Consider the following 111,698-nt stretch of genomic DNA (forward strand, 5'->3'; position numbering starts at 1 on the left):
CGGGCGTTATCCGAAGGCTCGGGTACGCGTCCAGACGCAAGAGCTGGGCAAGCGGTTGCTGGCGGATGAGCTGGAGTTCTTCGTGGCCGACAGTCGTGGGTTCGAGGGGGATTCGGCGTTTCAGGTACTGCGATTGAAGCCGAGGGCCTGGCAGTTCTTCGTGCGCCACGGGCATCCGCTGGCCGAGCAGACACGTGTTTCGGAAGTAGATCTTAAGGCCTGGCCGCTGGCCATTTACGCCGGAGAGCCGAGTCTGGGCGAGTTGGGGGCGACGATTGAATATGCGGAAGGCTTGCAGGCGCTGGTAGCCGGATCGGATGCGATCGGGGTCAGCCATGATGGGGTCGGACTGGTGCGGTTGAACGGGATCGAGGTGCCGGAGGCACGATATGCGATTGTCAGCCGGGCCCGGCAAAGGTTGTCGCCGTTGGCGGAGGCGATGGTCAGGGAGATTCTGGCGGTGGATCAGGCTGAGGGTGGTGCGAGCCTGGAGAGGATGGCGGTCTAGATTCGAGGGCCCTATCGCGGGTAAACCCGCTCCCACAAGGTCCGCAGTGCACGCGATACCTGTGGGAGCGGGTTCACCCGCGATGAGGCCCTAGAGGCCTCAGATATTCTCGACCTTCTGCCACACCTTCGGCTTGAAGAACAAGGTCTCGCCCCGCGCCAGGCCGGTCAGGCTGTCATGGTCCTTGACCACTTCCGCCTCGATCAGCTCGTTCTGCCCTTCCACCTTCAGGGTCACCCGGGTGGTCGCGCCCAGCGGCCGAATATCCCGCACTTCCGCCACGTGATGGCCTTCCACTTCATGCCGCGACAGCGACACTTCGTGCGGACGGAACAGCACATGCTGGTTGTCGCTCAGGTGCAGGCGGTTGGAGTCGCCGAGGAAGTGATAGACGAAATCGCTGGCCGGGTTCTCGTAGACCTCTCCCGGCGAGCCGATCTGCTCGATCACGCCCTTGTTCATCACCACGATGCGGTCCGCCACTTCCATGGCTTCTTCCTGGTCGTGGGTCACGAACACGGAAGTCAGGTTGATGTCCTCGTGCAGACGCGCCAGCCAGCGGCGCAGCTCCTTGCGCACCTTGGCGTCCAGCGCACCGAACGGTTCATCCAGCAGCAGCACCTTGGGCTCTACCGCCAGGGCGCGGGCCAGGGCGATACGCTGGCGCTGGCCCCCGGAAAGTTGCTCCGGGTAGCGGTCGGAGAGCCAGTCGAGCTGGACCATGTTCAGCAGCTCATGGACCTTCTCGGCAATCTTGCTTTCGCTCGGACGCTCGCCCTTGGGCTTCATGCGCAGGCCGAAGGCGACGTTGTCGAACACGCTCATATGGCGGAACAAAGCGTAGTGCTGGAACACGAAACCGACGTTGCGATCGCGCACGTCGTGGCCGGACACGTCTTCGCCGTGGAAGACGATATTGCCGTTATCCGGGGTTTCCAGGCCGGCGATGATGCGCAGCAGGGTGGTCTTGCCGCAGCCGGACGGGCCGAGCAGGGCTACCAGCTCGCCGCTGTTGATGTCCAGGTTGATGTTGTCCAGGGCCTGGAAGGCGTTGAAGCGCTTGCTGACGTTACGAACTTCGATCGACATGAATTATTCCTCCGCCGCACTGTGGCGCAGACGGTTAATGCGGTTCTCGCTCCACTGCTTGAGCAGCAGGATGAAGAGCGCCAGGATCAGCAGCAGGCTGGCCACGCTGAAGGCCGCGACATGGTTGTATTCGTTGTAGAGGATCTCGACATGCAGCGGCAGGGTGTTGGTCACGCCGCGGATGTGGCCGGACACCACCGACACCGCGCCGAACTCGCCCATCGCCCGCGCGGTGCACAGCACCACGCCGTAGATCAGGCCCCACTTGATGTTCGGCAGGGTCACGTGCCAGAACATCTGCCAGCCGTTGGCGCCGAGCAGGCGCGCGGCCTCCTCTTCCTGTGTGCCCTGCTCCTGCATCAGCGGGATCAGTTCACGGGCGACGAAGGGCACGGTGACAAAGATCGTCGCGAGCACGATCCCCGGCAGAGCGAAGACGATCTGGATATCGTGGTCTTGCAGCCACGGCCCGAACAGGCCCTGGGCGCCGAACATCAGCACGTACACCAGACCGGCGATCACCGGCGAGACCGAGAACGGCAGGTCGATCAGGGTTACCAGGATGCTCTTGCCGCGGAAGTCGTACTTGCTCACGCACCAGGCCGCGCAGACGCCGAACACCAGGTTCAGCGGCACCGAGATGGCCACGGCGAGCAGGGTCAGTTTCAGGGCGGACAGGGCGTCGGCTTCGAAGATCGCTTCGAAGAAGGTGCCCAGGCCCATCTTCAGGCCCTGGGACACCACGATCACCAGGGGCAGCAGGAGAAACAGGGCGAAGATCAGCCAGCCAAGGCCGATCAGCACACGCCGGGCAGTGGCGCTGCCACGGCGGGCGGCGTTGGCCGAAGCGGCCGCGCCAATTGCGGATGCAGACATGCTCAGGCCTCCTTCAAGGGGTTTCGATGCGCCGCTGCAGCAGGTTGATCAGCAGCAGCAGGATGAAGGAAACCACCAGCATCAGCACGCCGATGGCGGTGGCGCCGGTGTAGTCGTACTGGTCCAGCTTGACCATGATCAGCAGCGGCAGGATCTCGGTCTTCATCGGCATGTTGCCGGCGATGAAGATCACCGAGCCGTACTCGCCGACGCCACGGGCGAAGGCCAGGGCGAAGCCGGTCAGCCAGGCCGGCAGCAGCGCCGGCAGCAGCACGTGGCGGAACACCTGCAGCGGCTTGGCACCGAGGCAGGCGGCGGCCTCTTCGACTTCCCGGGGGATGTCGGCGAGCACCGGCTGCACCGTGCGCACCACGAACGGTAGGGTGACGAAGGTCAGTGCCAGGGTGATGCCGAGCGGGGTGTAGGCGATCTTGAAGCCGAGGTCGGTGGCGAACTGGCCGACCCAGCCGGACGGGGCGTACAGGGCGGTCAGGGCGATACCGGCAACGGCGGTGGGCAGGGCGAATGGGAGGTCGATCATCGCATCGATGATCTTGCGCCCGGGGAAGGTGTAGCGCACCAGGACCCAGGCCAGCAGGGTACCGATCAGGCCATTGATGATGGCGGCGAAGAGAGCGGTGCCGAAACTCAGCTTCAGCGCGGCGAGGACTCGCGGGGCGCTGACGATGTTCCAGAACTGCTCCCAGGTGAGCTGCGAGGCGTGGACGAACATGGCTCCCAGCGGTATGAGCACTATCAGGCTGAGGTACACCAAGGTGTAGCCCAGCGTCAGCCCGAAGCCGGGTATGACGGGAGAGATACGACGTGACATAAAGGTCCCTGGTTGAACGCACGAAGCCCGGGACTAAGCCCGGGCCCATGCTGGCTACGAAACGGCAAGCATTCTATTCAGGCGCGATCACTGCGCCGAGTAGATCTGGTCGAACACGCCGCCATCATTGAAGAACTTGGGTTGGGCAGTCTTCCAGCCACCGAAGTCTTTGTCGATAGTGACCAGGTCCAGTTTCGGGAACTGGTTGGCGTACTGGGCTGCGACCTTCTCGTCACGCGGACGGTAGAAGTTGTCGGCGGCGATCTTCTGCCCGACCGGGCTGTACAGGTACTTGAGGTATTCCTCGGCGATCTTCTCGTTACCCTTCTTCTCGGCGTTCTTGTCGACCACAGCCACCGGCGGTTCGGCGAGGATCGACAGGGACGGCACGACGATCTCGAACTTGTCGCTGCCACCGTCTTCCTTCAGCGCCAGGAAGGCTTCGTTTTCCCAGGCCAGCAGGACGTCGCCCTGGCCATTGTTGACGAAGGTGATGGTCGAGCCGCGGGCGCCGGTGTCCAGCACCGGTACGTGCTTGAACAGCTCCTTCACGTATTCCTGGGCCTTGGCTTCGCTGCCGCCTGCTTTCAGGCCGTAGGCCCAGGCGGCGAGGAAGTTCCAGCGGGCGCCACCGGAGGTTTTCGGGTTCGGAGTGATGACGGAAACGTCCTTCTTGATCAGGTCGCCCCAGTCCTTGATGCCTTTCGGGTTGCCCTTGCGTACCAGGAACACGATGGTCGAGGTGTACGGGGTGCTGGCGTCCGGCAGGCGGGTCTGCCAGTTCTCCGGCAGGGTCTTGCCGAGCTTGGCCACTTCGTCGATGTCGCCGGCCAGGGCCAGGGTCACCACGTCGGCGCGCAGGCCGTCGATCACCGCGCGGGCCTGTTTGCCCGAACCGCCGTGGGATTGCTGGATCTTCACCTTGTCGCTGGGGTTGGCCTGTTGCCAGTGCTTGATGAACTCGGCGTTGTACTGCTGGTACAGCTCACGGGTTGGGTCATAGGACACGTTCAGCAGCTCGTAGTCCTTGGCAATGGCGGAACCGGCAAACACAGCACTGGCAAGTGCGGCCAGGGCATAACGGCGGATAGACATGGTGAAGCTCCCGATTTTGGCGTTTTTCTAATTAGGTGACCCGGTGTTGGCGAGCTTCAGCTCGGCTTGTTGCCCGGGTTCTGCAGACGGAATTTTTCCTTGCGTTCGATCTGTACGACCTGAGCGTTGTGCACGGTAATCTCCACCGCGCCGAAACGCAGGTCACGCAATGCGCTCTGGATTTCGCGCAGGATGGTTGCTTCGTCCTGACCGTCAACGCTACGCAGAGATGCGCTCATGCTCGTGCTCCTTTGAGTGTGGGGGCCCGGGAGCAGCGAGGTAGGAAGGTGACTGCGCCTGGTGTGGGAGCAATCTTATGGGGGGCTGAATATTCTTAAAAATACTATTTAAGAATTTTTATATAACTGAATTGATGATTGGTCCTGGAGCGTATCGCGGCCCCTGTGGGAGCGGGTTCACCCGCGATTGCGGTGGTGGACTCACTATCGCAATCGCGGGTGAACCCGCTCCCACAGGGTCCGCGTGCAGCCTTACCAGCGAAGGTCCTGCGGCGGTACTGGGCGGCCATACCAATACCCCTGACCCATGTCGCACTGGTGCTCCAGCAGGAAGCGCGCCTGCTCCGACTGCTCGATCCCCTCGGCATGGATCGCCATCCCCATGCTCCGCGCCAACGCAATGATCACTCGCACGATGGCCACGTCATCGTCGTCATTGGGCAACCCGGCGACGAAGCCCTGGTCGATCTTCAGCTTCTGTACCGGCAGGCGTTTGAGCCGCAGCAGCGACGAATAGCCGGTGCCGAAGTCATCGATGGCCAGCCGCAACCCCAGGTCGCGCAGGCGATGCAGCTGCTCCAGCGCCACCTCCGGATCATCCATCACCGCACTCTCGGTCACCTCGACCTCCAGCCGCGACGGCTCGAGCCCCGTGTCATCGAGCACCTGCGCCACCTGCTTGTACATCTCGCGATGGGCGAACAGGCGGCTGGACACGTTGCAGGCAACGAAATCGAGCACCTTGCCCTCGCCCAGCCAGCGCACCATCTGCTGGCAGGACTCGCGCATGACCCACATGTCGATATCGGCGATCAGCCCGGTGCGCTCGGCGATCGGGATGAACTCCCCCGGCGGTACCAGCCCGCGCTGCGGGTGCAGCCAGCGCACCAGGGCTTCGGCGCCGATCATCCTGCCGCTGAACAGGTCGTGCACCGGCTGGTAGTAGACACGCAGTTCGCCCTGTTCCAGGGCCCGGCGCAGCTCGCTGGCGGTCTCCACCCGCTGCTGGGCATGGGCGGTCAGTTCCTCGGTGTACAGCGCGTAGCCGGAACGGCCGTTGCCCTTGGCCTTGAACAGCGCCGCATCGGCATTGCGCAGCAGTTGCTCGGCACTCTGCGCATCGCTGGGGAACAGGCTGATGCCGATGCTGACGCTGCTGAACAGGCGGTGGTTCTCCAGCTCGTAGGGCTCTTTCAGCACGTTGACGATCAGTTGCGCCAGGTCCGCCGCCTGCCCCACCTGGGCGCAGTTCTCGCTGAGGATGGCGAACTCGTCGCCACCCAGCCGGGCCAGGGTGACTCCGGGATCAATCACCAGCTTGAGGCGGTCGGCCACGGCCTTGAGCAACTGGTCGCCGATGTTGTGGCCCAGGCTGTCGTTGATGCTCTGGAAATGATCGAGATCGAGCAGCAGCAAGGCGCAGCCGCGCTTGTTGGCCTGCGCCGCCGCCAGTGCCTGCGCGGCACGGTCGTTGAACAGCAGGCGGTTGGGCAGGTTGGTCAGCGGATCGTGGTGAACCAGGAAGGCCAGTTCGCGCTCGGTATGCTTGATCGCACTGATATCACTGAACACGGCGACATAGTGGGTCAATTCGCCGCCATCGTCGCGGATCGCGCAGATGGTCTGCCACTGCGGGTATACCTCGCCGCTCTTGCGTCGGTTCCACACCTCGCCGCTCCACTCACCCTTGTCGTCGAGGGCGGCGTACATGGCCTGGTAGAAGGCTTTGTCGTGGCGGCCAGACTTGAACTTGTTCGGGCGCTGGCCGATGACTTCCTCGCGCTGGTAGCCGGTGATGTTCATGAAGGCGCGGTTGACGTGGACGATGATGCCGTCCCGGTCGCTGACCAGCACCCCTTCCAGGGTGCTGTCGAACACCGCCGCAGCCATGCGCAGGCGCTCGCGGTCTTCGCGGCGCAGGCGTGCACCGAGGCCGATGAAGTTGAGCAGGCGCACCCGTGACAGGAAGATGAGCACGGCGCTGCAGGCCGCCCAGGTGTAGGCATTGACCAACTGCCAGTTGGCCTTATCCACCGGATCATCGAAAACACTGCTTAATATTTGATCAGATACGACCAGCCACAACAGCGACAGCACCAGGTACAGCGCGGCCATGCGCAAGGCGTCTCGTGCGGAAACAGACATAGCGTCTCGGATGCCCACATCAAAAGATGGGGCATTATAGGGACACTTTTCCCGGTTGACCTCCTATCTAAAAGGCCGACTGGTTTTATTTGACATCGTGGTAATAATGTCGATCGCTGTCCAACCGCTCTAAGAGGGCACTCCCACCTATGTGGTACTACGGTTTACTCGACCTGTCGGCCTGGCAACTGCTGGCGGTCACCCTGCTGATGACCCACGTGACCATCGTCGCGGTCACGGTCTATCTGCACCGCTACTCGGCCCACCGCTCCCTGGAGCTGAATGCCGGTCTCAAGCATTTCTTCCGTTTCTGGCTGTGGCTGACCACGGCGCAGAACACCCGCGAGTGGACCGCCGTCCACCGCAAACACCACGCCAAGTGCGAAACCGAAGACGATCCCCACAGCCCTGTGGTCAAGGGCCTGTCCACCGTGCTGCGCAAGGGCGCCGAGCTGTACCGCGAAGAGGCGCGCAACCCGGAGACCCTGCGTATCTACGGCAAGAACTGCCCCGAGGACTGGATCGAGCGCAATGTCTATTCGCGCTACAAGCTCGGCGGCATCGCCTTGATGGCGGTGATCGACCTGCTGCTGTTCGGCACCATCGGTATCACCATCTGGGCCGTGCAGATGATGTGGATTCCGTTCTGGGCCGCCGGTGTGGTCAACGGGCTCGGGCATGCCGTGGGCTATCGCAACTTCGAATGCCGCGACGCCGCCACCAACCTGGTACCGTGGGGCATCGTCATCGGCGGCGAGGAGCTGCACAACAACCACCACACCTACCCCAACTCGGCCAAACTGTCGGTCAAGCGCTGGGAATTCGACATGGGCTGGGCCTGGATCAAGCTGTTCACCTGGCTGCGCCTGGCCAAGGTGCAGCGCGTGGCGCCGATCGCTCACCGCGTCGAAGGCAAGGGCCAACTGGACATGGACACTGCCATGGCGATTCTCAACAACCGCTTCCAGATCATGGCGCAGTATCGCAAGCTGGTGATCGGCCCGCTGGTCAAACAGGAGCTGGCCAGGGTCGACGATTCGGTACGCCACCAATTCCGCCGCGCCAAGCGCCTGCTGTCGCGGGAGACCAGCCTGCTGGAAGACCGTCACCACCAGCGCATCCAGACCATGCTGGAGCACAGCCACGCGCTGAAGGTGATCTACGAGAAGCGCCTGGCCCTGCAGCAGATCTGGGCCCGCACCAGCGCCAATGGCCACGACATGCTCGCGGCCATCAAGGAATGGGTGCACGAGGCCGAGGCCAGTGGTATCCACTCGCTGCGTGAGTTCGCCGCGCAACTGAAAACCTACTCGCTGCGCCCTGCCCTGGCCTGACGGCCACTGATCGGAGCGCCCCGCAATGGGGCGCCCGCTTCGGAACTTCCCTCCCGAATCAAGTTCTTACCAGATATGTCGCCCGCCTGGCGGGCCGGGCCGTGGCCCCCTGCGCCTTACTAGAAGTACTGCGAACATGGTCAAGAACACCACGCCGTCCCCGCCGTTCAATCCGCCTCCCGAGGCTGCCCAGACCCTATTGGCCTTGATGCACGCCCAGGGCGAAGTCGCGCGCCTGAGTGAGCGCGAGCAGTTGTTCAGCTCGCTGCTGGACAGCGTCAACGCGGTGCTCTGGGCCTTCGACTGGGAAACCCGCCAGGTGCTGTATGTCAGCCCGGCCTACGAACGCATCTTCGGACGCCCCGCCAGCCTGCTGCTGGCCGACTACAACCAGTGGCGCGACGCGATCTACCCCGACGACCTCGACTACGCCGAGCGCACCCTCGCCGATGTGCTGGTCAAAGGTGCGGTGGAAGACCGCGAGTACCGCATCATCGCCGCCGACGGCCAGGTGCGCTGGCTCAGCGACAAGTGCTTCATCAACCAGCAGAGCGAGGGCCAGCGGGTGATCGTGGTCGGCATGGCCGAGGACATCACCGAGAAGAAGCAGCTCGAAGGCGAACTTCAGCGCCTGGCCACCACCGACGTGCTGACCCAGAGCAGCAACCGCCGGCACTTCTTCGAATGCGCCGAGCAGGCCTTCGACAAGGCCCGGGCGGAGGGCGCACCGTTTTCGTTCCTGTTGTTGGACATCGATGATTTCAAGCAGGTGAACGACACCTACGGGCATCCCGAGGGCGACCAGGTGCTACAGCGCATTGCCGATAGCGGCAAGACGGCGTTGCGCCGAGGGGATCTGTTCGGGCGGATTGGTGGTGAGGAATTTGCTGCGGTGTTTCCGGGGTGTCCGCCGGAGATGGCGATGCAGGTGGCGTTGCGCTTGCAGCGGGAGATCCAGAGGTTGAGCTTCAGCCATGAAGGGCAGACTTACGGTGTGACGGTGAGCCAGGGGTTGACCGGGATGGCGGCGGAAGACGGGTTGCTGGACGACCTGTTCGCCCGGGCGGATGCTGCGATGTACCAGGCGAAGCGGCAGGGCAAGAACCAGATCGTTCTGGGCTGACTCCTGTAAAACACATGACTCATTGGTTTGGCGGGGACCCGCTCCCACAGGGTCCGCGTGGCCTCGGTTATTCCTTGCGCAACCGCGCCAGCTCCGCCCGTCCTACCTTGAGCAAACGCGCGGTCTTGCCCGCAGCAATCTCCTCCAGCCCATCCTCCGCCCCCAGCCGCGCCATCTGCCCGGCCAGGTTCATCACCAAATCTTCCCGCGAATACACCCCGCCGCCCAGTTGGTAGATCGCTGCGATCAACTCACGCAGCTCCAGCGGCAAGCGCCAGCGCGTGCGCAGCGCCGAGCCATAGGCCGCGCCCGATTGGCTCAGCGACAGCTCGATCTCGTTCTCGTCCAGCTCGCCTCCCGCCAGCCGCCATTCTTGCAGGCAGCGCAGCAGCGCCAGGTCTCCCAGGCAATGCAGCAATCCGGCGCAATAGCAACGCTCATGGTCCAGTTCCAGCATCTGCGCCAGGTTGCGCCCGTATTCGGCGCAACGCAGCGACAGGTTCCAGTATTCCTCGGCATAGCGGCCCAGCAGCGGATCACTGAGCTTGGCACTGCGCTTGAGCGCCAGGCCCAGGATCAGATTCATGCTCTGGGTCGTGCCCAGCTTGTTCAGCGCCTGCAGCAGCGTCTGTACATTGCCCTCGCGGTGCAGGGCGGCACTGTTGGCCGCCGCGATCAGCACGGCGGTAATCTGCGGGTCCTCGCGCACCTCCTCTTCCAGCACCCGCAAATCCAGCCCCTGTGGGTTCAAGGCACGCTTGATCGCCTGCTGTACATCAGCAAACAGCGGACCACCATCGGCCGTGGCGCGGTGCTCCTCGATAAAGCGCGGCAAGGTCTGCCCGGCTCGCAACACCGGTGCCTCGCAGGAAACCGGCTCGCCCATCTTGAGCAACTGCTCTTCCAGGCGCTGGCGCAGCAGATCGAGGTTCAACGGCTTGCTCAGGTACGCCGTCGGTGCCAGCGGCAGCGCTTCGCGCACGCTGTTCACATCGCTGCGGCTGCTGATGATGATGAACGGCAAGGCCGGCGTACGCGGCCGCGAACGCACCTTGCGCAGCAGATCGAGGCCATCGAGGCCCGGCAGTTCGCGGGCGGCGATGATCAGGTCAGGCTTGCTCGCCAGCCCATCCAGCGCTTCGTTGCCATTGGCACAGACCTTCACTTCAGCGTCGCAACGCACGCTGAGCAGCATCTGGGTCAACATGTCGCGCACCCACGGGTCTCCCTCGGCAATCATCACCTTGGGCGCGGCGGCGAGGTTTACAGCAGTCATCGGGATCTCCTTACAAGCATGACGCGTTCCAGCGTACCTTCCGGTACTTCTCCTGTAACCCTTAGAAACCTTAGCGCCCAAAGTTCATCCCGGAGACGAAAAAAAACCCGCCGAAGCGGGTTTTTTCTAACACGTCACAGATCAGGCAAGTTCAGCGAAGCACTCTTCGATGATGGCCAGGCCTTTGTCCAGCAGCGCGTCTTCGGCGGTCAGCGGAACCAGGATACGCAGGACGTTGCCGTAGGTGCCGCAGGACAGCAGGATCAGGCCCTTGTCACGCGCCTTGGCAACCACGGCGTTGACCGCGGCAGCGTTCGGGGTGTGAGTGCCTTTCTCGAAGACTTCAACAGCAATCATCGAGCCCAGGGCACGCACGTCACCGATGATCGGGTGCTTGGCCTGGATGGCCTTCAGACCGGCAACCAGACGCTCGCCAACAGCCTGGCTGCGCTCCAGCAGTTTCTCTTCTTCGAACACTTCGATCACGGCCAGGGCCGCGGCGCACGCGATCGGCGAACCGGCGTAGGTGCCGCCCAGGCCGCCCGGGGCGATGGCGTCCATGTATTCGGCCTTGCCGCACACACCGGCCAGCGGGAAGCCGCCAGCGATGGACTTGGCGAAGGTGGTCAGGTCAGGCGCGACGCCCATCTGCTCCATGGCGAAGAAGGTGCCGGTACGGCCAGCGCCAGTCTGCACTTCGTCGGCGATCAGCAGGATGCCGTGCTGGTCGCACAGGGCGCGCAGACGCTTCATCAGCTCTTTCGGCGCAGGCAGGAAGCCGCCTTCGCCCTGGACGGGCTCGATGATGATCGCAGCGATGTCGCGTGGCTCGGCGTCGTTCTTGAAGATGCGCTCGATGGAAGCGATCGACTCGTCGACGCTCACACCGTGCAGCTCGTTCGGGAACAGGGCGCGGAAGATGCCGCCTGGCATCAGGCCCATGCCTGCGGAGTAAGGCACGACTTTACCGGTCAGGCCCAGGGTCATCATGGTACGGCCGTGGTAGCCGCCGGTGAAGGCGATCACGCCAGCGCGGCCGGTGGCGGCACGGGCGATCTTGACGGCGTTTTCAACGGCTTCGGAGCCGGTGGTGACCAGCAGGGTCTTCTTGGCGAAGTCGCCTGGAACGCGAGCGTTGATCTTCTCGCACAGCTCGACGTAAGGCTCGTAGGCCAGGACCTGGAAGCAGGTGTGGCTGACCTTGGTCAGTTGTTCCTGGACAGCGGCAACCACTTTCGGGTGCAGGTGACCGGTGTTCAGTACTGCGATGCCGCCGGCGAAGTCGATCAGTTCGCGGCCTTCAACGTCGATCACGGTGGAGTTCTTCGCGGTATCGACGAAGATCGGGTGGATCTGGCCTACACCGCGTGGAACGGCGTTGACGCGACGCTGCATCAGGGATTCGTTGGTCTTGCTCATAGTGTCCTCAATTCGCCGATTGAGCGGCGAGTTCAGATTGGCGACCGGTATTCACGGCAGGCAGTATTCGTTGATCGACTGCTGGCGTGGCCCGGGCCGCCGGGTGTTCCTGTGTAAAAAAGGCCAGCGAGACGTCGCTCTCGCGCCCCGCTGGCAGAGGTAAAGCCTTAGACCCGGCTCAGATGCTGAGGCACAGGTATTTGATTTCCAGGTAGTCCTCGATGCCGTACTTGGAGCCTTCACGGCCCAGGCCCGACGCCTTGATACCACCGAACGGCGCGACCTCGTTGGAGATCAGGCCGGTGTTGATGCCGACCATGCCGTATTCCAGCGCTTCGGCGACACGGAACACACGGCTCATGTCACGGGCGTAGAAGTACGAGGCCAGGCCGAATTCGGTGTCGTTGGACATGGCGATGACTTCGGCCTCGTCCTTGAAGCGGAACAGCGGCGCCAGCGGGCCGAAGGTCTCTTCCTTGGCGACAGCAGCGGTCTTCGGTACGTCGACCAGAATGGTCGGCTCGAAGAAGTTGCCTTCGATCAGCTTGCCACCGGACAGGACCTTGGCACCTTTCGAGACGGCGTCTTCGATGTGCTCCTGGACCTTGGCAACAGCCTTGCCGTCGATCAGCGGGCCGGTGGTGGTGCCTTCTTCCAGACCGTTGCCGATCTTCAGCTTGGCGACCGCAGCTTTCAGCTTCTCGGCGAAGGCGTCGTAGACACCGTCCTGCACGTAGATGCGGTTGGCGCAGACGCAGGTCTGGCCGTTGTTGCGGTACTTGGAAATGATCGCGCCTTCCACTGCCTTGTCCAGGTCAGCGTCGTCGAACACGATGAACGGCGCGTTACCGCCCAGTTCCAGGGAAACCTTCTTGATGTCCTTGGCGCATTCTTCCATCAGCTGGCGACCGATTTCGGTCGAGCCGGTGAAGGACAGCTTGCGAACCAGGGAGTTGCCGGTCAGCTCGGAACCAACTTCGCCGGCGCTGCCGGTGATCACGCTCAGCACGCCAGCCGGGATGCCGGCACGGGTCGCCAGCTCGACCAGGGCCAGGGCGGAGTAAGGGGTCTGCGAAGCAGGTTTCAGCACCATGGTGCAGCCAGCGGCCAGGGCAGGACCGGCTTTACGGGTGATCATCGCCGCCGGGAAATTCCAAGGGGTGATGGCGGCGGTAACGCCGATCGGCTGCTTGATGACGATCAGGCGCTTGTCTGGCTGGTGGCCAGGGATGACGTCACCGTAGACGCGCTTGGCTTCTTCGGCGAACCACTCGATGAACGAGGCAGCGTAGGCGATCTCGCCCTTGGCTTCGGCCAGTGGCTTGCCTTGCTCGGTGGTCATCAGGCGAGCCAGGTCGTCCTGGTTCTCGATCATCAGCTCGAACCAGCGGCGCAGCTTGCCAGCACGTTCCTTGGCGGTCAGGGCACGCCAGGCCGGCAGGGCCTTGTCGGCGGCTTCGATGGCACGGCGGGTTTCGGCAGCGCCCATTTTCGGCACGGTACCGATGACTTCGCCGGTGGCCGGGTTGGTCACCTTGATGGTCTGGCCGCTGTCCGCATCCAGCCACTCACCGTTGATGAAGGCTTGCTGACGGAACAACTGAGCGTCTTTGAGCTGCATGTCGACTTCCCTTGAACACCGTGCACGGACGGCGCGAATTGTTGATTGTGGAGTCAGTGCCCGGCGTGGGCACCAGCCTGTAGGAATTGAGGCACCGGATTCGGGCCAATGTTCCACTCGCAGGCGTCGAGCGTTTGAAATCTCGAACGAATCCTAGGAGCAACTCCCTAAAAGGACAATAGGGCGTTTGAAAAAAAGAACGATTGACGGAATGGGTGGTAGGGGCAGGCGACCGGCGGTGACCTCACTGGCCCTATCGCTGGCAAGCCAGCGATAGGGCCATCAGCAACACCCAAGCTCCTTCAGGTAGGCCCAAGGATAGATCCCCCGCTCATGTCCATCGCTGAACACCAGCTGGATACCATAGCCCTGCCCTTCGACCCGCTCCACCCGCACCGTGTCGCTGACCAGATCGATGCGCCCACCCAGCCTTCCCGCTCGACATTGCGAACACGGACACGCGCCGCGCAGCCGGGCATGGCTGATCACCTGCTCGCCGTCGTCCCATTGCAGGACCAGCTCGCCATGCTCGCGCCGGTTGCGCACGCCTCGAGGCACGCTCACTGCAACTGCACCAGAGCGATGCGCACGGCCTTGCGCACCTCAGGATCGCCATCCGTCTCGGCGGCATGCAACGCAGGCAAGGCCGCCGCATCACCCAGCTCGCCAAGGGCCAGCGCCGCTTCCTTGCGCAGGTTGGCGATACCATGGCCCAGCAGCTCGGCCAGACCAGCCAGCGCCGGACGATGCCGCAGCCGCCCGAGGGAACGCGCCGCGCGCAGGCGGACCTGCCAGTAACCGTCCTGCAAGGCTTCAATCAGCGCCGGGCCGGCCGCCTCATGGCCGACCTTGCCCAAAGTGGTGGCCGCTTCCTCGCGCACCTGCCAGGCCTCGTCACGCAGCGCTGCGGTCAGGGCATCAAGGACGCCGCTGTCGCGGGCCAGGCCAAGTGCGCCGATGGCGGCGCGACGCACGTCGGTATCCGGTTCTTCGGCAGCCAGCCGCGCCAGCGCCGGCAACGCCGGTTGATGCTTGAGCCAGCCCAGGATCCCAACCGCCTCGCGGCGCACCGAAGCCTCGTGGTCTTCCAGCGCCAGCAGTGCCGGCCCCGCCGCCTCCTCCAGGCGCAACTCACGCAGGGCGCGCAAGGCACTGGCGCGGACGAAGGCGTCGGCATGCTTGGCCCACGGCAGGATCAACTGGCCCGCTTCCAGGCTCTTCAACTCGCTGAGACTCTGCGCCGCCGCCAGCCGGACCGGCTCGGCACTGTCGGCCAAAGCCGCACACAGCCCCTGCACCACTTCCGGTTCCTCCCAGGCTTCCAGCAGGCGCGCGGCCTCGGCGCGAACCTCCGCTGCCGGATCCACCAGCAGGGCGTCGGTCAGCCACGGCAGGCCGTCGGGATCTTCCAGGTCGGCGAGATCGATCAGGGCGATCCGGCGCACGGCGGCGTCGCTGTCATTGAGGCGCGGCAGCAGTTCGAGGATGTCGGGGTTGTCGCAGGTTCTGTCGGTCATAGGGCGATCCGTAGCGGTGGGTAGTCGCTGTCCGGCAGACCGAGCGGGGTCAGGCGCGGCAGTTCGCGGCCCTCCTCGTGGCGTAGCAGGGCCAGACAGTGACGCTTGAGATGGGTGAATTCCGCGCTGGTCAGCAGGCTGGCGTGGCGCGGCCGGGGAAAGCTCAGGCGCAGGTCTTCGATAAAGCGCCCGGGACGCGGGCTCATCACCAGGATGCGGTCGGCGAGGAACAGCGCCTCGTCGATGTCATGGGTGACGAAGACCACGGTGGTGCGGATGCGCGTCCAGATATCCAGCAGCAGTTCCTGCATGCGCGAACGGGTCTGCGCGTCGAGGGCGCCGAAGGGTTCGTCCATCAGCAACAGACGCGGCCGGTTGATCAGCACCCGGGCAATCTCGGCGCGCTGCTGCATGCCACCGGACAACTGGCTGGGCCAGCGCTCGGCGAAGTCGGATAGCCCCACCAGTTGCAACATTTCCAGAGCGCGCCGCTGCCGTTCGGCCTTGCCTTGGCCCTGCATCTTCAGGCCGAAGGCGACGTTGTCCAGCACGCTGCGCCACGGCAGCAGAGTGTGGTGCTGGAAGACCATGCCGCGCTGCGGCGACGGGCCCTCGACAGCGCGACCATCCACCAGCAGCTCGCCGCCACTGGGGACCAGGTGCCCGGCCAGCGCGCCGAGCAAGGTGGACTTGCCGCAACCGGACGGCCCGAGGATGCACACGAACTCGCCTGGCTCGATGGCGAAATCCAGCGCCTGCACCGCCTCGAAGGCCTGGTTGCCCTGCCCCAGGCGGATGGACACGCCGCGGGCATCGATGCGCCCCGGTTCCGGCGCCTGTTGATAACTCGTCATCAGGACGTCCTCCGCACACGGTACCAGGGCGTGGCCAGCGCGCCGAGGCGCTTGACCAGGGCGCTGCTGCCCATGCCCAGCACGCCGATCAGCAGCATGCCGACGATGATGTCCGGGTAGTTCTGCAAGGTGTAGGACTCCCAGGTGTAGTAGCCGATACCGAACTGCCCGGAGATCATCTCGGCGGTCACCAGGCAGAACCACGAGGTGCCCATGCCGATGGCCAGGCCGGTGACGATGCTGGGCAAGGCGCCCGGCAGCACCACTTCACGCAGGATCGCCCAGCGCCCGGCGCCGAGGCTGCGCGCCGACGCCACCAGTCGCGGGTCCACCGCCTCGACGCCGTGCACAGTGTTGAGCAGCACCGGGAACAGCGCGCCGGTGAAGGTAATGAACACCATGGACAGCTCGGACGACGGGAACATCAGGATCGCCAGCGGAATCCACGCCACCGCCGGGATCGGCCGCAGCACTTCCAGGGGCGGCAGCAGGCTGTCCTCGGCCCAGCGCGAACGGCCGATCAGCAGGCCGAGGCCAACGCCCAGCACGGCCGCCAGCAGGTAGCCGGAAAACACCCGCGACAGGCTGCTGGCCAGGTGCATGACCAGGGTGCTGGAGGTGAACAGTTGCCAGGCGGCATCGAGCACCGAGCCCGGCGTCGGCACATAGGTGAAGGTGAACAGGCCCAGGTCGAGCTTGTGACTCGCCGCGACCTGCCAGAACAACAGGCAGGCCAGCAGCGACGCCACGCGCACGGGCCAGCGGATCAAAGGGCTGGTCATGCGAATGGCCTCCGGTCAGCGCTGGGCGACCAGCTTGCGGTTGGCGTCGACGAAGTCCAGGGCCTCGCCGCCATGGGCCTTGGCGTACTGCTCGGCTTGGTCCTTGAGCAGGAAGGCGGACAGCTCGCCCTGGCCGTTGCGCACGAACCAGGCCTGGTTGGCCAACAGCTTGATGCCGCTGTCCGCCGCCTGGGCGTAGATGGCGCGGATGTCCTTGCCCTCCTGTTCCAGCTGGGCCAGGGCGCTCAGCGCGGCTTCCGGCGAAGCGTAGTGACGGACCTTGTCCTCGCCGCGCACCCAGATCTGCGCCAGGCGGCTGAAGTCGGTGATCGACTTGCCGGTCGCGGCGTCGTTGGCCTTGAGGGGCAGCGGTGCGTAGTTGTTCAGCGCGGCGTCGTAATCCTGGCCGGCCTGCTTGAAAGCGGCGCGGATGTACTGGTCGTCGACGAACTTGTCGGTGTCCAGGCCGCGATCGGTCTTCTTCAGCAGCTTGAGGGTGTCGATGGAGGTGGCCACCGCCCGGCGGTACTCGGGTTTCCAGGTCAGGTCGCGGGTCTGCAGGCCGAGCGGGCCGTGGAACAGGTAATTGACCTCGGCCTCGATGCCGGTGACCTTCTCGATCAGCTCGCTGTACTTCTCCGGCTCGGCGGCGATCAGGCGGTCGGCCTCCAGGCTGGCGCGCAGGTAGGCGGTGACCACTTCCGGGTATTTCTTCGCGTAGTCGGCATCGACCAGTGTGCCGTGGAAGGTCGGTGCGTTGGCCTGGGCACCGTCGTAGATCTTGCGGGCGAAGCCGCGGTTGGGGAACAGCTCGGCGAACGGCACGAAGTCGGCGTGGGCCTCGATACGGTTGCTGCGCAGGGCGGAACCGGCGATCTCCGGGGCCTGGGCGATGATCTTCACGTCCTTCTGCGGGTCCCAGCCCTGGGCGGCGATGGCGCGCAGGAGCATGCCGTGGGCGGTGGAGGCGAAGGGTACGGAGATGGTCTTGCCCTTGAGTTCGGCCAGGGACTGCACGCTGGACGCCGCCGGCACCACGATGCCGTTGCCGCTGCCGTGCACGCTGCCGGACAGCACGCTGATGAACAGGCTGCGCTTGCCGGCGTCGAGGTGGGCGACGCCGTTGAACGAGCCGGGGAAGTCGGCCATGGCGCCGAAGTCCAGCTTGCCGGCGACCATCTCGTTGGTCAGCGGCGCGCCGCTGGTGAAGTTCTTCCACTCGATCTGGTACTTGGCGTCCTTGTACTTGCCGTCATGGGGCAGGTACTTGTCGAGCAGGCCCAACTCGCGGATCAGCAGGCCACCGGTGGCGCAGTTGATGGTGGTGTCCTGGGTGCCGATGGCGACGCGGATGGTTTCGGCGCTGGCGTTGAGGCTAGCGATCGCCAGCGCGAGGCCGGCCACGGTGGTTGCAAGGCGCATGGGTGTTTCCCCTCGAATCGTTAGGTATTGGAATCGTCTCCGCCACCGGGCTGGGTGGTGGGAAACGAGGGGCATCGGGATGGGCGTCCGGTGGTTTGGCCGGATGGCGTGTTGCTGGGTGTCGGTGGCTCAGCGCAGCAGGTAGGGAATCTCGACCTTTACCGCGCCGGTGGGGCAGTCTTTTTCGCAGGGCATGCAGTACCAGCATTCGTCGAAGGCCATGTAGGCCTTCTGGGTCGCCGGGTTGATCGCCAGAAGGTCCATGGGGCAGACCTCGACGCAGACGGTGCAGCCTTTCTCGGCGATGCACTTGTCTTCGTCGATGGTGACCGGAGCGCTGCTGCGCAAGAAGATGTCCTGGGCTTGATAGGCCATTTCACGGGGTCCTTGGAGCCTGTGGCTCTCTTTATCTGTGGCTGACAACTTGTGGTGTTCTTGATGGCCTCATCGCTGGCAAGACCACTGCAAAATCAGGCGGCATCCACCCGGACGCGCAGGCGCTCGTAGGCCGTCTGCTCCTCCGCATCCAGTGCAATCAGGTACGGCTCGACCTCTTTCTTGAAACTGGTCATCGCACCGTTCTCGCCCTTCTTCATATGGCAATGGCAGAACCACTCACCATCATTGCGCTCCGGGAAATCCACCCGGTGGTGATACAACCCCCACCGGCTCTCCTCGCGGAACAACGAGGCCCGGGCCGCCATCTCGGCGCAGTCGCGGATCACCGCCACTTCCATCGCCCGCATCAGCTCATGGGGGTTGTGCGCCTTCATCTGCGCCAGGTCGCGCTCGATCTCGGCGAAGCGCGCCAGGCCGATTTCCATCTTCTTGGTCACCTTCGGCGGCTGCAGGTAGTCGTTGACCATGCGCCGCAGCTTGTACTCGACCTGCGCCGGCGGCAGGCCGTGCTCGCGATTCAGCGGCGCGAACACCCGCGCCTTCTCGCGCTCGACCTGGGCCTCGTCGACCTCGGCGAAGTCACGCTGCGCCACGTAGTTCGCCGCATTGATCCCGGCGAACCAGCCATAGGTAAACGCCCCGAGCATGTAGTTGTGCGGCACCGCCGCCATGTCCCCGGCGGCATACAGCCCCTTCACGCTGGTCTCGGCCTTCTCGTTGACCCACACCCCGGACGCCGAATGCCCCGAGCAGAAGCCGATTTCGGAGATATGCATCTCCACCATGTGCTGGCGGTAGTCGGTGCCGCGATTGGCGTGGAACTGCCCGCGGCTGGGCCGTTCGTTGCTGTGCAGGATTTCCTCGATGTTCTGGATGGTTTCCTCGGCCAGGTGATCGAGCTTGAGGAACACCGGCCCGTTGCCGCCCTCCAGCTCCTGGTGGAACTCCCACATCATCTGTCCGCTCCAGTAGTCGCACTCGATGAAGCGCTCGCCCTTGCTGTTGGCGGTGTAGCCGCCCAGCGGGCCGGTGACGTAGGCGCAGGCCGGGCCGTTGTAATCCTTGATCAGCGGGTTGATCTGGAAACATTCGAGGTTCGCAAGCTCAGCCCCGGCGTGGTAGGCCATGGCGTAGCCGTCGCCGGCGTTGGTCGGGTTCTCGTAGGTGCCCATCAGGTAGCCCGAGGACGGCAGCCCCAGGCGGCCAGCGGCGCCGCAGGCAAGGATCACTGCCTTGGCGCGGATCACGCGGAATTCGCCGCTGCGGCAATCGAAACCCAGCACCCCGGCAGCGGCGCCTTCGCCATCCAGCAGCACGCGGGTGCAGACCATGCGGTTGCTGATCTCGACCCGGGCGCGCTTGAGCTGGCGGTACAGGACCTTCTTGATGTCGTGCCCTTCCGGCATCGGCAGCACGTAGGCGCCCATGTGGTGGACCTTCTTCACTGCGTAGTCGCCGGTCTCGTCCTTTTCGAACTTCACGCCCCAGCGGTCGAGCTGTTCGATGGTCTCGAAGCTGTGGGTGGCGTAGGCATGCACGGCGGCCTGGTTGACGATGCCGTCGTTGGCCACGGTGATTTCCTTGGTGTACTGCTCTGGCGTGGCATGGCCGGGGATGATGGCGTTGTTCAAGCCGTCCATGCCCATGCTGATGGCGCCGCTGCGCTTGACGTTGGCCTTGTCCAGCAGCAGCACGCGCAGGCTCTTGTTTTGCTCCTTGGCCTTGATCGCGGCCATGGGCCCGGCGGTGCCGCCGCCGATGATGACGATGTCGTAGTCCTGGGTCGCGATGCTCATGCCTTGGGCCCCTTCTGCCGGTCGATGCGCAGGCGATACTGGAAGGCGTCGCCGCGGTAATAGAGGTGTTCGAAATCCAGCGGCGTACCGTCGGCGGCGTGGGTCAGGCGCTCGATACGCATGATCGGCGAGCCCTCTTCCACTTCCAGCGCTTGGGTCAGGTCGCTGTCGGCCAGCACCGCGTCGATAGCCAGGTCGGCATGGCCGAGGGCGATACCGCAGTCGTTTTCCAGGACCAGGAAGATGTCGCGGGTCACCAGGTCGGCCTTCTCCAGTTTTTCGCCGATGGCCCGGGGCAGCCAGGTCAGCTCCAGCGACACCGGCTCGCGGTTGATCAGGCGCACGCGGCGGATCTCGGTGACCGGCGCGCCTTCCTCGATCTGCAAGCGCGCCGCCACCAGGGCATTGGCCGGTACATGCCGCAGGCTGCGCAGGCGGTTGATCACCTCGTAGCCCATTTGCGTCATCGACTCGGCCAGGCCCTGCAGGGTGCTGACGTTCTGGAACGCCTTGGGCTTGGCGACGAAGGTGCCCTTGCCGTGGATCTTGAAGATCAGTCCCTCCTTCTGCAGATCCCCCAGGGCCTGGCGCACAGTGATGCGGCTGACCTCGAAGGCCTTGCCCAGCTCAGCCTCGGAGGGCATGCGGCTGTGGGGCGGATAGGTACCGTCAAGGATGCGCTCGCGCAGCAGTTCCTTGAGCTGGGAATAGAGCGGTACCGGGGACATGGGGAGCAGTTCGGCCATGGTTCTCTTCACTGGAATGGTGACTTGTTATAACAAGTTGTGACGAGAGCGTAGGCGATCTAAGGGAGAACGAGGAAATACCGATATCGAATATGGATAGTCCACGGTGGCAGGGGGAAAAAGGCCGAAGATCAAGGCGATGGACGCCATACCCCAAGATGGGTATCATGGCGCCCGCGTTGCACTCGTAGCTCAGCTGGATAGAGTACTGCCCTCCGAAGGCAGGGGTCGTGGGTTCGAATCCCGCCGAGTGCGCCATATACGAGAAGGCCCAGGTGAAAACCTGGGCCTTTTTTGTTTTCAGTGTCCCGTCCCCCTCAGACGGTGTCGGAGCCTCCACTTCGCAACCAGCCGCCTCTATAGCTGGCCTGAAATAGCTTTCCCAACGATAGCGTTGAACAGATCATTAACTTCATCGAGGTCGCGACCGATCTTGGCCTGAAGCCTTTTGAACGAGTCAACGATGGTAATGAATTTATTCTGCAGCTCCAGCGGAGGAACGGGAACAGCCATCTCAGAAAGTATTTTCTGATTGATGTTCTGAATATTGGCTCCCTGACCGCCCTTCAGCATTTCATTCTTGATCGAAGGTACGCGGAACAGATAGTTCAGATACTCAGAAGTCAAACGCTCACTGGAGAGCCTGAAACGAATACAAAACCCGCTGAATGTCAGATTCTCGTCACCCGGGTATACCGCAAGACAGCGACCAACAAGAGCCTTGTTTCCGTTCGACCTGACAAACACCAGGTCGCCATCAGCCAACAAATAATCTTCTGCGGGCATTGCATCTAACTGGATGGTCGAAAGTGTATTCACACCTTCGATTCTGTCCAAGGACTTGAAATCTCCAACGCCTAGAAAATTAACAGTGACTCCTGCCTCCTCCTTCGCATAGTTCAGCCCGTTTTTGAAAGAGCCCATATCAGGTAGATACTCGACTGGCCAACCCTTCTGATTGGTCACCGGGTCACCGAACAATTCAAGGAAAGCAGTGCGCAGAAAATCGTCAGAAAGCTGAGTAGCTCGCTGCCGCTTGCGACGAATGGCCTCGGCCTTTTCCAGGATCGTGACTATACGTTGCTGCTCAGACAGTGGAGGCACAGGCATTTCATGCTGCCAGAACGACTGCATGGAAACTCTAGGCATCTTTGCACCCGCTACCTGAGCGCTGACCCAATCAAGAAATTTCTTTGACCGTAAATAGCAGGCCAGATATCTACGATCAAGTCTGCTTGGGTCCGGCATTAGCGGAACAAGCTCGGTAGTTGCCAAACCGGCCTCGTCGGGGAGCACAACCTTATTCAAATACGGACGAAGCTTTGAATAAAGGACATGGCGCTCATCAAAACCGTGCGTCGATACGCCTGCTTCCGAAGCTGGCACCATGATTTTTTTCAGGACTGTACCCGTATGAGGCTCTACCTGATCCAGATTTAACGCCCACACCTCGGCATCCGTAGCAAAACTGTGTTTACTCACCTCTGCCGGTGCAACCTCGCCCAGTTTAAGCATCGGCCAGTTCACAACATTCCCTCCAACTCATCAAGATCTTCCAGAATTTCCTGCCCCAGCACTTTCAGCTGTTGCAGTATGACCTTCGGATCTTCGTACTTCACCTGCTGGTACTCAACTTCCTTGTAGCGGTTGATGGAGAGATCATACTTTTTCCCGACAATATCTTCGGCGAGCACGACAAAAGCCTTTTTTCGCTTATCGCCGAACAAAGTATTGACGGTGTTTACACTGACACAACCTTGAACCATCTGCTGGTATTTCTTCCACTGGGCGATCGCGTCGGGTAAATCGTTGCACCCTTCTCCTTTCAGCTCATTGCGTCGATCGTCCAGCGAGTAGCCGTCAGCCTGCAGGTCGTAGAACCAGACACGTTCGGTCGTACCACCCTTGGTAAAAATCAGGATGGCCGTGCTGACACCTGCATAGGGCTTAAACACACCACTGGGCAAACTGATCACGCCTTCGAGCTGATTGTTTTCAAGCAACTCCTTACGCAGTTGCTGGTGCGCCTTGCTGGACGTGAACAACACCCCATCCGGCACAATCACCGCAGCCCGCCCGCCCAATTTCAGCGAGCGCAGAATATGCGCGACGAACAGCAGTTCGGTCTTCTTGGTCTTCACCATCTCGGTCAAGCGCGGATTGACGTTGCTCTCGTCCAGGCTGCCTTTGAACGGCGGGTTGGCGAGGATCACATCGAAGAAGTTCTCCTGCTGCTCCGGGTATTTTTCGAGGATGTCCTTGTTCAGCGTGTCCAGGTAATGGATGTTCGCGCCATTCACCCCGTGCAGCATCATGTTCATGTTGGACACCCGCAGCATGGTGGTGTCGAAGTCGAAGCCCCAGAACATGTGCTTGTTGATGTGCTCGCGATAGGGCTCCAGCAGGTCGCCGCTGTAATGCAGGTTGCCATCCTCGTCGGTGAAAATGCCGGCGTCGCTGGAATGTACCTGGTTCAGGTACTCCATGGTCCGCGCAAGGAAACCGGCGGTACCGCAGGATGGGTCGCAGATGACATCGGTCGGCCGCGGCGCGAGCAGTTCGATCATCGCGTCGATGATATGCCGCGGGGTACGGAACTGACCGTTGATCCCCGCAGTGGTGAGCTTGCTCAGCAGGTACTCGTAGATATCACCCTTGACGTCGCTCTGGGTCAGCGGCAGGGCGTTGACCATCTCGACGGCAGAGGTCAGTACTGCCTCGTTCTTGATCTCGAGATCGGCGTCCTGCATGTATTCGCCGATATGGCCCAGCGCTCCCAGGACACTGCCTTCCGCGCCCAGCCCATCCGCAGCATCCGACTGCTTGCCCAGCGTGGCGAAGGACGGATAGACCTTCTGCTTGAGATGCTTGTGCAGCTCGCTGCCGCCCAGGTTGTGGAAGTTCTTCCAGCGCAGCAGTTGGCCTTCCGGCGTATCGGGGAACAAGCGATCGAATGCCTTGCCGGTGCGCCTGGCCTTGCGCTCCGCCAGGTCTTCCTGCATGTCGAGCATGCGCGCGAACATCAGGTAGCTGATCTGCTCGATCACGGTCAGCGGGTTGGTGATACCGCCAGTCCAGAATTTCTCCCAGAGCTTGTCGATATCGTTGCGAAGTTTGCCGGTGAGCATCAGTTCATCTCGTGTTCGGTTTCAGTATCAATGTCGGTTTCGGCTAGCAGGCTTTCGTCGTTGGCGCTGTCGTTCAGCGTCTCGATGTCTTGCACTGCAGGAATGAAGTCGATTTCCAGTGCGGCCTTGTCGACGAAATAAGCGGGGAGCTGAGCCTTGATGGCCGGTGCGAGATTCTTGAATTCTCCCACTTGCTTGACCAGGTTGCCCTTGCCGCTGACCAGTTGCCCCTCGGCCTTGACGTAGGCATCGGTAGCGGTTTCCAGGCCCTTCTTGATCTTCTCGAAGCTGCCAAGGAAGGTATTGAGCTTCTTGAATACCGTCTCCGCCCGGTTGGCCAGCGCGGCAGTGTGCTTGTTCTGGTCCTCGTAACGCCAGAGTTGGCGAACGATATTGAGGCTGGTCAGCAGCGTCGTCGGCGTTGCGACCAGCACATTGTTCTCGATTGCCTGCTGAAAGAGGGTCTCGTCAGCCTTGAGCGCCTCGACGAACGCGGACTCGATGGGAATGAACATGAACACCATATCGGGTGAGTTCAGCCCTGGCAGCTTATAGTAATCGCGGTCAGCCAGCTCCCGGATACGCGCAGCAACGGCCTGGACATGCTCTTTCAGCGCCACGGCACGCTCGCGTTCATCCTCGGCGTTGACGAAGCGGGTGTAGGCGTTGAGCGATACCTTGGCATCGATGATCAGGTGTTTGTCTTGCGGCAGGTAAACCACGGCATCGGGGCGCTGGCGCCCCTCTTCCGTGGTAATGCTGACCTCACGCTGGTAGTCCTTGCCCAACTCCAGCCCGGAACGATCCAGCACGTTTTCCAGCACCAGCTCACCCCAGTTGCCCTGAAGCTTTTTCTGCCCACGCAACGCGGTGGACAACTCATGGGCTTCGGTGGTGATTTGCTGGTTCAGCGCCTTGAGCGATTCCAGTTCCTTGCGCAACTCGCCCTGCTGGGTGGTTTCGCGGTGATGGATTTCCTGCACCTCGCGCTTGAAACTGTCGATGGATTGCTGGAAGGGTGTCATCACAGCATTCAGACTGAGTTTGCTGTTCTCTTGAAGCGCCTGGGCCTTCGCCTCGAGGATCTCGTTGGAAAGCAGCTTGAACTGCTCGCTCAGGCTGTTTTTCTGCTGTTCGAAACTGGCGAGCTCGCGAGCATGACTGGACTGCCGCTCATCCATCTCGGTCCTGAGCCTGGTGTAGTCGCTGCCCAATGTGGCAAAGCGGGTCTGGAGCTCTTCATAGCGCTCGGCTGCGGAGACTTGCTGGGCCTTGATGTCCTGGAGTTGCTGGCGCAATTCCCGCTCGGAGGTTTCCAGGGCCTTGCTACGCTGGCCTTCGCTGGCCAACGCATCCTTGCACTGATTCCAGCCGGTTTGCAGCTGCGCAGTGGCGAGCTGTGCCGCATCCAGCCGGGCACGCAGGTCGGTGACCACGTCTTCGCCCTTGTCCAGCGCGGTCTTGAGTTCCGCATGCTGATTGCTCAATGGCTGGTAGCGCCCCATCAGTTCCTTGTAAGCCTGAACCTGCTCAGCCAGTTTCTGCCGTGACTCCGCAAGCTGCTCACGTGCTTCGCGCTCTCCCGTCGTCGCGACCTTGGCACTGGTATCCATGGCAGCCAGTTCGTCCTTGAGCGCGCTACGTTCCCCCTGCAGCGCCTTGACGGTCGTTTGCTCGGCCCCGAGGCGCTCGCGCAGCTCGGCGATCTGTCTCTGCAGCCCCTGCCCTTCCGTATGCGTGGCCTCCAGGCGCGTGGCGGTTTCGTGATGCTCCCGGCTGCTCTCCTCCAGCTTTTGCTGCAATCGGAGGACGGCAGCCTTGCTGTCCTGCTGCTCTACGGCCAGGCGCTCCAGGTTGTCGGCCGATGACTGAAGTTGTGCGCTCAGGCGACCCTCCGCGACCTGCAGTTCCTGACTGCGCAGCTGTGCTGCCTTGAGTTGCTCGCTCAGGTCGGCCTGTGCCGCAGCCGCCAACGCTTGCGCCTGCTCGGCCTGCTCAAGCCGGGCAGCCAGTTGACTGGCCTGCCGCCCCTGACGCAACGCTGCGGCCAGATACCCCAGCAGCGCGCAGAACACAGCGAGCACTGCACAGATGACAACGATGTCCGTGGTCCATTGACTGGCTTGCATGGTCACTCCTGAACGCCAGAGGGCGAGTCGCTCTCACGTAGGTAGGGTTTGAGCACTGCGATCAACTGATCGGCATCGGAGGTCTTGAACACGCCATCGATGCCATCAGGAGACAGTGTGCTGAAGGGGGCGTCGTAGAGCTTTTCGACAACGATGCTGCCGTTCTCCGCGATGTAGTTCTTCAGCAGGTTCATGAAGCTCACCTGCTTGGCGGTAAGCGTTGGGTGAGCGTGAAGGAAACTGGTGAAATGCGCTTCGATGGCCTTGGGGTCCAGACCGATGATGTCCCGTACGGTCAGGTGCAGTTGCTCTGCGGTTCTACCGTAGAACTCGTTCAGCACGTCCAGACCGACACCCGGATGGCTGGTGAGAATGGTCGAAGTGAGGGTTTTCAGTTCCTGCTGGGCGATCGCCTCACCCTGATGGATCTTCTGCAGGATCGGGTTGGCGACCAGCATGGCATCGAGAATGCCCTTGAGGCGCTGGCGGTACTGCAGGGCCTCGTTGACACCTGCGATGGACACCTTGCGCTCCTCCATCTGGACGTTGTCATCCCGGGTCCTGGTGATGCCAATCCCGTGGCCGACCGCACCCTGCGTCTGCCGGTACTTCATGATGTCGCGCAATTCCTTGCGGGCATTTTCCAGCCTGGAGATACCCGGTTGCTGCCAGAAGTCGGCGCTACGCACTTCGGCAAGAACCGCCGCCTTCTGACGTACGGCCTGGATGTTCACGGCCAGCTTGTCCAGCTCGCCAAGCAACACCAGCTTGCCATCCTCGAAGCCGCTCGATTTCTCCACCAGGCAGCGCTGGATACCGGCAATCAGCTTGTCCAGAGCAGTGGCATGCTTGTCGTGGAGGATCCGGGCAGCCATCAGCGGGGCAATGGTTTCGCTCAGCAAATGCTGGGTCCTGGCGTCGAAGCGCTGCAACAGATCGGTCTGCTGCAATTGGTGCACGTTGCGCAGTTCGCGCCTCACCGCAACGCTGGTTTCCGGAAGGTCAGCGATATCCGCCCGCAAGAGCCCGATGGCAGTATCGAAGGCCTCGCCATGGCCGAGCCTGAGTGCGGCTTTCGCAAGTTCCAGACGTGCCTCGAAGGTCGTCTGCAACAGCGACTTGCCGCCAGTATCCTCCGGCTCCTGATACTCCTGCTCGAAGAAGTCGAAGTTGCCGTAGTGGTCGAAGATGTAGAACTCTTCCTTGTCCTTGCCGGGCCCGAACAGGTTGGGACTCAAACGAGTACCACGGCCGATCATCTGCCAGAACTTGACCCAGGACTTCACCGGCTTGGCGAACACCAGGTTGACCACTTCCGGCACATCGATGCCGGTATCGAGCATGTCTACCGAGATGGCAATACGGAAGCTGTTGTCCGGTTTCTTGAACTCGGTGATCAGCGTGTCCACATGGGCAATCTCGTTGTGGATAACCTTGCAGACCTTTGTCCCGTATTGCGGGTAGAGCTTGCAGAACAGACGCTCCAGGTGCTCCGCGTGATCCTGGCGTTGCGCGAAGACGATGGTCTTGCCCACCAGGGAGCCGGTTTCATCCTTGATGCCATTGTCGATCAGGTTTTCCAGGATGATCCTGTCGGTGTCCTCGCTGAAGATCCTGCGACCGATATCCTTGCCAGCAATGGTGGTGCGCCTGGCCTCCTCTTCGCCAAGATCCTCTTCGAGCTGACGCTTTTGCTGATCGCTCAGCTCCCGATAATGAATGCCGTCGCGCAGGAAATCGGTGGTCAGGTCCTTGACCCGGAACGGCACCAGATAACGCGGCACGTTGTTGATGGCCGCATCCAGGCCGAACTCGAAGGTGGGATCGGTGGTTTCGCAATCGAAGATATCGAAAGTATTGCGGCTGATGAACTTCACTGGCGTCGCGGTGAGACCGACCTGCAACGCATCGAAGTAATCGAACAGGTCGCGGTATTTGTTGTAGATGCTGCGGTGGCTCTCGTCGGCGATGATCAGGTCGAAGAAGCCCACGTCCAACTGGGCAAAGCGGTTCATCATGCCCGGATAGGTCGCGATGTAGATGCGCGCGGTCTGGTCCACGCGGGTAGTCTTGCCGATCACGCAGCGCGGCGCGTCGGGCAGGTTCTTCTTGAAGGCATCATCGGCCTGAACCCGAAGCTCCTTGCGATCACAAAGAAACAGCACGCGCTTGGCCCACCCGGTACGCAGCAGCAGTTCTGCCAGGGCGATCGCGACCCGGGTCTTGCCGGTGCCAGTGGCCTGAATGATCAGGGCCTTGCGCCGCTGCTTCTGAAAATGCTCGGCAACGGTCTTGATCGCTTCGATCTGGTAAGGGCGGTCGGCAATCTTCAGGTCGGGATTGTGCTGTTCCAGTTCGGCAACCCGGTACTGGCGCTGGTAGGCCAGGTATTCCAGGCTGCTCTTGCTGTAGAACCCGTACACCGGGCGGTAGGTGTTGTACTGCCGATCATCCCAGATGAAGGTTTCGTAGCCATTGCTATAGAAGATCACTGGCCGCTGCAGGCCCATGCGCTCAAATCCATCGGCATACATGCGTGCCTGCTCACGCCCCGCCTGCAAGCTGACATTGCCAGACTTCTTCGCTTCGACAACGGCCAGTGGCTGGCCGTTGTCGCCCCATAGCACATAGTCAGCACGCCCTTTGCCCGTGGCATTGCCCGGGAAATCGACCTCCACCTCCTGGCCAACCTGCTCGGGATCACTGACATCCCAGCCGGCCTGTACGAGCATGGCGTCGATCAACAGGGCCCGGGTCCGGGCCTCATTCCATTGCAGGCTGTCAGCAACCTTCTGACTCTGTTGCTGACGCTTGTGCTGGTCGGCTTCGGCAGGCGGATCGAGCTTGTCGAGATTGCGCGTGCGCTCCTGTTCCAGCTTGTCCATGACCCGTTGCAGCGCTTCCTGCTGCTGGTTGAGTTCCTTCTCGTAGCTGGAGACCGTCTTTTGCAACCGGGCGAGCATGGCAGCCGGATCCGGTACCTCGGCAAACTGCGGAATCTCGACCTGTACGGCGCGGTAGTACTTGATAGCCATGTACATGGCCAGTTGGTGGGCAGTCTTCAGTGCCAGTTGGGCATTACGCAAATCACCCTCCGCACCATGGGCAGTGTCGTTGCCCTGGATGCGCAGAAAATTGATCTGGTGAACCAGAGGCTTGCTGACGCAATCGACGAACACCGGACTTTTCACCAGGTCGTAGAAAGTCGACTGCGGCATTCGCGGCAGTGCCTCTTCCTTGTAGATGGATTTGGTCAGTTCCTCGGCGAAGCTGCGCAAGCGAGTGAGTGCGCTGCCCGGATCGATATGCAGCACAGCCTCGGCCAGGCCAGCCAGGTTTGCCAGCAATTCGTTGCCGGCGCGAAGGAACTCGAAGTTTACTGATTTCATGTAGGCGATTCTGTCCATGACGGTCGTTCAGCGAGGACCGTGCCAAGTTTTTAGTCGATGCCGTACTTGCTCATCCAGTTGCTCAAGGTCTGCTGGCTTTTGAGGCCCAGCAGGGCCGCTGCACGAGTCTTGTTGTGCGCCGTAACCCGTAGCGCCTCAGAGATGTAGCGCCGCGCCTTGCAAGAAATTATTTCTTGCAAATCAATACCTTGCGAAACATCTTGGACATTCTGATCTTGCCGGCTCTGCGGTACCTGAAACAGCGCCTGTTCGATATCAGGTGCACTTATCACATCACTGGAACACCAGAGCGCTGCTCGCAACAAAGTGGACTGCAGTTCACGCACGTTGCCCTTCCACGGATGGCGAAGAATAAGTTTCTTTGCGTCAGCGGAAATTTTCTTACCCTTCAGGGTTTCATCCTGATGGGTGATGCCGCTCAACAGTGTGTCAGTCAACAGCAGCAGGTCCCCTTCCCGCTCTCTCAGTGGCGGCAAATGCAGAACGCCCACGGCAATGCGGTAAAAAAGGTCTTCGCGAAAGCCTCCTTCAGCGACAGCCTGCATGAGATTGCGATGAGTCGCGGTGATCAGGCGCACGTCGACCCTGATATCCCGACTTCCACCGACCGGCGTGACCACTCCCTCCTGCAACGCACGAAGCAGGCGTACCTGGGCATCCGCTTGAAGTTCACCGAACTCATCGAGGAACAGTGTTCCGCCATGCGCTTGTTCGAAAACGCCGGCGCGGTTTGCAACGGCTCCGGTAAAGGCGCCCTTGCAGTGACCGAATAATGTCGAGTCAATCAACTCGGAGGGAATCGCGCCGCAGTTGAGCGCGATGAAAGGCTGGGACGAACGCGGGCCGGCATTGTGAATCGCCCTGGCGAAAAGCTCCTTCCCCGTTCCTGTCTCGCCATAGATCAATACCGGAACGTGCTTCTGCGCCAGGATCTGCGCCTGACGCTTCAAGGTCAGCATGCGCTCGCTTTGCGTGATGATACTGTCGAAGGCCGCTTTCACCGGAACCTGCCCGTCGGCGAGTTGCAGCAGCTTGTCGTCCGGGATGGTGTTGGCCGCCGGCACATACTCTGCGGCGATCTCAAATGGAACCACGACCTCCTGCACCCCCTGCTCCAGGGACGACTGATAGAAAGTCGCGGGATAGCGAGCCTTGCCGAGCAGTATCCAGATAGCCTGCATGGCAGGCGTTCCAGGGCTCAGCAATATGGAAAGATCCACGGCACAAGAGGATAGACGCTGCAGATGCGCCTGCGCGACCTCGTAGATGTCCGGGAAATGGACCGGGGAACTCAACGACACATAGTAAGGCTCGATGACCGGGCCAATGCCGATGCTCGACCCGAGCCATTCAAGGTAAGGTTCAACACGTTCGGCCGGGTAAGAACACAACAACACCAGGCGATCGAAGGCAACCTCTCGCAACGTGGACAGGATCGGCCCGATCTCACCACCGTCCGGGGCCTTGAGGTCATTTCCTCCCACCCAGCAAATCAATGTGCGTTGTCGTTTCGACACGGTCCTTGTACTCCCGACTCTTATTACCGATTGGCCCCAGCCCGGCAACATCGCGCTGCAATTCAGAGTACGGATAGTAAACTATTGAATCAATTTGAGTCCGCAAACAGTGTCTTCTGGCCATCACCTACAGGAGCGGTTACCCCTTCACCAACCGCGTATCCAACCCAAACCGCTCCTGACTGACCAACCGGTACTTCCCCTCCGCCAGCTCGCAACTCACCAGCAGATTCCAAGAATGCCGGGCAACCGCCGACGGCATCAGCACGAAGGGATGTTCGGCCAGCAGCGCGTCCGCGAACCTCTGCTGATTGGGCGACGCGGCTGCTCCGGTCAGCCAGTTCGGATTGGGCACGTCTTCGGGCTGCACCACCTTGATCAGGCTTTGATCGAGTACTTCGAAGCAGGTCAGCACGTGCCGGACCGTATCCAGTGCGTCAAACCCGATATGCACCGCCACTTCGAGGATGGCCGTCGAGGGGTCCGCCGAGGCGTACACCACATGCCGGCCCGGCGGATTCCAGCGGCCACCGAGCCTGTGGGCACCGATACCGCTGCTCCAGGTGTCCTTGTAGACCTCGCGATCGAGGCGCCATGCCTGCCAGGCGCCGGACCATGGCAATGGATTCACTGGTAGACCCCGTATTCGATGCGCTCCAGGTAATCCTCGACGGCCTGGAACCCGACCGGGTTGTCAATGACGTCCAGCGGCACATCACCGCCCAGGTACTGGCACGGCCGCCCCAGCCACTCCTCCGCCAGCCGCAGCGAGCCGAACACGTTGATCGCGTGCTCCAGCACCTTGGCGAACTGGAAGGCCACGGCGCTCTGCTGGGCATTCAGGTGCGCGTCCTGCTTGCTGCCCTGGCGTTGCAGGGTGCGGATGGACTTGCCGACGATGCGGCTCATGATCTTCCTGGTCGAATACAACTCGGACAGCGCAAGCATCGCCTGCACGTCCTTCAGGTCGAAGCCTTCGGCGGTGAGGCGGTAGATCATCACAGGACTGAGCAGGCCTGCGTCCTCGCGAAGCAGGTACTCCGTGGGCTTGCGGGCGGGGCTGAACGACTTGCGGGCACGGCTGCCGGCGGAAATCATGGTGCACCTCCTGATACGACAAGTGACGCGATCATAGCGCCATTTGACACACCACGCATTCGCGTCGACCTAACGGCCTTGATTGTCCACTCCAATGAGACAGTAATACCGTTTTCAGCCAATTTATCCTTTTCCGGGAGCTGAGTAATCTGGCCTCACTTAGCGACAACAACCCAACACTCTCTCGAACAAAAGGATTTTCACCATGACCAACGCCACCTACAACCGCCTGAACAAAGACGACGCCGTAGTCCTCCTGGTCGACCACCAGACCGGCCTGATTTCCCTGGTGCAGGACTTCTCGCCGAACGAGTTCAAGAACAACGTGCTGGCGCTGGCCGACCTGGCGAAATTCTTCGAACTGCCGACCATCCTGACCACCAGCTTCGAGCAAGGCCCGAACGGGCCGCTGGTTCCCGAGCTGAAGGAGATGTTCCCGGACGCGCCGTACGTCCCGCGTCCTGGCCAGATCAATGCCTGGGACAACGAGGACTTCGTCAAGGCGATCAAGGCGACCGGCCGCAAGCAGCTGATCATTGCCGGTGTGGTGACGGATGTGTGCGTCGCCTTCCCGACCCTGTCGGCGCTGGCCGAAGGCTTCGATGTGTTCGTGGTGACCGATGCTTCCGGCACCTTCAACACCACCGTGCAACAGGCCGCATGGAACCGCATGACCCAGGCCGGCGCGCAGATGATGAACTGGTTCTCGGTAGCCTGTGAGCTGCACCGCGACTGGCGCAACGATATCGAAGGCCTGGGCAACCTGCTGTCGCAGCGGATTCCCAACTATCGCAACCTGATGAACAGCTACGCCGCCTTCACCAAGTAATCGCTGAATGAAAGAAGCCCGCTCGGTCTGAGCGGGCTTCTTTGTTTTCCAGAACCCTATCGCTGGCAAGCTCCCACAAGGTCCTCGTATACAACCAAGACTGCGGATGCTGTCTCGCTTACCTCAACACCTCCCAATGCCCGCTTTTGGTCGCGCCAACATGTCGAACGACGCCCTCTGCCTTTAACTTGTTCAAGTGATACTTGATACCTTCGGGGGTCAGGCCCAACGCACTAGCCAACTCGAACCTCGTCGTGGTTGGTCGCCGACGCAACTGCACCAGGATTTTCTCTCGCACCTTCTCAGGTGCGCCTTCTTGGGTAGTTTCTTGGGTAGTTTCTTGGGTAGTTTCTTGGGTAGTTTCTTGGGTGGTTCTGTACACCTCAGGCGCTTCCGCCGTAGCCAGGACCGGTGGCGCCGGCCTGGTGCGGAAGGTCAGCATCAGCCCCGACAGGCTGCCATCGAATGCCGGCAGTGGAATTCCATGTTCACGACATTCGCTGAGAATCTTCTCGATGCCTCGTCCCCACGACTCGATATAGCCAGCCCGGAAAAACGCCGCAGCCAGCAAGGGATTGAACGGATGGGAGGGATGCTTCGACAGCAAGTGTTTTTCCGTCCATTTGTCCGGCAACTGCCCCGGGTTCCAGATCACGGCCTGATGTTCATAAACGCTGATCTGGATCGGAATGCCACTCGCGTAGTCCTTGTGGATCACGGCATTGAGCAATGCCTCGCGCAAGGCTTGCAGGGGAAACAGAAAGCGCTCGACACGCTGCACCCCCTCATAGTGGATGTAGGCCTTGAGGTACTTGCTGTACAAGAGGTCCAGCGTTTTTTCGACCTGGGTAAACAGATCGCCATGGACCTCATCCTGATAACGCAGGTCGTCATCGGTGACGAAGAAGCCGATCTTGATGAACGCACCGGGTACGAAACGCTCGGGCTGGGTACCGAACAACAGCGCAGCCGCCCGCTTCAGGTACTGCCCCTCCTGAAGCTGCAGGTTGGCCAGCAAGGCAGCGTCACTTTCCTCGAGCACCGCTTCGTCGACCCGGCCACTTCTGGCCGCCCTGGTCCGGAAGTCGCGCAAGGCGTTGGGCTGACAATCGTCCAGAACCAAGCCGGGTAAAGGAATACCATCCCAGTGCAAACCCTGCTTGCGCAGAAGAAAGCGCGAGAGTGCCGGGCCTTTCAGTTCCTGTTTGGTACTGCCACTGCGGTAGTGATATTCACCCTTGTAGCTGACCGGGCTCGGGTAGGCCGGTACCACGATCTGCAGCAGGGCCTTGCCCGCTTCCTCCTGCAGGTTCACATCGACCATGATGCCGAGCACGTCGCGCACCTTGTTGGGAATCTCTTCCAGCAATCGGGGCGCACCGGCCAACCCGACCGGCTCCCCCTCATCGTTTCGGCCAATCTCCAGCACACCACCTTCGGCATTGGCGAAACCGCATATCCATTTCAGGTATTCGTCACGCCATGCGGTCTTCCATTCCCGCTGCTGGTGCTCACTCATGTCTGCAGGCTCCCGTGCCGTTCACGATGAAGGTCGTAAGCCTACATCGCGGCAGAACCTGGCAATGGATGAGGTTGTTTCATGATCTGTAGGGAATCGGTTCCACCAGCCTCACGACCCCTCCCGCTTCTCCAGCGTCAACTCCACCCGCCGGTTCCGCGCCCGCCCCTCGACACTGCCGTTGTCCGCCAGCGGCTGCGTCCCCGCCATGCCCATCGCGGTCATGCGCTCCCCCGCGATCCCCTGCTGCTGCAGGAAGCGCACCACGCTGCCCGCACGCGCCCCGGACAGCTCCCAGTTGGACGGATAGCGGTCATTGCGAATCCGCCGCGTATCGGTATGCCCGGCGACGAGGATGCGGTGCGGCAAGCCCTTCAATACACCCGCCAGCCGTTGCAGAACCTCCAGCCCCTTGGGATCGAGATCGGCCTGCCCGGAGGGGAAGAGAATGCTGCTGTCGATACGGAAACTGACGCTGCGCTCATTGCGGATCACCTCGATATCGCTGCCCAACTGATCCAGCGGCAGGTCCGCCAGCGGGTTGGTGGGCTCCTCCGGGATGGGGGCCGCGACGGCAGGTTCAGGCGGCGCCTCGACCACCGGCTCGACAACCGCCGGTGCAGGCACGGGCGGCACCAGCAACAAAGATCCCGGTGCTTCGACACGGGTCAACCCGGCAATGTCCAGCACGCGAGCCGACGCGGCATCCACCGGTGCATGCCGCTGGATCAAGGCCTGTGCCAGCATCGCCATGACCATCACCAGCAATACGGTGATCAGGTCCAGGTAGGTCAGCATCCAGCCATCGCTTTCTCCCTCCCCGACCGGAACACCCAGCAGATCCGGCGCGCCCGCGGCCCGCTTGAGACTGCACTGGCGCTCCCGGGCCTTGATCAGCTCGAATTCGAGGCTGCGCTGGCGCTCCAGCCAGTAGCGATTGTCGGCGACTGCCGTGGCGTGGTTCATGCGCGTTTGCGCCACAGGGTCAGCAGCGGCTTGCCGACGCGGCGCGGCGACTGGCCCTGCAATTCATCGTGATAGTGGGCGACGAAGCACTTCAGGGTTTCCCGCATCAATCCCGGACTGCGCTTGCGCGCCATCATCGAGATGCCCTGGAGGATCATGTTCATCAGCACCACCCGCTGCTCGGTACGCCGTTCGAGCTTCACCGCGATGGGCTTGCACACCAGGTTGGCGAGCAGCAGGCCATACAGCGTGGCGGTCAGGCTCATCGCCATTTGCCGGCCAACATTGCCCATGTCGCCGTCACCGAGGACGAACACCAGATTCACCATGCCAACCAGCGTCCCGAGCATGCCGAAGGCCGGGGCGTACGCGGCCATGGCGCGGAACAGCTGGGCCTCGGCCTGCTCCTTGGCCCGCAGCCGGGCGATGCGCCATTGCAGCAGTTCAAGGATGTCTTCTTCGGCCACCTGATCCACCAGCAATTGCACCCCGGAGCCAAGGAACGGATTGCCCACCTCGGCCAGGGCGTTCTCTACTCCGCGGCGGTCGCCATCGTTCCAGCGTCGCGCCAGAACGACCATGTCCTCGATGACCGCCGGTGCCGGATCGCGCTCGCGACGCAGCACCGCAGCGACCAGCCCGGGGATGCGGCGTACCTCGTCCAGCGGGTAGCTGATGCAAGTGGCGGCGAAGGTGCCACCGAGGACGATGCCGAGGCTGCCAAGGTCGAGCAGCAGCGCCGGATGCTGCGCCGAAAACATCAGCAGCAGGCCCAGCAGGAGCAGGCCGGCGAACAGGCCGATCAGGGTCGATGGATTCATTGGAATTTCGCAGGCGGTGACGGTGATGGGCGTTTTATAGCCCCGCACGGCCCACGGCAAAGGCGCTAATACAGGCACTTTTGTCGGTGAGCTTGGCCCACGGCCGGGGCCGAAATTTTTTTCGCCGGGCACTAAAGGTGGCTTTTCGCAGCGCCGATGTTCGCGCTGTCAGCCAGACAACGGCGCTGAGTGGTAGAGCGCCGGATACGTGCTTGTCACAAGTGCCCAACCACGAAAAGGAACCTCACCATGTCCGTCATCAATACCAACATCACCTCGCTGATCGCGCAGAAGAACCTCAGCGCCTCGGAAAACAGCCTGAGCACCTCGATCGAGCGTCTGTCCTCGGGCCTGAAGATCAACAGCGCCTCCGACGACGCCGCCGGCCAGGCCATCGCCAACCGCATGAGCTCGCAGATCACCGGTCTGGAACAAGCCAGCAGCAACGCCAGCGACGGCATCTCCCTGGCGCAGACCACCGAAGGCGCCCTGGACCAGGTCAACGACAACCTGCAGCGCATTCGTGAACTGGCCGTGCAGGCCGCCAACGGCACCAACTCGCAGTCCGACCTGCAATCGATCCAGGATGAAATCACCCAGCGTCTGGACGAGATCAACCGCATCTCCGAACAGACTTCGTTCAACGGCGTGAACGTGCTGTCGTCGAACCAGAAGATCAGCATCCAGGTCGGCGCCAACGACGGCGAAACCATCGAGATCGACCTGAAGTCGATCAACGCCACCACCCTGGGCCTGGCCGACTTCAACGTCAACGGCTACGACACCACCCTGACCGCAACCACCCTGAACGACGCTTCGGGCACCGCGATCACCAGCACCAACACCAGCTATGTCGACAGCTCCGGCACCACCATCAGCGGCGGCACCCTGTCCACCGACGCCGACGGCGACTACTTCCTGACCGTGGGCGGCAAGACCTACGCGGCTTCGGTGAAGACCACCACCAGCGGCTCGACCACCAGCGCCACCATCACCATCGACACCGAGAACGAGGTGACCAAGAAATCCACCAACACCCTGACCGCCCTGGACACCGCGCTGAACACCGTGGACTCCATGCGTTCGGACCTCGGTGCGATCCAGAACCGCTTCGACTCGGCGATCACCAACATCTCCACTACGGTGACTAACCTGACGTCCGCCCGCTCCGGGATCCAGGACGTGGACTACGCCACCGAAGTGTCGGCCATGACCAGCGCGCAGATCCTGCAACAGGCCGGTACCTCGGTGCTGTCCCAGGCCAACTCGATGCCGCAGCAGATGCTGTCGCTGCTGCAATAAGCCGCACTGGCTGCACTTCCGAGTGCAGCCAGTTCTGGGGCTGCTCGCGAAGGGCCGCAAAGCGGCCCCAACTCCACTCGGCAACAGCTTTATCCACGCTTTGCCCCTCCCCTCGCAGCGCTAGCATTCCCGCTCGACTCCCCCTTCGCCACAAGGCCGATCCCCATGTCCAAGCCCCAGCGCGCCCGTCCTCCCCAGCACCGCCAAGCCGCCCCGCTCGACCTCGCCCAGGCCCGCCGCCTGTGCCAGCGCCGCCCCGACGATGCCGGTGCCTGGCAGGCTCTCGGCAACCTGCAACTGAGTGCAGAACCGACGCAGGCCCTGGCCAGTTTCGAGCAGGCCCTGCAACTGCTGCCGGACGATCCACAAGCGCTGGAACTGGTGGCCAAGGCCGCGCAAAAGCTGGGTGACGCCGAGCGCGCCGAAAGCCTCGCCGTACGCGCCCTCGACGTCGATCCGGACTTCGGACCGGCCCATCATCGCCTGGCTACCCTGTACTTCGAGAAAGGCCGCTTCGAACCCGCACTGCGGCATATCGACCAGGCGCTGGCGCAGCAGCCTGACCATTGCCGCCTGCTGTCGCGCAAGGGCCTGATCCTCAACCGTCTCGACCGCCATGGCGAAGCCATCGCAGTGTTCACCACGCTGATCAAGCGCGAGCCGGGTGACTACAGCCACTGGAACAACCTCGCCAACCTGTACAAGGACATCGGCCAACTGGGGCAGGCCGACGAGCACTACCGCAAGGCCATCGACCTGGCCGGGCGCAAGGACGTGCTGCCCTACTCCAACCGCCTCACCACCCTGCACTACGACCCGAACCAGAACCGCGATTACATCTTCGAGGTGTGCAAGGAATGGCAGACCCGCTTCGGCCCGACCTCGGTGCCAGAGCGCCCGCGTCCGGACAACCTGGCTCCGGATCGCCTGCTGCGCGTCGGCCTGGTTTCCGACGGCCTGCGCCAGCACCCGGTGGGCAACATGATCGTCGGCGTGCTGGAACACCTGCCACGCCACCAGTTCCAGCTGTTCGCCTACAGCAGCAGCCAGGTCAACGACCACCTGACCAAGCGCATCCGCGCCCGGATCGCTGACTGGCGGGCGATCCGCCACATGGACACGCAGCAACTGGTGCAACAGATCCAGGACGACCGCATCGACATCCTCATCGACCTCAGCGGCCACAACGCCGGCAACCGCATGGGCACCATGGCCCTGCAGCCGGCGCCACTGTTGGTGAAATGGGTCGGCGGCCTGATCAACACCACAGGCCTGGAGGCCATCGACTACCTGCTCAGCGACGGCATCGAATCACCGCGCGGCGATGACGCCTTCTACACCGAGAAGCTGATCCGCCTGCCCGACGACTACATCTGCTACGACCCACCGCCCTACGCTCCGGATATCAAGGCGCTACCGGCGCAGGCCAACGGTTTCGTCACCTTCGGCTGCTTCAACAACCCGACCAAGATCAACGACGAACTGCTCGGGCATTGGGCGGACGTGCTCCAGACCGTGCCGGACTCACGCCTGCTGCTCAAGGGTGGCGCCTTCGCCAACCCAGAGCTGCGTGAACACGTGTACGCCGTGCTCGGCCAGCATGGCATCGCGGCCGAGCGGGTCATGGTCGAAGGCCCCGTGGGTCACCGCGACCTGCTGGACAGCTACAACCGCGTCGATATCGCCCTCGACCCCTGGCCATACTCCGGCGGCCTGACCACCTGCGAGGCCCTGCTGATGGGGGTGCCGGTGATCACCCTGCCCGGCCCCACCTTCGCCGGGCGCCACTCCGCCACTCACCTGGTCAATGCCGGCCTGCCGGAGCTGGTGGTGGACAGCTGGGAAACCTACGTCCAGCGCGCCGCCGGGCTGGCCCGCGACCTGAAGAACCTGGCACTGATCCGCAGCTTCCTGCGCCGAGTGCTGATGAACTCGCCGGTGTGCGACGCCCCACGTTTCGCCGGACACCTGGGGACCGCGTTGCGGGCGATCTGGCAGCGTTACTGCGCGGACCAGCCGGCGACCGCCTTGAGCCTGGACAAAGAGGGCAGCGCCTTCTTCGAGGGCGAAGATAACCCCGTGGCCATCCAGCATCCGCCCGCACCGCCCAGGGACGACGGATTCAGCTTCAGGTTCCAGGGCCGCATCGTTGCGCTGGACCACGGCGCGACCTTGCTGGCGTCACCTCGCTTCGTCGCCCTGCAGCGTCTCGGCGTGCTCTCGACCATCGCCTTCGACCCGGCCAGCCGCATCGGCAATGCGCGTCAGCTGGCCGAGCTGGGCGAACTGCATTACTACGCCAACACGGCGTTGGGAGACGGCGGCGGGGTGACCTTGCGCGCCTGCCTCGACCCGACGCTGAGCGCCACCCTGGAGCCTCTGGCCGACGAAACCCAGGGGCCCGTGACACAAGTCCTGGCACGCCTGCCGCTACCGACGATCCGCCTGGATGTCATCGAAGGCCTCGACACCGTGGACTGGCTGGTGCTGGACAACCTCAACGACAGCCTGACGCTGCTCGACCATGGCCGTCGCACCCTGGCCGACACCCTGCTGGTACAGGCACGTATCGCCTTCGTGCCAACCCATGCTGGACAGGCCGACCTCGCCACGCTGAGCCAGCGCCTGGCCGCGCTCGGCTTCGCCTTCCATCGCCTGCATGACCTGCGGCACCAGGAAGCGGCCGCCGAACCCACTGCGTTCGCCTCCTCGCGCATGGTCTGCGCCGATGCCCTGTTTCTGCCGGACGCGCAGCGCCTGGCGCGGCTCGACGAGAACCGGCGGCGCAAGCTGGCGTTCCTGCTGCACACGGTCTACGACGCCAAGGACGTGGCCCTTCAGGTATTGAAGGACCTCGACGAAGACGTCGCCAGGCGCTATGTCCGGCATTGCCGGCTGGAGGCGTCCGCACCTCCGGCCGTGGTGGCGCAAGCGCCGGAAAAACCGTTCGAGGAACCGCAACTGACCTTCCCGGCAGAGGTGGCGCGCTATGTGCGCAAGCTCTATACCGAAGCCTCGGTGATTCTCGAATATGGCAGCGGCGGTTCGACCATCCTCGCCGGGCGCATGCCGGGCAAGACGGTAATCACGGTGGAGAACGACCTGCGCTGGGCCAGGGGCATGCAGCGCTGGATCGAAGGGGCGGACCTGCCGTCGCCGCCGCGAATCCATGCCGTGGATGTGGGGCCGACGGGGGCCTGGGCGCGGCCGAAGGATGCGCGAGCGTGGAAGCGCTTTCACCAGTATCCGCTGCAGGTGTGGGACGAGCCGTTCTTCGCGGCGCCGGATGTGATCCTGATCGATGGGCGGTTCCGGATTGCCTGCTTTGTGACCGCCTGCCTGCGGGTGAGCAAGCCGACCATCGTGCTGTTCGATGATTATCTGGACCGGCCGCACTATCACGTGGTGGAGCGGCTGGTGAAGCCGACCGGGTATGTGGGGCGGATGGCCAGGTTTGATGTGCAGCCGATGGCGGGGGTGCCGCGGGAAGAGCTGACGTGGTTGGTTGCCAGCTTCAATGAGGTCGCTTACTCCGGTGGTGCCTGACCGGACGCTATCGCCGGCAACGCCGGCTCCCACAAGGTTCGCTGGTGTACGCGGTCCTTGTGGGAGCCGGCGTTGCCGGCGATGAGGCCATCAGCCGCGCCCAACAGCCAGATAGGTCAACCCCGCATCCGCCGCCGCCCGCGGCTCATACAGATTGCGCCCATCGATCACCAGCGCCGCCCGCAAACGCTGCCTCAAGCTCTGGAAATCGACACTGCGAAACGCCTTCCACTCAGTGCAGATCACCAACGCATCCGCCCCGTCCACCGCCTGCATCCGGTCATCCACCAGCAGCAGGTCATCGCGCTCGCCATAGATCCGTCGACATTCCATCATCGCCTCGGGATCATAGGCCTGCACCCTGGCCCCGGATTGCCACAACGCCTCCATCAACGCCCGGCTCGGCGCTGCGCGCATGTCGTCGGTATCCGGCTTGAACGCCAGCCCCCACACGGCAATGGTCCTGCCGCGCAACTGCCCGTTCAGCGCCCGCTCAAGCTTGCGGAACAGCGAGGCCTTCTGCCGCTGGTTGATCGCTTCCACGGCACTGAGCAACTGCGGCTCGTAACCCACCTCCCGGGCACTGCGGCTCAGCGCCTGGATATCCTTGGGAAAGCATGACCCGCCATAACCACACCCCGGATAGATGAAGTCGTAGCCAATCCGCGGATCGCTGCCGATGCCCTGTCGCACCTCCTCGATATCCACCCGCAGATGTTCGGCCAGGTTAGCCATCTCGTTCATGAAACTGATCTTGGTCGCGAGCATGGCGTTGGCCGCGTACTTGGTCATTTCTGCCGCGCGCAGACTCATGAACATCAGCTTGTCGCGGTGCCGGTTGTACGGCGCATAACACTCGCGCATGAGTCGCCGCACCGTTTCCGAATCAGTGCCGACGACGATCCGTGCCCCCCGGGTGAAGTCCTCTATGGCCGCGCCTTCCTTGAGGAATTCCGGATTCGAGCACACCTCGAACGGCAGCTTGCGTCCACGACTGGCCAGCTCCGCCGCAATGGCCGCGCGCACCCGCTCGCCAGTGCCGACCGGCACCGTGGACTTGCCCACCACCACCTTGTAGTCGTCCATGTAGCGGCCGATATCCCGCGCCACCGCCAGCACGTATTGCAGGTCGGCCGAGCCGTCCTCGTCCGGCGGCGTGCCCACGGCGATGAACAGCAGGTCAGCGAAGGCCACCGCCTCGGCGGCGACGGTAGTGAAACGCAGGCGCCCGGCTCGCAGGTTGGCGTCGACCAGGCGCTTCAACCCGGGCTCATGGATCGGCACCTCGCCAGCGGCGAGCAATTCGATACGCCAGGGATCGACATCCATGCACAGGACCTCATGCCCGACATCCGCCAGGCACGCGCTCGCCACCAGGCCCACGTAACCGGAGCCAAACACGCTGATTTTCATGGGTTTTCCTACAGACCAGGGCAGGTCCACAGGCTAGCAACCGGGCGTCCGGGCAAAGCCCCGGATAGGCCCGTCGCGGCGGGGTATTTCAGTCCGCCAGTTTCGAACGCAGGCGGGCGATGGCCTGGCTGTGCAACTGGCAGACCCGCGATTCGCTGATCTCCAGGACCAGGCCGATCTCACGCATGTTTAGCTTTTCTTGGTGATACAGGGCCATCAGCAGGCGCTCGCGTTCAGGAAGGGTATCGATGGCACGCACCAGGCGCGTGCGGTTGTTGGCTTCGAGCAGGTCATGCAGCGGGTTGCGGCCATGGGCTTCGGCGGTGGGCAGGTGTTCTTCGCTCATCAGGTCGAAGGGCAGCATCTGGCTGCCGTTGGTCTCGCACAGCAACTGCTGGTACTCGGCCAATGACAAACCCATGGCGGCGGCGATTTCCCGTTCGCTGGCGCTGCGCCCGAGGCGCTGTTCCAGGCTGGACAGGGTGGTTTCCAGCAGTCGTGCGTTGCGGCGCACGCTGCGCGGCGCCCAGTCGCGGGAACGCAGCTCGTCGATCATCGCCCCGCGGATGCGGTGGATGACGAAAGTGCCGAAGGTGGTGCCCTGGTCCTGGTCGTAGCGGGTGATGGCGTCGAGCAGGCCGATGCTGCCTGCCTGGATCAGGTCGTCCAGGTCGATGCTGGGGGGCAAGCGGGTCTTGAGGTTCAGCGCATGACGCTTGACCAAGGGCAGGTACTGCTCGAGCAACTCCTGCTGGTACATCCTGCCTTGTGCCGTATACATCGTGCGTGCCCGTGAAGAACAAGAGTGGCGATGCGCCGGGATTATCGGCCCGGCCCCGAGCCGTCCAAGCGGCGAATAACCCCGAACTTCCCGGGGTATTCGCCGCTTAGGGTGGCCTCGCGCGGTCCCGGTAGGAACCTTCATGTGGGCTGCGCGCCGATGATGCTGCTGATGCGCAAGGTGCGGTCGTCGGGGATCTCGCTCAGGGCGATCACCGCCAGCTGGCGCAAGCGCCGGCGCAGGAAGCGCGAGAGCACCGGGCGCAGGCGATTGGGCACCACCAGCACCGCAGGGTCGTTGCCCAGCTCCTGACGCTTGAGGGCCTTGCGGGTTTCTTCCATCAGGGTGTCGGCCAGGCTCGGCTCCAGCGAGCCGCCGTTGCCCACCGCCTGCAGCACTACCTGCTCCAGGTTGAAGTCGAGGCCGATCACCCGCAGCTCTGCCTTGTTGCCGAAGTACTGGTTGACGATGGAGCGGCCGAGAGCGACGCGCACCACCGCAGTCAGCTCCTGGATATCCGGCGGCTGTTGCACGCCACCGTGCTCGACCAGCGCGTCGAGGATGGTGCGCAGGTCGCGGATCGGCACGTTTTCGTCCAGCAGGTTCTGCAGGATGCGCTGCAGGTGGGTCAGGCTCAGCAGCTTGGGCACGACCTCCTCGACCAGGCTCTTGCCGTCGCTGCCGAGCTTGTCCAGCAGCTTCTGCACCTCGCTGCGACCGAGCATGTCCTTGGCGTGCTGGTGCAGCAGGTGGTTGAGGTGGGTGGCGGCCACGGTACTGGCGTCGACCACGGTGTAGCCGTAGATCTGCCCATGCTCGCGCAGGCTCGGCTCGATCCAGATCGCCGGCAGGCCGAAGGCCGGGTCCACCGCCTCCTTGCCGTCCAACTGGCCGGTGACCTTGCCGGGATTGATCGCCAGCCACTTGCCGGGATAGATCTCGCCGCGACCGATCTCCACGCCCTTGAGGCTGATGACGTAGGTGTTGGGCGCCAGCTCCAGGTGGTCGCGGACATGGATCACCGGCGGCAGGAAGCCCATGTCCTGGGCGAACTTCTTGCGCAGGCTCTTGATCCGCGTGCTCAGCTCGCCCTGTTGGCGCACGTCCACCAGCGGGATCAGGCGATGACCGACGCGCAGGCTCAGGGTGTCCACCAGCTTGACGTCGTCCCAGCTGGCCTCGCTGCTCTGCACGGCGGACTTGGGCAGGGCCACGGCGGCCGGCGTCTGCTCCGCGTGTTCCTCCTGGCGCGACAGCCACCAGCCCAAGCCGCCGAGTGCCGCGGTGAGCAGCAGGAACACCAGGTTGGGCATGCCCGGCACCAGGCCCAGCAGGCCCATGACCCCGGCGGTCATCATCAGCATCTTCGGCCGGCTGAACAGCTGGCCGACCATCTGCCGGCTGACGTCTTCCTCGGTGTTCACCCGCGACACCATCACACCGGCGGCGATGGAGATGACCAGCCCGGGAATCTGCGCCACCAGGCCATCGCCGATGGTCAGCATGGTGTAGGTGTGGGCGGCGTCGGCGAAGCTCATGCCGTGCTGCAACAGTCCGATGGCCAGGCCGCCGACCACGCACACGGCCATGATCACCAGGCCGGCCACAGCGTCGCCACGGACAAACTTGCTGGCACCATCCATGGATCCGAAGAAGTCCGCCTCCTGGGCCACTTCCTTGCGCCGCTTGCGCGCTTCCGGCTCGCCGATCAGGCCAGCGTTGAGGTCGGCGTCGATGGCCATCTGCTTGCCGGGCATCGAGTCCAGAGTGAAGCGCGCGCCGACTTCAGCGATACGCCCCGCACCCTTGGTGATCACCATGAAGTTGATGGTCACCAGGATCAGGAACAGCGCCAGGCCCACAGCGAAATTACCGCCGACGAGGAATTCGCCGAAGGCCTCGATGACCTTGCCCGCCGCATCGGTGCCGGTGTGCCCGTGCACCAGGATCACCCGGGTCGAAGCGACGTTGAGCGACAAGCGCAGCAGCGTGGTGAATAGCAACACCGAGGGAAACGCCGAGAAATCCAGGGGCTTCTCGGTGAGCATGCTGACGATCAGCACCATGATCGCCAGGGCGATGTTGAAGGTGAACAGCAGGTCGAGGATGAAGCTCGGCAGCGGCAGGATCATCATCGACAGAATGAGCACGATCAGCACCGGGCCGGTCATGATCTTCAGGTCGGCGCGGGCGGGCCAGGTATCGCGGCGCAACAGGGCGGTCAGGCCTTTCATGGGGTCGGGGAGTCCTCAGGTTGACGGGCGCGGCGGCCAGGCTGGTCCATGCCCTCGGGCACGTCCAGGTTGTGCGGCGCCGGCGGTGGCGGCCCGCCGTACTCGCTGACGCGCTTGAGGCGGATGGCCCAGGCCACCACCTCGGCGACGACGGTGTACAGCTCCATGGGAATCAGTCGGTCGAGATCGACGTGGAAATACAGGGCGCGGGCCAGCGGCGGCGCCTCAAGAATCGGCAGGTCGTGTTCCAGGGCGATCTCGCGGATGCGCAGGGCCACAGCGTCGGCACCCTTGGCGATCACCCGTGGCGCGCCGTCCTTGTCCTTGCGATAGCTCAGGGCCACGGCAAAGTGGCTGGGGTTGGTGATGACCACGTCGGCCTTGGGCACCTTGCTCATCATCCGCCGCCGCGCGCGGGCCTGCTGCAGGCGGCGGATGCGCGCCTTGACGTGGGGGTCGCCATCGGAGTTCTTGTGTTCCTGGCGGATTTCTTCCTTGGTCATGCGCAGGTTCTTGGCGTAGGTCCAGAGCTGATAGGGCGTGTCCATGCCGACCACCACGATCAGCGCGCCGACGCAGGTGGCGCAGGACTTGGCGGTCAGGCCCAGCAGGCTGACCAGCGCCTGTTGCGGCGGCAGCTTGGGCAGGCCGAGCAACTGGCCGATATGGGCGTCGAGGAACAGGTACAGCACGGTGCCGATCAGGCCGGCCTTGGCGATGGCCTTGGCCAGTTCCACCGGTACCTGCATCGAGAACAGGCGCGCCAGGCCGCTGACCGGGTTGAGCCGGGAGAAACGCGGGCGCAGGGCGCCGCCGGTGATGACCAGGCCGCCGATCAAGGCGGGTGCAGCCAGGGCGGCGAAGATCATCAGGGCGAAGAACGGCACCAGGGCCAGCAGTGCGGACTGGCCGAGGGTCCAGGAGGTGCTGAGCATGCGCGAGGTGTCGAACAACTGGCCGCGGTCGAACAACAGCGCCTGCTCGACGATGCCGCCGATACGGTCGTACAGGTGCCCGCCCATGGTCCACAGTCCGCCGACACCGGCCAGCAGCATGATGAAGGTGCTCAGTTCGCGGGAACGGGGAACCTGGCCTTCTTCGCGGGCTTTCTCGATGCGGCGCTGGGTGGCCGCTTCGGTCCGGTCTTCTGTGCTGGTTTCGGCCATGGGAGGTCAAGGGAGGCGGGGTTGAGACCATTTTCCTTGCCGGTTGAACGGGCGATGCCGTGAACAAGCACACATAGGCTCGGTTATTGCGCAGATCGGCATTGCACTGCAGAACTCTGAGCTGGCTTGCCTGCGAAGGATCGCACCGCATCAAGGGGCTGGGGTTTCATCCGGCGCGGTGTACTCCTCCTGCGACAGAATCCGCTCCGCCACCCGGCTGTCGAGCACGATGATCTCGATCCGCCGGTTCGCCGCGTCATAGGGCCCGGCCCCCGGGAAACGGATGCGATCCGACATCCCCGACACGCGCAGCAGCTTGTCCGGGTCCAGCCCGCCCGCCACCAGTTCCTGCCGCGAGGCCTTGGCCCGGTCGGCGGACAAATCCCAGTTGCTGTACGTCGCCTCCCCGCCCGAATACGGATGGCTGTCGGTATGCCCGCTGATCTGGATGCGGTTGCGCAACTCGTTGAGCACCGGGGCGAAGGTACGCAGCACCTGGCTCATGTACGGCGCCACCCGCGCGCTGCCCAGCTCGAACATCGGTCGCTTGTCGGTATCCAGCAACTGCACGCGCAAGCCCTCGGGGCTCAGTTCGATCGCAATCTGCTGCTTCAGCTCGCGCAATTTCGGGTCTCGCTCGACGGCGCTTTCCAGCCGCTGCTTGAGGGCCTGCAGATGCTTGCGCTCCTCGCTCGACAAATGGCTGGGCCGTCGCGCCTTGCGCGCCATCTCGCCTTCGGACAGGCTCGGCGCCGTTCCCCCGCCCGGTATCGCACTGGTGCTGGCGGTGTTCTTGTCGCCCTTGCTCATGGCCACCAGCAACGGCGTGCTGAAGTACTCGGCAATCGCCTCCTTGTCGCCCTTGCCGGCGTTGGACAGCACCCAGAGCACGAGGAACAGCGCCATCAGCGCGGTCATGAAGTCGGCGAAGGCGATCTTCCAGGCGCCGCCGTGATGGCCGTGGCCGCCCTTCTTCTTGCGCCGGATGATCAGTGGCTGTTCGCTCATGCCGTGGCCACCTCCGGCCGGCTGCCACCGCCGCGCACGTACTGCTCCAGCTCGTCGGCGCCGGGCCGCTCGATGATGTGCAGCGCCTTGCGCCCGAACTCCACCGAGAGCTGCGGCGGAATGCCTTGCAGATGGGCCAGCAGGGTGACCCGCAGGCAATGCAGCATCTTGGTCGACTCGGCGGTCTGCCGCTCGATGCGACAGGCCAGCGGCGCGACCACGCCATAGGCCAGGTAGATTCCGAGGAAGGTACCGACCAGGGCATGGGCGATCATCTGCCCCATCATGTCGGGCCCGACGTTGACCGCACTGAGCGCCTTGACCACGCCCATCACTGCGGCAACGATGCCGAACGCTGGCAGGCCATCGCTGACCTTGTACAGCGCGTCGGACGGCAGGTGCGCCTCGTGCTCGAATTCCTCGATCTCGTGCTGCATCAACTCGTCCAGTTCATGGGGCTGGATCGACAGGCTGATGAGGATGCGCAGGTAATCGACGATGAAGCCCAGCACCAGCGGGTCGTCCAGCAACCGCGGGTACTTGGAGAACACCGGGCTCTGCCGCGGGTCGTCGATATCCCGCTCCACCGCCAGCAGGCTCTCGCGGCGAGCCTTGCTCAGCAAGTCGTACATCATCGCCAGCAGTTCCAGGTAGAACGTCTTGTCGTAGCCGGCACTGCGTTTGAACTTGCCCACCGCGCCGAGGGTGGCGCGGATCGCCTTGCCGTTGTTGGCGGCGATGAAGGCACCGATGGCCGCGCCGGCGATCATCAGCAGCTCGGTCGGCTGGTACAACGGCCCGAGACTGCCGCCGGACAGCACGAAACCACCGAATATCGACGCCGCTGCCACGAATAGTCCGATCAGAATGAGCACGTCGCCGCTCCCCAGGTTCCAGTGAAAGTCCGCTGAAGATCGGCAATCGCGAGGGGCGTCTTGAGAAAACTTTGCCGCTCCCGCGCTGCGGGCTGACCGAAGTCAGCGCTGGCGCAGCGGTCGCAGGCTGTCGAGGGCTTCAGGTTCGATATCGCGGCGCTTGAGGGTCTTGCCGGCGCGGGACGGCGGCTGGCAGATGCCGCAGACGTAGTTGTGCTTGGGCGAGTGCGAATGGGCGATGAAATCGCCGGAGCAGCAGCAACAGCGGATCTGTTCGAGCATGCCGTTCTCGACGAAGCGCACCAGGGTCCAGGCCCGGGTCAGACCGAGGACGCGCTCGTCGTCCGGGCTGCCGGCATGTTCCAGGTACAGGCGGTAGGCCTTGATGAAGGCATCGATGCGGTGCCCGCCAATCTCCAGCATGCTGCGATAGATGCTGTAGAAGAGCGAGGAGTGGATGTTCGGCAGCCAGGTCACGAACCAGTCCGTGGAAAACGGCAACATGCCCTTGGGCGGCGGCGCACCACGCACCTCCTTGTACAGGCGGATGAGCCGCCCGCGGCTGAGGGACGTCTCGGTCTCAACAACCTGCAGACGCGCGCCCAGCTGGATCAACTCGATGGCCAGATGCACCTGCTGCATCTCGGCGACCAGACTTTTCTCCGACATGATTTCAGCCACCGCTGCTGTGCAGGTCGCAGGACCGGTCGGCAGCCGCCATCAGCAGTGAGGTATGCATCTCGACCATTCCCAGTTCGCGGGAGTTGTCCAGAGCCCGGGAAATACGCTCCGCTTCCTCGAAGATGGGTCGGCAGATCAATTGGTTGATCCGCGACAACTGGGTCATCTGCTTGCTGCTCAACTTGGTGAGCAAGTCCGCCATGTTGTCGCTGAGTTTCAGACGGAACATCGCTACTTCACGATCCTTGCGCAACAAGTTCTGCGCCAGCAGCAAGTAGGAAAGATTCAATTCCTGGATATCCGCCAGGTCGTTATTGGTGTTTGGCAACTTTCTCCCCCCCTTCGATAGTTACTAACGCACGACAGGTCGCAGCGGCCCGGACAAACACGACGGTACCCTGGCTCACTGTGTGCAAGCCTCCGGCGTATTGTTCTGGTGCCCGCCCACATGCGGCCTGGCGATTGTTCTCAGCCTTCCTGACGCCCTCTTTCGGGGCATCGAAAAATTCTTTGGTTTTTTCCTAAAGTATCAAGTGTTTCGCTCGATAACAGATAGGGGCAGACTTTCGTTGTTCCGTTCAAGCGAGTTTACGAAAACCTTACATTAGGACCCGTAAACCGGTTCGTTAGCTTGCTCATGATCCGTCATCGGCTCTACTGGCACAAGCGCTGGTTCATGGCGATCACCTGTCCGCCAACCACACGGTATGCGTTGTTCAATTCACCTTTATTACGCGTCACCTGCATCAGTTGACCCAAGTGATTCTGTCGCGCATGCAAATGGCTGCTGACCCGACTATCCAACTCAAGTATCTCGACGATCAGGTCGTGCTTGCGCAATTGCCCAGCCTCATCGAGTTCGACATGACTCTCCGCGCGTTGCAGGCTCGCGGCATCCAGCAGTCCCTGCGACTTGATCGCGAAGATGCCGTCCCAGTCGGCGTTTTCCGCGCATTCGAGCATGCGCCGGGACTGTTCGAGCAGCCGTTCGTAGGCCGCGATCACTTGAGCTTGCAACATAAATACCGTTATTCCTCGATTTCCGGGCCAATCGCCTTCCACGACGCGGCAATGGGCTGCAACAGCTCCGCAGCGGCGCTCAGGGACGCTTCGTCGTTCTCCAGGTGGGCACGCAGCAGCAGGCGTACGACGAAGTCATAGAGATCGTCGAGCTGCCGGGCGATGGCACCGCCCTGCTGCATGTCCAGCGATGCACGCAATCCCCGGCTGACGATATTGATCGCCCGGGTGATCGCCTTGCCCTTTTCCGCGACGTTGCCGGCCTGCATCTGCAGGCGGGCCATGCGGATCGAAGCCTGGTACTGGTCGAACAGCATGCTGATGCGCTGGTGCGGCGAGGCGGCAAGAATGCCGCTCTCCAGGCCGACCCGGGCATAGGCGCTTGCGTCCTGGGGCGAAAACATCAGGCACGCTCCATCGCGGGATTATCAGTCATTGCTGTTCAAGGCCTCGAATTGGGTGGTGAGGTAGTCGGCGGTCGACGTCAGGGTCGAGATCAGCGTGTCGAGCTGGGTGAACTGGTCGCGCCAGCGCTCCATTTCGGCGTCGATCAGCGCCTGCTTGTCCTCGTAGCGTTCTTCCAGTTGGTCGAGCTTGGACGCCAGGCTGTCGGTACGGGCGGCGATCAGGCCGTCGTCCTCGTCCAGGTAGCTGTCCAGGTGATCGGTCATGCGCGTGATGAAGCCGGACTTGCCGTCGCTGCCGATGAAGAATTGCGAGACCGCGTCGATGTTGTCGTCCAGTGCGCTTTGCAGCTTGTCGTCGTCGATCGACAGGGTGCCGTCGGATTCCAGGCCAATGCCCAACTGCGACAGATAGGTGAAGGTGCCGCTGCCGATCTGGCTGTACAGGTCGCTGGCCAGTTGCGTGCTGATGCGCCGCGTGGTCGAGTCGCCCAGCAGTTCGCCGGCGCTGCCAGAGTCGGCGTCGTACGCGGTGAGCGTGTCGACGCTGGAGACGAAGCTGTTGTAGGCATCGACGAAGGTGGTGATGGCGTCGAGGATCTTGTCGGTGTCGCGCTTGACCGTCAGGGTCTGCGCGCTGCCGGTGGCGCTCAGGGTCAGGGTCACGCCCTGCAGCGCGCCCGCCACGGTATTGCTCTGGCTGGTGATGGCGATACCGTTGATGTTCAGCGTCGCGTCCTTCGCCGCGACCGTTTCCGTCAGGTTGTCGCCGAACAGCGACGAGGCCAGGTCGGAACTGTCGTCGCTGCTATAGCTGACGGTCATCTCCGAGGCGGTGCCGGTGCTTTGCGAAGTCAGCACCAGGCGGTATGGCGTGTCGCTGCCGTCGTTGACCAGGGTCGCGGTGATGCCGGCATCCGCCGCGTTGATCGCGTCGCGCAGGCCGGCCAGGGTGTTGTTGCTGCTATCGAGGGTGATCGACACCGCGTCGCCGTCGCCGACCTGCAGGCTCAGGGTGCCGGTGCCCAGGGTCGTGCTGGTGGAGCTGATGCCCGTGGTCGCCAGGCTCTGCGCCTGGGCCAGTTGGGTCACCTCGATGCTGTAGTTGCCGGCCACCGCGTCACTGGTGGTCGAGACCGCCACGCCGCTGCCGGAAACACTGGTGGTCAGGGTCTGGTACAGGCTGGCCTTGGACAGCGCCTCGGCGGCGGTCTGCAAGGTGGTCAGCGCGCTGGTCAGGGTGCCGTAGGCCGAGATTTCCGCCTGCACCGACTCTTCCTGGGCCGTGATCGGGTCCAGCAGGCTGGCGGTCTTGGACTCTTCCAGGCTCTCCAGGATGCTGTCCAGGTCGAGGCCCGAGCCGACGCCCAGCGAGGTAATCGTTGCAGTAGAGGTAGAGCTGGTAGTCGTCGTCATGTGCGTATCCGTCCTGATGTGCTGACCGGCTGGCGGGGTACCTTCGGGCGCAACATCGGCAATCGCTTGCCTCGTCTTTAGGGTGCCTTTGGAGCGACTACGAAAATATTTTCAGACCTGCAGGGCCATCACGTCCTTGTAGGCCGTCAACAGCCGGTTTCGCACCTGCACACCCATCTGGAAGGCCACGCTGGCCTTCTGCGAATCGGCCATCACGTCCACCAGCGATACCTCGCTGCTGCCAGCCTGGAACGCATTGGCCTGGTGGCTGGCGGTCTGCTGCAGGCGGTTGATGCGCTGCAGCGAAGCTTCCAGTTCGCCGGCAAAGCCACTCATGGCTGCGCCCGCACCCGTCGCACTGACGCCCTGGGCCTGTTCGGCGAGGCTGTTCATCTGTTGCACGACATCGACTAGGGCTTGCGGGGTCATGGTGCGGTGCTCGTGACTGACGACTGCGCGCAGATTAGCAAGGCCGCGCCCCGGCGAATCCGCCCAATTGACCGCAAAACAGCAGGCTTTTCCGCCCTTTGCCCGCCAAGCCATTCACCAGAATGCGCCCAAGTCCATCCCGCGAGGTACGCGTGACTACTGCCGCCCAGGCCAAGGCCGCGAAAAAGAACCTGCCGATCCCCCTTCCCGCCAGCCCGGTCGACGCGCTGTCGGCGTTGCTGCGCGGGCGCCCGATGCTGCCGCTGCTGCTGGCCGGCGCCGCCGCCGTGGCGGTGCTGGTGGCCCTGCTACTGTGGGCGCGGGAGCCGGAGTACCGGGTGCTGTTCTCCAACCTTTCCGAGGCCGACGGCGGCCAGGTCATCGGCGAACTGGACAAGCGCAACGTGCCCTATCGTCTGGGCGAAGGCGGCCACACCATCCTGGTCCCGGCGGAACGGATGAACTCCCTGCGCCTGCAACTGGCCGAACAGGGCCTGCCAAAGGGCGGCAACGTCGGCTTCGAACTGCTCGACAAGCAGGCCTTCGGCATCAGCCAGTTCGCCGAGCACCTCAATTACCAGCGCGGTCTGGAAGGCGAGCTGGCGCGGACCATCGAATCCCTCGGCCCGGTGTCCCGCGCCCGGGTACACCTGGTGATGGCCAAGGATTCGGTGTTCGCCCGTGACCGCGAAGCGGCCCGCGCCTCGGTGGCGCTGAGCCTGCAGGCCGGCCGCGAACTGGGTCAGGGCCAGGTCAGCGCGATCATCCACCTGGTCACCTCCAGCGTGCCCGGGCTGTCGGTGGACGGCGTCACCGTGGTCGACCAGAACGGTCGCCTGCTCTCGCGCAGTCAAAGCGGCAACGGCCTCGACGGCTCGCAACTGGACTATGTCGGCGAGATCGAGCGCATCTACCAGCAGCGCATCGAGGACATCCTTGCGCCATTGCTGGGCAGCCATAACGTGCATGCCCGGGTCACCGCGCAGATCGATTTCTCGACCCGCGAGAGCACCGCCGAGCGCTACGCTCCCAACCAGGACGAGAAAAGCGCCGCGGTGCGCAGCCAGCAGACCTCCGAACGCATGAGCCAGGCCGGCGATAGCGCCAAGGGTGTGCCGGGCGCGCTGACCAACTCACCCCCCAACACACCGCCGCCGACCAAAGCCACGCCGCCGTCTTCCAGCACCAGCAACGAGACCGCCAGCAACGAGTCCACGCGGCCGCTGCAAAGCGAGCGGATGACCAACTACGAGGTCGACCGCACCATCGAGCACGCCAAGTCCAGCCTGGGCGGCGTGCAGCGCCTGACCGCCGCGGTGGTGGTCAACTACCGCACCGTGGTCAAGGACGGCACCAGCAGCACCGAAGCGCTGAGCAAGGAAGAACTGGCCGGCATCAACGACCTGGTGCGCCAGGCCATGGGTTTCGACGAAAAGCGCGGCGACACCCTGCAAGTGCTCAACAGCCCCTTCGTGGAAGAAACCGAGCACCTCGACGAACAGCCGTGGTGGAAGACCCCGGAGGCCTACAACCTGACCATGGGCGTGCTGCGCTACCTGCTGGTGGGCCTGGCCGCACTGACCCTGTGGAAGTTCGTGCTCAAGCCCATGCAGCGGCGCAACAGCACCGGCACCGACCTGATGACCCTGGACGACGACGATGCCGTCATGGCCCCCGCCCCGCGCGGCAGCGACAACCTGGTGGTCGGCCAGGACGGCACCGCGCGTCCGGCGCTGCCACGCAAGTCGGCCCTCTACGAACAGAACCTGGAAAGCCTCAAGCGGCTCGCCGGAGAAGACCCGCGCCTGGTGGCGATGATCGTGCGAGGCTGGATGAAGAAGCATGAGTAACAAGATCAGCGGCCCGCGCCGCAGCGCAATTCTCCTGCTGTCGCTGGATGCCGACAGCGCCGCCGAGGTGCTCAAGTACCTGCCCGGCGAGGACGTGGAGACCATCAGTCTGGAAATGGCCCGGCTCAGCCAGGTGTCCCACGAGGAAATGCGCCAGGTGCTCTCCGAGTTCATGGACGAGACCGAGCAGTACGCGGCCATCAGCATCCAGAGCAGCGACCATATCCGCGCCGTGCTGACCAAGGCCCTGGGCAGCGAACGCGCCGCCAGCCTGATCGACGACATCCTGGAAACCACCAATACCGGCTCCGGCATCGACAAGCTCAACCTGATGGAAGCCGCCGTGGTCACGGAGATGATCCGCGACGAGCATCCGCAGATCGTCGCCACCATCCTCGTCCACCTGGAGCGCGGCCAGGCCTCGGCGATCCTGCAATTGCTGCCGGAGCGACTGCGCAACGACATCGTCCTGCGTATCGCCACCTTCAGCGGCGTGCAGCCGGTGGCCCTGCACGAGCTGACCGAAGTGCTCGGCGTGATGCTCGACGGCCAGAGCCTCAAGCGCAGCAAGATGGGCGGCGTGAGAGCGGCGGCGGAAATCCTCAACCTGATGAGTACCAGCCACGAATCCTCAGCCATCGACAGCCTGCGCAACCACAGCGCCGACCTGGCGCAGAAGATCCTCGACGAGATGTTCCTCTTCGAGAACCTGGCCGACGTCGACGACCGCAGCATCCAGACGCTGCTGCAGAACATTGACAGCAACTCCCTGGCCATCGCCCTCAAGGGCGCCTCCGAACCGCTTATGGAGCGCTTCCTGCGCAACATGTCGCAGCGTGCCTCGGTGCTGTTCCGCGAGGACATGGAGGCCCGCGGGCCGATGCGCATGTCGCAGATCGAGATCGAGCAGAAGACCATCCTCCAGGTGGTGCGGCGCCTGTCCGAAACCGGCGAGATGGTGACCGCACGGGGCGACGATGCCTATGTCTGAAGCCATGGCCCGCTGGAAACCCTGGCAGATGGAACCCTTGGGCAGCGGCGACGTCGCTGCCGACGAGGCCCATGCCGCCCAGCGCGAACGCCTGCGCCGGCGCGCGTTCGCGCAGCGCCTGGAACTGGAGCGGCAGCGCAACGAGGCGCTGGCCGAGGCCCGCCAGCTCGGCCATGCCGAAGGCCGCGAGCAAGGCTATGCCGTGGGCCTGGAAGAGGGTCGCGCGGCGGCCGCCGAGGAACTGCGCGAACAGGTGCGGCAGACCCTGGAACCGCTGCGCACCCTGTACCAGTCCTTCGATGCCGCCCTGCACGAGGTCGACGGGTTGCTCGCCGGGCAGGTCGGCCGGGTCGCCCTCGACCTCGCCGCGCGCCTGGCCGGTGAAACGCTGGCCGTGCAGCCGGCGCAGGTGGAAGTGCTGGTGCGACAGATGCTCGCCAGCGAACCGCACCTGAGCGGCAAGCCACGCCTGAGCCTGAACCCGGACGACCTGCCCTGGGTGGAAAGCAGCCTGGGCGAGGATCTGGAGGCCGCGGGCTGGAGCCTGCGCGCCGATCCGGCGATCCTGCCCGGTGGCTGTCGCGTCACCAGTGCGGCCGGCGAGCTGGACGCGACCCGGCAGACCCGCGAAGCCATGTTCAATGATGCCGGCCAATGGCTGCTCGACGCGCCATGAATCACGACAACCCGCACCTGCGCCGCTGGGGTCGCGGGCTGGAAGCCCTTTCCGGCGCCGCGCTGCAAGTACCGGCCTATCGCCGCAGCGGACGCATCACCCGCGCCACCGGCCTGGTGCTGGAGGCGGTGGGCCTGCGCCTGCCGTTGGGGGCGGGTTGCCGTATCGAACGCAACGACGCGGTCTTCGCCGAAGCCGAGGTGGTCGGTTTCGCCGGTGACGTCCTGTACCTGATGCCGCTGGAGGAAATCCACGGCCTGCAATCCGGCGCCCGGGTCTTCGCCCTGGCCGACGAGCCAGGGGCCAGCGATGGCGGGCGTCCGGTGCCGCTGGGCATGGCCCTGCTCGGCCGGGTGCTGGACAGCGGCGGCAAGCCTCTCGACGGCAAGGGGCCGCTACCGGCCACGCCGCGCGGCAGCCTGCACGGCCAGCCGATCAACCCACTGCAAAGGGCGCCCATCGACCGTCAGATCGATGTCGGCATCCGCGCCATCAATGCCCTGCTAAGCGTCGGTCGCGGCCAGCGCTTGGGTCTGTTCGCCGGCTCCGGCGTCGGCAAGTCGGTACTACTGGGGATGATGGCGCGCTATACCCGCGCCGACGTGGTGGTGGTCGGGCTGATCGGCGAGCGGGGCCGCGAGGTGCAGGATTTCATCGACAGCATTCTCGGCGAGGAAGGCCTGAGCCGCTCGGTGGTGGTCGCCGCGCCGGCGGATGCCTCGCCGCTGCAACGCCTGCAGGGCGCCGCCTATGCCACGCGCCTGGCCGAGGACTTCCGCGACCAGGGCAAGGACGTGCTGCTGATCATGGACTCCCTGACCCGCTATGCCATGGCCCAGCGCGAGATCGCCCTGGCCCTGGGCGAGCCACCGGCGACCAAGGGCTATCCACCGTCGGTGTTCGCCAAGCTGCCGAAACTGGTGGAGCGCACGGGCAACGGGCCACGGGGCGGCGGTTCGATCACGGCGTTCTATACCGTGCTCAGCGAGGGTGACGACCAGCAGGACCCCATCGCCGACTCGGCGCGGGCGATTCTCGACGGGCATATCGTGTTGTCGCGGCATCTGGCCGAGAGTGGTCATTATCCGGCCATCGATATCGAGGCCTCGATCAGCCGGGCGATGAGTGCCGTGGTCGGCGAGCCCCAGCAACGCAAGGCACAAAAGCTCAAGCAGGCGCTATCACGCTACCAGCGCAACCGCGACCTGATCGGCGTCGGTGCCTATGCGCCAGGGCACGATGCCCAGCTTGACCAGGCGGTGCGGCTGTATCCGCATATCGAACGGTTTCTCCAGCAGCGCACCCATGAGCGCACCTCGCTGGAAGACACCCTTGCCGCCCTCAACCTGCTGTTCCCCGGCAAATGAAAACTGACGCGGACCCTGTGGGAGCGGGCTCACCCGCGATTGCGGTGGTGGGCTCACTACCGCAATCGCGGGTAAACCCGCTCCCACAAGGGACCGCGCAATCCTTGAGTGATCGGCATGGCCCATGAATCCCTCCAGCTTCTCGTCGAACTCACCGCCCGCGCCCGGGAAACCGCCGCCACCGCGCTGGCCCAGGCACGCCGGGCCGAGCAGCAGATGGCCGAGCAGTTGCGCGCCCTCGACGGCTACCAGCGCGAATACCGCCAGGGCCTGCAGCAGGAACTGCTCGGCGCCGGCATGGATCCGGCCACCCTGGCCAACTACCGCGGTTTCCTGAAATCCCTGGAAGGGGCGATCGAGCGCGCCGAAAACAACCTGGCCCGCCACCGCACCCTGGTCGCCCAGCACCAGGACAGCTGGCGCCAGGCCTGGCGCAAGGTCAACGCACTGGAAACCCTGCTGGCCCGGCGCCTGGAGCAGGAACGCCTGCTCGCCGGCCGCGCCGACCAGCGGCGCACCGATGAAATAGCCAGTCGTACCCGTCACCATTCGTTCAGAGGTCTGTAGACGCGCTCATGGACATTCTTGCCACCATCGCTCCCGTGAGCCCGACGCCACAGGCCGAAGTGCCGGAAACCACTGGCGACGTCGGGACGACTTCGTTCGCCGAGGCGCTGAGCCAGGTGCAGGCACCGGTAGACACCCCTGCCCCGCTGCCGCTGGTGGCGATCCCGCCTGAGCTTGTACAGGCGAGCGAAACACCTGCTCCGGTCCTGCCACAGGAAAACGCCACACCGCCGGCACCCTTGCCAGTGGTGGCCGAAACTCCCGTCATCGAAGAAGCGGAGCCACTGCCCGATGAGCCGGAGCCGACGGCGCCACTCAGCCAGACGGACGACGAGACGAAGAGCGACGACATCGCCGAACAATCCAAGGACCCGCTGGACGCCATTCGCCAGCGCCTGGACCTGATCGACAATGCCGGGCAGTTGGCCTATGCCGCGCTGGTCGTGCCAGTGCAGGCGCCACCGGCAGAGCCTGCGCCAGCCACACCCGAACCCGATGACAGCGACATCAGCCCACAGCCTACGGCGGTGGAGTGGTCGCCGCCCGAGGCGGACACCCCGGAGATCGAGGCGAGCCCGGTTGCGAGCAGCGCAGTCGAGGTCGTCGAAGCGGTCGAAAAGCCGCTCCACGAAACCGCCAGCACCCGTCTCGATACGCCATCGCCGCGAACCTCCACGGAGGTGCCGACAGTCCTTGCGCCGGTCAGCATCACCAGCAACCCCATCACCCTCGAAGACACTCCGCTGCCGACGCCGGCGCTGGGTACCAGTGCCTGGCAGGAGGATCTCGGCCAACAGGTAGTCGCCATGGTTCGCCGTGGCGACCAGCAGGTGGACATGCAACTGAATCCGTCCGACCTCGGCCCGTTGTCGATCAGCCTGAACGTCGGCGATACCGGCGTGCAGGCGCAGTTCCAGTCGGTGCATGCATCGGTGCGGGCGGCGGTGGAGCAGGCGCTGCCGCAATTGCAGATGGCCCTGGCATCGCAGGGGCTGACCCTCGGCGAAGCCTCGGTCAACGACGGCGCCTCGCGCCAGGCCAGCGGCGAACAGCCGCGGCGGGAGTCGCCGGGCGGTGGGTCGCGCCAGCCTCGCGCTACGGTTGGCACTGAAGTAGTCCACGCACAGCCCCTGCCCGTGACCGGCATGGGCGTCGACCTGTACCTCTAGAACCCTGTGGTCGCTGGCTTGCCAGCTCCCACAGGGTCCCGCGCCAACCAACCAAAGCCCCAAAGAAACGCCCCGAACCCACGCTTATCGCCCCTTCGCGCCCCCCACCCGCTGTTCATACTCGCGCCCAGACTCATTCCCAAGGCCGCTGTCGATGCCCACCCCCTCCAAGAAGATCTGGCTCTGGTTCATTCCATTGGCCCTGGTCGCCGCGGCGGCCAGTTCCGCGGGCGTGTACACCTACGTGATGCGCGAGCGAGCCATTGTCCAGGCACCCCGGACCGAGGTGGCCCCACCCCAGGCCCCGTTGCTGGTGACCGTCGCACCGATGACCGTCAACCTGCGCAACGACCGCGACGAATCGAACATGCTCTACGTCGGCTTCAGCCTCGAAGTGGGCAACGAAGGCACGCGCAAGCTTATCGAGCTGTACATGCCGAAAATCCGCAGCCAACTGCTTACCGTGCTCAGCGGCCAGGACAGCACGGCCCTGGCCACGCCCCAGGGCAAAGAGGCGCTGGCGGCGCGCATCCTCGACCTGCTGCGCACAAGCCTGGGCAGCCTGCAGCCCGATGTGGCGCTGCTCGGTGTGCTCTACACCGACTTCATCGTGCAGTAAGCCATGTCCACCAACGACGTGCTCTCGCAAGAAGAAATCGACATGCTGCTGCGCGGCAGCGACGACCTCGATACCAGCCACTTCCCCGACGACGGCCTGGACTTCGAGGGCGGCGATGGCCCCGACGAGCGCGAGCGCATCCGCCCCTACGATCCGGCCACCCAGCACCGGGTGATCCAGGAACGCCTGCACGCCCTCGACATCATCAACGGCCGCTTCGCCCGCTACTTCCGCATGAGCCTGTTCAACCTGATCCGGCGCAACGTCGACATCACCGTGAAGGGCATCGGCTACCAAAGCTTCAGCGAGTTCTCCCTGCGCCTGCCGGTGCCGACCAACATCAACCTGCTGGCGATGAAACCGCTGCGCGGCACCGCCCTGGTGGTGTTCCCGCCGAGCGTGGTGTTCATGGTGGTGGACAACCTGTTTGGCGGCGACGGGCGCTTCGTCACCAAGTCCGAAGGTCGCGAGTTCACCCACACCGAGATGCGCATCATCCGCCGCCTGCTCGGCCTGACCGTGGACGCCTACCGCGATGCCTGGAAGTCGGTATACCCGCTGGAAATCGAATACCTGCGCTCGGAGATGCAGGCCAAGTTCGCCAACATCACCGGCTCGCCCAATGAAATCGTGGTCAATGCCACCTTCCACCTGGAGGTGGGCAACCTCTCCAGCGATTTCAACATCGTCATTCCCTACCTGATGATCGAGCCGATGCGCCAGTTGCTCAACGGCCCGCTCACCGACGTCAATCCCGAGGAAGAGCGCCAGTGGAACCGGCGCATGGCCAGCGAGATCACCCAGTCCCAGGTCGACCTGGTCGCCGATTTCGTCGAGGTCGAGTCGCGCCTGGGCGAGGTCATGGCGCTGAAGGTGGGCGATGTCCTGCCGATCGAGCTGCCCGACAGCGTCAAGGTGCGGGTCGACGGCGTCCCGGTGATGACCTGCGAATACGGCAGCTACAACGGCGCCCGCGCCCTGCTGGTGAAGGAGCTGATCGATCACTCCATCGGCAAGCCCGCTTCCTCCAGCCGCTTCGTCAAGGGCCACCTGCCCATAGCCAAGGAATCCGATGATGAGTGACCCGACCCTTCCCGAACCCCGCGAAGACGACGACTGGGCCGACGCCCTCGCCGAACAGGCCGGCGCCAGCGCGGACGACGATCCCTGGGCCATGGCCCTGGCCGAGCAGGAGGCCGCGTCACCCGCACCCGCAGCGCCCGCCAGCACGGCCGAAGCTGCAGTCTTCAAGCCCTTGGGCAATGTCCAGCCGAACGCCTCGCCGCGGGAGCTGGAAATGATCATGGACATCCCGGTGAAACTCAGCGTCGAGCTGGGGCGCACGCGCATCACCATCAAGCAACTGCTGGAACTGGCCCAAGGCTCGGTGCTGGCCCTCGACGGCCTGGCCGGCGAGCCCATGGACATCCTGATCAACAGCTACCTGGTGGCCCAGGGCGAAGTGGTGGTGGTGGATGACCGCTACGGCATCCGCATCACCGAGATCATCACGCCGTCCGAGCGTGTGCAGAAGCTCAACCGATGAGCGCCTCCGCCATCGGCGTCCCCGCCGACGACCTGGTCGGCCTGACCGTGCTGGGCAAGACCGCCCTGGCCCTGGGCATGGTCGCCGCCTGCATCCTGCTGTGCGGCTGGCTGGTCTCGCGCCTGGGCGTGCGGCCTTCCGCCGCCGGCTCGGTGGTGAAAGTGATCGGCAGCGCACGCATGGGCCAGCGCGAGAAGGTAGTGGTGGTCGAGGTGCGCGGACGCTGGCTGGTACTGGGCGTGACCGCGCAACAGGTCGCCTGCCTGTCCGAGCTGGAGCCACCACCGACCACTGATGACGCACCCGGCGAACCGGTTTCGCGCGGCTTCGCCCTGCGCCTGGCCGACGCCCTCAAGCGTGGCGGCGTGCGCGATCCGGAGCACCCGGCATGAGCCGGCGCCTGACCATTCTGGCGTTGCTGCTGATACTCGCGCCGAGCGCCGAAGCCGCGCCTGCGCTGCAGGGGCTGTCCGGTTTCACCGGCGAGGCCGGCGGCGAGAAATGGTCGCTGAGCCTGCAGACCCTGATGCTGCTCAGCGCCATGGCCTTCCTGCCGGCGGTGCTGCTGATGATGACCGGTTTCACCCGCATCATCATCGTCCTGGGCCTGCTGCGCACGGCCATCGGCACCCCTAGCGCACCGCCTAACCAAGTACTGCTGGGGCTGGCCCTTTTCCTCACGTTCTTCGTCATGTCACCGACCCTGGAACAGGCCTACCAGAAAGCCTGGCTGCCGTTTTCCCGGGACGAGATCGGCGTCGAGCCATTCCTCGACCAGGCCAGCCAGCCATTCCGCACCTTCATGCTGGCCCAGACCCGGCAGAACGACCTGGCCCTGTACGCCCGCCTGGCCCGCCTCGCCGACCTCAAGGGGCCGGAAGACGTGCCCATGCGCGTGCTGCTGCCGGCCTTCGTCACCAGCGAACTGAAAACCGCGTTCCAGGCCGGGTTCACCATCTTCATCCCGTTCCTCATCATCGACCTGCTGGTGGCCAGCGTGCTCATGGCCCTGGGGATGATGATGGTGCCGCCCTCGACCATTTCCCTGCCGTTCAAGCTGATGCTGTTCGTGCTGGTGGATGGCTGGCAACTGTTGCTCGGCTCGCTGGCGCAGAGTTTCTACCCCGTATGAGGCCACTGCGATGACCCCGGAAATGGTGATGGACCTGGCATACAAGGGCATGCGCATGAGCATGACGATGGCCGCCCCGCTGCTGCTGGTGACCCTCTGCGTGGGCCTGCTGGTGAGCCTGTTCCAGGCCGCGACGCAGATCAACGAATCGACCCTGTCGTTCATTCCCAAGGTGGTCGCGGTGTGCCTGGTGCTGATCCTGGCCGGGCCGATGCTCATGGAGATGCTGGTGGACTACACCCGTGCGCTGTTCACCAGCTTGCCGTCGCTGATCGGCTGACCCGGCATTGATCGAGGTCGGCTGGGAGCAGTTGCAGCTCTGGGTAAGCGCGTTCTTCTGGCCGTTCTGCCGGTTGCTGGCCTTCCTCATGAGTGACCCGATCTTCGGGCACAAGTCCATCTCCAGCCAGGTGAAGATCGGCCTGGCGCTGATCCTTGCCGTCCTGCTTGCCCCCAACCTGCCGCCGATGCCGCAGATCGCCCTGTTCTCCTGGGCCGGCTTCGGCGTGATCGTCGAGCAGGTGCTGGTCGGCCTGGCTCTGGGCATGGTCATGCGCATCACCCTGGCGGTGGTGGAGATGGCCGGGGAGATTTGCGGCATGCAGATGGGCCTGGCCTTCGCCTCGTTCTTCTCCGCCGAGAGCAATACCAACAGCCAGGTACTGTCGCGGTTTCTCGGGCTGGTGACGATCCTGATGTTCCTCGCACTGGACGGGCACCTGATGGTACTGGAGCTGCTGGCCTCGACCTTCGTGCGTCTGCCGATTGGTCAGTTCGGCTTCGATGCCCAGGCGTGGAATGCCCTGGCCCGGCATGGCGGGGTGATCTTTTCCACAGGCTTGCTGCTGGCGCTGCCAATGGTGGGGGCGCTGCTGATCATCAACCTGGCCATGGGCATTCTCAACCGGGTGGCGCCGCAGTTGACGGTGTTTTCCGTAGGTTTTCCGGCGACGCTGTTCGTGGGGATGTTGCTGCTGACGGTGCTGGTGGGGGACCTGGGACAGTTCCTGGCGGGGGTGTTGTATCGGGCGCTGGAGTTCATGGAGGTGTTGATCCTGCATATGGGCCGGAGCTGACTGTCAACTGGATTGAGACAGTCATACCGTTTTCAGCCGATTTATCCTTTTTCGAGAACTCCTTAATCTGGCCTCACTTAGCGACAACAACCCAACACTCTCTCGAACAAAAGGATTTCCACCATGACCAACGCCACCTACAACCGCCTGAACAAAGACGACGCCGTAGTCCTCCTGGTCGACCACCAGACCGGCCTGATTTCCCTGGTGCAGGACTTCTCGCCGAACGAGTTCAAGAACAACGTGCTGGCGCTGGCCGACCTGGCGAAATTCTTCGAACTGCCGACCATCCTCACCACCAGCTTCGAGCAAGGCCCGAACGGGCCGCTGGTTCCAGAGCTGAAGGAGATGTTCCCGGACGCGCCGTACATCCCGCGTCCTGGCCAGATCAATGCCTGGGACAACGAAGACTTCGTCAAGGCGATCAAGGCGACTGGCCGCAAGCAGTTGATCATCGCCGGTGTGGTGACTGACGTCTGCGTAGCCTTCCCGACCCTGTCGGCGCTGGCCGAAGGCTTCGAGGTGTTCGTGGTGACCGACGCTTCCGGCACCTTCAACACCACCGTGCAACAGGCCGCGTGGAACCGCATGACCCAGGCCGGCGCACAGATGATGAACTGGTTCTCGGTGGCCTGTGAGCTGCACCGCGACTGGCGCAACGATATCGAAGGCCTGGGCAACCTGCTGTCGCAGCGGATTCCCAACTACCGCAACCTGATGAACAGCTACTCGGCATTCACTGCCAAGTGATTCGCTGAATGAAAGAAGCCCGCTCGGTCAGAGCGGGCTTCTTTGTTTTCCAGGGCCCTATCGCTGGCAAGCCAGCGATGAGGCCCTGACAGGCAACACCTCTTCAGATGTATTCGAACAACGACAGCTGCTGAACACTGGCAAAGGTCTGCTGAGAAGCCTGCATCGCCACCTGCAAGGTCACATAGCGGGAAATCGACTCGGTGTAGTCGGCATCCACCAGCCCCGACAGACGCTCGGTATAGCTCAGCGCCAGGTCATCACCGATGGTGTCCAGCACCTCCACCTGACTCAACCGCGCCCCTACCGAGGTAATCACCGTCAGCACATTGTCCTGGGCATTGCTCAACTGCCGGCTCGCCGTGGACAGCGTGTTGCTCAGCGCCGCCTGGTCCGAGGCGTCCTCAACCGGCGACTGCAACGCCGAGATCAGCGTGCGCAAGGTGGCGAACACATCGGGATCGGCGTCCGCGGCCTTGCTCACCGTCAGCGTGTCACCATCGGCCGGGGTGCCGCTGAGGGTCAGGCTCAGGCCATTGACCTCCAGCGTCCCGCCATCGGTGTAGGCCACCGGATCCTGCCCGTCGATGCTGTATTGCAGCGTGCCGTCGGCGGCGCTGCTGAAGGTCAGGGTAAAGCCGCTGCCGTAGTCGGCATCACTGGTATCGTCGATATCCGGCCCGTCGAAAGTCAGCGTCCCGCTATTGTCCCCCGCCTGCGCAATGAACCCCGCCGTGCTGTTCACCGAGAGAAAGATGCTCGCCCCGTTGTCGCCACTGGCCATGGTCTGGGTAGAACTGACCTGCTGGGTCGGCACGTTGCCGTCGCCCTGGTAGACCAGCTCACCGGCATCGTTCACGGCGAAGGCCGGGCTTTGCGTCTGGTACCCGGCAAACAGGTAGTTGCCATTGCTGTCGGTGCTGTTGGCCAGGGTCACCAAGGTGTCATAGATGCCCTGCAACGAGGTGGCGATGGACTCGCGGTCGGCGTCGCTCAAGGTGCCGTTGCCCGCCTGCACCACCAGGGTCATGGCGCTGGTGATCGCGTCGTTGACGCTGTCCAGGGTGCTTTCTTCCTGGGACAACGCCGTGGTGATGCTGGCCCGCGAATCGGCGTACTGTTGATTGGCCGCGATCGACTGACGCACGTTCACCGCCTGCGACGCCGCCAGAGAGTCATCGGACGGCTTGCTCACCCGGGTCCCGCTGGACACTTCCAGCGCTGCGGCCTGGTACTCGCTCTGCTGGTTCAGCATGGACGTGAGGTTCTGGTTGTAGATGGTCGCACTGCTCAGGCGCATGGCGGACTCTCCCGGGATCAGTTGATATCGAGCAGGGTGTCGAGGATGGTCACGCCGACTTCGACGATCTTGGCGCAGGCCTGGTAGTACTGCTGGTAGACGATCAGGTTGGCCGCTTCCTCGTCGAGGTTCACCCCCGACTCCGATTGCTGCAGGGTGGTCAGTTGCTCGGTCAGCGCCGAGCGCGTTTCCAGTTGCGCGGCGACCCGGGTGGCGGTACTGCCCACCGTGCTCACCAGCGAGGCATAGGACTCGCTCAGGGTGCTGCCACCGCTGACGATATCGCTGCTCTGCAAGGCCAGCATCGCCAGCGCGTTGCTGTTGTCGCCACTGCCGCTGGAGGTGCCGGCGGCGATCTTGTCGCCGTCGCTGACCAGGCTGGTGAAGCTGCTGGCGGCATTGCGCGTGGGCTGGACCAGGAAGCTGTCGCCATCCTGCGCCGTGCCGCTGAGGGTCAGCTCCATGCCGGCGAAGCTGAGGGTGCCGTTGTCGTAGCTGGCGTCGACGCTGGCGCCGGTATCGTTGCGGGTGACGGTGAAGCCGCCGCTGGACGAGTAGCTGACGGTGTAGTCGCTGCTGCTCAGGGCGCTGACATCGTCGCTGAAGGTGGCGCTGAACGTGGCATCGCCGGTGTTGCCGGTATTGCCGTAGACCACCGGGTCGGCCACCGAGAAGAAGTCCGTGCCGGTATCACCGTTGAGGTCGATGCCTTGCGACTGCAGGCTGTTGAAGGACTGGGTCAGCGACACCGCGATCAGCCCCAGCTGGTTCTGCACCTGGGTCAGGGTAGTGTTGCGGAACGCCAGCAGGCCGCCCAGTGAGCCGCCCTCGAAGGTGCTGTCGCTCAGGGCCACGCTGTTGCCGGCGGCATCCACGTAGCTGATCGAAACCTGGCTGGCATCACTGGCGGACGCACTGGTGCTCAGCTCGAAGCTGTCGTTGCCGGAGACAAGGGCCATGCCGTTGCCCAGGGAAACGGTGTAGCTGCCATTGCTCTGCACCTTGACGTCCACGTCCACCAGCTCGCTTAGCTGGCTCACCAGGCGGTCGCGCTGGTCGAGCAGGTCGTTGGAGGTACCGCCCAGGGCCGAGGACAGGCTGATCTGCTGGTTCAGCGTGGCGATCTGCGAGCTCAGGTCGTTGATCTGGCTGACCTGGTCGTCGATCTGGCTGTTGACGTCGTCGCCCATCGCCGACAGGTAGCTGCCCAACTGGTTGAACTGGCTGGCCAGGGTCTGCGCGGCGCCCACTACTTCTTCCCGCGCCGCGGTATCGCTGGCGTCGGAGGTGAGGGTCTGGATCGCCGAGAAGAAGCTCTGCATCAGGGTGTCGAGGCTGGCATCGCTGTCCGCCAGCAGGCTGTCGATCTGGTCGACCTGGGTCTGCTGGGTGGACAGCGCACTTTGCGCGCTGATGGACACGTTGAGCTGGGTGGTGACGAACTGGTTGTACTGGCGGGCGACGCTGGAGATGGTCACCCCGCTGCCCGACGCCGACTCGCTGAAGGTCGCCACCTGGCGGCTGTAGCCGTCGGTGTAGGCGTTGGTGGTGTTGTTGCTGCTGGTGGTCAGGGCGATCTGCGCCGCGCTGAGGCCACTGACGCCAATGGAAACGATGCTCATCGGTTAGCTCCTGGGCTGCATGGTGCTCAACATCGGCCTGGCGGGAGGGCGTCTTGACCCCTGTTGCAGAAAAAAGCATGGAGTTGCTCTGTAGGAGCAGGCGAAATCAGTCAGGGCGCGGACAACGGGCCGATGGTGGCCATCACCGCGATCAGCTTGTCGGCATAACGCGGATCCGTGGCATACCCGCCCTGCTGCAAGGCCAGCGCCGCCTGGGCGCTGTCCGCCGCGGTACGCGCAGCGGCATAGCCGGGGCGACTGCGGATCAGCCGGGCGTAATCGTCGAAGGCAGCGTCCAGGCTGGGGTACACCCGGAAACTCTCTTCCTGCTTCTGCGCCTCATCCCCCACATATTCGGTCGTCATCACCCGCGTGCTCTCTCCCTGCCAACGCCCACCCGCCTTGATGCCAAACAGGTTGTGGCTGTCCGCGCCGCTGGCGGTGGTGATGCGTCGCCGGCCCCAATCGGTTTCCAGAGCAGCCTGGGCCAGGATCAGCTCGGCCGGCACCCCACTGCTGCGCTCGGCACGCCGCGCAGGGCCGGCCAGGCGATTGACGAAGTCCTCGACATGGGCAGCGCGGTCACTGTCCTCGGCACTCACCACATGGCGCTTCCACGACTCGAAGGCCGGACTCTGCCGCGACAGGCTGGCGAACGGAGACTCGGCAACCGGCGCGGAATGCACCTGCCCGCCCAGGCCCTTGGTCAGGTGCTCGGCCAGCCCCATGCCACGGGTCGCCAGGGCCTGCGCCCACTGCTGGTCTAGCAACTCGGTGTAGAGCTCGGTCTGCGAGTCGCTGGACAGCTCCGACTTGGGAATCGCCGCGCGCATGCTCTTGAGCATGCTCTGCAAGAACAACGCCTCGAACTGCCGCGCCGCCTCCTTCAACCCCGCCTCGCCATCCCGCCCGGCCTGGCTGCGCAGGCGCTGCAAGCCCTGCACATCAAGGGCGAAACCCGCCGCGCCGTCGGCCACGCTCATCAGATGATCTCCAGTTCGGCACGCAGCGAGCCGGCAGCCTTGAGCGCCTGGAGGATCACCATCAGGTCCTGGGGCGTGGCGCCGAGAGCGTTAAGACCCTTGACCACCGCCATCAGGTCGGCGCTGCCTTCCACCACGTGCAGGGCGCGGGCCTGGGTCTCGATGGTGATGCTGCTGTTGGAGGTCACGGCGGTCTGCCCGCCACTGAAAGCGCCTGGCTGGCTGACGGTATTGGTGGTGTCGATGGTCACCGACAGGTCGCCATGGGCCACGGCGGCGCGGAACAGCTTCACCGAGCCATTGAGCACCACCGAGCCGGTGCGTGAATCGAGGATGACCTTGGGTCGCGCCTGCATCGGCAACACTTCCAGGCTGTCGATATGGGCCATGAAGTTGACCCGCTCGTTGGCCGACAGCGGCCCCTGGATCTGCACCAGCCCGCCGTCCACCGCCGAAGCCACGGTATTGCGCATTGCCGTGTTGATAGCGAACACCACGCGCTGCGCCGTGGCCGGATCCGGCTCGCGCAACTGCAATTCAAGCAGGCCGTGCTCGGCCCCCAGCGCCAGCGGCACCGTGTGCTCCACCACCGCCCCGCGGGGGATGCGCCCACCCGCCAGCTGGTTGATCTGCACGCTGCTGCCATTGGCCGCCGCTCCCGCACCGCCCACCAGCAGGTTGCCCTGGGCCATGGCGTAGACGTCGCCATCGGCGCCCTTCAGCGGCGTCATCAGCAAGGTGCCGCCGCGCAGGCTGCGGGCGTTGCCAATGGAGGAGACGACGATGTCGATATGCTGCCCCGGCCGGGTCAGCGGCGGCAGGTCGGCGGTGACGATCACCGCAGCGATATTACGCATCTGCATGTTGGCGTTGGCCGGCAGGGTCACGCCGAGTTGCGAAAGCATGTTGGTCAGGCCCTGCTCGGTGAACGGGCTCTGGGTGGTCTGGTCGCCGGTGCCGTCGAGCCCGACCACCAGGCCGTAGCCCACCAGGTCGTTGCTGCGGATCCCGGCGAAGTCGGCGATATCGCGGATCTGCTCGGCCTGGGCCAGCGGGCCCAGCAGCAATGCACAGGCACCGAGCAGGACGCGGAAGAACGGGGACTGGGCCATGATTCACTCGCTAGAAAGGCGACAGGTTGAGCAGCACGCGGTGCAGCCAGCCCATCCGTTGCGCTTCGTTGATATAGCCCTCGCCGACGTATTCGATGCGGGCCAGGGAAACCTGGGTCGAGAGCACGGTGTTCTCGCCGGTGATGGTGCGCGGGTTGACCACCCCGGAGAAGCGGATGAACTCGGTGCCCTGGTTGATCGCGATCTGCTTGTCGCCGCGCACCCGCAGGTTGCCGTTGGGCAGCACTTCCATGACCGTCACCGAAATGGTGCCGGTGAACGAGTTGTTGGCACGCGAGCCGCCGCTGCCGGCGAATTCGTTGTCGGTGGACGCGTTGAGGCCGTAGTTGCCGACCTGAGGCGCGCGACTGGACTTGGTGGCGAAGGACAGCCCCAGGCTACCGCTGCGGTCGGCGTTGGACGACGAGGTCTTACTGGCGCTGACCTGCTCGTTGAGCTCCACGGTCAGGGTATCGCCGACCATGCGCGGGCGGCGGTCCTCGAACAGCGGTTGCGAGCCGCGCCGGCCCTGATAGATCGAGCCGTTGGCCAGACGCGGCGGCGGCGACGGCACGTACATGGACTCGTCGGCCACCACCGGTTCGCGGGCCAGTTGCGCGCAGCCCGCCAGCAACCCGGCCATGAACAGCAGTGACAGCGAATGCAGTCTCATAGCTGAGACAGGCGCTGGAGCATCTCGTCCGAGGTCTCCACCGACTTGCTGTTGATTTCGTAGGCGCGCTGGGTCTGGATCATACCGACCATCTCTTCCACCACATTGACGTTGGAGGTCTCGACATAGCCCTGGCTCAGGCTGCCGCCGCCGTTCAGGCCAGGCGTGGTCTCAGTCGGGGCACCGGAAGCGTCGGTTTCCAGGTAAAGGTTCTGGCCGATGCTCTGCAAACCGGCGTTGTTGATGAACAGCGCCAGGTTGAGCTGACCGACCTGGGTCGAGGTGGAACTGCCCGGCTGGGTCACCGAGACGATGCCGTCGGAGCTGATGGTGATCGAGGTGGCATTGGCCGGAATGGTGATGCCGGCGGTGAGCTTGTAGCCGTTGGAGCTGACCATCTCGCCGTTGGCGTCGAGCTGGAAACTGCCGTCGCGGGTGTAGGCGGTGGAGCCGTCGGGCATGTCCACTTCGAAGAAGCCCAGGCCGTTTATCGCCAGGTCCTTGGAGCTGCTGGTCTGCTCCAGATTGCCCTGGGTGTGCAGGCGCTCGGTGGCCACCTGGCGCACCCCGGTACCGACCTGCAGGCCGGACGGCAAATGGGTGTCGGTACTGCTCTGCGCGCCCGGCTGGCGCACATTCTGGTAGACGAGGTCCTCGAACACCGCCCGCGAGCGCTTGAAGCCGTTGGTGCTGACGTTGGCCAGGTTGTTGGCGATCACGTCGAGCTGGTCCTGCTGCGCTTCGAGGCCGGTCTTGGCCGTCCACAGCGATCTGATCATCGAGAGGTTCCTGTTGGTTCGGCGCCGGCTCAGCCCTGCAGGGACAGCAGGGCGTTGGCGCTCTTGGCGTTTTCGTCGGCGGTGCTGATGGCCTTCATCTGCATCTCGTAGCGGCGGGCGTTGTCGATCATCGCCACCATGGCGCTGGTGGGGCTGACGTTGCTGCCTTCCAGCGCGCCGGGGGCGAGGCGCAGGCTGTCGTCGGCGGCCAGCGTGCCGCGGTTGCCATTGGCGTCGGCAGGCTGGCGGAACAGACCGTCGGCGCCAGCCTCCAGCTCGCCCGGCGCGGCCGCGACCAGCTTCAGCTTGCCCACCGGACTCAAGCCGCGCGGCTCCATGCCCAGCTCACGGACGCTGATGGTGCCGTCGCTGCCGATGCTCACTTCACTGCCCAGCGGCACGCTGAGCGGGCCGCCGTCAGCGATCACCGGCAGGCCGGCCACGGTCACCGCGCCTTCGCTGTCGACCTGCAGGTCCCCGCGCCGGGTATAGGCCTCCTGGCCGTCGCTGCCCTGCACTGCAAGCAGCGTGTCGGTGCCCAGGGCCACGTCGAGGTTGCGTCCGGTCTGGGTGATCGGCCCCTCGCTCCAGTCCACACCGGCGCCCTGGGCATTGACCGAGACTCGCGTCGGCAGACCCTCGCCGGCCACCGGCGCGGCTTCCATGCGCACCAGTTGCGCACGAAAGCCGGGTGTGACGACATTGGCCAGGTTGTTGGCCACCACCGCCTGCTGTTCCAGTGCCTGGTTGGCCCCGCTCATGGCGGTGAAGAGCATCCGGTCCATGGCATCAGTTACCGATGTTCACGGCTTGCTGGAGCACTTCGCTCTGCGCGGTCACCGACTTGGCATTCGCCTGGAAATTGCGCTGGGCGACGATCAGGTTGACCAGCTCGGCGGTGAGGTCGACGTTGGAATCCTCGGTGGTGCCGCTGAGGATCGAGCCCAGCGAACCGCTGCCAGCCACGCCCAGCAACGCCTGCCCGGACGAGCTGGTGGCCAGCCAGGTGTTGTTGCCGTTGGACTTCAGGCCGTTCTCGTTGGCGAAGGTGGCCAGCTGGATCTGCGCGATGTCCTGGGTCTGGTCGTTGGAATAGGTGGCGACCACGGTGCCGGTGTCGTCGATGCTGAAGCTCACCAGGCTGCCGGAGGTGTAGCCGTTCTGGTCGATGCTGGTGATCGAGAAGTCGTTGCCGAACTGGGTGGAGCCGGTCAGGTCCAGCTCGATGGACATCTGCGCGGCGCCATTGGCCGGGTCGTAGGTGTAGGTGGCGCTCTCGCCGCTGGTGATCAGGCCGCTGGAGCTGAAGGTCACCGTCTGGGTTTCGCTGAGCACGTTGCCGTCGATGGCGGTGTGCACGTCCCAGGTGTTCTGCGCCGACTTGGTGAAGTACAGCGTCGAGGTGTGGCTGTTGCCCAGGGAATCGTAGATCGTCGCCGTGGTCGAGTATGAGTAGGTCGAGGCATCGGTGGCATCGAAGGTGTCGGTGATGATGTCTTCGCTCGAATCCAGGTTCAGCGAGGCATCCAGCTCCGTGCTGGCGCTGGCCGGCATGCCGCTGGTGGGGATCTGGATCACGCCGTTGGTGCCCAGCAGCTTGTCGCCCGAGGCGTTCACCAGGTAGCCCTCGGTGGTCAGGGTCAGCTGGCCGTTGCGCGAGTAGACGGTCTGGGTGCCATCGGTAAAGGTGAAGAAGCCTTCGCCGTTGATCGCAAGATCGAGGCTGTTATCCGTGGTGGTCAGGCTGCCCGAGCCGAAGTTCTGCACCACCCCCGACACCATGGTGCCCAGGCCCACGTCGGCATCGGCGTAGACGTCGGCGAACTGCACGGTCGAGCTCTTGAAGCCGACGGTCTGCGAGTTGGAGATGTTGTTGCTGACTACGTTCAGATCGGTGGATGCCGCGGTCAGGCCGCTCAGCGCTTGGGAAAAGCCCATGGTTGTTCTCCTTGACGGGTGGGGCGCAGGGTTCAGAGCACCAGCTTGATATCGCTGAGGCCGACGTTGTCGTTGACCCCGCCGAGGTCGAGGGCGACCTGGTTGCTGCTGTCGGTGGTCACGCCAGTGACCAGGGCGTACTTCAATGCCGTGGCGGTCACCGCGCTGCCGTCGCTGCTGGCGGCGACGCTGAACGTGTAGCTGCCGTCGGCGGCCGTGCTGCCATCGTCGAGGGTGCCGTCCCAGCTCAGCGACTGGGTGCCGGCACTCATGTCGCCCACATCGAGGGTGGCGACCACGGCGCCGCTGCTGTTCTTGATGGTCACGCTGACGTCGTCGGCATCACTGGCCAGGGTCACGCCGAAGGTGGTGGCGGTGCCGTCGGCAACCTGGATGCTGTTGCCCTCGATCAGCACGCCGTTGCCCACCAGCGCCGAGGCCTGCAGGGTCTCGGCGGCGCTGATCTGGCTGGAGATGCCTTCGAGGGTGGTGGTCACGTTCTCGATGCTGCTGATGGTGCTGATCTGCGCCAGCTGGGTGACCATCTCGCTGTTGTCCAGCGGATCGGTGGGGTCCTGGTTCTGCAGTTGGGTGGTCAGCAGGGTGAGGAATTCGTCCTGCAGGGCCGCCGCGCTGGAGCTGGAGCTTTCGCTGGTGTCGCTGCTGCTGTTCATGGTCGCGAGGACCGAGCTTGCGATGGTGCTGGTCATGTCTTATGCCTCGCCCAGAGTCAGGGTCTTGATCATCAGTTCCTTGCTGGTCGCCATGACCTCGACGTTGGCCTGGTATGAGCGTGACGCCGAGATCATGTTGACCATCTCGCCCACCGGCTCGACGTTGGGCATGGTCACGTAGCCCGAGTCATCCGCCAGCGGGTCGCCGGGACGGTATTCCTGGCGCATCGGCGAGTCGTCGGTGACCACCTTGCTGACCCGCACGCCACCGATGTCGCTACCGCCCTGGTACTGGCTCTCGAACACCACCTGGCGCGCGCGGTAGGCCTCGCTGTCGGGGCCGCTGGTGGTGTCGGCGTTGGCCAGGTTGCTGGCGGTCACGTTCATCCGCTCGGACTGGGCGCTGAGCGCAGAGCCGGCGATATCGAAGATGCTGAACATGGACATGCGTTAATCCCCGGGATTATTCGGCCTGCATCGCGGTCTTCAGCGATTGCAGGCGGTTGGTCAGGAAGGTCAGGCTGGCCTGGTAGCGGACGCTGTTGTCGGCGAACTGGGCGCGTTCGCGGTCCATGTCCACGGTGTTGCCGTCGAGGCTGGGCTGGTCGGGCACGCGGTACAGCAACTCGCGGGTCGAGCCGGCCCCGCTTGAGGCGCGCAGGTGGTGTTCCGACGTGGTGGCCAGGGTCATGCCGCGCAGGCTCTTGTCCGCGCTCAGCGAGCTTTCGAGTTCGGCGGCGAAATCGAAATCCCGCGCGCGGAACTGCGGCGTGTCGGCGTTGGCGATGTTGTTGGCCAGCACCTGCTGGCGTTCGGCGCGCAGGCTCATGGCGTCCTGCTGGAAGCGCAGTTCGTTGTCGAGTTTGTCGATCATGTCCGCGGGCCCGTGGGTCTATGACGGCCAGCAGGTTAGTGGTCGCGGTCACAGGGCAAAGTCAGGAACAGGCGACGATTTGCCGAGCAATTCGAGCTTTGCCCGTTCGCCCGGCTGCCTAGAATGCTCCGCCAGAATCCCTGCCGGAGGCGCTGTGTGGTGCCCGGATCAATTCCCCGTCATGCCTTGTGCCTGCTGCTCTGCGTGCTGCCAGCCCTGGCTGCGGCCGACGACCTGCAAGCGCGGGTGCGCCACTTGCTGGAGCAGGCCTTGCCCGCCGGCAGTCGCCTGACCACGCTGGACATCGGCCAGCCAGCGGCGCGAATTCTTGACTGCGGCGACCCTCGGCCCTGGCTGGTGCATCCGCGCCGGCTGCCGGTCGGGCGGGTGGCGGTGGGCGTGAACTGCGGCACGGACGACAGCGTGCTGGGCTACCTGCAAGTGCGGGCCGGTGCGCAAGGCAACTATGTGGTCAGTGCTCGCCGTATCGACGCCGGCGAAGTGATCGCCGCCGACATGCTGGTGCGCCAGCGCGGGGCCCTGGAAGACCTGCCCAAGGACAGCGCGCCGGGTGTCGAACAACTGGTCGGGCGTCAGACCGCGCGAGCCATCGCCCCCGGCGCGGTGATCACGCTCAAGGGCGTGCGCGAGCGCTGGCTGGTGGAGCGCAATGGCCGGGTGTCGCTGCGGGCGCAGGGCAACGGTTTCAGCCTCAGCCGCGAAGGCAAGGCGCTGGACAACGGCAACCTGGGCAGCAGCGTACGTTTCGTCGGCAATGACGGACGGATGTTCGAGGCCCAGGTGGTCGGCAAGAACGAATTGCTGCTGCGTCACTGATTTTTTTCGTCGAAACCCCGCCAGCGGCCAAAGGTAGCCCTTGCCAGTGCCGATAGTGGGGTTCATCACAGCCAACGAAGCGTCCTACCGTGAACATCACCAATACGCCGATCACTTCGCCCCTTCCCCCCGCCGACAGCGAGCTGCCCGGCACCGGCACCGCGCGCGCGCTGCCCGAGGACCTGGACATGAGCCAGGACGACGCCGTGCAACTGTCCCAGGTCAGCAACCTTGGTGACACCGACGCCTCGGCAGCGGTCGACCTGGAAAAGGTCGCCGCGCTGCGCCAGGCCATTGCCGGTGGCAACTTCCAGGTGGATGCCGAGGCTATCTACGACGGCCTGGTGGCCGATGCCCGGGAAATGTTGAATAGCGCGCCGACGTGAACGCTGGCGCGGTCGGTTCGTGTTGAGAATGGAGTGTTCATGAGTCTGGACAGGCATTTGGATCTGCAGCACCAGGTGGTCGAGCAGTTGTTGCAGTTGCTGGAACAGGAGCGCCTGACCCTGGCCCAGGCGCGGGTCGACGCCGAGCGCCTGCGCGAGCTGGTGGCCGGCAAACAGGCGGCGCTGTTGCGCCTGGAACAGCTGGAGGCGATGCGCATCGGCGCGCAGTTGAAGCTGGGTTACGGGCCGGGACGTGAAGGCGCGTTGCGCGCGGCGCGGGCGGCGGATTGCCTGGCGACCTGGCAGCGTTTGCGGCGCTCGGCGCTGCGCGCGCGGGCGTTGAACCGGAACAATGGCGAGGCGGTTAGCCAGCGGTTGAAGGGCAATCAACAGATCCTGGATTTTCTCGATCGGGTCACGGCGGATCGGTTGTATGGGCCGAATGGGCGGCCGTTGCCGAGCCTCTGACGTGCCGCTCCCACACCGTCCGCGTTGCGGCTGAAATCATTCCCCGCCTCGCCGGAAGCCGTTCGGCGACTGCCCCGTCAGCCGCCGGAAAAACCGCGAGAAATACGCAGGATCTGCAAACCCCAACTGATCCGACACCTGCGTCACCGTCATGTTGGTGTACACCAGGTTGCGCCGTGCCTCCAGCAACAGCCGCTGGTGGATGATCTGCAACGCGCTCTGCCCCGCCAACTGACGACACAGGTTGTTCAGGTGCACAGCCGACATGCCCAGGCGATGGGCGAAGGTCTCCACCGTCAGGTGCTCGCGATAATGCTGCTCCACCAGTTTGATAAAGCCACCCAGGTACTCCCGGTTGCGCTCGTCACGGCCGCCAGGCGCCTTGTTCTGCTGGCGGCAGCGACTGATCCACACCACCAGCACGTTGACCAGCGAACCCAGCACCAGGTCGCGTGATGGCGCACTGCCCTCGTACTCCTTGAGCAAGGTGGCGAACAGGGTATCGATGTACCCGCGATCCTCTCCCAGCGGATAACTGCCCGCCGACGCCAGCGGCGCGCCGAGCTGCGCTTCCAGTTGTGCCACCAAGGGCGCGCCGAGGCTCAGCACGTAACCCTCGATATCCTCGGAAAACTGGAAACCGTGCACGCACAACGGTGGTGTCACCTGGATCGAGGGTTCGCTGATTTCGCCGCGTCGCCCCTCCACTTCCACCACGGCATGACCGCATTGCACGTAGAGCAGTTGGTACAGGTCGGCATGCCGGTGGGGTTTGATCTCCCAGTGATGCAGGCTGCTGCGCTTGGGGATGGACTCGCAGTGCAGCAGATCCGGGGTCGGCCAGGCCTGGCTTTCGCCATACAGCTTGAAGACGGGAACACCGGGATTCTTCATGGATGGCCACTACGCTCGGGACAGGAAGGGCGATAATCGGACACATTTTGCAAAAGTGCAATTTACGTCCAGCAAATCAACTTCTATTGAATCGCTAGCCGGCGAAAAATACAGGAGCGCGCAGACCTCAAACGTCCAGAACGAGACAAGAACAATGAATACTCAGGTTGCCATCATCGGCGCCGGCCCGTCCGGCCTGCTGCTCGGCCAGCTGCTGCACAAGGCCGGCATCGACAACATCATCATCGAACGCCAGGCTCCGGACTACGTCCTCGGCCGCATCCGTGCCGGGGTGCTGGAACAGGGCACCGTCGACCTGCTCCGCGAAGCCGGGGTCAGTGAGCGGATGGATGCCGAAGGGCTGGTGCATGAAGGTGTGGAACTAGTGTTCGACGGCAAGCGCGTGCCCATCCACCTGAGCGAACTCACCGGCGGAAAGCGCGTGATGGTCTACGGCCAGACCGAAGTCACCCGTGACCTGATGGACGCCCGCGGCGCGCCAGTCATCTACTCGGCGAACGATGTCCAGCTGCATGAACTCAAGGGCGAGCGCCCTTACGTGACCTTCGAGAAGGACGGCCAGCACCAGCGCATCGACTGCGACTACATCGCTGGCTGCGACGGTTTCCACGGCGTCTCGCGCAAGACCATCCCCGAAGGCGTGCTGACCGAGTACGAGCGGATCTACCCGTTCGGCTGGCTGGGCCTGCTGTCGGACACCCCGCCGGTCAACGCGGAACTGATCTACGCCCAGCACGAGCGCGGTTTCTCCCTGTGCAGCCAGCGTTCGCTGAGCCGCAGCCGCTACTACCTGCAAGTGCCGCTGACCGACAAGGTCGAGGACTGGAGCGACGAGCGCTTCTGGAATGAACTGAAAGCCCGCCTGCCGGAAGAAGTCTCGGCGCGGCTGGTCACCGGGCCGTCACTGGAAAAGAGCATCGCGCCGCTGCGCAGCTTCGTGGTGGAGCCGATGCAGTACGGCAAGCTGTTTCTGGTGGGCGACGCCGCGCATATCGTCCCGCCCACAGGGGCCAAGGGCCTCAACCTGGCGGCCTCGGACGTCTGCTACCTGTACCGGATCCTGGTCAAGGTGTACCGCGAGGGTCGCAGCGACCTGCTGGAGAAGTACTCCGAACTGGCCCTGCGCCGGGTGTGGAAAGGTGAGCGCTTCAGCTGGTTCATGACGAACCTGCTGCATGATTTCGATGGTGAGAAAGACCCGTGGGATCGCAAGATGCAGAAGGCTGATCGCGATTACTTCCTCAGTTCCCAGGCGGGGCTGGTGAATATTGCGGAGAACTATGTCGGGTTGCCGTACGAAGAGGTGAAATAGTCATTCTGCCAGCCGCTATATCCAGGCCCGGCGCAAACCTGTGGGAGCTGGCGAAGCCTGCGATGAGGCCGGCACTGGCAAAGGTGATGTCCTCGCGGACGCTATCGCGGGCAACGCCCGCTCCCACAAGGAACCCCGTGGGCACGGGCGAGCGGCAAAGGGACCTCGGGCATCACTCCACGAATTTCGCGCTGACGAACGGCGCATAGTCCGGCAACACCGTCTCCACCTTGCCCTGCTCCTTGAGGAACTTAGCCGTCTCGGCAATCGCCGCCGGCGTCTGGCTCTGCAGCAGCCCTGCCTGGGCCTGGGCATCAGGGAACGCCGAACCGGCGAGCAACTCAGGCACATCGGCCGGATTGGAGCCCGTCAGTTTCGCGATCTTCTGCACCGGCACCGAATCCGCCGTCCATTGCGCCTTGTTCGCGGTGTAGTCGGCGAAGGACTGCAGAGTGACCTTGGCGAACTTGGCCACCACGTCCGGATGCTTCTCGGCGAAGTCCTTGCGCGCCACCCACACCTCGAAGGTCGGCGCGCCCCAGTTGCCGACTTCGGCAGCGTCGGTAAGGGTCTTGCCGGTCTTGCGGATCTCGCCCAGGGCCGGCGACCAGACGAAGGCGCCGTCGATATCCCCACGCTTCCACGCCGCGGCGATTTCCGCCGGCTGCAGGTTCACCACCTTTACCTGGCGGGTGTCCAGGCCCCAATGCTTCAGCGCGCCGAGCAGGCTGTAGTGCGAGGTGGAGACGAAGGGCGTGGCGATGGTCTTGCCGATCAGGTCCTGCGGGCTGTTGATCCCGCTGCCATTGCGCACCACCAGCGCTTCGGCGGCGTTGATCTGCGCCGAGACGATGAAGGCCACGATCGGCAGCTTGCGCGACGCCGCCGCAGCCAGCGGGCTGGAGCCGAGGTTGCCGATCTGCACGTCACCGGAAGCGATGGCGGTGACCACTTCCGGACCGCTGTTGAAGCGGCGCCAGTCGATCTTTTCGCCGATCGCCTGCTCGTAGGCACCGTCGGCCTGAGGCACCTTGCTCGGGTCGATGCCGGTCTGGTAACCGACCGTCAGGCCAGCCGCGTGGCTGACCAGGGTCAAGCCGGTCAGGGCCAGGGCGGTGAATAATTTGAGCGGGCGGGAAGGCGTCATGGCAGGCGATTCCAGATGAGGGGAAATGCCTCAACGCTAAATGATCTAAAAAATAATTCAGAAATACTTTTTTGGAATTAGGTTATGTGACCGAAGGTTTGTGAAAAAAATGTTTGTTATGTCGAAAAAATCTTAAAAAAACACAAATAATTCTTTTTAGGATTATCGAAATCTCATTATCCTTCACCGCCATGTCGGCGCATTAGACCAAAGTCGAGAAACGACTAGTTACGATTGACTCGATAGTCACCCTTTGGTGCTAATCGCCCATCGACAGCGAGCGGGACGCCAAGATCCTGCCGCTAACGAACCACAAGAATTAGAAAACGAGAGGAGCAATTCATCCATGAAGAAGTCGACCCTGACTCTTGCCGTGGCCCTTGGGGTTCTGGCCCAGCAAGCAGGCGCTGCCGGTTTTATCGAAGACAGCAAGGCTACGCTGAAGCTGCGTAACTTCTATATCGACAGCAACAACCGCGATACCAGAGGCGGCAACACTCAACGGGAATGGGGCCAAGGCTTCCAGCTCGACTTCGCTTCCGGCTTCACCCAGGGCACCGTCGGCTTCGGCGTCGATGCCATCGGCCTGTACGGCGTGCGCCTGGATTCGGGCAAGGGCCACCACGGCAACCCGACCAGCGCCAACTACGGCGGCATCGTGTTCCCTACCGACAGCGATGGCCGCGCAGTCAATGACTTCGCCAGCCTCGGCGTTACCGCCAAGGCCAAGATCTCCCAAACCGAATTCCGCTACGGCACCCTGCTGCCGAAGAACCCGGTCATCAACACCAACGACGGTCGCCTGCTGACCCAGACCTTCCAGGGTGGCCAGGTCACCTCCAACGAGATCAAGGACCTGACCCTGACCGCCGGCCAGATCGAGCACGTCAAGGGCCGTAACTCCTCGAACAACGAGGAACTGTCCATCGCTGGCGCCAACAACGCCCGTACCGGCAAGTTCAGCAACCAGTTCCGCTACGCGGGTGCCGACTACAAGCTGACCAAGGACCTGCTGGTGCAGTACTGGTACGGCGGCCTGGAAAACTTCTACAACCAGCACTTCCTGGGTGCGGTACACAACTGGGCAATCGGCCCGGGCGTGCTGAAGTCTGACTTCCGCTACTTCCACAGCACCGACGACGGCAAGAACGGCGACACCGCTGCCTACTACACCAACGGTTACTACGGTGGCACCACCACCAAGGGCAAGGTCGACAACGATCTGTGGAGCGCCCTGTTCCTGTACACCGTCAACGGCCATACCTTCGGTGGCGGCTACCAGCAGAGCCATGGCGACAGCGACTTCCCTTGGCTGAACCAGGGTGACGGCTCGTCCAACTACACCATTACCGACTCGCAGATCCAGAAGTTCGGCCGTGCCGGCGAGCGTACCTGGCAGGCTCGCTACTCCTACGACTTCGCCAAGGTCGGCGTTGCTGGCCTGACCGCCGGCGTGGTCTACCTGAAGGGCGACAACATCGACGCAGCCATCGGCGACCGCTCCGAGTGGGAACGCGACTTCACCGTGGCCTACGTTGTACCGGAAGGCCCGCTGAAGAACCTCGGCGTAATGTGGAAGAACGCCACCTGGCGTAGCGACCTGACCAGTGCCAACCACTCCCAGGACGAAAACCGCGTCATCCTGAGCTACTCCATCCCGCTGCTGTAACACGCCGCGAGAAACTCAACGCCCGCCCGGACCCCATCCCGCGCGGGCGTTGTTTTATCCATAATTTGTTATTCGTTTCAGTTCTGAATAAATCAATATTTATTCTTTTTGTTTTTCATCCTTCGCAGGCACAGTTGAACCATCAACGCACCCAGCCAAGGACCCGCACCATGAGCCTCAGACTCGGCGACATCGCCCCCGACTTCGAACAGGATTCCAGCGCCGGCAAGATCCGCTTCCACGAATGGCTCGGCGACAGCTGGGGCGTGCTGTTCTCGCACCCCGCCGACTTCACCCCGGTGTGCACCACTGAACTGGGCTTCACCGCCAAGCTGAAGGAGCAGTTCGCAGAGCGCGGGGTCAAGGCCATCGCTCTGTCGGTGGACCCGGTGGACTCCCATCACCGCTGGATCGAAGACATCAACGAGACCCAGGGCACCACGGTCAACTTCCCGATCCTGGCCGATGCCGACCGCAAGGTTTCCGACCTGTACGACCTGATCCACCCCAATGCCAGCGACACCCTCACCGTGCGTTCCTTGTTCGTGATCGACCCGAACAAGAAGATCCGCCTGACCATCACCTACCCCGCCAGCACCGGGCGCAACTTCCACGAGATCCTGCGGGTGATCGACTCGTTGCAGCTCACCGACAGCCACAAGGTCGCCACCCCGGCCAACTGGCAGGACGGTGACGAGGTGGTGATCGTGCCGTCGCTGAAGGACGAGGAAGAGATCAAGCGCCGCTTTCCGAAGGGCTACCGCGCGGTCAAGCCGTATCTGCGCCTGACCCCGCAGCCGAACCGTTGAGATTCATCGTAGTGCTCTAGCCATAGCAGGGATTTTCGGGCCGTTTCGACGGCCCTTTTTTTTGGTTCATCACGGAATACCGGGAAGCTTTGGGTTTAGTGGCGGTATCGGTATCGCGAGCTTATCCATTGCGGGCGGCGAAGCCACCGGCCGCTTCCGCCTCTACGGCGGGTCCATTTTGTCTTGGCAAAATAGACGAAAACCGCTTGCTCCTGCATCCGGCCCTGCGCTGCGCTCCGGGTCCCCTCCCTCCGGCGCCTGACGTCGCGAGTTACGGGTGGCGACACGAAAGCCCCATCTTCGAAAACAAGATCGGCATCGGTAGCCCAACATAACAAGACGCCGCGCTCTTGCTTTTGCTCTTAGTGCGCGAAGGTTCAGACGCCGCGAATTGCGACCTCAGCCGGCCGAGTGGAGGTGTCTTGCGGGGGCAGGTGCGCAGCACCCTTCGGCGAAGCCGAAGCGCGAGGTGAAGACTTGCGAAGCAAGTCGTAGGCCGCGGGCCCACGCAAGGCGCCGGAAGGAGGGGACCCGGAGCGAAGCGCAGGGCCGGCTGTGGGAGCGGGCGGTTTTCGTCCATTTTGCCGCAACAAAATGGACCCGCCGTAAAGGCGGAAGGGGCCGGTGGCGTCACCGCCCGCAATGGATAAGCTCGCGACACCGACACCGAACATTCAACCCCCAAGTTTCCCGATATACCGTGAAGAACCTTTTTTTTGCCTGCAATTCCACCCTCCCGAACCCTGTGGAGCCCCCTGTGGGAGCTGGCTTGCCAGCGATGAGGCCGGCATGGGCAATGATGCTGTCCAATCGGGCCCTATCGCTGGCAAGCCAGCTCCCACAAGGGTTCTGCGCAAGGTTGATGGCATATTTCAAAATCACATAAACAAATGAAAAAATATGATTTCTAGATATATACATCCCCCTGTTACTGTCACCCCATTCCAGCGAGCCACTTAACTCGCGGGCCCTTCAGTTCAGTTCCAAGGATGCGCATTCAATGTTGGTCGTTTCTATTGGTGGAAGTCCCAGCCTGCGTTCACGCTCCGGCGTACTGCTCGAACGCGCCCGTGACTGGCTGCAGGGCCAGGGCGTGGAAGTGGTGACCTTCCAGGTGCGGGACTTCCCCGCCGAAGACCTGCTCCACGCCCGTTTCGATAGCCCGCAGGTGCAACACTTCCAGCAGTTGGTGGAACAGGCCGACGGCCTGATCGTCGCCACCCCGGTGTACAAGGCGTCTTTCGCCGGCGCCCTGAAGACTCTGCTCGACCTGCTGCCCGAGCGCGCCCTGAATCACAAGGTGGTGCTGCCCATCGCCACCGGCGGCAGCATCGCCCACATGCTCGCCGTGGACTATGCCCTCAAGCCCGTGCTTTCGGCCCTCAAGGCGCAGGAGACCCTGCAAGGGATCTTCGCCGATGACAGCCAGATCGCCTACGGCCAGGGCAACCTCCCGGCCCACCTGGCGCCTGCCCTGGAGCAGCGCCTGAACGAATCTCTGGAGCTGTTCCACAGCGCCCTGGCCCGCCGCCCGAAACCCCTGGCGCCCGGCCTGCTCAACGAACGCTTGATCAGTGCCCGCTGGAGCATCTGACCGGCCATAACCGTTTCATCGCGTCACCCCCACCTTACTCGCCCGACAACGAGGCAAGCAGGTGCAGCCCGAACCCAACAACTGCAAAAGGAGAGCGCTATGCGCACTGTCGTTTTGCGTCGTGGTCTGGCCGCTCTGTTCGCTGCGGCTGTTACCTTCGGCGCCATCACCCAAGCCCAGGCCGAGACTCTGCGTATCGGCTACCAGAAATACGGCACCCTGGTCCTGCTCAAGGCCAAGGGCTCCCTGGAAAAACGCCTCGCCGCCCAAGGCGTACAAGTGCAATGGACTGAATTCCCCGGCGGCCCGCAGCTGCTGGAGGGCCTCAACGTCGGCTCGATCGACTTCGGCGTGACCGGCGAAACCCCGCCCGTGTTTGCCCAGGCCGCCGGCGCCGACCTGCTCTACGTCGCCTACGAGCCGCCAGCGCCGCACAGCGAAGCGATCCTGGTGCCGAAAGGCTCGCCGATCCAGTCGGTGAAGGAGCTCAAGGGCAAGAAGGTCGCCCTCAACAAAGGCTCCAACGTGCATTACCTGCTGGTCCGCGCCCTGGAAGACGCCGGCCTGAAATACAGCGACATCCAGCCGGTGTTCCTGCCACCCGCCGATGCCCGCGCCGCCTTCGAGCGTGGCAGCGTCGATGCCTGGGTGATCTGGGACCCGTACCAGGCCGCTGCCGAACAGCAACTGCAAGCGCGCACCCTGCGCGATGGCCAGGGCATCGTCGACAACCACCAGTTCTACCTGGCGACCAAGCCGTACGCACAACAGCACCCTGAAGTGATCAGCGCCCTGGTGGACGAGGTCCGCGCCGTTGGCGAATGGTCCAAAGCCAACCCGCAGGAAGTCACCGACCAGGTGGCCCCGCTGCTCGGCCTGCCCGCCGACATCACCCTGACTTCGGTCAAGCGCCAGGGCTACGGCGCCGGCTTCCTCACCCCGGACGTGGTCGCCGCCCAGCAGAAGATCGCCGACACCTTCACCGCCCTGAAGCTGATTCCCAAGCCGCTGAGCATCAAGGACGTGATCTGGACGCCACCGGCCAAGGTCGCTACTGCGCCCTGACGTTTCGCCTGCGCCGGGGCGCCGCCCCGGTCTGAGCCACCCTTAGGAGACAACTCCAATGAGCCTCAACGTTTTCTGGTTTCTACCGACCCATGGCGACGGCCATTACCTTGGCACCGCCGAAGGCGCTCGCGCCGTCGATCACGGTTACCTGCAGCAAGTGGCCCAGGCCGCCGACCGCCTCGGCTTCGGTGGCGTGCTGATCCCCACCGGACGCTCCTGCGAGGATTCCTGGCTGGTCGCCGCATCGCTGATCCCGGTGACCCAGCGCCTGAAATTCCTGGTCGCCCTGCGCCCGGGGATCATCTCGCCGACCGTGGCGGCGCGCCAGGCGGCGACCCTAGATCGCCTGTCCAACGGCCGCGCGCTGTTCAACCTGGTGACCGGTGGCGACCCTGAGGAACTGTCCGGCGACGGCCTGTTCCTCAGCCATGAAGAGCGTTACCAGGCCTCGGTGGAATTCACCCGCATCTGGCGTCGGGTACTGGAAGGCGAGACGGTCGACTACGACGGTCAGCACATCACCGTCAAAGGCGCCAAGCTGCTCTACCCGCCGATCCAGCAACCACGTCCGCCGCTGTACTTCGGTGGCTCGTCGGAAGCCGCGCAAGACCTCGCTGCCGAGCAGGTCGAGCTGTACCTGACCTGGGGCGAACCACCGGCCGCCGTCGCCGAGAAGATCGCGCAGGTCCGTGAGAAGGCTGCGAAACTGGGCCGCACCGTGCGCTTCGGCATCCGCCTGCACGTGATCGTCCGCGAGACCAACGACGAGGCCTGGAAAGCCGCGGAGCGCCTGATCTCGCACCTGGACGACGACACCATCGCCCGCGCCCAGGCTTCCCTGGCGCGCTTCGACTCGGTGGGCCAGCAGCGCATGGCCGCCCTGCATGGCGGCAACAAGGACAACCTGGAAGTCAGCCCCAACCTGTGGGCTGGCGTCGGCCTGGTGCGTGGCGGTGCCGGCACCGCGCTGGTGGGCGATGGTCCGACCGTCGCCGCCCGGGTGAAGGAATATGCCGCCCTTGGCATCGACACCTTCATCTTCTCCGGCTACCCGCACCTGGAAGAGTCGTACCGAGTGGCCGAACTGCTGTTCCCGCACCTGGACGTCGAACGCCCGTCGCTGCCGAAGGAACGTGGCTATGTCAGCCCGTTCGGCGAGATGGTGGCCAACGACATCCTGCCCAAGAAATCCGCGGCGCAGCTGTGAGGAACCGCCCATGAGTCGTTCATCCTCCACACCCTGGACCCAGCGCCTCGCGCCCTGGGCCCTGCCGGTGGCGCTGTTGGCGATCTGGCAGCTGGCGGTAAGCGCCGGCTGGCTGTCGACGCGCATCCTGCCCGCCCCGAGCGCGGTGATCGAAGCCGGCGTCGAGCTGGTGCGCAGCGGCGAGATCTGGACCCACCTGGCGATCAGCGGCTGGCGTGCTGGCTTGGGCTTTGTCATCGGCGGCAGCATTGGCCTGACCCTGGGCTTCATCACCGGCCTGTCGCGCTGGGGTGAACGCCTGCTGGACAGCTCGGTGCAGATGATCCGCAACGTACCGCATCTGGCGCTGATCCCGCTGGTGATCCTGTGGTTCGGCATCGATGAGTCGGCGAAGATCTTCCTGGTCGCCCTCGGCACCCTGTTCCCGATCTACCTGAACACCTACCACGGTATCCGCAACGTCGACCCGGCGCTGGTAGAGATGGCGCGCAGCTACGGCCTCAGCGGTTTCTCGCTGTTCCGCCAGGTGATCCTGCCGGGTGCGCTGCCGTCGATCCTCGTCGGCGTGCGCTTCGCCCTCGGCTTCATGTGGCTGACCCTGATCGTCGCCGAAACCATCTCGGCCAACGCCGGCATCGGCTACCTGGCGATGAACGCCCGGGAGTTCCTGCAGACCGACGTGGTGGTCCTGGCCATCGTCCTCTACGCCGTGCTGGGCAAGCTCGCCGACCTCGCCGCCCGCGGCCTGGAACGGATCTGGCTGCGCTGGCACCCGGCCTATCAGCCAAGCAAGGGAGACGGCGCATGACCCTTCTGAAAGAACAACCGCCGCGCCTGTTGCGTGGCATCCCGCTGGCGGCGCGCAATGTCGAAAAGGCCTTCGGCCAGCGCAAAGTCCTGCGTGATATCGACCTGCATATCCCGGCCGGGCAGTTCGTCGCCATCGTCGGCCGCAGCGGCTGCGGCAAGAGCACCCTGCTGCGCCTGCTGGCCGGCCTCGACCAGCCCACCGGCGGGCAACTGCTGGCTGGCGCTGCACCGCTGGAAGAAGCCCGCGAAGACACCCGCCTGATGTTCCAGGAAGCGCGCCTGCTGCCCTGGAAGCGGGTGATCGACAACGTCGGCCTGGGCCTCGAAGGCCAATGGCAGGACCGCGCCCGCCAGGCACTGGACGCGGTGGGCCTGGCCGACCGCGCCAATGAATGGCCGGCGGCCCTGTCCGGTGGCCAGAAACAACGCGTGGCCCTGGCCCGCGCCCTGATCCACCAGCCGCGCCTGCTGCTGCTCGACGAACCGCTGGGGGCGCTGGACGCCCTGACCCGGATCGAGATGCAGCAACTGATCGAAGACCTGTGGCGCAAGCATGGCTTCACCGTGTTGCTGGTGACCCATGACGTCGCTGAAGCGGTGGCGGTCGCCGACCGGGTGATCCTCATCGAGGACGGCGAGATCGGCCTGGACCTGCAGGTCGACCTGCCACGGCCGCGGGTGCGTGGCTCACACCGCCTGGCGGCACTGGAAAGCGAAGTATTGAACCGTGTTCTCTCGGTCCCGGGCACCCCGCCCGAGCCCGAACCCGTAGCACCCCTGCCTACGCAGTTGCGCTGGGCTCATTGACCTTAAAACCCGTGAAGGAAGCAAAGACATGACTATCAAAGCGATCAACGTGCGTAACCAGTTCAAGGGCACCGTGAAGGAAATCCTGGAAGGCCCGGTACTGTCGGAAATCGATGTGCAGACCGCCTCGGGCATCGTCACCTCGGTGATCACCACCCGTTCGGTGAAAGAGCTGGAACTGACCATCGGCAGCGAAGTGATTGCCTTCGTGAAGTCGACCGAGGTGTCCATCGCCAAGCTGTGAAAAGCTGACGCGAAACCCTGTGGGAGCGGGTTCACCCGCGATTGCGATGGTGAATTCACTACTGCTATCGCGGGTAAACCCGCTCCCACATTGGTCAGCGTTTGGGCAGGAATGGCGGCAGATACAGCCCCACATACGCCTCGAACACCCGCATCCCCTCCTCCGCCATGCGCGGCGTGATCGCCCCGTGGACCTGGATCGAACGGGCATACACCCGGTCGCTCAACTCCATCGCCAGGGCGAACACATCCACCTCCTGCGGCAACTCCGGCAAGCGGAAATGCTGCTCGAACAGCTTGTGCATCAGGTCGCCCAGCTCGATATCGTGCTGCCGGTCCGCCTGGGTCACCTCGCTCAAGCCATGCTGGGCCAGGATCAACTGCCGCGCCGCAGCGTCCTCCTGGTAGATCGCGAGCATGCGCATTTCCACCAGCCGTGCCAGGTCGCGCCAGCTGTTCAGCTGGCCCGGATCGATGGGTTCTTCAAGGCAGGCGCGGAAGGCGCCATGGACATCCGCCGTCAACGCCTCGAGCAATGCCGGAACGCTGGCGAAAAAGTGATAGACCGACGACGGCGGGATCTGCGCGCGCTCGGCGACGCTGTAGATCGACAGGCTGGCCACGCCCTCGCTGGCCAGCAGGGCGCGGGCCGCGTCGAGGATCGAGTCGATCCGCGCCTGGCTGCGGGCGCGGGGTTTGCGAGGGGTGGTACCGCGGCTCATGTCAGTTGCTGATCGCCAGGATGCTGGCCTGGTAGGCACCGACGAACAGGTCGAAATCACCGACCTCCTGCTGCTCCAGACGCGCCTGTTCTTCCAGCGAGGCACTGGCCAGGCTTTCGAAACGTGCCTGCTCGTCCGCCGGCAGCGGCTCGCTGCGCAGGTAGTCGGCGTGCAGCTGGCTCTGGCGCAGGGCGAAACGGGCAAAGCTTTCCTGATTCTCGGTCATGCTCGCCAGCACCTGGGCGGACGGGGTCAGCGCCGGGTCGTCGACCTTGGCCGCCTGGGTCGCCAGGGCACGGGCGTGCTCGTCGCTGCCGTGGGCACGGTCAAGCAGCTGCGCCAGCGGCGCGATGCGCGCCAGCAGCTCGGACGCCCAGGTCTTCAGGCTGACTGGTTGGCCATCGCGGTGCAGCTCCAGGCCCGGACGGCGACCTTCCTTGACCACCTTGAGGAAGTTGTCGGTGCACTGGCCGCACTCGCCGTTTTCCAGCAGCGGGCTGTCTTCCAGGGCGCAGAACAACAGGAAGGCGTCGAGGAAACGCGCCTGCGGCAGGTCGATGCCGGTAGGCAGGAACGGGTTGATGTCCAGGCAGCGCACTTCGATGTACTGGATGCCACGGGCCATCAGGGCCTGGATCGGGCGCTCGCCGGTGTAGGTGACGCGCTTGGGCCGGATGTTCGAGTAGTACTCGTTCTCGATCTGCAGGATGTTGGTGTTGAGCTGCACCCACTCGCCGTCCTTGTGCGTGCCGATCTCGACGTACGGCGCGTACGGCGTGGCCACGGCGCGGCGCAGGCTGTCGGTATAGCTGGCGAGGTCGTTGTAGCACGGGGTCAGACCAGCCTGAGCGTTGCTCTGGTAGCCCAGGTCGCTCATGCGCAGGCTGGTGGCCCAAGGCAGAAACAGGGTGTCGGCGTCGAAGGATTCCAACTGGTGCGGGCGACCCCGCAGGAAACCGGCGTCCAGCGCCGGCGACGCACCGAACAGGTACATCAGCAGCCAGCTGTAGCGACGGAAGTTGCGGATCAGGGCGATATAGGCCGACGACTGGTAGTCACGATCGTCGCCGTCCTTGCCTTCGGCTTCACGCAGCAGCGGCCACAGGGCCTCAGGCAGCGAGAAGTTGTAATGGATACCGGCGATGCACTGCATGGTGCGGCCGTAGCGCAGGGCCAGGCCCTTGCGGTAGACGTACTTGAGCTGGCCGATATTGGAGGTGCCGTACCAGGCGATCGGGATGTCTTCTTCCGCCGGCAGCGGACAAGGCATCGACGGACTCCACAGGTACTCGCTGCCGAGCTTGCTGACGGCGAAGCGATGGATGCTTTCCAGGCTTTCGAGGGTCTGCGCGGGGTCGGCCAGGGCTGGCGTGATGAACTCCAGCAGCGACTCGGAATAATCGGTGGTGATGGATTCGTGGGTCAGCGCCGAGCCCAGGGCTTCGGGGTGCGGAGTCTGGGCCAGGCGACCGTCCTCGGTCACGCGCAGGCATTCACGCTCGATGCCGTGCAGGCACTGCTTGAGCAGGGAGAGGTTGTCGCCCTCGCTGAGCAAGCTCAGGCGGCGGTTGAGAAGTTCGCTCAAGATGGATTCCTTCACACGTCAGTCGCCCCGATATGGGGGTGGAGGTGACGGTCTACAAGGGTGGACAGGAGGAACTGGCGTTGTCGCCTGGTTATCGCAGGAAATCGGCAGCGCCCGCGCACTGCCGAAAGTACCGCAGATGGCCTTTTGCGGCTAGAGGACCGCGAACGTCCCCTGGGCTTTGGCCACCAGTTTGTCGCCCTGAAGCACGTCGGCGTCCAGAACCAGCGTGCGCCGCCCGGCATGCAGCACCCGGGCGGTGCAAAGGACTTCGCCCTCGCTGACCGCCCGCATGTAGTTGATCTTGCACTCCACGGTCACGCTGCGCTGGTCGAAGCCATGGCTGCTGGAGCAGGCCAGGCCCATGGCGATGTCCACCAGGCTGAAGATCGCTCCGCCATGGAGGAAGCCGCCGCGGTTGCGCAGGTGCGGCTCCAGGGCCAGGACCACCTCCGCAACGCCTTCTTCAAGGCGTTGCAGACGGCAACCCAGCAACTGGCTGAAGGCGCTCTGGACGATCCCTTCAGGCACGTCCATCACTTCTTCTTCAACTGCTTGGCGTTGGCGAACAGCGAGGCCATGGCGTTGTTGGCCGGTGGCGGGGTCTCCTTGACCCGCGCCGGCGCGCCCTGCTGGCGCGGTGCCGAGCCCGGACGGCTGCCACGGGCGCCATCGACCTTCTCCCCCGGGGTATCGCTCATGCGCATGGACAGGCCGACGCGCTTGCGCGGGATGTCCACTTCCATGACCTTGACCTTGACCACGTCGCCGGCCTTGACCGCTTCACGCGGGTCCTTGATGAACTTCTCCGACAGCGCCGAGATGTGCACCAGACCGTCCTGGTGCACGCCGATGTCGACGAAGGCACCGAAGTTGGTGACGTTGGTCACCACGCCTTCGAGGATCATCCCCGGTTGCAGGTCCTTGAGGTCCTCGACGCCTTCCTGGAACTCGGCAGTCTTGAACTCCGGACGCGGGTCACGGCCGGGCTTGTCCAGTTCCTGGAGGATGTCGGTGACGGTGGGCAGGCCGAAGGTCTCGTCGGTGAACTTCTTCGGGTCGAGGCGCTTGAGGAAGCCGCTGTCGCCGATCAGCGAGCGGATGTCGCGATCGGTGTCGGCAGCGATGCGCTGCACCAGTGGGTAGGCTTCCGGGTGCACCGCGGAGGCGTCCAGCGGGTTGTCGCCGTTCATCACGCGGAGGAAGCCGGCGGCCTGCTCGAAGGTCTTCTCGCCGAGGCGACTGACTTTCTTCAACGCCGCGCGGGTCTTGAACGCGCCGTTGGCATCACGGTGGCTGACGATGTTCTGCGCCAGAGTCGCGTTGAGGCCGGAAATGCGCGCCAGCAGCGCCACCGAGGCGGTGTTGACGTCGACGCCGACGGCGTTCACGCAGTCCTCGACCACGGCGTCCAGGCCGCGGGCCAGCTTGAGCTGGGACACGTCGTGCTGGTACTGGCCGACACCGATGGATTTCGGATCGATCTTCACCAGTTCGGCCAGCGGGTCCTGCAGGCGACGGGCAATGGACACGGCGCCACGGATCGACACGTCGAGGTCGGGGAATTCGCGGGCGGCCAGTTCAGATGCCGAGTACACCGAGGCGCCGGCCTCGGAGACCATGACCTTGGTGATCTTCAGCGCTGGATATTTCTTGACCAGTTCGGCGATCAGCTTGTCGGACTCACGGCTGGCAGTGCCGTTGCCGATGGCCACCAGTTCCACCGAGTGCTTGGCGCACAGCGCGGCGAGCACGGCGATGGTGCGGTCCCAGTCGTTCTTCGGCGCGTGGGGGTAGACGGTGGTGTAGTCCAGCAGCTTGCCGGTGGCGTCGACCACGGCGACCTTGCAGCCGGTACGCAGGCCCGGGTCGAAGCCCAGGGTCGCGCGCGGGCCGGCCGGGGCGGCCAGCAGCAGGTCGTGCAGGTTGTGGGCGAAGACATTGATCGCCTCGCCTTCGGCACCGTCGCGCAGCTCGCCGAACAGATCGGTTTCCAGGTGGCTGTAGAGCTTGACCTTCCAGGTCCAGCGCACTACCTCGGCGAGCCATTTGTCGGCCGGGCGGCCCTGGTTGCCCAGACCGAAACGCTCGGCAATCATCAGTTCGCACGGGTGCAGGGTGCCCGGCAGTTCCTCGCCGACCTTCAGCGAGGCGGAGAGCACGCCCTCGTTGCGGCCGCGGAAGATCGCCAGGGCGCGGTGCGACGGCACGCTCTTCAGCGGTTCGTCATGTTCGAAGTAGTCGCGGAACTTGGCGCCTTCCTCTTCCTTGCCGGCCACCAGGCGGGCCGCCAGGGTCGCTTCCTGCTTGAGGAAACCACGCAGCTTGTCGAGCAGGCTGGCGTCTTCGGCGAAGCGTTCCATGAGGATGTATTTGGCGCCTTCCAGCGCGGCCTTGACGTCGGCGACACCCTTTTCGGCATCGACGAAGCGCGCGGCTTCGCTCTCGGGATTCAGTTGCGGATCGGCCAGCAGGCCATCGGCCAGTTCGCCGAGGCCGGCTTCCAGGGCGATCTGGCCCTTGGTGCGGCGCTTCTGCTTGTACGGCAGGTAGAGGTCTTCGAGGCGGGTCTTGGTGTCGGCCAGCTTGATCTCGCGGGCCAGTTCCGGGGTCAGCTTGCCCTGCTCCTCGATGCTGGAAAGGATGCTGGCGCGGCGCTCGTCGAGTTCGCGCAGGTAGCGCAGGCGCTCCTCGAGGGTACGCAGCTGGGTGTCATCCAGGCTGCCGGTCACTTCTTTGCGGTAACGGGCGATAAAAGGCACCGTGGAGCCTTCATCAAGTAGAGCCACGGCCGCCTCGACCTGTTGCGGGCGGACGCCGAGTTCCTCGGCGATGCGGCTGTTGATGCTGTCCATAAAACCACCTGACAAATTGTGAATGCTTGGGCCGCGGGGGCCGGCGCCAGAGGGCGTCGGGGCAAGGCGGCGCTCGGTGAAAGCGGCGCATTATACCCAGCGCGCCGGGCTTGCGGTGATAGCGCCGGGCCAGCCTGGCGGACCTTTCCGCTGGCACATGGGGAAAAATCTGCTAACAATGAGCTCGGCACTGTCAAATGGCGGCTAAGCCATAATGCGCGCCGAGATTAAAGGAGCTATCCATGAGCAGCACCGCACAAACAGCCGAAGGCGAAAAGATCCTCATCGTCGACGACGACCCGGGCCTGAGCAGCCTGCTGGAGCGATTCTTCACCAGCAAAGGCTACCGCGCACGGGCTGTACCCAATGTCGAACAGATGGACCGCCTGCTGGCGCGCGAAGTCTTCAACCTGGTCGTCCTCGACCTGATGCTGCCTGGCGAGGACGGCCTTTCGGCCTGTCGCCGTCTGCGCGCGGCGAACAATCAGGTGCCGATCATCATGCTCACCGCCAAGGGTGACGAGCTGAGCCGGATCAAGGGCCTGGAGCTGGGCGCCGACGACTACCTGGCCAAGCCGTTCAACCCGGACGAACTGGTGGCCCGGGTCAAGGCCGTGCTGCGTCGGCAGACGCCGTCGGTGCCGGGCGCGCCGGGCAGCGAGGACGAGACCGTCACCTTCGGCGACTACGAGCTGTCCCTGGCCACCCGCGAGCTCAAGCGTGGCGACGAAGTGCACATGCTCACCACCGGCGAGTTCGCCGTGCTCAAGGCGCTGGTCATGCATGCCCGCGAGCCGCTGACCCGCGACAAGCTGATGAACCTGGCCCGTGGCCGGGAGTGGGATGCACTGGAACGCTCCATCGACGTGCAGATCTCGCGTCTGCGTCGGATGATCGAGCCGGACCCGTCAAAACCCCGTTACATCCAGACCGTCTGGGGCGTCGGCTACGTATTCGTGCCGGACGGCAATGCTGGCAAGTGACCCCTCGTTCCAGGGAATGAGCCATCGAAAAGCAGGGCCACCGCAGGGTTGCCCTGCTTTTGCGTCATCAGACCCCGCAAAGCCCGCGAGCCGCGCTCGCGCCTGCCAAGTGTGTAGCCGTTGTCCATGAAAACGCCGCTGTGGTTCCCGCAAAGCTTCTTCGCCCGCACGCTGTGGCTGGTGCTGATCGTCGTCCTGTTTTCCAAGGCGCTGACCCTGGTCTACCTGCTGATGAACGAGGACGTTCTGGTCGATCGCCAGTACAGCCACGGCGTGGCCCTGACCCTGCGCGCCTATTGGGCGGCGGACGAGTCGGACCGGGAAAAGATCGCCGAAGCCGCCGGGCTGATCCGCGTCACCGGCAATGGCGTGCCCGAGGGCGAGCAACACTGGCCCTACAGCGAAATCTACCAGCGCCAGATGCAGGCCGAGCTGGGCGAGGACACCGAGGTGCGCCTGCGTGTGCATGCCCCGCCGGCGCTGTGGGTAAGGGCGCCGAGCCTGGGCGATGACTGGCTGAAGGTGCCGCTGTATCCGCACCCGCTGCGCGGCCAGAAGATCTGGAACGTGCTTGGCTGGTTCCTGGCCATCGGCCTGCTGTCCACCGCCTCGGCGTGGATCTTCGTGCGTCAGCTCAACCAGCCACTGAAACGCCTGGTGTTCGCCGCCCGGCAACTGGGCCAGGGGCGCAGCGTGCGCCTGCCGATCAGCGATACGCCGAGCGAGATGACCGAGGTGTATCGGGCCTTCAACCAGATGGCGGAGGATGTGGAACAAGCTGGCCGCGAGCGCGAATTGATGCTTGCCGGGGTGTCCCACGACCTGCGTACACCGCTGACCCGTCTGCGCCTGTCGCTATCGCTGCTGGCCAACGACAGCGACCTGACCGACGACATGGTCCGCGACATCGAGGACATGGACGCGATCCTCGACCAGTTCCTCGCCTTCATCCGCGACGGGCGCGACGAACCGGTCGAAGAAGTCGATCTCAGCGACCTGGTGCGCGAAGTGGTGGCGCCGTTCAACCAGCCGGAGGAACAGGTGCGCCTGTGCCTGGAACCGATTCCGCCGTTCCCGCTGCGCCGGGTGTCGATCAAGCGCCTGCTCAATAACCTGATCGGCAACGCTCTGTATCACGCGGGCAAGGGCGTCGAGGTGGCGGCCTATGTCTCTGGTGACAGCGGCGCGCCCTACGTGGTGCTGAGCGTGCTGGACCGTGGCGCCGGCATCGATCCCGGTGAGCTGGAGGCGATCTTCAATCCGTTCATTCGCGGTGATCGTGCGCGCAGCGGCAAGGGCACCGGGCTGGGGTTGGCGATCGTGAAGCGGATTGCGGCGCAGCATGGCGGCAATGTGGAACTGCGCAACCGCTCGGGTGGTGGGATCGAGGCCCGGGTGAGACTTCCGCTAGGCCTGCTGCTGCCGCGGGATGCCGTGTAGACCTTTTGGGGCTGCTTTGCAGCCCCAATTTTGATCAACCCTTCCCTTTGGTCCGAGTCAGATTCGGCCCGCCATTCTTCTCCAGATGCTCGATGATCATCCCGGCAACATCCTTGCCGGTAGTGGTCTCGATGCCTTCCAGCCCCGGCGACGAGTTCACCTCCATCACCAGCGGACCATGATTGGAACGCAGGATATCCACACCAGCGACACTCAGCCCCATGACCTTGGCCGCCCGAATCGCGGTCATGCGCTCTTCGGGAGTCACCTTGATCAGGCTGGCCGTGCCGCCGCGATGCAGGTTGGAACGGAACTCCCCAGGCTTGGCCTGACGCTTCATCGAGGCGATGACCTTGTCGCCGACGACGAAGCAGCGGATATCCGCACCACCGGCTTCCTTGATGTATTCCTGGACCATGATGTTCTGCTTCAGGCCCATGAACGCCTCGATCACCGACTCGGCGGCCTTGGTCGTCTCGCACAGCACCACGCCGATGCCCTGGGTGCCTTCGAGCACCTTGATCACCAGCGGTGCGCCGTTGACCATCTGGATCAGGTCGGGGATGTCGTCCGGCGAGTGAGCGAAGCCGGTCACTGGCAAACCGATGCCACGCCGTGACAGCAATTGCAGGGAACGCAGCTTGTCCCGCGAACGGGCGATGGCAACGGATTCGTTGAGCGGGAACACGCCCATCATCTCGAACTGGCGCAACACCGCGCAGCCATAGAAGGTCACCGATGCACCGATCCGCGGGATCACTGCATCGAAACCCTCCAGCGGCTTGCCGCGGTAGTGGATCTGCGGCTTGTGACTGGCAATGTTCATGTAGGCACGCAGGGTATCGATCACCACCATTTGATGGCCCCGTTGCGTACCGGCCTCGACCAGGCGACGGGTGGAATACAGACGCGGGTTACGCGACAGCACAGCGATCTTCATGCAGCACCTGTGGAGGGGGTAGTGGTTGCCGGGAACACCGGCTTGTCCTGAACGTACTTGAGACCCGGGTTGACCACCAGTTGGCCATGTATCAAAGCTTTGGAACCGAGGAGCAGGCGATAACGCATGGCCTTGCGACAGGCCAGGGTGAACTCCACTTCCCAGACCCGGTCGCCCAGCGCCAGCGGCGTGCGGATCACGTAGCGCACCTGGGCCTGGCCGTTGGAGCTCTTGATGGTCTTCATGGTCACCAGCGGCGCCTCGCAGCGGCGGTGACGCAACTGCACCACCGAGCCCAGGTGGGCGTTGAAACGTACCCAGCGCTCGCCGTTGCGCATGAACGGCTCGACCTCGGTGGCATGCAGGCTGGAGGTGCTGGCGCCGGTGTCGATCTTGGCGCGCAGGCCGGCCAGGCCGAGGTCGGGCAACGCCACCCACTCGCGCAAACCGATAACGCTCAAATGATCAAATGTCTTCACGATGTACAACCCGGGGAAAGTCGGTGAACTGTAAGCAGGCAGCGGACTTTTTGCATCCGTAAGTGAAGGTAGTACAGTTCCATGACCGCTAATGATCGGAGCAGTGCGATGGCTTACGAGGAAGACGACGACAAGGTTCGTCTGGACAAATGGCTCTGGGCCGCGCGCTTCTACAAGACCCGCGCCCTGGCCAAGGCTGCCATCGAGAGTGGCAAGGTGCATTGTCGCGGCGAACGCTGCAAGCCGGGCAAGGAGCCACGTGTCGGCGACGAATTCGTCCTGCGTACCGGTTTCGATGAGCGCACCGTGGTGGTCAAGGCCCTATCCATCGTGCGCCGAGGCGCACCGCAAGCGCAGACGCTGTATGAGGAAACCGAAGAGAGTATCCGCCGCCGTGAACAGGCGGCGGAATTGCGCAAGGCTGGCGCCTTGGGCATGACTACCGATGGTCGGCCGACCAAGAAGCAGCGCCGGCAGATCCATCAGTTCCAGGGCAGCTACGACTGAGTGCGTACCACGTTCATCCGACCGATCAGTGGCAGCCGGGAGGCCAGCGCGAACAGTGGCGCGGTCCAGCGCAGCAGTGCGGCACTGCCCTTGGCCGCCAGCGGCGTGTAGCTACTCCAGCCCAGCGCCAGGATCGCCATCAGCAAGCCGCCGATGTAGTCGTCCTGGCCCCAGTGGGCGCCCGCCACCAGGCGCGGCAGCATGAACAGGAACGCGAGCGCCCAGACCACCACGTTCTGCCAGAAACCACGGGTGAACAGGGTCATGAACAGCGCCCAGATCAGCAGCACCGACGCGTGATCGCCGGGGAAGCTCTTGGTGGAGCGATCCTTCAGTTCCCAGGCGGATTCCAGGTGCGGGTAGAAATGACTGAGGCGAATGGCATCGCCGAACACGGCGGACGGGCTCTCATGCTGCCAGCCGGCGGCATCGACCCACTTGGAAAACAGTGCGCGAATCACCACTAAGAGGAGTAGCGTGACGAGGAAGCCAAAGAAGGCTTCGCGCACCTGGTGCGCCTTGAATACCCAGTTGCCGCGGATCAGCAGGGCCAGCAGGATCAGGCCGACGACAATGTCGAAGGGCCGCAGGCTGCCGAGGGTCCAGATGTAGCGCCAGGCGGTGTTGTCGGCCAGCGGCGCGTTGAGGCTGTGGAACAGCCATTCGTCGAAAGTCAGGCACAGGATCTGGCCAAACGGCCATAACCAGAAACACAGTAGAGCGATGGGCAGCACGGTGCAGGCTGCCAACGGGCCCCACGACCACCTGGCTTGGAACAGGGGTCGATTGTCCATAAGATACCTCTCCAGATAACGATGCGAGCGCCTTCAGGGCGCTCTGCCACAGGGCCCCAAGGGCCCTGTAATCATTTTGTCATAATTGCCAGCAGCGGAACCCCATGAGCGATTTGCCGGATACCGACTTCACCCAACGTTTCATCTTCGACGAGCGCGATGTCCGCGGCGAACTCGTCTGCCTCGAAAGCAGCTATGCCCGGGTCCTGGAAAAGCACCCCTACCCGCAGCCGGTCGCGCAACTGCTGGGCGAACTGATGGCCGCCGCCGCCCTGCTGGTGGGCACCCTCAAGTTCGATGGACTGCTGATTCTCCAGGCGCGTTCCGATGGCCCGGTGCCGCTGCTGATGGTCGAGTGCTCCAGCGAGCGCGAGATCCGTGGCATCGCCCGCTATGATGGCGAAGCGCTGAGTGCCGACGCCGGCCTGCGCGAGCTGATGCCCAACGGCATGCTGGCGCTGACCATCGATCCGCGCCACGGCCAGCGCTACCAGGGCATCGTCGAACTGGATGGTGCCGACCTGGCCGAATCCTTCACCAACTACTTCGTCATGTCCGAGCAGCTGGGCACCCGTTTCTGGCTCAGCGCCGACGGCGGCCGCGCCCGTGGCATGCTGCTGCAGCAACTGCCGGTCGACCGCCAGCCGGACGCCGACGAGCGCGCCGAAAGCTGGGCCCACGTGTCCACCCTCGCCGGCACCCTCAGCCGCGAGGAGCAGCTTGGCCTGGACAACGAAACCCTGCTGCACCGCCTCTACCACGAGGACGCCGTACGCCTGTTCGACATCCAGCCGCTGCAGTTCCGCTGCAGCTGTTCGCGGGAGCGTTCCGGCAGTGCCTTGGTCAGCCTCGGCCTGGACGATGCGCGCGAGCTGGTGGCCGAACATGGCGGCCGGATCGAGATCGATTGCCAGTTCTGCAACGAACGCTATCGCTTCGATGCGGCGGATGTGGAGCAGTTGTTCGCTGGTGGTGGCGTGGACGCACCATCAGAAACTCGTCACTGAAACGTTTCCGCCCAGGGAATTCTCCTGTCGAATGCGCTTAAGACGCAGTTCTGACAGGAGGGCCCTACTTTTTTTGGGCGTTTCTGGCATAATCCGGCCACTTTTTTCGCTGTAGTAGTTTGTAAAGATCTACTACAAATCGTTTGGAGCACTCGGCCACCGGGCCGGATGGGGTATCTCATGACGCAAGCCAACAACGCCGTGTTCACCGATCTGAGCGTCGACGAGCTGGTAAAAGAAGCACTGAAACGCGGTGAAGGCGAGCTTGCCGACACTGGCGCGCTGGTCGTGAAAACCGGTCACCGCACCGGTCGTTCGCCGGTTGACCGTTTCATCGTCGAAGAGCCGAGCACCCAGGACGCCATCGCCTGGGGCCCGATCAACCGCAAGTTCCCCGCCGACAAGTTCGATGCCCTGTGGGCCCGTGTCGAGGCGTTCAACAACGCCCAGGAACACTTCGTTTCCCACGTCCACGTAGGTGCTGCGCAAGAGCACTACCTCGCCGTCAAGATGACCACCCAGACCGCCTGGCAGAACCTGTTCGGCCGTTGCCTGTTCATCAATCCGGCCCAGTACAACCCGGCTGGCCGCGAAGAGTGGCAAGTGCTGAACGTCGCCAACTTCGAGTGCGTGCCAGAGCGTGACGGCACCAACTCCGACGGCTGCGTCATCCTCAACTTCGCCCAGAAGAAAGTCCTGATCGCTGGCATGCGCTACGCCGGCGAGATGAAGAAAGCCATGTTCTCGGTGCAGAACTTCCTGCTGCCGGCTGCCGACGTGCTGCCGATGCACTGCGCCGCCAACATCGGCGAAGAAGGCGACGTGACCCTGTTCTTCGGTCTGTCCGGCACCGGCAAGACCACCCTGTCGGCCGACGAAAGCCGTTACCTGATCGGTGACGACGAGCACGGCTGGGGCGAAGGCGTTGTCTTCAACATCGAAGGCGGCTGCTACGCCAAGTGCATCGACCTGTCCGAGAAGAACGAGCCGGTCATCTGGAAAGCCATCAAGCACGGCGCGGTCCTGGAAAACGTCGTCCTGGACGACGCCAAGCACGCCGACTACGCCGATGGCAGCCTGACCCAGAACAGCCGCGCTGCTTACCCGCTGGAGCACGTCGAGAAGCGTTCCGAGAAGAACCTGGGCGGCGAGCCTAACGCGGTCATCTTCCTGACCTGCGACCTGACCGGCGTTCTGCCGCCAGTGTCGATCCTGAACAACGAGCAAGCGGCCTACCACTTCCTGTCCGGTTACACCGCGCTGGTCGGTTCCACCGAAATGGGTTCGGGCGGCGGCATCAAGTCGACCTTCTCCACCTGCTTCGGCGCACCGTTCTTCCCGCGTCCGGCTGGCGAATACGCCGAACTGCTGATCAAGCGCATCAAGGGCTTCGGCTCCAAGGTCTACCTGGTCAACACCGGCTGGACCGGCGGTGGCTACGGCGTCGGCAAGCGCTTCAGCATCCCGACCACCCGTGCGGTGATCGCAGCGATCCAGAGCGGCGCGCTGATCGGTGCCGAGACCGAGCACCTGGACATCATCAACCTGGACGTGCCGAAGACCGTTCCGGGCGTCGAGACCGTCCTGCTGAACCCGCGCAACACCTGGGCCGACCAGGCTGCCTACGACGAAGCAGCGAAAGGCCTGGCCTCGCTGTTCATCGAAAACTTCAAGAAGTTCGAAGTTTCCGACGCGATCAAGGCAGCTGGTCCTCAGCTGTAAGCTGATCGCAGCATGAAGAAGCCCCGACTCGCGAGAGCCGGGGCTTTTTTGTTTGTACTACCCGACACCCACCCCTGTGGGAGCGCCATTTTCATTTCAGGGAGAACACCGATGTCCGAAAACCTGCTGATCGAACACTTCCCCCACGCCGAATACATCTCCACCCGCTGGCAGGACGCCGATATCAACGGCCAGATCTCCAGCGCCGCGGTCTACGGCTTCTTCGATAGCGCAATCCAGACTTACCTCGCCACCCACGGCCAGGTCGATCCACAGGAAGGTGAAGTGGTGGGTTTCGTGGTCAGTTCCTCCTGCGACTTCTACGCCTCGGCGGGCTTCACCGACCTGTTGCAGGTGGGGATCCGGGTCGAGCGTTTCGCCGGCAGCACCGTGGAGTACCAAGTGGCCCTGTTCGACCAGAGCGGCACCCAACTTCATGCCCTGGGCCGGGTGGTGCAAGTCTTCATCGAGCGCCAGACCGGCCAGCCGGCGACCTTCCCCGCGACGCTGGAAACAGCCCTGCACGCGTTGAGCTGAACCCTGTCAGTCGTTCAGCCGGATGATCCCTTCCCGCACCGCAAACAGCACCAGCCCCGGCACATCGTGAATCTGCAGACGGTGCATGATCTGCGAACGATGCGCCTCGACGGTCTTCACGCTCAGCCCCAGGCCATCGGCAATGGACCGGGTGGACTCACCACGGGCAATCAGGCGCAGGATCTCCATCTGCCGGGCGGTCAGTTGCATCGTCGCGCTGACCTGCGGACGCCGGCGGTTCTGCTTCACTGCCTGGCCGATCACCAGCGGCAGCACCGCCGACGACAGGTACTGACCGCCGCCGCGCAGTGACTGCAAGGCCAGCTCCAGCTCCTGCACCGTTGCGCTCTTGAGCAGGAAGCCATGGGCGCCCTGCTGCAGGCAGTGCATGACGAACTCCAGCTCCGAGCGCGACGACAGCATCAGCACCGTGCACGCCGGCACCCGCAGGTACAGCTCGCGTAGCAACTCCTCGCCGGTCATCGTGCCCAAGGCAATGTCCAGCAGGATGATGTCCGGTTTCAGCGTCTCGGCCAGCTCGACGGTGGTCACCGTATCGCCCGCCTCACCGACCACGGCATATTCTTGTTTTTGTTCGAGCAACGCTCGCAGGCCTGCGCGGAACAGGGGCGAATCGTCGGCTATCAGTAATCGGCAAAGCATAGGTTTGTGCCCGTGTCGCATGAATTTGGGTGAACGGATCTTCGCTGCGCGGTGCTGCTCCCTTGCGGTAGAAAAGCCTGCGTCTCGTGCACCGCTCAGCGGTGCCGCGAACAGGGCGTCGATGGGGGTGGTCTGACCTGGAAATGCTCAGCCATTGCGGGCGCTGACGCAGAACTGATTGATCAGCGCCGGCAGGCGACTCAGCGGCTCGATGGCCTGAGCCGCGCCGAGGCGAATGGCTTCCTTGGGCATGCCAAACACCACGCAGCTCGCCTCATCCTGGGCCACGGTGCTGGCACCCTGTTCGCGCATGGCCAGCAGGCCACGGGCTCCGTCGTCGCCCATGCCGGTCATGATGATGCCCAAGGCATTGCTGCCGGCATGGCGGGCGGCGGAACGGAACAGGACATCGACCGAGGGCTTGTGCCGGTTGACGGCGGGGCCGTCGAGCACTTCGACCAGATAGTGGGCACCGCTGCGCTTGAGCTGCATGTGCAGGCCACCGGGCGCCAGCAAGGCGAGCCCGGTGTGCACGCGATCCAGGTGCCTGGCCTCGCGCACTTCGATCTGGCACAGGCCGTTGAGGCGGCGCGCGAAATCGGCGGTGAACTTCTCCGGCATGTGTTGAACGATGACCAGGCCGGGGCAATCGGGCGGCAATTGCCGCAAGACGAATTCCAGCGCCTGGGTACCGCCGGTCGAGCAGCCAAGTGTAACGATTCGGTCAGTGGTTTGGCGCAGCGCCGAGATAGGCGGCGGGTCTTTTTTTTCTGCCACAGGCAAGACGTGGCGGGCGACGGGCCGGGTTTTCGCCGCGTCCTGGATGCAACGCACCAGATCCCCGGCCATGCCCTCCAGACTCTGCTTCAAGCCCAGCTTGGCCTTGGTGAATACCCCGACCGCACCGGCGGCCAGCGCTTCGACATTGAGGTCGTTGCCAGCCTCGGTGAGGGTCGAACAGATGATGGTCGGGGTCGGCCGCTCGGCCATGATCTGGCGCAGGAAGGTGAGGCCGTCCATGCGCGGCATTTCTACGTCGAGGACTAGCACGTCGGGCCAGTCGCGGCGCATCTTGTCGATGGCGTAGAGCGGATCGGCAGCCATGCCCACCACCTGGATGCCGGGGTGGTTGCCGAGGTGCTGGCTGAACACCTGGCGGACCAGCGCGGAGTCGTCGACGATGAACACGCGGATCGGAGTGGAGCGCTCGATCATAGGCGTTCGAACACCGATGGCCGCACCGGGCGCAGCGGTAGATTGAAACCGTGGATGCTTTCGGCGTGACCGATGAACAGCAGTCCACCCGGGCGCAGTCGCTCCACCAGGTTGCGCACGATGCGCTGTTTCTGCGCCGTGTCGAAATAGATCAGCAGGTTGCGCAGGAAGATCACGTCAAACTGGCCGAGGCTTTCCGGCATCGGCTGGATCACGTTGATCTCGCGCAGTTGCACCTTGTTGCGCAGCCAGCCCTGCACGCGCATCCGCCCCTGCATGTCCTCGACCCCGCACAGGCAATGGCGATGCAGCCAGCCCTCGGGGAAATAGCGCGCCTGGGCCATGTCGTAGATACCCAGTTCGGCGAGTTCCAGCATGCTCTGGCTGAGGTCGCTGGCGAGGATCGACCACTCGTTGCCACGGGCGAACTCGGCGGCGGTCATGGCCAGGCTGTAAGGCTCCTCCCCCGACGAGCAGGCCGCGCTCCACAGGCGCAGCGGCCCGCCACGCTTGCTCAGCCACTCACCGAGGTATTCGAAGTGGGCGTACTCGCGAAAGAAGTAGGTCTCGTTGGTGGTCAGCAGGTCGATGACCAGGCGCCGCTCGCGGGCGTACTGCGGATACGCCAGGCAACTGATGTAGTCGTCGTAGCTGTCCATCCGGTGGTGACGCAGGCGCTTGAGCAAGCGCCCGGCCACCAGCGAGCGCTTGTTGTTCGACAGATGGATGCCGGAGGCGTCCTGCATCAGTCTCTGTAGCTCGCGGAAGTTCTGCTCGCCGAGGACGGGCAACGAGGGCATGGCGGACATGTTCAGTGGGCCTTTGCCGCCTGGCTGAGGTGACGGATATCGTCCAGCGACAGCACTTGCAGCATATTGAGGATGATCAGGAACTCCTGGCCCTGCTGGGCCATACCAGCGATGAAGTCCGAGCGGATCGCGGTGCCGAAGGCCGGCGCCGGCATGATCTGCCGCGGGTCGATCTCCAACACTTCGTCGACCTCATCCACCACCAGGCCAATGCGTTGCAGGCCATCGCCCAGCGCCAGTTCGATGATGACGATGCAGGTGCGGTTGCCCGGCGCGGTAAGGCTGAGGCCGAAGCGCGCGGCCAGGTCGAGGACCGGCACCACGTTGCCGCGCAGGTTGATCACGCCGTGGATGTACGCCGGCATCATCGGCACCCGGGTGACCTCGGCATACTCGATGATCTCGCGCACCAGTGCGATGGGCAGTGCGTAGCCCGCATCGCGCACGCGAAAGCTCAGGTGCTGGATGGCGTCGGCTTGCGCCTCGATTCGTTGCGGCTGGCTCATGGGCACCTCGCTCAAGTGAAGCTGACGAACTGGCCTTCATCGATCAGCGCCTTCGGCCCCTGGCGTACCGGGGCCGGCAGGCTATCACCGCGCGGATTGCGCACGCTGACACTGCCCTGTTCGAAACGGAAATAGCCGATCAGTTCCTGAAGCTGGCTGGCCTGGGCGTTCATCTCCTCGGCGGTCGCCGCCAGTTCCTCGGAAGCTGAAGCGTTCTGCTGGGTGATCTGGTTCATCTGCCCCATGGCGATGTTGATCTGCCCGGCGGCGCTGCTCTGCTCTTGCGAAGCGGCGGTGATTTCCTGGACCAGGTCGGAGGTGCGCTGGATGTTCGGTACGATTTCGCTCAACAGCTTGCCGGCCGACTCAGCCAGTTGCACGCTGCTGGAGGCCACCTGGCCGATCTCCTGAGCCGCTACCTGGCTGCGCTCGGCGAGCTTGCGCACTTCGGCGGCGACCACCGCGAAGCCCTTGCCATGATCGCCGGCGCGAGCGGCCTCGATAGCGGCGTTGAGGGCCAGCAGGTTGGTCTGGTAGGCGATGTCGTCGATGATGCCGATCTTGTCGGCGATCTGTTTCATTGCCAGCACCGTGTCGCCCACTGCGCCACCACCCTGCACCGCGTCATTGGCGGCCTTGCCGGCGATGCCGTCGGTGATCTTGGCGCTTTCGGTGTTCTGCGCGATGGAGGCGGACATTTCTTCCACCGAGGCGCTGGTCTGCTCGACGCTGGCCGCCTGTTCGTTGGCCGCCTGGCTCAGCGACTGCGAAGTCGAGCTGACCTGCTCGGAGGCCGAAGACAGGGCGTCGGCGGAACTGCGTACGTCACCGAGGATGCTGCGCAGGCGCTCGGTCATGTTCTGCATCGCGCCGAGCAGGCGGCCTGTCTCGTCCTTGCGATCGACCACCAGGTCCTGGCTCAGGTCGCCCGCCGCCATGCGGTCGGCAGCCTGCACCGCGCCCGCCAGCGGCCGGGTGATGCTGCGAGTGACCAGCACGCCGACCAGCATGCCAAGCAGGGTCGCCACCACTACCAGGATGATCATCTGGAAGCGCGAGTTCTCGGCGATCTCGGTGATCGAGGCATTGGCTTCACTGGCGCGTTTCTGCTTGGCATCGCTGGCCTCGCCGAGCAGGCGGTCGACTTCGTTGGCGGCTGCGGTATTGCGTGGCATCAGTTCCAGTGCGGCACTCATGTTCTGCAGGTCGCCGGACTGCTGGTGGGTGTTAAGCATCAGGTTGGCTGCAGCGATGTACTCCTGCAGCGGAGCCTCGATGGCCGCGACCTGTGCCCTGCCGTCGGCGGTGACGAAGAACGCCTTGGCGCTGTTCACCAGTTCGCGAGTCTTGTCCATCGCGGTACGGGCCATGCGGGCAGACTCGTCGCGGTCTTCGACGGTGGTCGCCATCAGGCTGCGACGCACTGCGCGGTTGGCCATCAACAGCTGAATATTGGCTTCCTGCAGGGTGCTCAGACCGACCACGTCCATGTCGTACATGCGGTCGGACAGGTCGTTGACCTGCGCGAGGTTGCGAATGCCGAGGAAGCCGATGATGGCGGTCAGCGCGACCACCAGCAGGAAGCCCAGGGTCAGGCGCACGCCTATCTTCATGTTGCTGATCATTTGCATGGTGACTCTCCGGAAAGGCTGGGCATGCTGGGGATGGCGGCGAGGCGGGGTTCGCTCTCGGCACGTTGCTGCAATTGACGGAACAGGCTGGGGATATCGAGGATCAGCGCCACCTGGCCGGAGCCGAGGATGGTCGAACCGCTGATGCCTGACAGGTGCTGGAACATCTGCCCCAGCGGTTTGATCACGGTCTGCAACTCGCCCAGCAACTGCTCGACGATCAGCCCGGCCTGCTGCCGGCCCTGGCTGACCACGACGATGTTGCGCCGGGCGCGGGGATCACCGCGCAAGCCGAAGTGCCGGCCCAGGTCGACGCTGGGCAACGGCTTGCCGCGCAGGTTCAGGTGCCCGCCGGCATCAAGGGCGTCGGCGCGCTCTTCCATGCATTCGGTAACCATGTCCAGCGGAATCACGAAGTGATCGCCGCCGACGCTGACCAGGAAGCCGTCGATGATTGCCAGGGTCAGCGGCAGGCGGATGCGGAAGGTACAGCCTTGGCCCGGCTGCGAGTCGATTTCGATGATCCCGCGCAGCTCGTCGATGGCGCTGCGCACCACGTCCATGCCGACGCCGCGGCCGGACAGGTTGGACACCGCCTCGGCGGTGGAGAAGCCGGCCTCGAAGATCAGCAGGTGGATGTCCTGGTCGCTCAACTGCGCATCGGCGTCGAGCATGCCGCGGGCGATGGCTTTTTCGCGGATGCGCGCGGTATTCAGGCCACGACCGTCGTCGCTGACTTCAAGGACGATCATCCCCGAGTCATGGAAGGCGTTCAGGCGCAGGCTGCCTTGCGCAGGCTTGCCGGCGGCGCGGCGCTCCTCCGCTGGCTCGATGCCGTGGTCAATGGCGTTGCGCACCAGGTGCACCAGCGGGTCGGCGATACGGTCGATGAGGGTCTTGTCCAGCTCGGTGTCGCTGCCAGACAGAGTCAGCTGGATCTGCTTGCCCAGCGCCTGGCTGACATCCCGGACCACGCGGTGGAAACGATTGAAGGTCTCGCCGACTTCCACCATGCGCAGTTTGAGGGCCCGCTCGCGGATCTGCTCGACATGCTGCTGCACCGCCTGGACGCTTTCGATGCACGCTGTCGAGCCGCTGCGCAGCGACTGCATATGGGCCCCGGCGGTGCTGATCACCAACTCGCCGACCAGGTTGATCAGTTCGTCGAGCTTGTGTGCGGCGACCTTGACCATGCTGCTGCCCTGGGTACTGCGCGGCTCGCTGCTGACAGCGGGCGTGACGACCTCAGTGGCTGGCGCCAACGTTTGCGTTTCGCGGCTTTCGGCGACCGGCTGCGGGCCACCCTCCTCCTCCAGCGCTTGCAGACGCAGGGTGCAGAAGTCCTCGGCCAGGGCGAAGACGTCGAGCAGTTCCTCGCGGCTGGCGACGCTACGCAGGGTCAGCTCGTAGCCGAGGTAGCAGGCTTCAGCATCGAGGCCATGGAGGTCAGGTACCGCCCAGGCCAGGGTCTGCAGCGACTCGACATGCCCCAGGCGGTCCAGGTAACGCAGGAAGCTGCTCGGTTCGAAGCCGTTGCGCAGCAGCTCGGCGTCGAAGCGGATCGACAGGAACCATTCGTTGATCTCGCCCGCCGCCTCGGCCACCACCGCGACCGCTTCTCCGCTCTCTGCCACGCTGCCGCCAAGGGCCAGGAGCAGTTCGCTCTGGCGCTGCGTGTGCGGGGCCAGAGTGCCGTGTTGCGGATCGATGCTCTCGACCATGCCGTTGAGTTCGTCCATGCATTGCAGCATCAGCGACACCAGCGCCGAGGTCAGTTGGCGCTGGCCGTCGCGCACGCCCATCAGCTGGTTTTCCAGTTGATGGGCCAGGGCCACCAGCGGGTCCAGGGAGAAGATCCCCGCCGAGCCCTTAAGGGTGTGTACGGCGCGGAACAGTGCGTTGATCGCTTCGGCATCGTCGCTGACCTGTTCCAGGCGCAGCAGGTTGTCCTCGGCTTCCTTGAGCAGGTCGCGGGCCTCTTCCAGGAAGCCCTCCAGCAGTTGCGTCCACTGATCGCTATCGAACATCGCTCATTCCTCGCCGGCGCCCGTGGCGCCGATCGGGTACAGGGATTCGAGGCGCAGCAGTTCCACCAGCGCGCGACCTTGTGTAGACAGGTCGATGACATGCGCGCCCTGCGCCAGGGTCTTTTGCAGCGACAGCAGCAGTTGCACGCCGGCGCTGTCGAGTTCGTCGAGGCCACCGAGGTCCAGGGCCCAAGGTCCCGGGTCCTGCGCCAGCAGAGCGAGCAGGGCCTGGCGGGTGTCGCTGGCTTCGTAGATGGTCAGGTCGCCACGCACGTCCAGGCGCGCGGGCTGCGAATCGCTGGCGGGATGGAGCGTGACGGTGGCCATCAGCCGATCAGCTTTTCGACCGCCGCCAGCAACTGCTGCGGCTGGAAGGGTTTGACGATCCAGGCCTTGGCCCCGGCGGCCTGGCCTTCGGCCTTCTTCGCCTGCTCGCTTTCGGTGGTGAGCATCATGATCGGGGTGAAACGGTACTCGGGCTTGGCCTTGACCGCCTTGACCAGGCCGATGCCATCAAGGTTGGGCATGTTCACGTCGCTGATGATCAGGTTGATCTTCTGCCCGTTGAGCTTGGTCAGCGCATCGCGGCCATCGCAGGCCTCGATGACCTGGTGACCGGTACCGTTGAGGCTGATTTTCACCAATTGGCGCATGGAGGCGGAGTCGTCGACGATCAGGATGGTCTTGGCCATGTCAGGGCACTCGGCAGTTAGAAAAAGGTCACGTCGCTGGCGGTCGCGGCCTGGCTGTGGCCGGCGCGCTCCTCGCTGGTGGTGAAGCGCTCGCGCAGGCGGGCGAGCCAGGCCTGGGCGTCGTGCAGGCGCTGGTCGCGGCGCTCGATGGCTTCCTGAAGTTGCAGAAGGTCGGTCTGCAGGTGATCGAGCATCTGGTCAGCGCGGTCCTGGAACTGCAGGGCGACCATGACGGCGTGGATATCGCCCTGGGTCGAACGAGCGTTGTCCTGGAGGCTGCGCGAAGCGGCGTCGAGCGCGTCGAGGTTGCTGCCAAGGCCACTGATGACTTCGGCGAGCACCTGCTCCAGGCGGGCGAGGTTCTGCTGTTCCTCAGCGCCGAGCTCATTGGCAGCTTCGATGCTGGACTGGATCGCCTGGTTGATCTCGCCGACCTTGCTGTCCATCGACTGGCCGGTTTCCGCCGACAGTCGCGAAAGCTTGCGCACCTCATCGGCGACCACCGCGAAACCACGACCGAACTCACCGGCGCGGGCCGCCTCGATGGCGGCGTTGAGGGCCAGCAGGTTGGTCTGGCTGGCGATTTCCTGAACGTGGCGGGCCATCTGCTGCAGCTCGCCGGTGTAGCCGCCGAGGTGGCCGATGGTGGTGAGGAAGTCTTGCTGGCGACGGCTGCCGGCGGCGAAAGCTTCGGTCACGCCGTGCAGGCGTTGGTTGGCCTGACGCAGGTTTTCGCCAAGACCGCCGCTGGTGAGCACGTCTTCGCTCTGGTCGAGGCTGGCCTGGAGACGCTGGCTGATATCGGTGAAGCGCTCGAGCAGGCCGCCGATGTTGTCAGCGAGCAGGCGGCGGCTTTGTTGCAGGCTGTCGGTCCAGGATGGCACGACCACTGGCAGGAGGCGTTCGAGGGCATGGGACTGGGGTTCGACCGGCAGCGGGTCTTCGGCCTGGACCATGGGAACAGTCTTGCGCGGTCCGAGGAACAGCGCGGCGGCGGCAATCAGTAGTAGCCCGGCGACATTCAACCAGGCGAACCCGGACAGCATCGCGGCGACACACAGAACGATCCCTATCCCGATACCCACGTGCATTCGCATCCCTTACGCCCACCGTCCTTCTCTGAAGGCTTCGCATGGTAGCGATAGTGATTTGACGTCAAAATCGGGACGCCCCTTAAGCCGACCGGGCAGTCACAAAAGTGACCCGGGAAAACAATGCGGGACTGCGCTGACCACCTCGACAGGATTGTCGACTGAAACGCTTTATGCGCCGAGCACTGGTGGATTCCGATGAGGATTAGGAGAAGGCAGGAGGCGTAGGTGTATGGCGTAAGCCAAAGGTGTGATGGCTTTTAGCTTGATAAGCAATTGGTTACAGGGAATGTGGGGACTTCCCCGCATTCCGCCCTCCGGGAAAGCGCAATGCGGGGCGATCGATCAGTCGCGCCAGTGACGCTTGTGCTTGCGGTGGCCATAGTGATGACCACGGTCATGGACATAGCGGCGGTCGTAGCCACGACCGCGATCGCGGTAGCGACGATCATCGTCGTCGGCCTTGTTGCCCATGTAGTTACCCAGCGCACCGCCCGCGCCACCGCCGGCAGCGGCGCCGATCAGGCTGCCGGTGTTGCCGCCCATGCTGCGGCCGACCACGTTGCCGCCCGCTGCGCCCAGGGCGCCACCGATGGCCGCTTCGCCGCGGCTGCGTTTGTCGGCGCCGACGGCACTACCGGCCGCGCCACCGAGGCCCGCACCGATAGCCGAACCGGTGCTGCCACCGATCGACTGGCCGACCACCGAGCCCAATACCCCACCCAATGCGCCGCCAATACCGGCTTCGGTGGTGCCGCCTGCGCTGGCAACGCCACTGAGCAGGCTGAGGGACAACACAAGAATCGAGGAGTACTTCATACGAGAGCCTCAAAGGGATGACGGGGCCGATCCTGCGTCCCGTGCGAGAGGCTGACAATGAAAATCCGACGAGTAGCACGAGTGCGACACATATTTATAAGTTATTGATTTGGCTGTGAAACTTAAGTCGTTTTGGGTGGTCTTAGGCTACTTGGGGAAAGGGCTCTGGCAGTGATGTCAGGGCCTTTTTTGTTGTCTGCGAATTGGCGTTCACACTGGACAAGCGAGTCGAGCTACGGCTGGTTCCTGACGATATCCAATGCCGTACTTCATCTTGAGAACGCCGCGCACCCTGTGGGAGCTGGCTTGCCAGCGATAGCGTCCATCAGGACAACACCTTTGCCAGTGCTGGCCTCATCGCAGGCTTCGCCAGCTCCCACAGGTCCTGTGTCGAGCCTGGATCCTGCGGCTGGCCGGGAACCTTGCTACGGAAGTACCTTGCGCACATCCAACCGCTTGGGCAACAACCGATTCTCGAAGAACAGATCCGCCGTCGCCTGCTGCGCCTCGATCACCGCGTCCGTAATCGGCAGGACCGGTGACGGCGGCCGGTTATCCACATAGCTGGCGACCACCGCTTCCGGCAGCCCCATGGACGCGCTCAGCACCTTCAAACTCTCCGCCCGATCACTGCGAGTCAGCCCTTCCGCCGCCGTCAGCTCATCCAGCAGCCTGTGGATAAACTCGCCATTCTGCGCCGCATAAGCCCTGCGCGCGGTGTAAATCGGACCGGACAACCCCAGCCCCTCGCCGTCCGCCAGCTTGCGGCTGTGCCCCTCGCTCAGCGCCAGCGACACATACGGATCCCACACTGCCCAGGCATCCACGCTGCCATGCTCGAACGCCGCCCGCGCATCCGCGGGACTGAGGTAAACCGGCTGGATATCCTTGAACCCCAACCCCGCCTTGTTCAGCGCCCGCAGCACCAGGTTGTGCGAG

108 protein-coding genes, 1 tRNA gene and 1 pseudogene (2 of these 110 running past the window's edge) are annotated in these 111,698 nt (G+C 63.9%); 39 read left to right on the forward strand and 71 right to left on the reverse strand.

Annotation, left to right across the window (positions count from 1 at the left end):
• Positions 1 to 508, forward strand: partial view of a LysR family transcriptional regulator gene (locus AC5QPF_RS30435; RefSeq protein WP_494961266.1) — the 3' portion only. Its footprint begins 341 nt before the window's first position; 508 of the gene's 849 nt are visible here — the last part of the coding sequence; the start codon falls outside the window, past its left edge; it ends in the stop codon at positions 506 to 508.
• A 99-nt stretch (positions 509 to 607) separates the two neighbouring features.
• Here the strand turns inward: AC5QPF_RS30435 and AC5QPF_RS30440 are convergent, their stop codons facing one another.
• The 6 genes from AC5QPF_RS30440 to dibA form a co-directional block, all read right to left on the reverse strand.
• Positions 608 to 1,597 (reverse strand): TOBE-like domain-containing protein, encoded by a 990-nt coding sequence (locus AC5QPF_RS30440; RefSeq protein ID WP_494961267.1) that lies wholly within the window; start codon positions 1,595 to 1,597, stop codon positions 608 to 610.
• A gap of 3 nt (positions 1,598 to 1,600) precedes the next feature.
• A complete protein-coding gene (gene cysW / locus AC5QPF_RS30445) occupies positions 1,601 to 2,473 on the reverse strand; it encodes a sulfate ABC transporter permease subunit CysW (protein ID WP_494961268.1) in 873 nt (290 codons plus the stop codon).
• Between the two features lie 13 nt (positions 2,474 to 2,486).
• On the reverse strand, positions 2,487 to 3,305 hold the full coding sequence (gene cysT, locus AC5QPF_RS30450) for a sulfate ABC transporter permease subunit CysT (protein ID WP_494961269.1): 819 nt from the start codon (positions 3,303 to 3,305) through the stop codon (positions 2,487 to 2,489).
• Positions 3,306 to 3,392: 87 nt separating this feature from the next.
• Entirely contained in the window at positions 3,393 to 4,400 is a 1,008-nt protein-coding gene (locus AC5QPF_RS30455; protein ID WP_494961270.1) for a sulfate ABC transporter substrate-binding protein, read from the reverse strand.
• A gap of 56 nt (positions 4,401 to 4,456) precedes the next feature.
• The gene (oscA, locus tag AC5QPF_RS30460) at positions 4,457 to 4,639 is read right to left on the reverse strand and encodes a sulfur starvation response protein OscA (protein WP_007941032.1); all 183 of its coding nucleotides are present in this window, start codon (positions 4,637 to 4,639) and stop codon (positions 4,457 to 4,459) included.
• Positions 4,640 to 4,891: 252 nt separating this feature from the next.
• Entirely contained in the window at positions 4,892 to 6,784 is a 1,893-nt protein-coding gene (dibA, locus tag AC5QPF_RS30465; protein ID WP_494961271.1) for a phosphodiesterase DibA, read from the reverse strand.
• Between the two features lie 149 nt (positions 6,785 to 6,933).
• On the opposite strand from dibA, the gene desA reads away from it, so the two are divergent.
• Together desA and AC5QPF_RS30475 are read left to right on the forward strand one after the other, a co-directional pair.
• Positions 6,934 to 8,118 (forward strand): delta-9 fatty acid desaturase DesA, encoded by a 1,185-nt coding sequence (gene desA, locus AC5QPF_RS30470; RefSeq protein ID WP_494961272.1) that lies wholly within the window; start codon positions 6,934 to 6,936, stop codon positions 8,116 to 8,118.
• Positions 8,119 to 8,254: 136 nt separating this feature from the next.
• On the forward strand, positions 8,255 to 9,241 hold the full coding sequence (locus tag AC5QPF_RS30475) for a diguanylate cyclase (RefSeq protein ID WP_494961273.1): 987 nt from the start codon (positions 8,255 to 8,257) through the stop codon (positions 9,239 to 9,241).
• A 67-nt stretch (positions 9,242 to 9,308) separates the two neighbouring features.
• On the opposite strand, the gene AC5QPF_RS30480 is transcribed toward AC5QPF_RS30475, so the two are convergent.
• From AC5QPF_RS30480 to AC5QPF_RS30530, 11 genes are all read right to left on the reverse strand, one after another.
• Positions 9,309 to 10,517: an HDOD domain-containing protein gene (locus tag AC5QPF_RS30480; protein WP_494961274.1), complete on the reverse strand. Its 1,209-nt coding sequence runs from the start codon at positions 10,515 to 10,517 to the stop codon at positions 9,309 to 9,311.
• A gap of 141 nt (positions 10,518 to 10,658) precedes the next feature.
• Positions 10,659 to 11,936: a 4-aminobutyrate--2-oxoglutarate transaminase gene (gabT, locus tag AC5QPF_RS30485; protein ID WP_494961275.1), complete on the reverse strand. Its 1,278-nt coding sequence runs from the start codon at positions 11,934 to 11,936 to the stop codon at positions 10,659 to 10,661.
• A 178-nt stretch (positions 11,937 to 12,114) separates the two neighbouring features.
• Positions 12,115 to 13,557, reverse strand: a complete 1,443-nt coding sequence (gene gabD, locus AC5QPF_RS30490; protein ID WP_075805974.1) for an NADP-dependent succinate-semialdehyde dehydrogenase — start codon at positions 13,555 to 13,557, stop codon at positions 12,115 to 12,117.
• 282 nt (positions 13,558 to 13,839) lie between these two features.
• On the reverse strand, positions 13,840 to 14,121 hold the full coding sequence (locus AC5QPF_RS30495; RefSeq protein WP_494961276.1) for a gamma-butyrobetaine hydroxylase-like domain-containing protein: 282 nt from the start codon (positions 14,119 to 14,121) through the stop codon (positions 13,840 to 13,842).
• On the reverse strand, positions 14,118 to 15,074 hold the full coding sequence (locus AC5QPF_RS30500; protein ID WP_494961277.1) for a HEAT repeat domain-containing protein: 957 nt from the start codon (positions 15,072 to 15,074) through the stop codon (positions 14,118 to 14,120). The genes AC5QPF_RS30495 and AC5QPF_RS30500 overlap by 4 nt, the downstream gene beginning before the upstream one ends.
• Positions 15,071 to 15,928: an ATP-binding cassette domain-containing protein gene (locus AC5QPF_RS30505; RefSeq protein ID WP_494961278.1), complete on the reverse strand. Its 858-nt coding sequence runs from the start codon at positions 15,926 to 15,928 to the stop codon at positions 15,071 to 15,073. Before AC5QPF_RS30505 ends, AC5QPF_RS30500 begins: the two co-directional genes overlap by 4 nt.
• Complete coding sequence (locus tag AC5QPF_RS30510; protein ID WP_494961279.1) at positions 15,928 to 16,710, reverse strand: ABC transporter permease subunit; 783 nt, start codon at positions 16,708 to 16,710, stop codon at positions 15,928 to 15,930. Before AC5QPF_RS30510 ends, AC5QPF_RS30505 begins: the two co-directional genes overlap by 1 nt.
• 15 nt (positions 16,711 to 16,725) lie before the next feature.
• The gene (locus tag AC5QPF_RS30515) at positions 16,726 to 18,132 is read right to left on the reverse strand and encodes an ABC transporter substrate-binding protein (protein ID WP_494961280.1); all 1,407 of its coding nucleotides are present in this window, start codon (positions 18,130 to 18,132) and stop codon (positions 16,726 to 16,728) included.
• Between the two features lie 129 nt (positions 18,133 to 18,261).
• A complete protein-coding gene (locus tag AC5QPF_RS30520; RefSeq protein ID WP_494961281.1) occupies positions 18,262 to 18,507 on the reverse strand; it encodes a 4Fe-4S dicluster domain-containing protein in 246 nt (81 codons plus the stop codon).
• A gap of 95 nt (positions 18,508 to 18,602) precedes the next feature.
• Positions 18,603 to 20,327 carry a fumarate reductase/succinate dehydrogenase flavoprotein subunit gene (locus tag AC5QPF_RS30525; RefSeq protein ID WP_494961282.1) on the reverse strand — a complete coding sequence of 575 codons (1,725 nt, stop codon included), beginning with the start codon at positions 20,325 to 20,327 and terminating at the stop codon, positions 18,603 to 18,605.
• Positions 20,324 to 21,073, reverse strand: coding sequence for a UTRA domain-containing protein (locus AC5QPF_RS30530; RefSeq protein WP_494961283.1), 750 nt, complete (start codon positions 21,071 to 21,073; stop codon positions 20,324 to 20,326). Before AC5QPF_RS30530 ends, AC5QPF_RS30525 begins: the two co-directional genes overlap by 4 nt.
• A gap of 181 nt (positions 21,074 to 21,254) precedes the next feature.
• On the opposite strand from AC5QPF_RS30530, the gene AC5QPF_RS30535 reads away from it, so the two are divergent.
• Positions 21,255 to 21,331, forward strand: a tRNA-Arg gene (locus AC5QPF_RS30535).
• Positions 21,332 to 21,430: 99 nt separating this feature from the next.
• Here the strand turns inward: AC5QPF_RS30535 and AC5QPF_RS30540 are convergent.
• From AC5QPF_RS30540 to AC5QPF_RS30570, 7 genes are all read right to left on the reverse strand, one after another.
• Positions 21,431 to 22,600: a restriction endonuclease subunit S gene (locus AC5QPF_RS30540; protein WP_494961284.1), complete on the reverse strand. Its 1,170-nt coding sequence runs from the start codon at positions 22,598 to 22,600 to the stop codon at positions 21,431 to 21,433.
• Complete coding sequence (locus AC5QPF_RS30545; protein WP_494961285.1) at positions 22,597 to 24,201, reverse strand: N-6 DNA methylase; 1,605 nt, start codon at positions 24,199 to 24,201, stop codon at positions 22,597 to 22,599. The genes AC5QPF_RS30540 and AC5QPF_RS30545 overlap by 4 nt, the downstream gene beginning before the upstream one ends.
• Positions 24,201 to 26,330 (reverse strand): DNA recombination protein RmuC, encoded by a 2,130-nt coding sequence (locus AC5QPF_RS30550; RefSeq protein ID WP_494961286.1) that lies wholly within the window; start codon positions 26,328 to 26,330, stop codon positions 24,201 to 24,203. Before AC5QPF_RS30550 ends, AC5QPF_RS30545 begins: the two co-directional genes overlap by 1 nt.
• Positions 26,331 to 26,332: 2 nt before the next feature.
• Positions 26,333 to 29,719: a DEAD/DEAH box helicase family protein gene (locus tag AC5QPF_RS30555; protein WP_494961287.1), complete on the reverse strand. Its 3,387-nt coding sequence runs from the start codon at positions 29,717 to 29,719 to the stop codon at positions 26,333 to 26,335.
• A gap of 50 nt (positions 29,720 to 29,769) precedes the next feature.
• Positions 29,770 to 31,257 (reverse strand): sigma 54-interacting transcriptional regulator, encoded by a 1,488-nt coding sequence (locus AC5QPF_RS30560; protein ID WP_494961288.1) that lies wholly within the window; start codon positions 31,255 to 31,257, stop codon positions 29,770 to 29,772.
• Between the two features lie 139 nt (positions 31,258 to 31,396).
• Positions 31,397 to 31,888: a type II RES/Xre toxin-antitoxin system toxin gene (locus AC5QPF_RS30565; RefSeq protein WP_494961289.1), complete on the reverse strand. Its 492-nt coding sequence runs from the start codon at positions 31,886 to 31,888 to the stop codon at positions 31,397 to 31,399.
• Positions 31,885 to 32,355 carry a type II RES/Xre toxin-antitoxin system antitoxin gene (locus AC5QPF_RS30570; RefSeq protein ID WP_494961290.1) on the reverse strand — a complete coding sequence of 157 codons (471 nt, stop codon included), beginning with the start codon at positions 32,353 to 32,355 and terminating at the stop codon, positions 31,885 to 31,887. The genes AC5QPF_RS30565 and AC5QPF_RS30570 overlap by 4 nt, the downstream gene beginning before the upstream one ends.
• 205 nt (positions 32,356 to 32,560) lie before the next feature.
• On the opposite strand from AC5QPF_RS30570, the gene ycaC (AC5QPF_RS30575) reads away from it, so the two are divergent.
• Positions 32,561 to 33,184: an isochorismate family cysteine hydrolase YcaC gene (ycaC, locus tag AC5QPF_RS30575; protein WP_494961291.1), complete on the forward strand. Its 624-nt coding sequence runs from the start codon at positions 32,561 to 32,563 to the stop codon at positions 33,182 to 33,184.
• A 118-nt stretch (positions 33,185 to 33,302) separates the two neighbouring features.
• Here ycaC (AC5QPF_RS30575) and AC5QPF_RS30580 read toward each other — a convergent pair whose 3' ends face one another.
• The 3 genes from AC5QPF_RS30580 to AC5QPF_RS30590 form a co-directional block, all read right to left on the reverse strand.
• Positions 33,303 to 34,703 (reverse strand): ATP-binding protein, encoded by a 1,401-nt coding sequence (locus AC5QPF_RS30580; RefSeq protein ID WP_494961292.1) that lies wholly within the window; start codon positions 34,701 to 34,703, stop codon positions 33,303 to 33,305.
• A gap of 111 nt (positions 34,704 to 34,814) precedes the next feature.
• Positions 34,815 to 35,669, reverse strand: a complete 855-nt coding sequence (locus AC5QPF_RS30585) for an OmpA family protein (protein WP_494961293.1) — start codon at positions 35,667 to 35,669, stop codon at positions 34,815 to 34,817.
• The gene (locus tag AC5QPF_RS30590; RefSeq protein WP_494961294.1) at positions 35,666 to 36,490 is read right to left on the reverse strand and encodes a MotA/TolQ/ExbB proton channel family protein; all 825 of its coding nucleotides are present in this window, start codon (positions 36,488 to 36,490) and stop codon (positions 35,666 to 35,668) included. The genes AC5QPF_RS30585 and AC5QPF_RS30590 overlap by 4 nt, the downstream gene beginning before the upstream one ends.
• Positions 36,491 to 36,739: 249 nt before the next feature.
• On the opposite strand from AC5QPF_RS30590, the gene AC5QPF_RS30595 reads away from it, so the two are divergent.
• Complete coding sequence (locus AC5QPF_RS30595) at positions 36,740 to 37,792, forward strand: FliC/FljB family flagellin (RefSeq protein WP_494961295.1); 1,053 nt, start codon at positions 36,740 to 36,742, stop codon at positions 37,790 to 37,792.
• A gap of 165 nt (positions 37,793 to 37,957) precedes the next feature.
• The gene (locus AC5QPF_RS30600) at positions 37,958 to 41,338 is read left to right on the forward strand and encodes an O-linked N-acetylglucosamine transferase family protein (protein WP_494961296.1); all 3,381 of its coding nucleotides are present in this window, start codon (positions 37,958 to 37,960) and stop codon (positions 41,336 to 41,338) included.
• A 90-nt stretch (positions 41,339 to 41,428) separates the two neighbouring features.
• Here the strand turns inward: AC5QPF_RS30600 and AC5QPF_RS30605 are convergent, their stop codons facing one another.
• The 12 genes from AC5QPF_RS30605 to fliE form a co-directional block, all read right to left on the reverse strand.
• Complete coding sequence (locus tag AC5QPF_RS30605; RefSeq protein WP_494961297.1) at positions 41,429 to 42,751, reverse strand: nucleotide sugar dehydrogenase; 1,323 nt, start codon at positions 42,749 to 42,751, stop codon at positions 41,429 to 41,431.
• An 88-nt stretch (positions 42,752 to 42,839) separates the two neighbouring features.
• Entirely contained in the window at positions 42,840 to 43,532 is a 693-nt protein-coding gene (locus AC5QPF_RS30610) for an RNA polymerase sigma factor FliA (RefSeq protein WP_494961298.1), read from the reverse strand.
• 140 nt (positions 43,533 to 43,672) lie between these two features.
• On the reverse strand, positions 43,673 to 45,766 hold the full coding sequence (gene flhA / locus AC5QPF_RS30615) for a flagellar biosynthesis protein FlhA (protein WP_494961299.1): 2,094 nt from the start codon (positions 45,764 to 45,766) through the stop codon (positions 43,673 to 43,675).
• Positions 45,763 to 46,932, reverse strand: a complete 1,170-nt coding sequence (flhB, locus tag AC5QPF_RS30620; RefSeq protein WP_494961300.1) for a flagellar biosynthesis protein FlhB — start codon at positions 46,930 to 46,932, stop codon at positions 45,763 to 45,765. The genes flhA and flhB overlap by 4 nt, the downstream gene beginning before the upstream one ends.
• Before the next feature lie 150 nt (positions 46,933 to 47,082).
• A complete protein-coding gene (gene motB, locus AC5QPF_RS30625) occupies positions 47,083 to 47,940 on the reverse strand; it encodes a flagellar motor protein MotB (RefSeq protein WP_494961301.1) in 858 nt (285 codons plus the stop codon).
• Positions 47,937 to 48,815 carry a flagellar motor stator protein MotA gene (motA, locus tag AC5QPF_RS30630; RefSeq protein WP_494961302.1) on the reverse strand — a complete coding sequence of 293 codons (879 nt, stop codon included), beginning with the start codon at positions 48,813 to 48,815 and terminating at the stop codon, positions 47,937 to 47,939. The genes motB and motA overlap by 4 nt, the downstream gene beginning before the upstream one ends.
• Before the next feature lie 102 nt (positions 48,816 to 48,917).
• Entirely contained in the window at positions 48,918 to 49,484 is a 567-nt protein-coding gene (gene flhC / locus AC5QPF_RS30635) for a flagellar transcriptional regulator FlhC (RefSeq protein WP_494961303.1), read from the reverse strand.
• A 4-nt stretch (positions 49,485 to 49,488) separates the two neighbouring features.
• Complete coding sequence (gene flhD, locus AC5QPF_RS30640) at positions 49,489 to 49,824, reverse strand: flagellar transcriptional regulator FlhD (RefSeq protein WP_494961304.1); 336 nt, start codon at positions 49,822 to 49,824, stop codon at positions 49,489 to 49,491.
• A gap of 326 nt (positions 49,825 to 50,150) precedes the next feature.
• A complete protein-coding gene (locus AC5QPF_RS30645; protein WP_494961305.1) occupies positions 50,151 to 50,516 on the reverse strand; it encodes a flagellar protein FliT in 366 nt (121 codons plus the stop codon).
• An 8-nt stretch (positions 50,517 to 50,524) separates the two neighbouring features.
• Positions 50,525 to 50,920, reverse strand: coding sequence for a flagellar export chaperone FliS (gene fliS, locus AC5QPF_RS30650; RefSeq protein WP_494961306.1), 396 nt, complete (start codon positions 50,918 to 50,920; stop codon positions 50,525 to 50,527).
• Positions 50,921 to 50,944: 24 nt separating this feature from the next.
• Positions 50,945 to 52,336: a flagellar filament capping protein FliD gene (gene fliD / locus AC5QPF_RS30655; protein WP_494961307.1), complete on the reverse strand. Its 1,392-nt coding sequence runs from the start codon at positions 52,334 to 52,336 to the stop codon at positions 50,945 to 50,947.
• 111 nt (positions 52,337 to 52,447) lie between these two features.
• The gene (gene fliE / locus AC5QPF_RS30660; protein WP_494961308.1) at positions 52,448 to 52,765 is read right to left on the reverse strand and encodes a flagellar hook-basal body complex protein FliE; all 318 of its coding nucleotides are present in this window, start codon (positions 52,763 to 52,765) and stop codon (positions 52,448 to 52,450) included.
• A gap of 152 nt (positions 52,766 to 52,917) precedes the next feature.
• Here fliE and fliF point away from each other — a divergent pair, with 152 nt between their 5' ends.
• From fliF to ycaC (AC5QPF_RS30730), 14 genes are all read left to right on the forward strand, one after another.
• On the forward strand, positions 52,918 to 54,615 hold the full coding sequence (fliF, locus tag AC5QPF_RS30665) for a flagellar basal-body MS-ring/collar protein FliF (protein WP_494961309.1): 1,698 nt from the start codon (positions 52,918 to 52,920) through the stop codon (positions 54,613 to 54,615).
• Positions 54,608 to 55,606 (forward strand): flagellar motor switch protein FliG, encoded by a 999-nt coding sequence (gene fliG, locus AC5QPF_RS30670; RefSeq protein WP_494961310.1) that lies wholly within the window; start codon positions 54,608 to 54,610, stop codon positions 55,604 to 55,606. Before fliF ends, fliG begins: the two co-directional genes overlap by 8 nt.
• Positions 55,593 to 56,282 carry a FliH/SctL family protein gene (locus AC5QPF_RS30675; RefSeq protein ID WP_494961311.1) on the forward strand — a complete coding sequence of 230 codons (690 nt, stop codon included), beginning with the start codon at positions 55,593 to 55,595 and terminating at the stop codon, positions 56,280 to 56,282. Before fliG ends, AC5QPF_RS30675 begins: the two co-directional genes overlap by 14 nt.
• A complete protein-coding gene (fliI, locus tag AC5QPF_RS30680) occupies positions 56,261 to 57,649 on the forward strand; it encodes a flagellar protein export ATPase FliI (RefSeq protein ID WP_494961312.1) in 1,389 nt (462 codons plus the stop codon). The genes AC5QPF_RS30675 and fliI overlap by 22 nt, the downstream gene beginning before the upstream one ends.
• A gap of 117 nt (positions 57,650 to 57,766) precedes the next feature.
• Positions 57,767 to 58,216, forward strand: coding sequence for a flagellar export protein FliJ (gene fliJ / locus AC5QPF_RS30685; protein WP_494961313.1), 450 nt, complete (start codon positions 57,767 to 57,769; stop codon positions 58,214 to 58,216).
• Between the two features lie 8 nt (positions 58,217 to 58,224).
• Entirely contained in the window at positions 58,225 to 59,385 is a 1,161-nt protein-coding gene (locus tag AC5QPF_RS30690; RefSeq protein ID WP_494961314.1) for a flagellar hook-length control protein FliK, read from the forward strand.
• A gap of 154 nt (positions 59,386 to 59,539) precedes the next feature.
• On the forward strand, positions 59,540 to 60,004 hold the full coding sequence (locus AC5QPF_RS30695) for a flagellar basal body-associated FliL family protein (protein ID WP_494961315.1): 465 nt from the start codon (positions 59,540 to 59,542) through the stop codon (positions 60,002 to 60,004).
• Positions 60,005 to 60,007: 3 nt separating this feature from the next.
• Positions 60,008 to 61,087, forward strand: coding sequence for a flagellar motor switch protein FliM (gene fliM / locus AC5QPF_RS30700; protein ID WP_494961316.1), 1,080 nt, complete (start codon positions 60,008 to 60,010; stop codon positions 61,085 to 61,087).
• Positions 61,080 to 61,550, forward strand: a complete 471-nt coding sequence (gene fliN, locus AC5QPF_RS30705) for a flagellar motor switch protein FliN (protein WP_494961317.1) — start codon at positions 61,080 to 61,082, stop codon at positions 61,548 to 61,550. Before fliM ends, fliN begins: the two co-directional genes overlap by 8 nt.
• Positions 61,547 to 61,942, forward strand: a complete 396-nt coding sequence (fliO, locus tag AC5QPF_RS30710; RefSeq protein ID WP_494961318.1) for a flagellar biosynthetic protein FliO — start codon at positions 61,547 to 61,549, stop codon at positions 61,940 to 61,942. The genes fliN and fliO overlap by 4 nt, the downstream gene beginning before the upstream one ends.
• The gene (fliP, locus tag AC5QPF_RS30715) at positions 61,939 to 62,682 is read left to right on the forward strand and encodes a flagellar type III secretion system pore protein FliP (protein ID WP_494961319.1); all 744 of its coding nucleotides are present in this window, start codon (positions 61,939 to 61,941) and stop codon (positions 62,680 to 62,682) included. The genes fliO and fliP overlap by 4 nt, the downstream gene beginning before the upstream one ends.
• Positions 62,683 to 62,710: 28 nt before the next feature.
• Complete coding sequence (gene fliQ / locus AC5QPF_RS30720; RefSeq protein WP_494961320.1) at positions 62,711 to 62,962, forward strand: flagellar biosynthesis protein FliQ; 252 nt, start codon at positions 62,711 to 62,713, stop codon at positions 62,960 to 62,962.
• Positions 62,963 to 62,969: 7 nt separating this feature from the next.
• Positions 62,970 to 63,758: a flagellar biosynthetic protein FliR gene (gene fliR, locus AC5QPF_RS30725; RefSeq protein WP_494961321.1), complete on the forward strand. Its 789-nt coding sequence runs from the start codon at positions 62,970 to 62,972 to the stop codon at positions 63,756 to 63,758.
• 123 nt (positions 63,759 to 63,881) lie between these two features.
• The gene (gene ycaC, locus AC5QPF_RS30730) at positions 63,882 to 64,508 is read left to right on the forward strand and encodes an isochorismate family cysteine hydrolase YcaC (RefSeq protein WP_494961322.1); all 627 of its coding nucleotides are present in this window, start codon (positions 63,882 to 63,884) and stop codon (positions 64,506 to 64,508) included.
• 103 nt (positions 64,509 to 64,611) lie between these two features.
• Here ycaC (AC5QPF_RS30730) and flgL read toward each other — a convergent pair whose 3' ends face one another.
• From flgL to flgB, 11 genes are all read right to left on the reverse strand, one after another.
• Positions 64,612 to 65,808 carry a flagellar hook-associated protein FlgL gene (gene flgL / locus AC5QPF_RS30735; protein ID WP_494961323.1) on the reverse strand — a complete coding sequence of 399 codons (1,197 nt, stop codon included), beginning with the start codon at positions 65,806 to 65,808 and terminating at the stop codon, positions 64,612 to 64,614.
• Between the two features lie 17 nt (positions 65,809 to 65,825).
• A complete protein-coding gene (gene flgK, locus AC5QPF_RS30740) occupies positions 65,826 to 67,430 on the reverse strand; it encodes a flagellar hook-associated protein FlgK (protein WP_494961324.1) in 1,605 nt (534 codons plus the stop codon).
• A 110-nt stretch (positions 67,431 to 67,540) separates the two neighbouring features.
• Positions 67,541 to 68,413 (reverse strand): flagellar assembly peptidoglycan hydrolase FlgJ, encoded by an 873-nt coding sequence (flgJ, locus tag AC5QPF_RS30745; RefSeq protein WP_494961325.1) that lies wholly within the window; start codon positions 68,411 to 68,413, stop codon positions 67,541 to 67,543.
• Positions 68,413 to 69,525 (reverse strand): flagellar basal body P-ring protein FlgI, encoded by a 1,113-nt coding sequence (locus AC5QPF_RS30750; RefSeq protein ID WP_494961326.1) that lies wholly within the window; start codon positions 69,523 to 69,525, stop codon positions 68,413 to 68,415. The genes flgJ and AC5QPF_RS30750 overlap by 1 nt, the downstream gene beginning before the upstream one ends.
• Before the next feature lie 10 nt (positions 69,526 to 69,535).
• Positions 69,536 to 70,198, reverse strand: coding sequence for a flagellar basal body L-ring protein FlgH (locus AC5QPF_RS30755; RefSeq protein WP_494961327.1), 663 nt, complete (start codon positions 70,196 to 70,198; stop codon positions 69,536 to 69,538).
• The gene (gene flgG, locus AC5QPF_RS30760) at positions 70,195 to 70,977 is read right to left on the reverse strand and encodes a flagellar basal-body rod protein FlgG (RefSeq protein ID WP_494961328.1); all 783 of its coding nucleotides are present in this window, start codon (positions 70,975 to 70,977) and stop codon (positions 70,195 to 70,197) included. The genes AC5QPF_RS30755 and flgG overlap by 4 nt, the downstream gene beginning before the upstream one ends.
• A 29-nt stretch (positions 70,978 to 71,006) precedes the next feature.
• A complete protein-coding gene (locus AC5QPF_RS30765; RefSeq protein WP_494961329.1) occupies positions 71,007 to 71,762 on the reverse strand; it encodes a flagellar basal body rod protein FlgF in 756 nt (251 codons plus the stop codon).
• Positions 71,763 to 71,766: 4 nt separating this feature from the next.
• Complete coding sequence (flgE, locus tag AC5QPF_RS30770; protein WP_494961330.1) at positions 71,767 to 72,915, reverse strand: flagellar hook protein FlgE; 1,149 nt, start codon at positions 72,913 to 72,915, stop codon at positions 71,767 to 71,769.
• A 32-nt stretch (positions 72,916 to 72,947) separates the two neighbouring features.
• Positions 72,948 to 73,625 (reverse strand): flagellar hook capping FlgD N-terminal domain-containing protein, encoded by a 678-nt coding sequence (locus tag AC5QPF_RS30775; protein ID WP_494961331.1) that lies wholly within the window; start codon positions 73,623 to 73,625, stop codon positions 72,948 to 72,950.
• A 3-nt stretch (positions 73,626 to 73,628) separates the two neighbouring features.
• Positions 73,629 to 74,036, reverse strand: a complete 408-nt coding sequence (flgC, locus tag AC5QPF_RS30780; protein WP_494961332.1) for a flagellar basal body rod protein FlgC — start codon at positions 74,034 to 74,036, stop codon at positions 73,629 to 73,631.
• Positions 74,037 to 74,052: 16 nt separating this feature from the next.
• Positions 74,053 to 74,463 carry a flagellar basal body rod protein FlgB gene (gene flgB, locus AC5QPF_RS30785; RefSeq protein WP_494961333.1) on the reverse strand — a complete coding sequence of 137 codons (411 nt, stop codon included), beginning with the start codon at positions 74,461 to 74,463 and terminating at the stop codon, positions 74,053 to 74,055.
• Positions 74,464 to 74,622: 159 nt separating this feature from the next.
• On the opposite strand from flgB, the gene flgA reads away from it, so the two are divergent.
• From flgA to flgN, 3 genes are all read left to right on the forward strand, one after another.
• Complete coding sequence (gene flgA / locus AC5QPF_RS30790; protein ID WP_494961334.1) at positions 74,623 to 75,300, forward strand: flagellar basal body P-ring formation chaperone FlgA; 678 nt, start codon at positions 74,623 to 74,625, stop codon at positions 75,298 to 75,300.
• A gap of 89 nt (positions 75,301 to 75,389) precedes the next feature.
• On the forward strand, positions 75,390 to 75,686 hold the full coding sequence (gene flgM, locus AC5QPF_RS30795) for a flagellar biosynthesis anti-sigma factor FlgM (RefSeq protein ID WP_494961335.1): 297 nt from the start codon (positions 75,390 to 75,392) through the stop codon (positions 75,684 to 75,686).
• A gap of 39 nt (positions 75,687 to 75,725) precedes the next feature.
• Entirely contained in the window at positions 75,726 to 76,154 is a 429-nt protein-coding gene (gene flgN, locus AC5QPF_RS30800; RefSeq protein WP_494961336.1) for a flagellar export chaperone FlgN, read from the forward strand.
• A 36-nt stretch (positions 76,155 to 76,190) separates the two neighbouring features.
• Here flgN and AC5QPF_RS30805 read toward each other — a convergent pair whose 3' ends face one another.
• Positions 76,191 to 77,048 (reverse strand): helix-turn-helix domain-containing protein, encoded by an 858-nt coding sequence (locus AC5QPF_RS30805; RefSeq protein WP_494961337.1) that lies wholly within the window; start codon positions 77,046 to 77,048, stop codon positions 76,191 to 76,193.
• Between the two features lie 154 nt (positions 77,049 to 77,202).
• Between AC5QPF_RS30805 and pobA the strand changes: the two genes are divergently transcribed.
• Entirely contained in the window at positions 77,203 to 78,381 is a 1,179-nt protein-coding gene (gene pobA, locus AC5QPF_RS30810; RefSeq protein ID WP_494961338.1) for a 4-hydroxybenzoate 3-monooxygenase, read from the forward strand.
• 172 nt (positions 78,382 to 78,553) lie between these two features.
• Here pobA and tauA read toward each other — a convergent pair whose 3' ends face one another.
• Positions 78,554 to 79,528 carry a taurine ABC transporter substrate-binding protein gene (gene tauA, locus AC5QPF_RS30815; protein WP_494961339.1) on the reverse strand — a complete coding sequence of 325 codons (975 nt, stop codon included), beginning with the start codon at positions 79,526 to 79,528 and terminating at the stop codon, positions 78,554 to 78,556.
• A gap of 346 nt (positions 79,529 to 79,874) precedes the next feature.
• Between tauA and AC5QPF_RS30820 the strand changes: the two genes are divergently transcribed.
• From AC5QPF_RS30820 to AC5QPF_RS30855, 8 genes are all read left to right on the forward strand, one after another.
• Positions 79,875 to 81,197: an OprD family outer membrane porin gene (locus AC5QPF_RS30820; RefSeq protein WP_494961340.1), complete on the forward strand. Its 1,323-nt coding sequence runs from the start codon at positions 79,875 to 79,877 to the stop codon at positions 81,195 to 81,197.
• 170 nt (positions 81,198 to 81,367) lie between these two features.
• Positions 81,368 to 82,006, forward strand: a complete 639-nt coding sequence (locus AC5QPF_RS30825) for a peroxiredoxin (RefSeq protein ID WP_494961341.1) — start codon at positions 81,368 to 81,370, stop codon at positions 82,004 to 82,006.
• A 1,000-nt stretch (positions 82,007 to 83,006) separates the two neighbouring features.
• Positions 83,007 to 83,600 carry an NADPH-dependent FMN reductase gene (ssuE, locus tag AC5QPF_RS30830; RefSeq protein WP_458979626.1) on the forward strand — a complete coding sequence of 198 codons (594 nt, stop codon included), beginning with the start codon at positions 83,007 to 83,009 and terminating at the stop codon, positions 83,598 to 83,600.
• A gap of 99 nt (positions 83,601 to 83,699) precedes the next feature.
• A complete protein-coding gene (locus tag AC5QPF_RS30835) occupies positions 83,700 to 84,665 on the forward strand; it encodes an aliphatic sulfonate ABC transporter substrate-binding protein (protein ID WP_494961342.1) in 966 nt (321 codons plus the stop codon).
• A gap of 58 nt (positions 84,666 to 84,723) precedes the next feature.
• A complete protein-coding gene (gene ssuD, locus AC5QPF_RS30840) occupies positions 84,724 to 85,875 on the forward strand; it encodes an FMNH2-dependent alkanesulfonate monooxygenase (protein ID WP_458979628.1) in 1,152 nt (383 codons plus the stop codon).
• 10 nt (positions 85,876 to 85,885) lie between these two features.
• Positions 85,886 to 86,683 carry an aliphatic sulfonate ABC transporter permease SsuC gene (ssuC, locus tag AC5QPF_RS30845; RefSeq protein WP_494961343.1) on the forward strand — a complete coding sequence of 266 codons (798 nt, stop codon included), beginning with the start codon at positions 85,886 to 85,888 and terminating at the stop codon, positions 86,681 to 86,683.
• Entirely contained in the window at positions 86,680 to 87,492 is an 813-nt protein-coding gene (ssuB, locus tag AC5QPF_RS30850; protein ID WP_494961344.1) for an aliphatic sulfonates ABC transporter ATP-binding protein, read from the forward strand. Before ssuC ends, ssuB begins: the two co-directional genes overlap by 4 nt.
• Positions 87,493 to 87,520: 28 nt before the next feature.
• Positions 87,521 to 87,736: a TOBE domain-containing protein gene (locus AC5QPF_RS30855; protein WP_009400132.1), complete on the forward strand. Its 216-nt coding sequence runs from the start codon at positions 87,521 to 87,523 to the stop codon at positions 87,734 to 87,736.
• Between the two features lie 94 nt (positions 87,737 to 87,830).
• Here the strand turns inward: AC5QPF_RS30855 and AC5QPF_RS30860 are convergent, their stop codons facing one another.
• The 4 genes from AC5QPF_RS30860 to AC5QPF_RS30875 all read right to left on the reverse strand — a co-directional run bounded on the left by AC5QPF_RS30860 (position 87,831) and on the right by AC5QPF_RS30875 (position 92,897).
• On the reverse strand, positions 87,831 to 88,457 hold the full coding sequence (locus tag AC5QPF_RS30860; protein WP_494961345.1) for a TetR family transcriptional regulator: 627 nt from the start codon (positions 88,455 to 88,457) through the stop codon (positions 87,831 to 87,833).
• Position 88,458: 1 nt separating this feature from the next.
• The gene (gene gshA, locus AC5QPF_RS30865; protein ID WP_494961346.1) at positions 88,459 to 90,042 is read right to left on the reverse strand and encodes a glutamate--cysteine ligase; all 1,584 of its coding nucleotides are present in this window, start codon (positions 90,040 to 90,042) and stop codon (positions 88,459 to 88,461) included.
• 153 nt (positions 90,043 to 90,195) lie between these two features.
• Positions 90,196 to 90,579, reverse strand: coding sequence for a hotdog fold thioesterase (locus AC5QPF_RS30870; RefSeq protein WP_494961347.1), 384 nt, complete (start codon positions 90,577 to 90,579; stop codon positions 90,196 to 90,198).
• A complete protein-coding gene (locus AC5QPF_RS30875; RefSeq protein WP_494961348.1) occupies positions 90,579 to 92,897 on the reverse strand; it encodes a Tex-like N-terminal domain-containing protein in 2,319 nt (772 codons plus the stop codon). Before AC5QPF_RS30875 ends, AC5QPF_RS30870 begins: the two co-directional genes overlap by 1 nt.
• Before the next feature lie 242 nt (positions 92,898 to 93,139).
• On the opposite strand from AC5QPF_RS30875, the gene ompR reads away from it, so the two are divergent.
• Entirely contained in the window at positions 93,140 to 93,880 is a 741-nt protein-coding gene (ompR, locus tag AC5QPF_RS30880; RefSeq protein WP_494961349.1) for an osmolarity response regulator transcription factor OmpR, read from the forward strand.
• Positions 93,881 to 94,006: 126 nt separating this feature from the next.
• Positions 94,007 to 95,320 carry an ATP-binding protein gene (locus AC5QPF_RS30885; protein WP_494961350.1) on the forward strand — a complete coding sequence of 438 codons (1,314 nt, stop codon included), beginning with the start codon at positions 94,007 to 94,009 and terminating at the stop codon, positions 95,318 to 95,320.
• Between the two features lie 34 nt (positions 95,321 to 95,354).
• Here AC5QPF_RS30885 and rimK read toward each other — a convergent pair whose 3' ends face one another.
• Entirely contained in the window at positions 95,355 to 96,260 is a 906-nt protein-coding gene (gene rimK, locus AC5QPF_RS30890; protein WP_330072738.1) for a 30S ribosomal protein S6--L-glutamate ligase, read from the reverse strand.
• Positions 96,257 to 96,739, reverse strand: coding sequence for a retropepsin-like aspartic endopeptidase RimB (gene rimB / locus AC5QPF_RS30895; protein ID WP_494961351.1), 483 nt, complete (start codon positions 96,737 to 96,739; stop codon positions 96,257 to 96,259). Before rimB ends, rimK begins: the two co-directional genes overlap by 4 nt.
• Before the next feature lie 108 nt (positions 96,740 to 96,847).
• On the opposite strand from rimB, the gene AC5QPF_RS30900 reads away from it, so the two are divergent.
• Positions 96,848 to 97,246, forward strand: coding sequence for a S4 domain-containing protein (locus AC5QPF_RS30900; RefSeq protein ID WP_494961352.1), 399 nt, complete (start codon positions 96,848 to 96,850; stop codon positions 97,244 to 97,246).
• On the opposite strand, the gene AC5QPF_RS30905 is transcribed toward AC5QPF_RS30900, so the two are convergent.
• Positions 97,237 to 98,040 (reverse strand): phosphatase PAP2 family protein, encoded by an 804-nt coding sequence (locus AC5QPF_RS30905; protein WP_494961353.1) that lies wholly within the window; start codon positions 98,038 to 98,040, stop codon positions 97,237 to 97,239. The genes AC5QPF_RS30900 and AC5QPF_RS30905 overlap by 10 nt on opposite strands.
• A 104-nt stretch (positions 98,041 to 98,144) precedes the next feature.
• On the opposite strand from AC5QPF_RS30905, the gene hslO reads away from it, so the two are divergent.
• From hslO to AC5QPF_RS30920, 3 genes are all read left to right on the forward strand, one after another.
• Complete coding sequence (hslO, locus tag AC5QPF_RS30910) at positions 98,145 to 99,047, forward strand: Hsp33 family molecular chaperone HslO (RefSeq protein WP_494961354.1); 903 nt, start codon at positions 98,145 to 98,147, stop codon at positions 99,045 to 99,047.
• A 180-nt stretch (positions 99,048 to 99,227) separates the two neighbouring features.
• Positions 99,228 to 100,769: a phosphoenolpyruvate carboxykinase gene (locus tag AC5QPF_RS30915; RefSeq protein ID WP_494961355.1), complete on the forward strand. Its 1,542-nt coding sequence runs from the start codon at positions 99,228 to 99,230 to the stop codon at positions 100,767 to 100,769.
• Between the two features lie 111 nt (positions 100,770 to 100,880).
• Positions 100,881 to 101,306, forward strand: a complete 426-nt coding sequence (locus tag AC5QPF_RS30920; protein ID WP_494961356.1) for a thioesterase family protein — start codon at positions 100,881 to 100,883, stop codon at positions 101,304 to 101,306.
• Positions 101,307 to 101,312: 6 nt separating this feature from the next.
• Here AC5QPF_RS30920 and AC5QPF_RS30925 read toward each other — a convergent pair whose 3' ends face one another.
• The 12 genes and pseudogenes from AC5QPF_RS30925 to AC5QPF_RS30980 form a co-directional block, all read right to left on the reverse strand.
• Positions 101,313 to 101,969, reverse strand: a complete 657-nt coding sequence (locus tag AC5QPF_RS30925; RefSeq protein ID WP_494961357.1) for a response regulator — start codon at positions 101,967 to 101,969, stop codon at positions 101,313 to 101,315.
• Positions 101,970 to 102,116: 147 nt separating this feature from the next.
• Positions 102,117 to 103,184, reverse strand: a complete 1,068-nt coding sequence (locus AC5QPF_RS30930; protein ID WP_494961358.1) for a chemotaxis-specific protein-glutamate methyltransferase CheB — start codon at positions 103,182 to 103,184, stop codon at positions 102,117 to 102,119.
• Complete coding sequence (locus AC5QPF_RS30935) at positions 103,181 to 103,993, reverse strand: CheR family methyltransferase (protein ID WP_494961359.1); 813 nt, start codon at positions 103,991 to 103,993, stop codon at positions 103,181 to 103,183. Before AC5QPF_RS30935 ends, AC5QPF_RS30930 begins: the two co-directional genes overlap by 4 nt.
• A 2-nt stretch (positions 103,994 to 103,995) precedes the next feature.
• Complete coding sequence (locus AC5QPF_RS30940) at positions 103,996 to 104,499, reverse strand: chemotaxis protein CheW (RefSeq protein WP_494961360.1); 504 nt, start codon at positions 104,497 to 104,499, stop codon at positions 103,996 to 103,998.
• An 11-nt stretch (positions 104,500 to 104,510) separates the two neighbouring features.
• Positions 104,511 to 105,365 (reverse strand): methyl-accepting chemotaxis protein, encoded by an 855-nt coding sequence (locus AC5QPF_RS30945; RefSeq protein WP_494964279.1) that lies wholly within the window; start codon positions 105,363 to 105,365, stop codon positions 104,511 to 104,513.
• A gap of 33 nt (positions 105,366 to 105,398) precedes the next feature.
• Positions 105,399 to 106,130: pseudogene (locus tag AC5QPF_RS30950) on the reverse strand (MCP four helix bundle domain-containing protein); the annotation flags it as partial.
• Positions 106,121 to 108,157: a chemotaxis protein CheW gene (locus tag AC5QPF_RS30955; protein WP_494961361.1), complete on the reverse strand. Its 2,037-nt coding sequence runs from the start codon at positions 108,155 to 108,157 to the stop codon at positions 106,121 to 106,123. The pseudogene AC5QPF_RS30950 and the gene AC5QPF_RS30955, both read right to left, overlap by 10 nt.
• Before the next feature lie 3 nt (positions 108,158 to 108,160).
• The gene (locus tag AC5QPF_RS30960) at positions 108,161 to 108,484 is read right to left on the reverse strand and encodes an STAS domain-containing protein (protein ID WP_494961362.1); all 324 of its coding nucleotides are present in this window, start codon (positions 108,482 to 108,484) and stop codon (positions 108,161 to 108,163) included.
• Positions 108,484 to 108,849 carry a response regulator gene (locus AC5QPF_RS30965; RefSeq protein WP_494961363.1) on the reverse strand — a complete coding sequence of 122 codons (366 nt, stop codon included), beginning with the start codon at positions 108,847 to 108,849 and terminating at the stop codon, positions 108,484 to 108,486. Before AC5QPF_RS30965 ends, AC5QPF_RS30960 begins: the two co-directional genes overlap by 1 nt.
• 17 nt (positions 108,850 to 108,866) lie before the next feature.
• Positions 108,867 to 109,946, reverse strand: coding sequence for a methyl-accepting chemotaxis protein (locus AC5QPF_RS30970; protein WP_494961364.1), 1,080 nt, complete (start codon positions 109,944 to 109,946; stop codon positions 108,867 to 108,869).
• Between the two features lie 339 nt (positions 109,947 to 110,285).
• Positions 110,286 to 110,759: a YMGG-like glycine zipper-containing protein gene (locus tag AC5QPF_RS30975; RefSeq protein WP_494961365.1), complete on the reverse strand. Its 474-nt coding sequence runs from the start codon at positions 110,757 to 110,759 to the stop codon at positions 110,286 to 110,288.
• 425 nt (positions 110,760 to 111,184) lie between these two features.
• Positions 111,185 to 111,698 carry the 3' portion of an aliphatic sulfonate ABC transporter substrate-binding protein gene (locus AC5QPF_RS30980; RefSeq protein ID WP_494961366.1) on the reverse strand. Its footprint extends 410 nt past the window's final position, so the window shows 514 of its 924 coding nt (coding positions 411–924); its start codon lies off the right edge, out of view; it ends in the stop codon at positions 111,185 to 111,187.

The sequence above is a fragment of the Pseudomonas sp. Con_6 genome (genome assembly GCF_059379395.1).

What these genes read in the sequence shown, in the direction of transcription:
- ompR (WP_494961349.1), top strand. Translation starts at nt 93,140, where the DNA reads ATGAGCAGCACCGCACAAACAGCCGAAGGCGAAAAGATCCTCATCGTC.
- gabT (WP_494961275.1), bottom strand. Translation starts at nt 11,936, where the DNA reads ATGAGCAAGACCAACGAATCCCTGATGCAGCGTCGCGTCAACGCCGTT.
- AC5QPF_RS30855 (WP_009400132.1), top strand. Translation starts at nt 87,521, where the DNA reads ATGACTATCAAAGCGATCAACGTGCGTAACCAGTTCAAGGGCACCGTG.
- AC5QPF_RS30600 (WP_494961296.1), top strand. Translation starts at nt 37,958, where the DNA reads ATGTCCAAGCCCCAGCGCGCCCGTCCTCCCCAGCACCGCCAAGCCGCC.
- flgE (WP_494961330.1), bottom strand. Translation starts at nt 72,915, where the DNA reads ATGGGCTTTTCCCAAGCGCTGAGCGGCCTGACCGCGGCATCCACCGAT.
- AC5QPF_RS30590 (WP_494961294.1), bottom strand. Translation starts at nt 36,490, where the DNA reads ATGAATCCATCGACCCTGATCGGCCTGTTCGCCGGCCTGCTCCTGCTG.
- ycaC (WP_494961322.1), top strand. Translation starts at nt 63,882, where the DNA reads ATGACCAACGCCACCTACAACCGCCTGAACAAAGACGACGCCGTAGTC.
- AC5QPF_RS30515 (WP_494961280.1), bottom strand. Translation starts at nt 18,132, where the DNA reads ATGCGCCTTGCAACCACCGTGGCCGGCCTCGCGCTGGCGATCGCTAGC.
- flgC (WP_494961332.1), bottom strand. Translation starts at nt 74,036, where the DNA reads ATGTCCATGTTCAGCATCTTCGATATCGCCGGCTCTGCGCTCAGCGCC.
- AC5QPF_RS30455 (WP_494961270.1), bottom strand. Translation starts at nt 4,400, where the DNA reads ATGTCTATCCGCCGTTATGCCCTGGCCGCACTTGCCAGTGCTGTGTTT.
- fliD (WP_494961307.1), bottom strand. Translation starts at nt 52,336, where the DNA reads ATGACGACGACTACCAGCTCTACCTCTACTGCAACGATTACCTCGCTG.
- AC5QPF_RS30870 (WP_494961347.1), bottom strand. Translation starts at nt 90,579, where the DNA reads ATGGACGTGCCTGAAGGGATCGTCCAGAGCGCCTTCAGCCAGTTGCTG.
- AC5QPF_RS30935 (WP_494961359.1), bottom strand. Translation starts at nt 103,993, where the DNA reads ATGTCCGCCATGCCCTCGTTGCCCGTCCTCGGCGAGCAGAACTTCCGC.
- ssuC (WP_494961343.1), top strand. Translation starts at nt 85,886, where the DNA reads ATGAGTCGTTCATCCTCCACACCCTGGACCCAGCGCCTCGCGCCCTGG.
- AC5QPF_RS30755 (WP_494961327.1), bottom strand. Translation starts at nt 70,198, where the DNA reads ATGAGACTGCATTCGCTGTCACTGCTGTTCATGGCCGGGTTGCTGGCG.
- fliG (WP_494961310.1), top strand. Translation starts at nt 54,608, where the DNA reads ATGAGTAACAAGATCAGCGGCCCGCGCCGCAGCGCAATTCTCCTGCTG.
- pobA (WP_494961338.1), top strand. Translation starts at nt 77,203, where the DNA reads ATGAATACTCAGGTTGCCATCATCGGCGCCGGCCCGTCCGGCCTGCTG.
- fliE (WP_494961308.1), bottom strand. Translation starts at nt 52,765, where the DNA reads ATGACCCCGCAAGCCCTAGTCGATGTCGTGCAACAGATGAACAGCCTC.
- fliN (WP_494961317.1), top strand. Translation starts at nt 61,080, where the DNA reads ATGAGTGACCCGACCCTTCCCGAACCCCGCGAAGACGACGACTGGGCC.
- AC5QPF_RS30905 (WP_494961353.1), bottom strand. Translation starts at nt 98,040, where the DNA reads ATGGACAATCGACCCCTGTTCCAAGCCAGGTGGTCGTGGGGCCCGTTG.
- AC5QPF_RS30610 (WP_494961298.1), bottom strand. Translation starts at nt 43,532, where the DNA reads ATGTATACGGCACAAGGCAGGATGTACCAGCAGGAGTTGCTCGAGCAG.
- AC5QPF_RS30750 (WP_494961326.1), bottom strand. Translation starts at nt 69,525, where the DNA reads ATGGCCCAGTCCCCGTTCTTCCGCGTCCTGCTCGGTGCCTGTGCATTG.
- AC5QPF_RS30440 (WP_494961267.1), bottom strand. Translation starts at nt 1,597, where the DNA reads ATGTCGATCGAAGTTCGTAACGTCAGCAAGCGCTTCAACGCCTTCCAG.
- AC5QPF_RS30595 (WP_494961295.1), top strand. Translation starts at nt 36,740, where the DNA reads ATGTCCGTCATCAATACCAACATCACCTCGCTGATCGCGCAGAAGAAC.
- AC5QPF_RS30475 (WP_494961273.1), top strand. Translation starts at nt 8,255, where the DNA reads ATGGTCAAGAACACCACGCCGTCCCCGCCGTTCAATCCGCCTCCCGAG.
- ycaC (WP_494961291.1), top strand. Translation starts at nt 32,561, where the DNA reads ATGACCAACGCCACCTACAACCGCCTGAACAAAGACGACGCCGTAGTC.
- ssuB (WP_494961344.1), top strand. Translation starts at nt 86,680, where the DNA reads ATGACCCTTCTGAAAGAACAACCGCCGCGCCTGTTGCGTGGCATCCCG.
- AC5QPF_RS30545 (WP_494961285.1), bottom strand. Translation starts at nt 24,201, where the DNA reads ATGCTCACCGGCAAACTTCGCAACGATATCGACAAGCTCTGGGAGAAA.
- AC5QPF_RS30820 (WP_494961340.1), top strand. Translation starts at nt 79,875, where the DNA reads ATGAAGAAGTCGACCCTGACTCTTGCCGTGGCCCTTGGGGTTCTGGCC.
- AC5QPF_RS30925 (WP_494961357.1), bottom strand. Translation starts at nt 101,969, where the DNA reads ATGCTTTGCCGATTACTGATAGCCGACGATTCGCCCCTGTTCCGCGCA.
- AC5QPF_RS30885 (WP_494961350.1), top strand. Translation starts at nt 94,007, where the DNA reads ATGAAAACGCCGCTGTGGTTCCCGCAAAGCTTCTTCGCCCGCACGCTG.
- AC5QPF_RS30765 (WP_494961329.1), bottom strand. Translation starts at nt 71,762, where the DNA reads ATGGACCGGATGCTCTTCACCGCCATGAGCGGGGCCAACCAGGCACTG.
- AC5QPF_RS30570 (WP_494961290.1), bottom strand. Translation starts at nt 32,355, where the DNA reads ATGATTTCCGCCGGCAGCCGTGCCCGCAAGTCGTTCAGCCCCGCCCGC.
- AC5QPF_RS30510 (WP_494961279.1), bottom strand. Translation starts at nt 16,710, where the DNA reads ATGACCAGCCCTTTGATCCGCTGGCCCGTGCGCGTGGCGTCGCTGCTG.
- AC5QPF_RS30550 (WP_494961286.1), bottom strand. Translation starts at nt 26,330, where the DNA reads ATGCAAGCCAGTCAATGGACCACGGACATCGTTGTCATCTGTGCAGTG.
- AC5QPF_RS30960 (WP_494961362.1), bottom strand. Translation starts at nt 108,484, where the DNA reads ATGGCCACCGTCACGCTCCATCCCGCCAGCGATTCGCAGCCCGCGCGC.
- AC5QPF_RS30530 (WP_494961283.1), bottom strand. Translation starts at nt 21,073, where the DNA reads ATGGCCGAACTGCTCCCCATGTCCCCGGTACCGCTCTATTCCCAGCTC.
- AC5QPF_RS30975 (WP_494961365.1), bottom strand. Translation starts at nt 110,759, where the DNA reads ATGAAGTACTCCTCGATTCTTGTGTTGTCCCTCAGCCTGCTCAGTGGC.
- fliP (WP_494961319.1), top strand. Translation starts at nt 61,939, where the DNA reads ATGAGCCGGCGCCTGACCATTCTGGCGTTGCTGCTGATACTCGCGCCG.
- desA (WP_494961272.1), top strand. Translation starts at nt 6,934, where the DNA reads ATGTGGTACTACGGTTTACTCGACCTGTCGGCCTGGCAACTGCTGGCG.
- AC5QPF_RS30480 (WP_494961274.1), bottom strand. Translation starts at nt 10,517, where the DNA reads ATGACTGCTGTAAACCTCGCCGCCGCGCCCAAGGTGATGATTGCCGAG.
- flgN (WP_494961336.1), top strand. Translation starts at nt 75,726, where the DNA reads ATGAGTCTGGACAGGCATTTGGATCTGCAGCACCAGGTGGTCGAGCAG.
- AC5QPF_RS30875 (WP_494961348.1), bottom strand. Translation starts at nt 92,897, where the DNA reads ATGGACAGCATCAACAGCCGCATCGCCGAGGAACTCGGCGTCCGCCCG.
- ssuE (WP_458979626.1), top strand. Translation starts at nt 83,007, where the DNA reads ATGTTGGTCGTTTCTATTGGTGGAAGTCCCAGCCTGCGTTCACGCTCC.
- motB (WP_494961301.1), bottom strand. Translation starts at nt 47,940, where the DNA reads ATGAGCGAACAGCCACTGATCATCCGGCGCAAGAAGAAGGGCGGCCAC.
- AC5QPF_RS30555 (WP_494961287.1), bottom strand. Translation starts at nt 29,719, where the DNA reads ATGAAATCAGTAAACTTCGAGTTCCTTCGCGCCGGCAACGAATTGCTG.
- AC5QPF_RS30945 (WP_494964279.1), bottom strand. Translation starts at nt 105,365, where the DNA reads ATGCAGAACATGACCGAGCGCCTGCGCAGCATCCTCGGTGACGTACGC.
- rimK (WP_330072738.1), bottom strand. Translation starts at nt 96,260, where the DNA reads ATGAAGATCGCTGTGCTGTCGCGTAACCCGCGTCTGTATTCCACCCGT.
- AC5QPF_RS30825 (WP_494961341.1), top strand. Translation starts at nt 81,368, where the DNA reads ATGAGCCTCAGACTCGGCGACATCGCCCCCGACTTCGAACAGGATTCC.
- AC5QPF_RS30690 (WP_494961314.1), top strand. Translation starts at nt 58,225, where the DNA reads ATGGACATTCTTGCCACCATCGCTCCCGTGAGCCCGACGCCACAGGCC.
- fliM (WP_494961316.1), top strand. Translation starts at nt 60,008, where the DNA reads ATGTCCACCAACGACGTGCTCTCGCAAGAAGAAATCGACATGCTGCTG.
- AC5QPF_RS30585 (WP_494961293.1), bottom strand. Translation starts at nt 35,669, where the DNA reads ATGAACCACGCCACGGCAGTCGCCGACAATCGCTACTGGCTGGAGCGC.
- AC5QPF_RS30525 (WP_494961282.1), bottom strand. Translation starts at nt 20,327, where the DNA reads ATGAGCATCGCGACCCAGGACTACGACATCGTCATCATCGGCGGCGGC.
- AC5QPF_RS30605 (WP_494961297.1), bottom strand. Translation starts at nt 42,751, where the DNA reads ATGAAAATCAGCGTGTTTGGCTCCGGTTACGTGGGCCTGGTGGCGAGC.
- AC5QPF_RS30520 (WP_494961281.1), bottom strand. Translation starts at nt 18,507, where the DNA reads ATGGCCTATCAAGCCCAGGACATCTTCTTGCGCAGCAGCGCTCCGGTC.
- fliQ (WP_494961320.1), top strand. Translation starts at nt 62,711, where the DNA reads ATGGACCTGGCATACAAGGGCATGCGCATGAGCATGACGATGGCCGCC.
- fliS (WP_494961306.1), bottom strand. Translation starts at nt 50,920, where the DNA reads ATGTTTTCGCCCCAGGACGCAAGCGCCTATGCCCGGGTCGGCCTGGAG.
- flhC (WP_494961303.1), bottom strand. Translation starts at nt 49,484, where the DNA reads ATGTCGGAGAAAAGTCTGGTCGCCGAGATGCAGCAGGTGCATCTGGCC.
- AC5QPF_RS30915 (WP_494961355.1), top strand. Translation starts at nt 99,228, where the DNA reads ATGACGCAAGCCAACAACGCCGTGTTCACCGATCTGAGCGTCGACGAG.
- AC5QPF_RS30900 (WP_494961352.1), top strand. Translation starts at nt 96,848, where the DNA reads ATGGCTTACGAGGAAGACGACGACAAGGTTCGTCTGGACAAATGGCTC.
- ssuD (WP_458979628.1), top strand. Translation starts at nt 84,724, where the DNA reads ATGAGCCTCAACGTTTTCTGGTTTCTACCGACCCATGGCGACGGCCAT.
- oscA (WP_007941032.1), bottom strand. Translation starts at nt 4,639, where the DNA reads ATGAGCGCATCTCTGCGTAGCGTTGACGGTCAGGACGAAGCAACCATC.
- AC5QPF_RS30805 (WP_494961337.1), bottom strand. Translation starts at nt 77,048, where the DNA reads ATGAAGAATCCCGGTGTTCCCGTCTTCAAGCTGTATGGCGAAAGCCAG.
- AC5QPF_RS30775 (WP_494961331.1), bottom strand. Translation starts at nt 73,625, where the DNA reads ATGACCAGCACCATCGCAAGCTCGGTCCTCGCGACCATGAACAGCAGC.
- AC5QPF_RS30955 (WP_494961361.1), bottom strand. Translation starts at nt 108,157, where the DNA reads ATGTTCGATAGCGATCAGTGGACGCAACTGCTGGAGGGCTTCCTGGAA.
- AC5QPF_RS30940 (WP_494961360.1), bottom strand. Translation starts at nt 104,499, where the DNA reads ATGAGCCAGCCGCAACGAATCGAGGCGCAAGCCGACGCCATCCAGCAC.
- AC5QPF_RS30920 (WP_494961356.1), top strand. Translation starts at nt 100,881, where the DNA reads ATGTCCGAAAACCTGCTGATCGAACACTTCCCCCACGCCGAATACATC.
- flhA (WP_494961299.1), bottom strand. Translation starts at nt 45,766, where the DNA reads ATGAAAGGCCTGACCGCCCTGTTGCGCCGCGATACCTGGCCCGCCCGC.
- tauA (WP_494961339.1), bottom strand. Translation starts at nt 79,528, where the DNA reads ATGACGCCTTCCCGCCCGCTCAAATTATTCACCGCCCTGGCCCTGACC.
- AC5QPF_RS30695 (WP_494961315.1), top strand. Translation starts at nt 59,540, where the DNA reads ATGCCCACCCCCTCCAAGAAGATCTGGCTCTGGTTCATTCCATTGGCC.
- AC5QPF_RS30580 (WP_494961292.1), bottom strand. Translation starts at nt 34,703, where the DNA reads ATGAGTGAGCACCAGCAGCGGGAATGGAAGACCGCATGGCGTGACGAA.
- fliJ (WP_494961313.1), top strand. Translation starts at nt 57,767, where the DNA reads ATGGCCCATGAATCCCTCCAGCTTCTCGTCGAACTCACCGCCCGCGCC.
- flgJ (WP_494961325.1), bottom strand. Translation starts at nt 68,413, where the DNA reads ATGAGCGTGGCCGACGGCGCGGCGGGTTTCGCCCTTGATGTGCAGGGC.
- gabD (WP_075805974.1), bottom strand. Translation starts at nt 13,557, where the DNA reads ATGCAGCTCAAAGACGCTCAGTTGTTCCGTCAGCAAGCCTTCATCAAC.
- flgL (WP_494961323.1), bottom strand. Translation starts at nt 65,808, where the DNA reads ATGCGCCTGAGCAGTGCGACCATCTACAACCAGAACCTCACGTCCATG.
- AC5QPF_RS30675 (WP_494961311.1), top strand. Translation starts at nt 55,593, where the DNA reads ATGCCTATGTCTGAAGCCATGGCCCGCTGGAAACCCTGGCAGATGGAA.
- flhB (WP_494961300.1), bottom strand. Translation starts at nt 46,932, where the DNA reads ATGGCCGAAACCAGCACAGAAGACCGGACCGAAGCGGCCACCCAGCGC.
- AC5QPF_RS30500 (WP_494961277.1), bottom strand. Translation starts at nt 15,074, where the DNA reads ATGACCGACAGAACCTGCGACAACCCCGACATCCTCGAACTGCTGCCG.
- dibA (WP_494961271.1), bottom strand. Translation starts at nt 6,784, where the DNA reads ATGTCTGTTTCCGCACGAGACGCCTTGCGCATGGCCGCGCTGTACCTG.
- AC5QPF_RS30860 (WP_494961345.1), bottom strand. Translation starts at nt 88,457, where the DNA reads ATGAGCCGCGGTACCACCCCTCGCAAACCCCGCGCCCGCAGCCAGGCG.
- AC5QPF_RS30965 (WP_494961363.1), bottom strand. Translation starts at nt 108,849, where the DNA reads ATGGCCAAGACCATCCTGATCGTCGACGACTCCGCCTCCATGCGCCAA.
- cysW (WP_494961268.1), bottom strand. Translation starts at nt 2,473, where the DNA reads ATGTCTGCATCCGCAATTGGCGCGGCCGCTTCGGCCAACGCCGCCCGC.
- flgB (WP_494961333.1), bottom strand. Translation starts at nt 74,463, where the DNA reads ATGATCGACAAACTCGACAACGAACTGCGCTTCCAGCAGGACGCCATG.
- fliO (WP_494961318.1), top strand. Translation starts at nt 61,547, where the DNA reads ATGAGCGCCTCCGCCATCGGCGTCCCCGCCGACGACCTGGTCGGCCTG.
- fliI (WP_494961312.1), top strand. Translation starts at nt 56,261, where the DNA reads ATGGCTGCTCGACGCGCCATGAATCACGACAACCCGCACCTGCGCCGC.
- AC5QPF_RS30835 (WP_494961342.1), top strand. Translation starts at nt 83,700, where the DNA reads ATGCGCACTGTCGTTTTGCGTCGTGGTCTGGCCGCTCTGTTCGCTGCG.
- hslO (WP_494961354.1), top strand. Translation starts at nt 98,145, where the DNA reads ATGAGCGATTTGCCGGATACCGACTTCACCCAACGTTTCATCTTCGAC.
- AC5QPF_RS30505 (WP_494961278.1), bottom strand. Translation starts at nt 15,928, where the DNA reads ATGACGAGTTATCAACAGGCGCCGGAACCGGGGCGCATCGATGCCCGC.
- cysT (WP_494961269.1), bottom strand. Translation starts at nt 3,305, where the DNA reads ATGTCACGTCGTATCTCTCCCGTCATACCCGGCTTCGGGCTGACGCTG.
- AC5QPF_RS30970 (WP_494961364.1), bottom strand. Translation starts at nt 109,946, where the DNA reads ATGCGAATGCACGTGGGTATCGGGATAGGGATCGTTCTGTGTGTCGCC.
- AC5QPF_RS30645 (WP_494961305.1), bottom strand. Translation starts at nt 50,516, where the DNA reads ATGTTGCAAGCTCAAGTGATCGCGGCCTACGAACGGCTGCTCGAACAG.
- flgK (WP_494961324.1), bottom strand. Translation starts at nt 67,430, where the DNA reads ATGAGCATCGTTTCCATTGGCGTCAGTGGCCTCAGCGCGGCGCAGATC.
- AC5QPF_RS30930 (WP_494961358.1), bottom strand. Translation starts at nt 103,184, where the DNA reads ATGATCGAGCGCTCCACTCCGATCCGCGTGTTCATCGTCGACGACTCC.
- flgG (WP_494961328.1), bottom strand. Translation starts at nt 70,977, where the DNA reads ATGATCAGATCGCTGTGGACGGCCAAGACCGGCCTCGAAGCGCAGCAG.